This is a genomic window from Caulobacter sp. 17J80-11 (genome assembly GCF_014349105.1).
GTDB lineage: Bacteria > Pseudomonadota > Alphaproteobacteria > Caulobacterales > Caulobacteraceae > 17J80-11.
On record NZ_JACSJI010000011.1, the window covers coordinates 1 to 109,235 of the forward strand.

Sequence of the window (109,235 nt, forward strand, 5' to 3'; positions counted from 1 at the left end):
GCCGCGACCAGCCGCGCGAGGCCCGCGACCCGCTGGCGGTGATCGAGCCGAAAGGCGCGCCCGCGCCGGCCGGCGAACCGGCCCCGGCCCTGGCCGCGCGCGAAGACGACCACCTGCCGGCCTTCCTGCGCCAGCCGACCCCGGCGCCGGCTCCGGCCGCGGAAGAGACCGCGGAGAAGCGCCCGCGCGCCCGGCGCAAGCGCCCGGCCAGCTTCGACCAGGGCGACGGCGAGGCGCCGAAAGCGACCGCCGCCGCCGACGAAGAGGCGTAAGACCAGACAAGGGCCCGGCCGCAAGGTCGGGCCCTTTTTCTTTGGGGGGCTGGCTGTGAACCCGATCGACGGCTCGTGCCACTGCGGCGCGGTGCGCTTTCGCCTGAGCGCGGAGATCGCCGAACTCACCACCTGCGACTGCTCGCTGTGCGTGAAGAAGAACGCCCTGATGGCCAAGGTCCCCGAGGCGGCCCTGGAGATCACGGCCGGCGCCGACAACCTCGGCCTCTACGAGTGGAACACCCGCCGCGCCAAGCACCACTTCTGCCGCACCTGCGGGATCTACGTCTTCCACCGCAAGCGCGCCGCCCCCGACTGGTTCGGCGTCAACGTGTTCTGCCTGGACGGCTTCGATCCGGGCACGGTCCCGGTGCGCGCCACCGAGGGCGCGAACATGACGGTGGTCGACCCGAACCCGCGGCCCGAGTGGCCGGGCCCGCGCGAGGGATGAGGGGCGGGCGGCGGGCGGCTCTTCCCTGAGCCACGCCTCTGACGGTGGACCGCCCTCATGCGGCCATCGTCCGGCGCGAACCTGCCGCAAGGCAGACGAGTTGATCGGCCATGCGCAGGGCCGTGTCCTCAGGCGAGCGCGGGGGCGCGCTCGGTCAGTCCTCCACCGGCCCCGACGGGCGTCGCCGCGCCTGCCTGGTGGACACCACCATGCTCTACGCCCCGGAGAGCGGCGGCGTGCGGCGCTACCTGACCGCCAAGCGGGCCTGGATGGCCCGCAACCGCCCGCAGGTGCGCCACAGCCTGGTGCTGCCCGGCCGGCGCGACGCCGACGACGGGCAGGGCCTGCGCTCGATCTACACCGCGCCGCTGCCGTTCGGGCGGGGCTATCGCTGGCCGATGAGCAAGACGGCCTGGACGGCGCGCCTGGTCCGCCAGGACCCGACCCTGATCGAGGCGGAGGACCCCTACACCCCGGGCCTGGCCGCGCTGGAGGCGGGCGAAGCCTTGCGCGTGCCGGTGATCGGCTTCTGCCACACCGACCTGCCGGCCCTGGCGGCGACGCGGCTCGGCAAGTGGAGCCAGGAGATGGTGCGCAAGCGCTGGGCCGGCGCCTACGGCCGCTTCGACGCGGTGGTGGCGCCCAGCCGCTACCTGGCCGCGCGGCTGCAGGAGGCCGGGGTGCGCCGGGTCGAGGCGGTGCCGCTGGGCGTGGACCTGGAGACCTTCTCGCCGGCGCGGGCCGACCGGGCGCGGGTGCGCGCGGCGCTGGGCCTTCAGCCGCACGAACGCTTGCTTGTGTTCGCCGGCCGGCCGGCGGCCGAGAAGCGGGTGCCGGTCATGGTCGAGGCCGTGGCCCGGCTGGGCTCGGGCTGGCGGCTGCTGCTGATCGGGGCCGGGGCCGGCCTGCCCGCGGCCGAAGGCGTGATCCGCCTGCCGTTCCAGCGCGACTCCGCCGCCCTGGCCCGGCTGCTGGCCAGCTGCGACGCCCTGGTGCACGCCAATCCGGCCGAGGCGCTGGGCTTGGTCGTGCTGGAGGCCATGGCCTGCGGCCTGCCGGTGGTGGGCGTCGCCGGGGGCGGCGTGGCCGAGACCATCGTCCCCGAGGTGGGCCAGCTGGCCGCCGGTTCGGGGGCGGCCGACCTGGCCGAGGCGATCGCGGCCCTGTTCGAGCGCGACGTGGCGGCGGTCGGCCAACAGGCGCGGGCGCACGTGGCCGAGCGCTACAGCTGGGACCGCGCCTTCGACCAGCTGAGCGCCGTTTATGCGGGCCTGACCGGCGACAGCGCCTTCGCCGCGAAGGACGTCCACGGGGCGCCGGCGCCGTGAGCGTCGTCTACGTCCTGGCCCATTTCGACGACGAGTACTGCGCCCTGCCGCTGCTGCTGGCGCGCCACCGGCAGGGGCGGCGCCAGCGGCTGCTGTTCGTGGCCGATTATCCCAGCGAGCGGGTCGGCCGCGCGCGGTTCGAGGAGACCCGCGCCCTGCTGCGCTGGCTGGGCCTGGCGGACGACGCGGCCGTCCACGTCGGCGCGGGCTCCGGCGTGCGGGACGGGACGGTGCACCGCGGCCTGCCCGACGCCTGGCGGGCGCTGCGCGACGCGCTGGACGGCGAGGCGCCGGAGGAAATCGTGACCCCGGCCTGGGAGGGCGGGCACGCGGATCACGACATGTGCGCCCTGCTGGCGGTGGCGCTGCAGCAGTCCCTGCCTGGGCGCCCGCTCGTGCGTCAGTTCGGCCTGTACAACGGCGCGGGCCTGCCCGGGCCGGTGTTCCGCGCCTGCACCCCGCTACGGCAGAACGGGCCGGCGGCCGTCGTGCCGATGACCTCCGCCGACTGGGCGCAATACGCCGCGGCCGTGCGCTTCTATCCCTCGCAGGCCCACGTCTGGTCGACCCTGTGGCCGGCCATGTTCGCGCGGTTCGCCGGGCACGGCTTCCGCTGGCAGGCGCTGGAGCCCCGGCGGGTGCGGGAGCGGCCGCATCCGGGGCCGCTGCTCTACGAACGAACCGGCCGGGCGTCCTACGGCGAGGTGCGGGCCTGCGCCGACGCCTTCCTGCGTGACCTGCGGTGAAGGGGCTGCGTCGCCTGCGCCGCCCGGCGCTCTTGCTGGCCTGCGCCGGCCTGCTGATCGGCGCGGGCGTGGTGGGCTGGATCGGCGCGGGCCAGGTGTGGGCGTCGCTGTCGGAGATCGGCCTGCCGGGTTTCCTGCTTCTGTGCGTCGCCACCTGGGCCTACCAGCTGGTCCTGGCCGGTGCGTGGGCCGGACTGACGCCCGGCGGCGAGCGGCGCTTCTTCTTGTTCTACTGGGCGCGGCTCGTGCGCGACGCGGTCAACCAGAGCCTGCCGCTGACCCCGCTGGGCGGGGTCGCCGCGGGCGCGCGGGTGCTGGCCGTGCACGGCGTGCCGGCCACGCGGGCGACGGCGGCGGCGGCGGTCGACGCCTCGGTCGAGCTGTTCGCCCAGATCGCCTTTTCCGGCATAGGCGCGGTGCTGGCGCTGGAGATGCTGGCCGGCGCGGCCGAGGCCGACGGGGTGGGGACCATGTTCGCCCTGGCGCTCGGCATCCTGGCCGCGGCGGCGGTGGCGGTGGCGGCCGGGCCGAGGCTGGGCCTGCGCGCCATCGAGCGGTTCGGCGCCCGCCTGCATCCGGCCGCGGCGGTCGGGGCGGCGGCGCTGAAGGCGGAGATCGACGCGCTGTACCGCCGCCGGCCGGCGGTGATGCTGTGCTTCACCCTGCACCTGGCCTCGTGGTTCCTGGGCGCGGCCTGGTCGATGCTGGCCCTGCACATGCTGGGCGCGGCGGTGGATTTCCGAGTGGTGGTGGCGCTGGAGGCGCTGATCTGCGCCTCCAAGGTGGCCGCCTTCGTCATCCCGTACGGCTTCGGCGTGCAGGAGGGGGCCTACGCCGTGCTGGCCCCGCTGTTCGGCGTGGCGGCCCGGACCGGGGTGGCGCTGTCCCTGCTCAGGCGCGCGCGCGATCTGGCTCTGGGCCTGCCGATCGTGGCCCTGTGGCAGGCCGGCGAAGCGCGCCGGCTGCAGCGGCAGACCTAGTGGGCCGCTTTGCGCTTGGGCAGCAGGTGCAGGGCGCCGACGATCACGCCGCCGACCACCAGGCCGACCACGGCCGAGGCGATCGCGAAGGCCAGCCAGCCGGCGGCCGGTCCGACCACCGGCGCGGAATGGGCCCAGGCTTCCAGACCCTCCACCGCCTGCGGGACGACCGGCGCGTGGTAGCGCTCAAGGCCGTGGACGATGATGCCGCCGCCGACCCACAGCATGGCCGCCGTGCCGACCACGGTCAGGGCGCTCAGCAAGCCCGGCACCACGTGCACCAGGCCCCGGCCGAACCCGCGGCCGAGCTTCGAGCGGCCCTTGGCCATGTGCAGGCCGATGTCGTCCAGCTTCACGATCAGGCCCACGACGCCGTAGACGCCGGCGGTGATGGCCAGGGCCACGACGGCGAGCGCGCCGGCCTGAACCGGCAGGGGCTGCCCGGTGACGCTGGCCAGAGCGATGGCCATGATCTCGGCCGAGAGGATGAAGTCGGTGCGGATGGCGCCCGAGACCTTCTGGCGTTCCAGCTGCTCGGAGCTGAGCGCCAGCTCGTCGATCTCCACCGCCTCGTCATGATGGAGCAGGCTCTCCAGGATCTTCTCGGTGGCCTCGAAGCACAGGTAGGAGCCGCCCAGCATGAGGAGCGGCGTGACCGCCCAAGGCGCGAACGCGCTGAGCAGCAGGGCGCCCGGCAGCAAGAAGAAGAACTTGTTGCGCAGGGAGCCCAGCGCGATTTTCCAGACGATCGGCAGCTCGCGGTCCGGGGTGAAGCCCACGGCGTAGGACGGCGTGACCGCCGCGTCGTCGACCACCACGCCGGCGGCCTTGGCGCTGGCCTTGCCGGCGGCGGCCCCGACGTCGTCCACGGAGGCGGCGGCGAGCTTGGCGATGCCGGCGATGTCGTCGAGCAGGGCGGCCAGGCCGGAAGGCATGGAATCCTCGGGATGCGTGGGCGGCGCCGCCGCCGTGAACGGGGGCGCATGCATGCACCGGGAAGCCGAACGGGACAAGCCGTCACGCTTGGCGCAGCTGCGCGGTCGACGTCAGGAATTCTGAACCAGTCTCAGCAGGGTCCCGTTCGGGTCTATGAGCGCGCCGACCGTTCCGCCCCACGCTTCGCGCGTCGGCCGGTGCGCGCGCGGCCAGCCGACGGTCGCCTCCGGCACGCCGGCCGCGAGGATCTGCTCGAACAGGGCCTGCACGTCGTCGACCCTCAGGCAGCAGCTGAACGAGCTCGTCGCCGGATCCAGGTCTGGGTGCGGAAAGAACTCCAGCGTCAGCTCGCCCCGCTTCAGAATCAGCCAGCCCGCGTCGCGCCAGGTCTCGACGAAACCGAGCTTCTGGAAAAAGGCCGAGGTTTCCTGCTGATCGCGCCAGGGCAGGTTGGGTGTCGCCGTGTCCGCCATCGCCCTTCGCCCCTCAGGTCCCGCCAGCGGCTTTTGTGAAGGGCGAAGCCGCGGCGCACAATGTCCGCGACGTCGGTCAGGCCCCCGGCGCGAGGAAACCGGGCAGGGCGGTCGCCTGGCGGATCCAGTCGGCCAGCTGCGCCTCGTCGAGCGGGTCGTGCTCGCGGATGTCGAGATAGCGCGTGTCCGGGGTCTTGCTGGTCCCGGGCGGAAGCGGCTGAAGCGAGGCTCCGCGGAAGAAGGCCAGCTTGAGATAGTCCTTGAAGGCGTGGACGCTGAGAAACCAGCCCATCCCCTCGACCCCGTAGAAAGGCGAGTTCCACTTCACCGCCTTCTTCACGTCCGGCACGGTGCTCACGATCAGGGCGTCGAGGCGTTCGCCCAGCCCGCGCTTCCAGCCGGGCAGGGCGGCGATCCAGGCCTGCACCGGGGCGTCCCCGTCGCCCTTGGCGATCTGCGGATTGCCGCCGGAGAGCAGGCGGACCTTTGCAGCTTCCGGCGTCGCCCCGGCGTCTCGCTTCATCCCGCCCTCAGCGCTTCGCCTTGGCCGCGTTCAGCTCGGCGGCGGCGCGGACCAGGGCCTTGAAGGCGGCCTCGTCGATCGGCTCGCCCTGGCGGAAGTCGATGGCGCGGCGGGTGTTGCCCTCCAGGCTGGAATTGAACAGGCCCGCGGGGTCGGGCAGGGACGCGCCCTTGGCGAAGGTGGTCTTCACCACCTCCTTGTAGGTCTCGCCGGTGCAGAGGATGCCGCCGTGCGACCAGACCGGCGTGCCGCGCCACTTCCACTCTTCGGCGACGTCGGGAACGGCGTCCTGGATCAGGGCGCGCAGGCGAGCGAGCGTCTCGCCGCGCCAGTCGCTGAGCGAGGCGATCCGCTCGTCGATCAGCCGGGTCGCGTTCTCGCCCTCGGGCGTTCCGGTCGTCTTCACGCCGCGGTCTCCTCATCGGCCAGCACCTGCTCGAGGTTGGCGAAGAACTTCCGCCAGCCGTAGCCCGCGCCCTGGTAGGCCTGCTCCTGGTCGGCCCGGAAGCCGGACTGTTCCATGCGCAGATGGGTTCCCGCGCCGGCCGGGGACAAGGTCCAGGTGACCACGCTCTCCAGCCCGTACGCCGCCCAGGTGTAGGACAGGGTGCGGTTCGGCTCGATCTCCAGCACCTCGCAGTCGACCGAGCCCCAGTCGGCACGGAAGTCGAAGCGGCGGCCCACCACCGGCTCGAAGTCGGTCTTCATCAGCCAGGCCTCGATCAGGTGCGGCTGGGTCAGGGCGCGCCAGACCTTCTCGGGCGGATGGGCGAGGTCGCGTTCGAGGACGACGGAGCGGGTTTCGGTCGCGGCGGCGGTCATTGGTCCATCCTGTTCAGCAGGTCTTCGAGGTCGTCGAGCCGGCCGCGCCAGAAGCCGGCCATCTGGCGGGTCCAGTCGGCGAGCGGGGCCAGGGCGTCGGGGCGGGCGCTGTAGTGGGTCTGGCGGCCCTCGTGGCGGTCGCTGACCAGGCCGGCCTGCTTCAGCACGCCGAGGTGCTTGGAGACAGCCGGCTGGGAGACTCCGGCCTGAGCCGTCAAGGCGCCTACGGTCTGTTCGCCCTCGCGGCACAGCCGTTCGAACAGCGCCCGCCGGGTCGGGTCGGCGAGGGTTCGGAAGAGGGCGTCCTGGGCGTCCGGCATTTGAAACATATAACTCGGTGGTTATGTGTGAATCCATAACTGAGGGGATATGGATCGGTCAAGCGAAACTGAAGCGGCCCGCCGCGACCGGGAGAACCGAAACCGGCCGACGCGTGTTCGATCAAAGGCGCCTGACCGTCGCCCTGGAGCTTCTCCTTGAAAACCATCGGCTACGCGGCGTCGGCCGCCGGCGCGCCGCTCGCGCCCTTCCACTTCGAGCGCCGGACCCTGCGCCCGAACGACGTGGCCATCGACATCCTCTACTGCGGGATCTGCCACTCGGACCTGCACATGGCCCGCAACGACTGGGGCATGTCGGCCTATCCGCTGGTGCCCGGCCACGAGATCGTCGGGCGGGTGAGCGCGGTCGGCCCGCAGGTCGCCCGCTTCAAGGAAGGCGACCGGGTGGCGGTCGGCTGCATGGTCGACAGCTGCCAGCGCTGCGACCAGTGCCGCAAGGGCGAGGAGCAGCTGTGCCGCGAAGGCATGACCCTGACCTACGCCAGCCCCGACCGGATCACCGGCGAGCTGACCCAGGGCGGCTATTCCAAGCACGTCGTGGTGCGCGAGGAGTTCGTCCTGAAGGTGCCCGACAGCCTGGACATCTCGCGCGCCGCGCCGCTGCTGTGCGCCGGCATCACCACCTATTCGCCGCTGCGCATGTGGAATGTCGGGCCGGGCAGCCGGGTGGGCGTGATCGGCCTGGGCGGGCTGGGCCATATGGCCGTCAAGCTGGCCGCGGGCATGGGCGCGCATGTGACCGTGCTCAGCCGCAGCCACGCCAAGGAGGCCGACGCCCTGGCGCTGGGGGCCGACGCCCTGCTGGTCTCCACCGACGAGGAGGCGATGGCCGAGGCCGCGTCGAGCCTGGACCTGATCATCGACACCGTGCCGGTGAAACACGCGCTGGATCCGTACCTGCCGCTGCTCGACGTCGACGGCACCCTGGTGATCGTCGGCCAGATCGGCCCGATCGAGGCCCCCTCGACCGTGCCGCTGATGTTCGGCCGCCGCCGGATCGCCGGCTCCCCGATCGGCGGGATCCGGGAGACCCAGGAGCTGCTCGACTTCTGCGGCCGCCGCGACATCCTGCCGGACGTCGAGACCATCCGCATGGACCAGGTCAACGAGGCGTTCGAGCGGCTGGAAAAGGCCGACGTGCGCTACCGCTTCGTGATCGACATGGGGTCGCTGCCCGGCTGAGGCGGCTGACTGAGGTTTGGCCGCCGGGTTTATAATTTCCTGATACTTGCTCGGGCGTACGCAAGGCCGGCTCCTACACGGGACACGGAGCTCTGCAATGCGAACGATGAACCTGGCGGCCGTCGCCTCGATGGTCCTTCTGGCGGCCTGCGCCACCAAGCCGAAGCCTCACCCGGGCACCGTGACCGGCGGCGAAACGCCCGCCGAGCAGGGCTACAATCCCGGCGCCGGCGGCGAATCGGTCCAGCCGGGCGCCCTGGGTTCGCTGGCCGAGCGCTTCGCTTCCGAAGCGGGCGACCGGGTCTATTTCGAGCTCGACAGCCACACCCTCGGCGAGGACGCCATGTCGGTCCTGCGCAGCCAGGCGAACTGGCTGGCGGCCCATCCGAACGTGCGGGTGATGGTCGCCGGCAACGCCGACGAGCGCGGCACGCGTGAGTACAACTTCGCCCTGGGCGCCCGTCGCGCGACCGCGGTGAAGACGCAGCTGGTCGCCTGGGGCATAGCCCCGAACCGCATCGACACCATCTCCTACGGCAAGGAACGCCCGATCGCGTCGGGCTCCGGCGAGGACTCCTGGGCGCAGAACCGCAACGCCCAGTCCGTGGTGCTGGAATTCGGCGACCGCCGCTAACCCGCTGAGGCTGCGGCATGTCGCCGGAAGACTGCGAACGCGAGCGCTGCCGCCGGGGCTGGACGGTCGAGGATCTGGCCGAGCGGTCGGGCCTCGTCGCCCTGACCATCCAGAAGTTCGAGGCGGGGCTGACCCAGCCTCGCCCCGGCACCTTCATCGCGCTCCGGCGCGCCTTCGCGCGCGCAGAGTTTGGAGCCCTGAGTCCGAGTTGAGGGAGTGTCGCGGCGCGAACGACGCAGCCGACGGCCGAGGGGGCGCCCGATGACCCTGGACCCAGCGACCGACGCCCGACTTCCCTCTCTGGCCGTGCTCGGAACGGTCGACCGCGCCGGACGCACCACCGCCGCGGCGAGGGCCTGGAATTCGACGACGATTGAGGCGCGGGTCCCGTCCGACGTCCGGGAGGAACGACAGCAGCCTGCCGGGCCTGGGGCGCCGCCGCTGTCCGACGGGACCCGCAGACCGCACCTATTCCTGGCCGCTGCCTATCGGAAGTATCTAGAATTTATAAAGAATTTTCCGAGGCTCACGCGCGGGCTATAAAAATCCCATCATTGCCGACGCTGCTGCAGCCTGGGCAAAGACCTAGCCGGGGGCATCCGTGCGCGTCAGGCGCGCGGCACGACTTGGAGCGTACATGGCGAGCACCGCCGCCCGGCACACCCCTCTCGACATGGTCCAGGCCCAGCCTTCGCCGGCGCTCAGCCCGACGGTGTGGCTGCTGACCCGCGTCTCGCCGGCCATGAGCATGGCGGTGCGCATCGGGATCGCCGCCCTGATCGTCGCAGTGAGCGCGGTCATCGCGGAGTTCTTGTACGAAACCTTCGCCATGACCCGGCTGTCGGTACTGTTTCTCGGCGGGGTCATCGTCACGGCGGTGACCGTCGGCACGTGGCCGGCGATCGTCGCGGCCGTGCTGGCCTTCGCGGTCTATAATTTCCACCTGGTCGAGCCGCGCTTCACCTTCACCTTCGCGGGCGACGACGCCCTGACCCTGCTGGTCTTCCTGGCCGTGGCCCTGCTGACCGGCAGCCTGGCCGGGCGGGTGCGGGAGGAGGCCCTGCGCAGCCGCTCGCGCGCCGATCTGATGACCACCCTGTTCAACGCCAGTCGGGTGCTTTCCGCGACTGACAAGGAGGAGGCGCTCCGGGCGCGGCTGGCCCCGATCCTGGCTGACGCCGTCGGCGGCGAGGCGCAGGTGGTCGGGCCGGACGAAGCGCTGGGCGCGCTCGAAGGCGACGGGGCGGAAGAGCGGTTGCTGCGCGCCGCCGCCCTGCTCGCCAGAAGACGCTCGCAACTGGGCGTCGAGACCCTGATGGACGGGGCCTGGCGTGCGCGGCGCATGCGGGTGGATGAAGAGGAACTGGGGGTCGCGGTCTGGCGCATCGGCGAGACGGCGGCTCATGAGCTGGAACAGGTCGACCGCCTGGCCGACATCCTCGCCGACCTCGGCGCCGCCGCGATCGCGCGCGCCCGGCTGAGCGCGCAAAAGGCCGCCGCCGACGCCCTGGTCAGCACCGAGAAGCTGCGGACGGCCCTGCTGTCGTCGATCTCCCATGACCTGCGCACGCCCCTGGCCGCCATTCTGGCCTCGGCCAGCAGTCTGAAGGACTATGACGCGCAGTTCTCCCCGGAGACGCGGCGGGATCTCGCGGCCAACATCCAGGAGGAGGCCGAACGGCTGAACCGCTACGTGACCAACCTGCTCAGCATGACCCGCCTGGAATCCGGCGCCCTGGACATGGAGCTGCACGCGATCTCCGCCTTCGAGGTGGCCGCCGCCGCCGCCCAGCGGGTCGAGCGCCGCAAGGGCGCGCGCCGGCTGTTGCTGAGCGGGCCGGAGCGGCCGCTGTTCGTGCGCGCCGACCCGGTGCTGCTGGAGCAGGCGCTGGCCAACGTGGTCGAGAACGCCGTGGCCTATTCGCCGGACGGCACGGACGTGGAGCTGCGGGTCGCCGAGCGCGACGGCGGGGTCGAGATCGAGATCGTCGACGCCGGGCCCGGCGTGGCGGAGGCCGAGATCGGCAAGATCTTCGACAAGTTCTACCGCTCGGCCGGCACTCGCCAGATCGCCGAGGGCGCGGGCATGGGCCTGCCGATCGCGCGGGGCCTCGTCGAGGCGGTCGGCGGCGCCATGACGGCGCGCGCCCGGCCGGACGGCGCTAACGGCCTGAGCGTGCTGGTCACCCTTCCGGAGGCCGAGGCATGAGCGCCAGCGTCCTGCTCGTCGACGACGAGCCGCAGATCCTGCGGGCCCTGACCCCGGCGCTGGAGGCGGCCGGCTACGCGGTCAGCGTCGCCGACTGCGGCCAGGCGGCCCTGTCGCGGCTGGCCAGCGACGGCTTCGACGCCATCCTGCTGGACCTCGGCCTGCCGGACATGGACGGCAAGGACGTGATCGCCCGGGTGCGCGAATGGTCGGAGGCGCCGATCCTGGTGCTGAGCGCGCGCGACATCGAAAACGAGAAGATCGAGGCGCTGGACCTGGGGGCCGACGACTATGTCAGCAAGCCCTTCGCCATGGGCGAGCTGCTGGCGCGCCTGCGAGCGTCGCTGCGCGGGCGCGAGCGGCGCTTCTCAACCCGTTCGCACTTCTCGGCCGGGCCGCTGTTCATCGACTTCTCGCAGCGGCTGGTGCGGCTGGAAGGCGAGGAGGTGAAGCTCACCCCTAAGGAATACGACCTGCTCCGCACCCTGGCGCGCCACGCCGGGCGGGTGGTCACCCACCGCCAGCTGATCGCGGCGGTGTGGGGCGGCGACGCCGACGCCCAGTCGGTCCGCGTGCTGGCCGCCCAGGTGCGCCAGAAGCTGGAGGTCGACGCCTCGCGCCCGAAGCTGATCGTCACCGAACAGGGGGTCGGCTACCGGCTGGTGGGCGAGGACTAGGCCGTCCAGCTTCACGGGGACGTGATCCCTAAGGTTGAACCCCTAGGTGAAACCGGCGTTTCCATCCCCGCGACGACAAAGACACGTGAGGCGGCGGTCCCCTACAGCCCCCCAGACGACGGCCGTCTCGTCGCCGCTTTCAGCCCCCCGGCGTCCCCGTCGCCGGGGGGCTTCGTCGTTTCCGGCCTCCCCGGACCTACGGACGGAGAAGTCTCAAGGCGCGGACCGCCGCGCTCGAACCCGACGGGCCGACGTGCGTTTCGATCCCCGACGACAGATGAGGGGCGCCCGGCTCCCCCCCAATCCCCCGACCGCCGGTCGTTCCGATGTCGCCCAGCCCTCCGGCGTCCCCCCGCGCCGGAGGGCTTCTTCGTTTCCGGGAAGGCTTGACCGGGACGGGCCCGCCCGGCGACCACTCGGGCCATGGGGCTTTCCATCGGGATTTCCGGCGCGGGGCCGGCCGGGCTTGCGGCGGCGCTGCTGCTCAGGCGGGCCGGGCACGCGCCCGTGGTATTCGAGCGGTTCGAAGAAGCGCGCCCGGTCGGCTCGGGCCTGATGATGCAGCCGACGGGGCTGGCCGTCCTGCGCGCGCTGGGGCTGGAGGCCGAGCTGCGCGCCCACGGCCAGCCGATAGCCCACATGTTCGGGCGCGCGGTCGGGTCGGGGCGCGTCGTTCTGGACGTCCGCTACGACGCTCTGGCGCCGGGAACGCGGGCCCTGGCCGTGCATCGCTCCGCCCTGTTCGGTGTGCTGCACGCGGCGGCCGAGCGCGAGGGTGTCGAGATCGAGACCGGGTTCGAGGTCGCGGGGCTGGAACGCGGCGCCGACGGCCGGGCGCGGCTGGTCGACGCGCGCGGGCGGGCGCGAGGGCCGTTCGACCTCGTGGTGGACGCCTCGGGCGCCCGCTCGGCCCTGGCCGACCTGTGCCGGTCGAAGCCGCCGCAGGCGCTGGCCTACGGCGCCGTCTGGGCGACCCTGCCCTGGCCGCAGGACGCAGGCTTCGAACTGGAGGCGCTGGAGCAGCGCTACCGCCGGGCCGACACCATGGTCGGCGTGCTGCCGGTCGGCCGGCGCTGGGGCGAGGCGGAGCCGGTGACCACCTTCTTCTGGAGCCTGAAGCCGGGGGACTACGCGGCCTGGCGCGCGCGCGGGCTCGACGCCTGGAAGGCCGACGTCCTGCGGGTCTGGCCGCAGGTCGAGCCGCTGCTGGACAAGATCAGTTCGCCCGACGACCTGGTGTTGGCCCGCTACGCCCACCACACCCTGGCGCGGCCGTATGCGGAGCGGCTGGCGGTGATCGGCGACGCGGCCCACGCGACCAGCCCGCAATTGGGGCAGGGCTGCAACATGGCCCTGCTGGACGCCGCCGCCCTGGCCGCCGGGCTGGCGCGCCACGCCGACGTGGGCGAGGCGCTCGCGGCCTACGCCCGTCTGCGGCGCGGGCACGTGCGGCTGTACCAGACGCTCAGCCGGCTGTTCACGCCGTTCTATCAGTCCGACAGCCGTCTGCTGCCGGCGGTGCGCGACCTATTGCTGTCGCCGGCCAGCGGCCTGCCGTTCGCCCCGCGGGTGCTGGCGACCCTGGTCTCGGGCTTGATCGGCGACCCGCTGTCGCGGCTTGGTCTGGATGCGCCGCCTTCGGTCGCGACGGCGGATCCAGAGCCGCTGGCGGCGGCCGGCTGAGGCGAACCCGGGTCGCCCGGGGCGCGTTTTGCGACGACCCCTCGGAGGACCCCGACATGGCTGACCAACCCGGCGGCGGACGCGCGCGCGTGCAGACGGTGAACCCGGCGACCGGCGAGCCCGGCCGGGCCTACGACGCCCACACCATCGACGACGCACGCGCCGCCGCGGCCGAGGCCCACGAGGCCTTCCTGTCCTGGCGGCGGACGTCCTTCGCCCAACGGGCCGCGGTGATCCGCAAGGCCGGCGCGATCCTGCGCGAGCGCAAGGACGAGTTCGCCCGGCTGATGACCGAGGAGATGGGCAAGACCCTCAGCGACGGTCAGGCCGAGGTCGAGAAGTGCGCCTTCCACTGCGACTGGTTCGCCGAGCACGCCGAAGGCTATCTGGCGCGAGAGCCGGCCGACCTCGGCCACGGCGAGGCCTTCGTGACCTTCAACCCGCTGGGCGTGGTCCTGGCGGTGATGCCGTGGAACTTCCCGTTCTGGCAGGTGATGCGCTTCGCGGTCCCGGCGCTGATGGCCGGCAACGGCGGCCTGTTGAAGCACGCCAGCAATGTGCCGGGCTGCGCCCTCGCCATCGAGGAGGTGTTCCTTCAGGCCGGCCTGCCCAAGGGGCTCTTCCGCGCCCTGCTGCTGCCCAGCCGCGACGTGAAGGCGCTGATCGAGGACGCCCACGTCGTCGCCGTGACCCTGACCGGCAGCGTGCCGGCGGGCCGCAGCGTGGCGACGGCGGCCGGCGGCGTGCTGAAGAAGTGCGTGCTGGAGCTGGGCGGGGCCGACCCCTACGTGGTGCTGGAGGACGTCGACGTGGCGGCGGCGGCGCGGATCTGCGTGACCGCGCGCATGGTCAACGGCGGCCAGAGCTGCATCGCCGGCAAGCGCTTCGTCGTCGTGCGCCCGGTGCTGGAGGCCTTCGAGCGCGCCGTGGTCGAGGCCATGCGCGGCTTTGAGATGGGCGACCCGACCCGGCCGGAGACGCGGCTGGGGCCGATGCAGAGCGTCCAGGCCCGCGACGACATCCACCGCCAGGTGACCGAGAGCGTCCAGAAGGGCGCGCGCCTGCTGCTGGGCGGCGAGGTCCCCGACGGCCCCGGCGCCTGGTACCCCGCGACGGTGCTGGCCGACGTGCGCCCGGGCCAGCCGGCCCACGACCAGGAGGTGTTCGGCCCGGTCGCCGCCATCATCGCCGCCGAGGACGAGGCCGACGCGATCCGCATCGCCAACGCCAGCGAGTTCGGCCTGGGCTCGGGCGTGCTGACCGCCGACCTCGACCGCGGCCGCCGCATCGCCGCGGAGGAGCTGGAGGCCGGCATGAGCTTCGTCAACGAGAACGTCCGCTCCGACCCGCGCATGCCGTTCGGCGGGGTGAAGCACTCCGGCTTCGGCCGCGAGTGCGGCCGGTACGGCATCCGCGAGTTCGTGAACATCAAGACCGTCCACGTGCAGACGCTGGCGAAGGCCAAGGGCAGTTCGGTCGAATAGGCGGTCCGCTTGTGGCCCGGCGGAGCGGCGCCTACATCGCCTGCAGGCCGGACTGCGTCGCTTCTTGCAAGGGCGCGGACCGGCGATCCGCCTGAAAGGGGATGACCGCTTTGAATCTCGACATCTATTCCGACCGCGCCAAGCAGGCCGTGCAGTCGGCCCAGTCGCTTGCCCTGGCGCGGCGGCACCAGCATCTCTCGCCCGAACACTTCCTGAAGGTGCTGCTGGAGGAGCGCGACGGCCTCTCGCGCCAGCTGATCCAGCAGGCCGGCGGCAAGCCCGACACGGCCGTGCGCGAAGCCGACGCCGCGCTGGCCAAGCTGCCGGCGGTGCAGGGCGGCTCCGGCCAGCTCTATCTGAAGCCCGAGACCGCGCGGACCTTCGCCGCGGCCGAGGAGGACGCCAAGAAGGCCGGCGACGCCTTCGTCACCACCGAGCGCCTGCTGGTGGCGCTGGCCAAGGAAGGCGGCGAGGCGGCCGAGGTGCTGAAGAAGGCCGGGGTCAACGCCGCCGGCCTGGAAGAGGCCGCCAAGTCGCTGCGCAAGGGCAAGACCGCCGACAGCGCCGGGGCCGAGGACGCCTACGACGCGCTGAAGCGCTACGCCCGCGACCTGACCGCCGCGGCGCGCGACGGCAAGATCGACCCTGTGATCGGCCGCGACGAGGAGATCCGCCGCACCATCCAGGTGCTGGCGCGGCGCACCAAGAACAACCCCGTGCTGATCGGCGAACCCGGCGTCGGCAAGACCGCCATCGTCGAGGGCCTGGCCCTGCGCATCGTCAACGGCGACGTGCCCGAGAGCCTGAAGGACAAGAAGCTGCTGGCGCTCGACATGGGCTCGCTGATCGCCGGCGCGAAGTACCGCGGCGAGTTCGAGGAGCGGCTGAAGGCGGTGCTGAACGAGGTGACCGCCGCCGAAGGCCAGATCGTGCTGTTCATCGACGAGATGCACACCCTGGTCGGGGCCGGGAAAAGCGACGGGGCGATGGACGCCTCGAACCTGCTGAAGCCCGCCCTGGCGCGCGGCGAGCTGCACTGCGTGGGCGCGACCACGCTCGATGAATATCGCAAGCACGTGGAGAAGGACGCGGCCCTGGCCCGTCGCTTCCAGCCGGTGTTCGTGGCCGAGCCGACGGTGGAGGACACGGTCTCCATCCTGCGCGGGCTGAAGGAGAAGTACGAGCTGCACCACGGGGTTCGGATCTCCGACAGCGCCATCGTGGCCGCCGCGACCCTGTCCAACCGCTACATCACCGACCGCTTCCTGCCCGACAAGGCGATCGATCTGGTCGACGAGGCGGCCAGCCGCGTGCGCATGGCGGTCGACAGCAAGCCCGAGGAGCTGGACGAGATCGACCGACGCCTGGTGCAGCTGAAGATCGAGCGTGAGGCGCTGAAGCTGGAGACCGACGCGGCCTCGAAGGCCCGGCTGGAGAAGCTGGACGACGAGATCGACGATCTGGACGGCCGCTCGGCCGAGATGACCGCCCGCTGGAAGGCGGAGAAGGAGAAGGTCGGTCAGGCCGCCAAGGTCCGCGAGACCCTCGACCGGCTGCGCGCCGAGCTGACCGACGCCCAGCGCCGCGGCGACTTCGCCCGCGCCGGCGAGATCCAGTACGGCCAGATCCCGAACCTGGAAAAGCAACTGGCCGAGGCTGAGGCGAACGAGCAGGACGCGCTGACGCCCGAGGTGGTCGACGCCGAGCAGATCGCCGCGGTGGTCTCGCGCTGGACCGGCGTGCCGGTCGAGAAGATGTTGGAAGGCGAGCGCGAGAAGCTGCTGCACATGGAGCAGTCGCTGCGCGGGCGCGTGGTCGGCCAGGAAGAAGCGCTGACCGCGGTGTCCGACGCCGTGCGCCGCGCGCGCGCGGGCCTGAAGGACCCCAACCGGCCGATCGGCTCGTTCCTGTTCCTGGGGCCCACGGGCGTGGGCAAGACCGAGCTGACCAAGGCGCTGGCCGAGTTCCTGTTCGACGACGAGCACGCCGTCACCCGCCTCGACATGAGCGAGTACATGGAGAAGCACTCGGTGGCCCGCATGATCGGCGCGCCTCCGGGTTATGTCGGCTATGAGGAAGGCGGCGCGCTGACCGAGGCCGTGCGGCGGCGGCCCTACCAGGTCGTGCTGTTCGACGAGGTCGAGAAGGCCCACCCGGACGTCTTCAACGTGCTGCTGCAGGTGCTGGACGACGGTCGGCTGACCGACGGCCAGGGCCGCACGGTCGACTTCCGCAACGTCCTGATCGTCATGACCTCGAACCTGGGCTCGGAGTACCTGGCCAACATGACCGAGGACCAGGACGTCGACGTCGTGCGGCCGATGGTGATGGAGGTCGTCCGCGGCCACTTCCGTCCGGAGTTCCTGAACCGCATCGACGAGGTGATCCTGTTCCACCGGCTGGCGCGCGCCCACATGGGCGACATCGTTAGGATCCAGCTGGAGCGGGTGGAGAAGCTGCTGGCCGACCGGCGCATGTCGATCGCGCTCGATCCGGCGGCGATGAACTGGCTGGCCGAGCGCGGCTACGATCCCGTTTACGGGGCGCGGCCGCTGAAGCGGGTGATCCAGAAGGAGCTGGTCGACAAGGTCGCCAAGAAGCTGCTGGCCGGCGAATTCGCCGACGGCGAGGTGATCGCGGTGGGGGCCGGCGCCGACGGCCTGGAGATCGGCAAGGCGCGGGTGCACTGACCTAGGGCCGTCATCGCGGCTGCGGCGGAATTCGCGCTCCGCTGCAGCCGGGGTGGCGCGCCGGTTCAAATCTCGCGCTAGCCGGGTCCCGCGGAGTCGCCGGTCGGTGGCGGGAGCGACTGGACGATGGCGACCAGGTTCACCGGCTGCACGCGGATGACGCCGGCGCGCGGGCTGTCGATGTCGGCGATCAGCAGGAACGGCACCGAGACGATCACCGGCAGGATGGCGAGGATCCGCGCGCCCTTGCGGTGCTCGACGCCGCCGAGCAGCACGTTGCCCGCGAACGCGATCAGCAGCATCAGCCCCCACGCGCCGATCGGTATGTGGTTGCGCCAGGCCGCCCCGGTGTAGCCCTGCGAATTGAGCACGTCGTTCATCCCGGACACCACGAGCGCTGCGACCGGCGTCGGCGTCGCCTCGGCCGGGCCGGCCACGGCGGACCACATCTGGGCCTGCAGCCGCGCCGTCTCGGCGTTGATCCGGTCGAGCCGGGCCGGATCGCTCTCCCGGTAGAACAGGATGCGCTGTTCGGTGTAGCGGGCCAGCAGGTCACGCACGGCCGCCGCCGCCCCGGGCGGCAGCAGGTCGGCGCGGACGTATTCGGTGCCGATTGCGTTCGCCTCGCTCGCTTCCAGGTCCTTGCGCTCGTCATAGCGCGTGACCGCCATCAGGAAGCTGAAGCCGATGATCAGGGCCTGCAGCGTCAGGGTGGCGCTCAGGATGGCGCTGAAGTCGGCGCGTTCGGCGTCGGTCGCCGGCCGTCCCCGCTGGCGCAGAGCGTGGCCTAGATGGGCGCCCAGCCACTGCACCAGGAGGGCGACGGCGAAGATCGCGAACGGGTGGTGATAGAAGCCGGCCATGCGGTGCACCTGCGCCGTCCCGCCGACGAGTCGAGGCCGCTCCCAGGGACCGGCCCATCGGGGAAACCCTGACTCGATGAACGGCCGAGGCCGGCTTTCGGTTCAGCGCCTTGCAGCTTCGCCACGTGGCGCTCAGACTGTCGGCATGAGACCGATTACGCTCGCCGACAAGCTGCAGATGATCCGCGACCGGTACTACCTGCTGGTCGGGCCGCTGGTCCTGTTGCTGGCGTTCGGGCTGGGTAATTCGCCCGTGCTGGCCTGGACCGCGGGATCGATCCTCGTGGCGGCGACCGTGCTGAAGGTCACCCAGCGCCGCTGAGCCTGCTCCGGCAACGTCAGACGATGCTTTGCGTTTGACGTTCGTAGCTTAGGAGCAGCGTGATGAAACTTCGCCTCCCCCTCGCCGTCGCCGGCCTCGGCGCGCTGGCCCTCGCCGCGTGCCAGGAGCAGAAGACGGATGACCCCAGCGCCGCCGACGTGGCGGCGGCGAGCGCGGCGCAAAGCGCGGAGAACGCGGCCGACGCGGCTGGCGCGGCGGCCACCGCGGCGGCGGCCAACGCCGGCCAGAACACGACCACGGTGATCCGCGAGGTGCCGGTCCCGACGCCGCCGCCCCCGACCACCAAGGAAGAGAGCACCTCGGTCACCATCGACGGGAACGGCGCCACCGTACGCAACGAGACCAAGGGCCCGGACTGACCGGCCCGGTCGCGGTGCGCGCGTCGGCCCGCAACACCTTTTCGGCCGCACCCGTTCAGGGCGAGGACGAAAGGCGGTCTCCATGGCGGACAAGCGCAAGGACAGGACCCTCCGGCGGCCGAAGGCGGCCGGCAAGCCCGGAATGTCCGGGCTGGCCACCCACCTGCAGCCCGGCGGCATGACCCCGGGCGGCGGCCCCGGCGCCGGGGTCGGCAGCATCGGCACGGGCGGCGGCTCGACCGACAACCGGCCGAGCGGCGACCTCAAGGATCGCGGCGAGTAGGCGCCTGACCGAGCCCGCGCCCGACAGCGAGCCGCGCCCTTGGCCGGACAGGATCGCGGCCGCGACCCGGGTCCTGGTCACCCCCGGCCCGCGCATGGTCGACGAGCTGGAGTGCGTCGCCTCGGTCCTGCTCGCCATCGTGTTCGGCCGGCTGGCCGGCGGCCAGCACATCGCTTGGGCGGCGTTCGCCGGTTACATGGTCATGCGCGGCCATGTGGCCGACAGCCTGCGCCGCGGCCTGCTGCGGATCGTCGGCACGGTCGGGGGCGCGATGCTTGCGTGGGCGCACCTCGAGCTGCTGGGCGCCGAACCCGTGCGCTCGGCCGTGGCGCTGGCCGCGGTCGGCGGCGCGACGCTGTACGCCGCGCTCACCACCAAGCGCAGCTACGCCTGGCTGTTCGTCGGCTTGACCTTCGCCGCGGTGGTGCTGGACCGGGTCGAGCACCCCGACGCGCCGGTGGTCGCCCAGGCCCTGGTGCGGGTGACGGAGGTGGTCGCCGGCACCCTGGCCTGCGTGCTGGTCAGCGCGCTCTCGACCATGACGCTGCGCCGGCGCTGGCCGGGGTCGCGAAAGCCGGACCCGAAGGCCGAGGGCTGGCGGCCGGAGGCGGCGCGGCACGCCGCCCAGGCGGCGATCGCGCTGGCGACGCTTCCGCTGATCCGTCTGGTCTGGCCGTTGCCGGAGCTGGCCCAGGCGGCTGTGGCGATCATGGCGGTGATGATGGTCCCGGTCAGCGGGATCGGGGCCAGCGGCCTGGCGCCGGTGAGCCGGCGCATCGGCCTGCGGGTCGCGGGGTGCGCGGCCGGGGCCGCCGTCGCGGCCGCCTTCCTGCTGGTCTCGCGAGGGTCGCCGGCGGTGCTGATCGCCGGGACCATGGTCGGCGTGATCCTGGGCCGCCACATCGAGAACGGCGCCTCGTCGGTGGCGTACGCCGGCACGCAGTTCGTGCTGGCCGTCCTGGTCGCCCTGGTGCCGGACGACTACGCCAACCCGGACCTGAGCGGCGCCTGGGGACGGCTGGCGGCCACGCTGATCGGGCTGTGCCTTATCGAGCCCGTGCTGGTGGCCTGGCACGTCCTGGCTCCGCGCCGGCCGCCGACCTCCGTGGACGTGCGGAGCGAGCCGGGAGAGGTCTGAAGCCTAGTCCTTCCGGCTCACGACGTTGGCGGCCCAGCTCACCGCGCCGGTGACCACGGCCGCGCCGATCGCCGCCCAGAAGCCGTGCACCTCAAAGCCGTTCAGAAGCGCGGCGGTCAGGCCGATCGAGGCGGCGTTCACCACCAGCAGGAACAGGCCGAGCGTCAGCAGGGTGACCGGCAGGGTCAGCAGCACGATCAGCGGCCGCACCAGCGCGTTGACCACGCCCAGCAGCAGGGCGGCGGCGAGGACGTCGACCGCACCGTGCAGCTCCACGCCCGGCACGACCTTCGACGCCAGCCACAGGCCGCCGGCGCCGACGAGAAGACGAAGCAGAAACGCACCCAAAGCCACGCGACTCCTATCCGAGGCGGACAGGGTGCGTGGGGTGTGCGGCGAAGTTGGGGCGTTCCTTTCCCGCCTGTCGAGCCCGGCGTCGCCCCTCGCCGGCATGGTCGTGCCGCTCATCCCGCCCAGCGGAAGAACGGGGTTACTTACCGGCCGATGGCGGAGCTACCAGTCCCTGCGGCTCAGCTCGGCGATGCGGCGTTCGTAGGCGGGGCCGACCATGGACGGATCGCGCAGGGCCGCGCCTTCGCGCACGGCCATCCAGCGGTCCTGGTCGGCCTTCAGGGCGCGCGGGTCGCGGGCGGAGCTGAGGGCGCGGCGGTAGATGGAGTCCATTCGCGCGTCGAGCGCCGCCAGGCTCGGGTTACGGCAGACCTGGCGCTCGCCCGGCGAGGTGGCGCGGCTGCAGTCGAAGCTGGGCCGGGCCGGCGCGGGGGCCGCCAGGGGCCGCGTCGACGGCGTCTCGGCGGAGACGCGCACGGTGTCGGGACGGGGTTGGACCGGCGGCGCCTTGCGGGCGGGCGGCCTGGGGCGCGCCGGCGGCTCGGGGGCCGTCGCCGGACTTGTCCTGCGGGCCGGCGGCGTCTCCACCGACGCGACCTGCACGGGAGCGGACGCCGGCTGGGGCGACGTCGCGGCGGACGCCTGAGCTTCGGCGCGGCGGCCATAGTCGAGGGCGTCGCGCGACAGGCCTACGCTCGGGGCATGAGGCAGTGGCGCCGGGCCGGCTCCCGCCGCGGGCGTCGTGGCCAAAGGTGCGGTCAGGGGCGTGGTCGAGGAGGGCGAGGCGACCGCGGCGGTCTCGACGGTCGCGACCGTGGTTTGGGCCGGCGCGTCGGAGCCCACGGTCATGGCGGTGTGCTTGCGCGGCGCCGTGGCGGCCGGGGCCCGCTTCGGCGTGGAACTGACGGGCGGCGAGGACGGCGGGCCCCGATGCAGCATGCCCCATTGCACCCCCATGCCGGCGGCGAAGCCCAGCACGCACAGGGTCGCGATGGTGGCGACGCGGTTGCGCCGGAATTTCGGCGGCGCGCCGCGCTTGGGGGGCAGTTCGGTGACGTCGAAAGCGGGGCCGTCCATGCGCGCGACAACCGCTGAACCGGGTTGGTGGTTGCAAGCGCTGCCGTTCCGTCGCGAGGCGGTTGACGAAGGCCGCCGACGGGGGCCTGATCGCGGTTGGGGGAAACGGGAGGTAGGGGTGAGACAGGGGGCTGTCTCCGCCGCGCCGGGCACGCGTGCCCGCACCTTGGCGGACCTGGACCAGGCCGCGATCGATCTGTTGCCGGTCGGGGTCAGCGTTTGCGCCGCCGACGGCGCGCCGATCCGCTGGAACCGTGCGGCCGAACGGCTGTGGGGCCGCGCGCCGCGCCGCAACGAAGGGGCCGAACGGTTCGGCGGGGCCTGGCGGTTGTACGGCGTCGACGGCGCCCGGCTGACGGCCGAACGCACCCCGATCTTCGAAGTCCTGTCGACCGGCGGACGCCGCTCGGCCGAGCTGCTGGTCGAGCGGCCGGACGGCGAGCGCAAGGCCGTCGCCCTGACCGCGGAGGCCCTGGTAGATGAGGCCGGCCGGGCGATGGGCGCGGTGGTCTGCTTCCAGGAGCTCGCCGAGCGGACGGCGCCGACCCCGTCGGCGGCGGAACGACGGGCGCGCGACCTGTTGGAAGCCCTGCCCGCGGCCGTCTACACCACCGACGCCGACGGGCGGATCACCTTCTACAACGCCGCCGCGGCGGAACTGCTGGGCGGCGCGCCGGTCCCGGACGACACCCGCTGGTGCGGGGCCTGGAAGCTCTACACGCCCGACGGCGCGCCGCTGGCCGTCGAGGACTGCGCCATGGCCGTGACCCTGCGCGAGAACCGGCCGGTGCGCGGAGCCGAGGTGCTGGCCGAGCGCCCGGACGGCAGCCGCCGGCCGATCCTGCCCTACCCGACGCCGCTGCGCGACCGGCGCGGCCGGCTGGTGGGGGCGGTCAACATGCTGGTCGACGTCAGCGAGCAGAAAGAGGCGGAGGCCCGCCAGCGGCTGCTGGTCGACGAGCTGAACCACCGGGTCAAGAACACCCTGGCGACGGTGCAGTCGCTCGCCTTCCAGACCCTGCGCCACACCGCCTCGCCCGAGGCCTTCCGCGAGAGTTTTGAGAACCGGCTGGTGGCCCTGGCCCGCGCCCACGACCTGCTGACCCGGCGCTGCTGGCAGGGCGCGGACGTGCGCGACATCGTCTCGCGCGAGCTGGATCCATGGACCGACGGGGCGCCGGAGCGGACCCGGGTCGAGGGCCCTTCTGTGGAGTTGACGCCGCGCCAGGCCGTGGCCCTGGCCCTCGTGGTCCACGAGCTGACCACCAATGCGGTCAAGCACGGAGCGTTGGGCGCGCCGGACGGGGCGGTGTCGGTGACCTGGCGGCGCGAGGCCGAGGACGACGACGCGCGGGTGTTCATGAGCTGGGCGGAGCGCGGCGGGCCGGCCGTGCGCCCGCCCGAACGGGGCGGCTTCGGCTCGACCCTGATCCGGCGCAGCGTGGCCGGCGACCTCGGCGGCAAGGCCGAGCTGACCTGGGCCCCGGAGGGCCTGGCCTGCACGCTGGAGTTTCCGCTGCGCGGCTGAGCAGGGGAATCTTTCAGGCTCCGCTGGAACAGCGTCCGGCGTGACGTTTTTCCGGAGTAGCGAGGCGCCCGGCCCCGAAGCGCCCGCGAGCGCTCAGGAGTACCCCATGTCCGAGCCGGTCCTGCCCCAGGCCGACGCCGCCCAGCCGGCGACGGCCGTTCCCGTCACGCCTGACGTCCAGGCGGAGGTGCGGGTTGCGGGCGAGCCACGGTCCTTCCGCGACGACGCCGCCCCCTACACCTTCATCATGGAATTGCGGGACCAGACGCCCCGCGACAAGGATCGGGTCAGCCGCCGCTGACCCTTACTTCGCCTTCTTCTCGGCGATCCACTCGTCGATGTGCTGTTCGAGCAGGGAGAGCGGCATGGCCCCCTCCAGCAGCACGGCGTCGTGGAATTCGCGCACGTTGAAGTCGGGCCCCAGCTCAGCCTCGGCCTTCTTGCGCAGTTCCTTGAGCTTCAGCTCGCCGATCTTGTAGCCCAGCGCCTGGCCGGGCCAGCTGATGTAGCGCTGCAGCTCGGTCTCGATGTTGTGCGGGGCCAGCGCCGAGTTGTCCCGGAAGCAGGCGCGGGCCTGCTCGATGGTCCAGCCCTTGGCGTGGATGCCGGTGTCGGCGACCAGGCGGCAGGCGCGCCACATCTCGTAGCTGAGCTTGCCGAACCGCTCGTACGGGTCGCGGTACATGCCCATCTCGTAGCCGAGGAATTCCGAGTAGAGGCCCCAGCCTTCGGTGTAGGCGGTGACGTTGGCGTTGCGGCGGAACCAGGGCTGGTCGCCGGCCTCCTGGGCAAGCGCGATCTGCAGGTGGTGGCCCGGCACGGCCTCATGCAGGGTCAGGGCCGGCAGCTCATACAGCGGGCGCTGGTCCAGCTTGGAGGTGTTGACCAGATAGCCGCCGGCGATGCCCAGCTGCGGAGAGCCGGGCGAGTAGCGGCCGGTGGTGTAGTTCTCTTCGATCTCGCGCGGCACCGGGCGCACGCCGTAGGTCAGGCGCGGCAGGGTCTTGAACAGGCGCGGCAGCTGGTCGTCGGAGCGCTTGGCGATCTCCGAGGCCTTCTCCATCAGGTCTTCGCGCGACTGGGCGTAGAACCGCGGGTCGGTGCGCAGCCAATGCAGGAACTCGGGGAAGGTGCCCTTGAAGCCCGACGCCGCGATCTCCTTGTCCATTTCGGCGCGGATGCGGGCGACCTCGGACTTGCCGATCTCGTGGATCTGGTCGGGGGTCAGGTCGGTGGTGGTGTAGCCGCGCGCCAGCCAGGCGTAATAGGCCTTGCCGTCAGGCAGGGTGGAGACGCCCAGGCCCGGACGGGCCTTGGGCATGTACTCGTCCTTCAGGAAGCGCACCCACTCGCGGCGCGCCGGCTGGATCTTGTCGACGATGATCTTCCTGGCGCGGTCGCGGAGCGCGGCCTGGTCGGCGGCCGAGATGCTGTCGGGCAGCTTGGCCAGCGGGATCAGCATCGGATCCTGATCGAGCGAGAAGGCCGCCTCCGCCTGGGCGATGGTCAGGGCGCTTTCGACCGTGGATTTCGGCTGGGTGAAGCCGGTCTTGATGCCGCGGCGGGCGTTGGCCTGGGAGTCCGCGTAGTACTTGGCCGCGCCGTCCATCCGCGCCAGCCAGGCCTCGGCCTCGGCCTTCGACGAGATCGGCGTGGAGCGGGCCAGGTAGCCGAACATGGTGCCGGGGCCGCCTTCGGAATCGAAGGCCAGGCGGGAGCCGTCGAACCGGTCGCCCTCGAGGCGCTCGTTGACGATGCGGGACAGGAAGGCGTGGTTGAAGGCGTCCTCGGCCGACAGCTGGGCGACCGGCACGGCCTTGAGGCGGGCCTGGAAAGCCTTGATGACGGCGGTGCGGCGGGCGTCGCCGGCGGGGGTGATGTCCGGCAGCTTCGACAGGGCGGCGGCGTCGCCCTCCGAGCCGGAGCTGATCGGGTCTTCGGCCCGCTCGGCCGCTTCCCAGTCGGCGACGATCTGGCGCCACTGGGCCGTGGCGGCCGACTGCTGTTGCTGGGCGGCGGCCGGCGTCGCGACGACGGCCACGGCGGCGACGGGCGCGAGCACGAGCGCGAGCGCGGTGGCGGCGGACTTGATCATGAGAGCTCCCCGACGATGCGGCGGAGCGTTGTCCGCCCCGTCCGGTCAGGCCGCCCGCACTGAAGCGGCGGCCCGCGTTTGAAAATCGCCGAGATAGTCGCGCGTGAGCGGCACGGCGTCCACCCGTTTGCTGAGCTGCAGCTGGAAGACCATGTGGCCGCGCCGCCGGAAGGCGATCTCGCTGACCACGAGGTAGAACTCCCACATCCGGCAGAAGCGCTCGTCGTAGAGGCCGGCGATCTCCTCGCGCCTCGCCATGAACCGCTGGCGCCAGTGCCTGAGCGTCTCGGCGTAGTGCAGGCGCAGGATCTCCACGTCGGTGACCCACATGCCCGTGGGCTCGATGGCCGGCAGCACCTCCGACAGGGCCGGGATGTAGCCGCCGGGAAAGATGTATTTGGCGATCCAGGGCTGGGTCGCGCCGGGTCCGTCCTTGCGGCCGATGGAGTGGATCACCGCCACGCCGTCGTCGCTCAGCAGACGCGACACCGCGTCGAAGTAGGCCGGGAAGTTCGGCACGCCGACGTGCTCGAACATGCCGACCGAGATGATCCGGTCGAACGGGCCCTGCACGTCGCGGTAGTCGCAGAGCTCGAAGCGCACCCGGTTCGACAGGCCGCGCTCCTCGGCCCGCGCGCGGGCGATGGTCAGCTGCTCCTGCGAGAGCGTGACGCCCACCACCTCGGCGCCGAGCTCGGCCAGGGTCAGGGCCAGCCCGCCCCAGCCGCAGCCGATGTCGAGCACGCGCATGCCCGGCTGCAGCAGCAGCTTGGCGGCCAGCCGGCGCTTCTTAGCGGCCTGAGCCTCCTCCAGGGTCATGTCCGGCCGCTCGAACACGGCGCAGGAGTACTGCATGTCCTGGTCGAGGAAGCGCCGGTACAGGTCGTAGGACAGGTCGTAGTGGTGGGCCACGTTCTGGCGCGAGGCGCGCCGGTCGTTGGCCTGGTCCATGCGCGCGCGGAGGCGGCCCAGCAGGCCCAGGGACTGCATTGGCCGTCGGGCGACCAGGTCGACGAGGTCGTAGATGGAGCCGCGCTCCATGATCAGGCCGCCGTCCATGAAGGCTTCGCCGACGGCCAGGGCCGGCTTGGCGGCGATCCGGCGCAGGGTCGCCCAGTCGGCCAGTCTGACCGCCACCGGCGGATCCGGATCGTCGCCCACCATCAGCCGCCGTCCGTCCGGCAGGCTGAACGCCGCGGACCCTTCACGCACATACTCGCGGAGCAACCGCTCGAGCATGGCCTTATCGCCCCATTCGTCCCGATCAAGCTTAACGGTTGGAGGTGCGCGAGGTTCCCGGCGAATTCTCTAATGTTCGAAGTCGAGCACCACCCGGCCTTCGATCCTGCCTTCCTTCATGCAGGCGAACACCTCGTTGATGTTCTCGAGCCGGTCGGTCGTGACCGTCGCCTTCACCTTGCCGTCGCGGGCGAAGGCCAGCGCCTCCTGAAGGTCCAGCCGCGTGCCCACGATCGAGCCGCGCACCGTGATGCCGTTCAGCACCATATCGAAAATGGAGACCGGGAAATCGCCGGGCGGCAGGCCGGTGAGCGACACCGTCCCGCCCCGGTCGACCATGCCGAGCGCCTGCTCGAACGCCTTGGGCGACACGGCGGTGACGAGCGCGCCCTGGGCTCCGCCGACGGCGCGCTGCACGAAGGCGACCGGGTCTTCGGTCTTCGCGTTCACGCCCAGGGCCGCGCCGAGGCGCTCGGCCAGGGCCAGCTTGGCGTCGTCGACATCGACCGCGATGACATTGAGCCCCATCGCCCGGGCGTACTGGACGGCGACGTGGCCCAGACCGCCGACGCCGGAGATCAGCACCCAGTCCCCCGGCCGGGTGTCGGTCATCTTCAGGCCCTTGTAGACCGTGACGCCGGCGCACAGGATCGGCGCGATCTCGGCGAAGCCGACGTTGTCGGGCAGGTGTCCCACATAGTCGGGGTCGGCCAGCACGTATTCGGCGAACGCGCCGTTGACCGAATAGCCCGTGTTCTGCTGGGACCGGCACAGCGTCTCCCAGGCGCCCAGGCAATGTCGGCAGCGGCCGCAGGCGGTGTGCAGCCAGGGGACGCCGATCCGGTCGCCTTCCTTCACCCCGCGCACGTCGGCGCCGACGGCGACGACGTGGCCGACACCCTCGTGGCCGGGAATGAATGGCGGTGAAGGTTTGACCGGCCAGTCCCCGTCGGCCGCGTGCAGGTCGGTGTGGCATACGCCGCATGCGGCGACCTTGACCAGCACCTGCCGCGGTCCGGGCTCCGGCGTCGGGACCTCCTCAAGGACGAGCGGCTGGCCGAACGCGCGCACCACGGCGGCCTTCATCGTCTTCATCGCACCGGCTCCCGAGCCCCCGGCGACAACGGCACAACCCCACGCCCAGTTTGTGGTTCCGACCGGTTCAGCAGCCGAAGGCGCCGGGGTCGGGGCCCTTGGCTTCCTCCTCGCTCTCGCCCTCGGTGTGGGTGACCGCGCGTTCGAGGTCGGAGCGCAGCAGGTCGTCCATGCGCGGCGAGCTCTCGCGACTGGCGATGGCGAACCGTTCTTCGTCGCCCCACAGCGGGCGCAGCTGCTCGAACATGCGCTCGTCGTGCAGGCGGAACAGGCGCGCCGCCCGCTCGGCCCGGTACGCCCGCCAGCCGAGGCCGCGCAGGGTCTCGGCGGCCATGGCCAGGCCCCCTTCGAAGGTCTCGCGCTCGACGATGTGGGCGCCCTTGTCGAGCAGTTCGTAGGCGTGGCGGCGGTCGAAGGCGCGAGCCAGCACCTTCAGGTGCGGGAAGGTCTCGCGTGCGATCTCGACGATCTCGGTCGCCTTGTCCTTGTCGCCGACGGCCACGACGATGACCTTGGCGCGCTCGGCCCCGGCGGCGCGCAGCAGATCCAGGCGCGCGCCGTCGCCGTAATAGACCCGCCGGCCGAAGCGGCGCAGCAGCTCGATCTGCTCGACCGAGTTCTCCAGCACCGAAGTGGTGAAGCCGTTGGCGGTCAGCACGCGGCCGACGATCTGGCCGAACCGGCCGAAGCCGATCACCAAGGCGTCGGGGGTCTCCTCCTCGAAGGCGTTGACCGGCTCGGCGCCCGCGCGGGCCGGCGTGCGCGCCAACTGTTCCCAGGCGGTCAGCGCCACCGGCGTCGCGGCCATGGACAGGGCCACCGCTGCGGTCAGCAGGGCCGCGAGGTCGGCCCCCAGCACGTGCGCCGTCACCGCGAAGCTCAGCAGGACGAACGCGAACTCGCCGCCCTGGGCGAGGGCGACCGCGGCCGTGCCGGCGTCGCGCCAGGGCCCGCGGAACAGCAGGCCGAGGCCGAACATGACCAGCCCCTTCAGGGCCATCACGCCCAGCACGACGAGGGCGAGGTCGACGGGGCGCGACAGCACCAGTGGCACGTTCAGGCCGGCGCCGACGGTGATGAAGAACAGGCCGAGCAGCAGGCCGCGGAACGGCTCGATGTCGGTCTCCAGCTCGCGGCGGAATTCGCTCTCGGCCAGCACCACGCCGGCCAGGAAGGCGCCCAGCGCGGGCGACATGCCGACCAGCTGCATCAGCAGCGCCGCGCCCACCACGAGCAGCAGGGCGAAGGCGGTGAAGGCTTCGCGCAAGCCGGCGCGGGCGATGTAGCGGAACACCGGCTGGGTCAGGTAGCGGCCGCCGACGACCAGGGCCAGGACCGCGCCGAGCACCGCCAGGCCTTGGGCCCAGGCCGGCCAGTCGCCGATCAGATTGATGCCGTGGGCGGCGGCCTCGGCGTCGTGCACGGCGGCGGCGCCGCCCACCGCGAGCAGCGGCAGGAAGGCTAACAGCGGGATGACCGCAAGGTCCTGGAACAGCAGGACGCCGAACACCGCCAGGCCGACCGGCCCGCGCCGCAGGCCCTTCTCGTCCAGCAACTGCAGCACGATGGCGGTGGAGGACAGGGCCAGGATCAGCCCCGTGGCGATCGCCTCGCGGCCCGTCAGGCCCAGCACGACCGCGCCGGCGGCCAGGGCCGCGCCCACCGCCAGCATCTGCGCCAGGCCGAGGCCGAAGATCGCCCGGCGGAGGTTCCAGAGCAGGGCGGGGCGCAGCTCGAGCCCGATCAGGAACAGCAGGATGACCACGCCGAACTCGCTGGCCCGGCGCACGTCTTCGATTGCGCCGACCAGTTTCAGGACGTGCGGTCCGATCACCACGCCGGCGACGAGGTAGCCCAGCACCGAGCCGAGGCCCAAACGCTTGGCGGCCGGGCCCGACACGACGGCGGCGGCGAGATAGACGAAAATCTGGGTCAGGACGGTCATGGTTCAGCCGTCCGTGGGTAGGGTGCGGGCGATCTGGGCGGCGAGTTCGGACAGCCGGTCGCGATAGGCCTCGGCGTTCCGGCGCAGGCCGTCGTCGCCGGCCGCGTCCTCGCCGAACACCACGAACGGCTCGGCCCATTTCAGGCCGCAGTAGCGGGCGGTCTGCTCGAAGGGGCGCAGGAATTCGGTCAGGCTGAAGCGGTAGTCGCCCTCGGGCGTGAAGTCCGCCGCCGACGCCGAGGTCGAGATCACGCACAACAGGGTCTTGCCCCGCAGGGCGACGCCGCGCGGGCCGTAGGCGAAGCCCTTCAGCCAGACCGCGTCGATCCACTCCTTCAGCAGCGAGGGCGCGGAATACCAGAACAGCGGGAACTGCAGGACGATGAGGTCGTGCTCCAGCAGCAGCTTCTGCTCGGTGCGCACGTCCACGGTGAAGTCGGGATAGAGCTCGTAGAGGTCGCGCAGGGTGACGCCGGGCAGGGCCTGCGCCGCATCGGCCAGGGCCGGGTTCATGCGCGCGCGTTCCAGCGCCGGGTGGGCGAGCACGAGCAGCGTGCGGGCGGTGTCGTCCTGGCCGGGCATGAGGGCCCCATGTAGGGCAGGGGCCGGGCCCGGAGCAAGCCGCCGACCGAACGGGGTTCCCGCCGGCGGCCCGCCCAGTGCTCAGTGGATGAAGTCGATCCGCGGCTGGCCCACCACCCCGGCCTTGCTCATGGCCGAGCGCAGGTCGTCCGACTGCGCCCAGCTGCGCGCCTGCGCCTCGTCGGCGACCTCGAACAGGATGACGACGTCGTTCGGATCGTCGGCCTTGCGGAACACTTCGCCGCCGCTGATGCCGGCCGCCTTGCGGCTGGGCGCATGGTTGTCATAGCCGGGCCGCCAGGCGTCGTAGTCCTTCACCTTGTGGTGGATCACCATCTGAGTCATCGGGCGCCTCCGTAAGATCGCCGCCCGAACCGCCGTCGAGCGAACGGCGTTCCCGCCGCCGCTCGGTCGCCGTATGCTGGCGACATGCAGCTGCGCCGCGCCCACAGCGAGGACCTCGCCCGCGTCATCGAGATCTGGGACGACGCGGTGCGCGCCACCCACGACTTCCTGACCGACGCGGACGTTCGGTTCTACCTGCCGATCGTGCGCGACCAGTATCTGCCCTACGCCGAGGTCTGGGTCGCCGAGGGGGACGCAGGCCGGCTGATCGGCTTCGTCGGCCTGACGAACGCCAAGGTGGACGCCCTGTTCGTCGACCCGGCCGCGCATCGCCGGGGGGTCGGCCGGGCGCTGCTGGCCCACGCCTTCGAACTGAAGGGACCGCTGGCGGTGGACGTCAACGAAGAGAACCATCCGGCGCGGGCCTTCTACGCCCGGCTGGGATTTCGCGAAGTGGGCCGCTCGGCCACCGACGCGGCCGGCAAGCCCCACCCGCTGATCCACCTGACCTCGGACGGGGAGGGGCTGGTCTGATGTGCAACGCCTACGTCAACAAGGCGCCCTACCGCGCCTTCGTCGAGGCTATGGAACGGCTGGGCCTCCCGTTGCTGAAGCCCGGTCCCGAGGCGGCGCCGAACCTGGCGGAGCAGGACCCCGTCCGGCCCACCGACACCGCCCCGGTGATCCGCGCGATCCCGGGCGGGACGGAGCTGGCCATGCTGCGCTGGGGCTTTGCGCCCGGCCGGCCGAAGGCGGGGCCGGTGATCAACTTCCGCTCGGAGGGCCGGCGGTTCGGCAGCGGTCGCTGCCTGGTGCCAGCCTCGGCCTTCTACGAGTTCACCGGCGCGAAGTACCCGAAGACCCGCTGGCGGTTCACGGCGGCCGACGCCGACTGGTTCTGCTTCGCCGGCCTGTGGCGGCCGGCGGAGGGCGAGGTGGGCGAGAGCTTCACCCTGCTGACCACGGCGCCCGGGCCGGACGTCGCGCCCTATCACGACCGCCAACCGGTCGTGCTGGGCCAGAGCGCCTGGGCGGCGTGGCTGGACCCGTCGGTCGACGGCGGCGAGCTGCTGAAGCCTTCGCCCGCCGGGGCGCTCCGCGTCGAGGAAGCGCCGCAGCAGGCGACGGCGGGCACGCTGCTCTAGGGGCTCAGGCCGGCAGCTTGTGCTTCTTCAACCGGAAGGCGAAGCCCACGAAGCTGATCCCCGCCACGATCGCCGCGGCGCCGATCATCCAGATCACCGCCAGGGCGCCGACGCCCGGGCGCGCGATCATGGCGATGCCGAACAGCACCCACAGCACGCCGGTGAGGATCAGCAGCCACTCGCCCTGGATCTCCTTGCGCAGCCGGATGCCGCCCCAGATCTCCAGCACGCCGACGACGATCGCCCAGACGGCGATGTAGAGCAGCAGGGCCCCGGCCACGGCCACGGGATTGAGCACCGCCAGCACGCCGATGGCGACGCCGGCCAGGCCCACCACCGCCAGCCACCAGCGCGGGGTCACGCGCCCGCCCCGGCCGGTGATCGCCGCCCACAGGGCCAGCGCGCCGTCCACGAAGGCGAAGGCGCCCCAGACCACGGTCAGGGTCAGAAGCGTGAGGCCCGGCAGGACGAAGGCCAGGATCCCGAAGATGATGGCGGCGATGCCGCGCAGCAGCAGGACCCACCAGTTCTGGGCCAGCGGCTGCAGCATGGCGTCGACGAGAGGGGCGGGAGAGCCGGTGTGCACGGTCATGGCGTGCCTCCTTGAAGCGGGGCGCCGCCGTCCGCGGAGAACGGGCGCCCCCACGCAGGTTCGAGTACCGGTCGCTCGCGCATGTTGTTCCCCACCGGAGCCGTGGCCGGGGAACCTGCGAACAGGCTTGGCTGTTCAGCAAGCTGAGCCGTTCGGGGGGGCGAAGCATGGACTACACCTCAGCGCCGCCGGCCCCCGAGGCGGTCGAGACGGTGGTGGTCCTAGCGCCCCGGCCGACGCCCAATCCCGGCGACGCCGCCTTTTCGATCATCCGCCTGGACGTCGCCGACCTGACCATCGGGCCGCGCGTCGACGACGCCCTCAAGCAGGTGCCGGGCGTGTCGCTGTTCCGGCGCACCGACAGCGGCGGGGCCAACGCCACGATTCAGGGGCTGTCCTTGCGCGCGCTCGGGCCGACCGGCGCCGGGCGCGCCCTGGTGACCCTGGACGGCGTCCCCCAGAACGATCCGTTCGGCGGCTGGGTGATCTGGGCGGCCCTGCCCCCGGAGAGCCTGGAGAGCGCGTCGGTGGTCCGCGGGGCGGGGGCTGGACCTTACGGCGCGGGCGCCCTGACCGGGGTGGTGACCCTGGACGAGGTCTCCGGCCAGCCCGGCGCCTATACCTTCGACGTGGCGGGCGGCGAGCTGGGTTCCGCCCGCGCGGCGGGCGTGCTGCAGGCGCCGCTGGGCGCGGCGGTGCTGATGCTGGCCGGGGCCGGCGAGCGCGCCGACGGTTGGATACCGGTGCGGGCCGGCCGCGGCGCGGCCGACACCCTGGTGGATATGGAGGCCTGGAGCGTGGCGGCCCGCCTGGACGCGCCGCTCGGGCCGGCGACGGCCGCCCTTCGCGTCGGCGCCTACGAGGAGGCCAAGGGCGCCGGGCTGGTCGGGGCGAACTCGCGCGCCAGCGGCGCCGTGGCCAGCCTCGCGGCCGGCGCGCCGCCGGACGAGGATCGGCTGGGCTGGCGTGTGCAGGCCTGGGTGCGCGACACCGACCTGGTCAACCGCTCGGTCGCGGTCGGGGCGGCCCGCGCCTTCACCACGCCGGCCAACGATCAGTACGCCACGCCGGCCCTGGGCTGGGGCGTGAACGCAGCGGTGGGCGGCGGCGACGGCGGCGTGACCTGGGAGGCCGGGCTGGACGCGCGGTTCGCGGACGGCGAGTCGCAGGAGCGCTTCCGCTTCGTCGGCGGGACCTTCACCCGCGATCGCCGCGCGGGCGGCCGGCAGAGCGTGGCGGGGGCCTATGTCGACGGCGCCTGGCGCAGCGGGCCGTGGCTGCTGGCCGGCGGCGCGCGGCTGGACGGCTGGGCCAGCACCGACGGCAGCCGGGTGGAGCGCGACCGGGCGACCGGCGCGGTCCTGCTCGACGACCGGCCGCCGGACCGCGACGGAACGGTGCCGACCGCGCGGCTGGGGATCCGGCGCGACCTGTCGGAAACCGTCTACCTGCGCGTGGCGACCTACGCCGGCTTCCGGCCGCCGACCCTGAACGAGCTGCACCGGCCGTTCCGGGTCGGCAACGACATCACAGAGGCGAACGCGGCGCTGGAGCCGGAGCGGTTGTACGGCGCGGAGCTGGGGACCGGCGGCGTCTTCGGGGGCGGCGGCTGGGCCCTGACCGCGTTCTGGAACCGGTTGGACGATCCGGTGACCAACGTCACCATCGGCTTCGGGCCGGGCACGTTCCCGCGCGCCGGCTTCATCCCCGCCGGCGGGGTGCTGCGCGAGCGGCGCAACGCCGGCGCGATCGACGCCATTGGCGTCGAGGGTGAGATCGCCCGCGACATCGCCCCGGGCCTCAGCCTGCGCGCCGCCTTAGGCTTCACCGACGCCGAGGTCGACGGCGGGGCCGCCGCGCCGCAGCTGACCGGCAAGCGTCCGGCCCAGGCGCCGCAGTGGACGGTCACCGCCGGCGCCCTCTGGCAGGCCACGTCGCGGCTGCAAGCGCAGGCCGCCGTGCGTTACGAGAGCCTGCGGTTCGAGGACGACCTCAACACGCGTCGCCTCGCTCCGGCGCTCGGCGTCGACGCGCAGCTGACCTGGAGCCTGACCGACGTGGCCAGCTTGTGGCTCGCCGCCGACAACGTGTTCGACGCCGCCATCGAGACCGGCGAGACCGCCGACGGGATCGAGAGCTTCGGGCCGCCTCGGGCCCTGCGCGTCGGTCTTAGCCTGCGCTCGCCCGGATCCTGAGCGACCTCAGTCCAGGGGCACGTGGTAGTTGGCCAGGATCGCGTCGACGTCGCTCTTGCGGGCGGCCAGCACCGCTTCGATCTCGCGCAGCAGCGCCCGGTCGGTCTTGCGCACGCCCATGGACACGTCGAACACCATGGGCAGGCTCGGACCGTCCAGCCAGGGCGTGACCGGGGTGAGGGTCAGGGGCTCGGGCTGGCGCGCCGCCGACCAGCCGGCCAGCGGCCCCCAGACGACGGCCACGTCGACGTCGCCGTGCTCGACCGCCTCGACGATGCGCTCGGCCGGGGAGGGCTCGGCGTAGTCGCCATAGACCATGTAGCCGCGCACGTTCTCGGTCGCGCCGCGACGGGCCAGGGCGTGCGCGGGCGGGGTGTTGGCGCCGTCGTCGCCGATCATCTGCACGCCGACCGTCAGCGTCTTCAGGCGCGGGTCGTCCAGGCTCTCGATCGCCAGGCCGCGGTCCTGTCGGGTCACGAACATGTAGCTCGAGCGGTAGTAGGGCCGGGTGGTGGCCAGCATCTCCAGCGAGGAGGCCACGCCCGGGACCAGGTCGCAGTCGCCCGCGTTCAGCGTGTTGCGCAGGAAGCCGCGGCGCTGGGCCCACCAGACGTAGCGGACCTCCGCGTGCAGCTCCTGGGCGACCAGCTCGATGATGCGGTTCTCGAAGCCTTCGCCCTTGTCGTTGGAGAAGGGCAGGTTGTTCGGATCGGCGCAGACGCGCAGCACGCGGGGGGCCTGGGCCGGCGTCCCGGCCTGGACGGGGGCGGGGATCGCCAGCAGGGCGGCGGCGATGAGCGCTGAACGGATCACGGCCTCACCACCACGTCCCAGGGCTTGCCGCCGACCTTCACCGTGCCGACCGTCTGGTTGGCCTTGAGATCCACGACCGAGACGTCGCCGGACAGGCCGTTGGCGCTGTAGAGCCGGCTCTCGTCGGACGACAGGGCGATCTTCCAGGCGCGCAGGCCGACGGGGAAGTAGCGCACGATCTTCAGCGTCTTCGGGTCGACCTCCGCCACCTTGGCGTTGCGGCCCAGGGCTACGAAGGCGCGCCCGCCGTCGCGGGTGAACGCGACGCCGACCGGCTGGATGATGTCGGCGTCGGGCTGGTCGGCGCGAAAGTCGATGTGGCCCAGGACCTTGCGGGTCTGCGGGTCGATGACGGTCAGGGTCGAGCGCGCCTCCGAGGTCACCCAGGCCTGGCGGCCGTCCGGCGTGAAGCGCACCACCCGGGGGCGGGTGTCGACCATGACGCTGTCGATCAGGACGCCGGTGCTGGTGTCGACGAAATGAACGGTGCTGCCGGCCTCGGAGGTGACCGCCGCCCAGCGTCCGTCGGGACTGACGGCGGTGCCTTCCGGCTCGCCGCCGACCGGCACCTCGCGGACGATCTTCCTCGCCGTCATGTCGACTTCGGACAGTAGGGCGTCGTCCTCGTTGGCGACGTAGAGGCGCGCGCCGTCCGGGTGCAGGGCGAAGGTCTCCGGGTCGGGGCCGGACGGCAGGGCCCCGGTCACCTTGCCGGTCGACAGGTCCAGCACGTCGATGCGGTTGTCGCCGCTGGCGGCGACGTAGAGCTTAGCCCCGTCCGGGCTCAGGGCGAGGCCGCGCGGACGTTTGCCGACCGGGATGTCCGCCTTCAGGGCCTGGGTGCGTCCGTCGATGACGTGGATCACGTTCTGGGCCTCGTCCGAGACCAGCACGGTCTCGGCCGCGGCCGGGGTGGCGAGCGCGAAGAGCAGGGCGAGGGCGGGCGCTCTCATGGTCACCTCAGGGTGTAGAGGTAGGCGGCGATGTCGCGGGCTTCGGCGTCGCTCAACCCCATGTCGGGCATCACCGTGCCGGGCTCGACGCCTTGCGGATCGCGGATCCAGCGGATCAGGTTCGCCGGCGTGGCGTCCAGCCGGCCGGCCAGGTAAGCGCGGGTCGATACGCCGGTCAGCGGCGGCCCGACCTGGCCCGCAGCCCCGGGTACGCCGGGGATCTGGTGGCATGCGCCGCAGCCGTAGCGGCCGATGGCGGCCTGTCCGGCCTCAGGATCGCCGCCGGTCAGGCGGGCGGCCTGCACCTGGCTGCGGTGCTGGCGCTGGGTCTGCTCCCAGACGCCGGCGCCGGCCGCGACCAGCAGGGCCGCGGCCGCCGTCAGGCTCCACAACAGGCCGCTAGCGGCGCGCGGCATGGGCCGTCTCCCGCGTGCTGAGGCTAAGGCCGATGAGCGCCAGGGCCGCTCCGGCGTGGACCAGGCCGCCGGGAACCCACATCAAGAGGCCGGCCAGCTGCTGGTCCTCGGCCGGGGTCAGGCCGAAGGGCGTCACGCCCAGCGCCGCGTAGGGCGCGTACCAGGGGCTCTCCGAAAAGGCCATCAGCGCCCCCAGCGCGCCGGAGATGATCGAGGTGACGAACAGGCCCAGCACCGCGGGGCCGAAGCCGCGGCGGCGCTCGGCCCCCTGCAGCATGGCGGTCCAGAACAGCAGGCCGGTGGTCAGGAACGACAGGTGCTGGGTCGCGTGCCAGCCTTCGTGGGCCAGGGCGCGGTCGAACAGGACCGGCGCGTGCCAGAGCCACAGGGCCGCCGCCTGGGCCAGGGCGGCCACGACCGGATCGGTGAGGACGCGCCAGGGGCGCTGGACAAGGTTGCTGCGCGAGACCGCGCCCAGGCTCCGCCGGGCCGCTGCGGGAAAGGCCCAGAGCACGACCGCCAGAGGCCGGCTGGCGACCAGCAGGGGGGCGGCGGCCAGCATCATCAGCTCGTGCTCGAGCATGTGGGCGGTGAAGGAGCGCTGACCGGCCGCGTGCAGAGGCGAGACCACCGCGCCGGCCAGGATCAGCCAGCCCAGCGCGAACAGCCAGGCCCGGCGGCGCAGGCCCGCCCCGCCGCGGGCGCTGCGGCGGGCGAGGCGCGTCCAGCCCAGAGCGAAGGCGGCCAGCGCGGCCGCCAGGGGCGCGACGATCCACGGCTCCAGCGACCAGCCGATCGGCGCGTGCGGCTCGCCGGCGTGGGCGAAGGCGGGACCGGCGAGGAGGACGAACACCAGGGCCAGGCGCAGGCTCATCGGGCGCATTCCGGGATGAGCGCTCCGGCCAGGGTCTGGAAGGCGATGGCCAGGCCGAACACCACGGCGGCCCCGGCGCTCACGAGGCCGGCGAAGCGGCGGACGTCGCGCGCCGGCTCGAGCCGCTCGCGGGCTGCGGCGCCCCACGACCAGGCGCCGGCGGCGGCGACGGCCAGCAGCGCCACAAGGCCCGTCAGCAGGGTGGCGAGGGTCGACGCGTCACAGTCGAAAAAGGTCAGGGCGCCCATGCCCTGCTGGTGCAGCCACCAGGCCAGCGGACCGGCGAAGAGGCCGGCCCAGGGCGCCAGGCGCGTTCGCCAGGTCGGGCCGGTCATGTCAGCCTCGGGGCCCAGTAGACCAGGGCGTAGATCGGCAGCCAGGTCCAAACCACGAAGGTCCAGTAGGCGCAGTTGTCGCTGGCGTCGGAGAACTGATCGGGCCCGACGTCGTGGGTGAAGGTCCAGACGGTGAAGACCGCTGTGTCGGCCCAGTCGGTGATCAGGTGGGTCGTGTGCAGGATCATCAGCATCCACACCACTGAGCCGTAGGCGTTCTGGTCCCAGCGCACGTTCAGGTGCGGAAACTCGAAGGCGCGCAGGAGCAGCAGCGCCAGGCCGAGGACGGTCATCAGCACCAGGCCCGCGCGTGTCGCCCGCAGGTCCAGCGCCCTGGCGCGGCGGTTCAGCCAGCGGTTGGGCAGCTCGGTGGCGAACAGGGCGAGGGTGAAGATCGCGCTGTAGATCAGGGACGGCGGGAGCACCGGCTCGGGCGGCCAGGTCGGGGACAGGCCGCGCAGGTAGAGGTAGACGCCGCCGGCGAGGACGAAGACCGTTCCCTCGACCAACATGAAGCCGATCACGCCCCAGAAGAGGATGCTGCGCAGGCCGAAGGCGTGGTCCGGCAGGGTGGAGAGGTCGCCGACGACGCGGGTGCGGATCATTCGGGGGCTCCTCCGGGGCCGGTGCGCTTGGGCCAGAACCAGCCGGTCAGGGCGATCGCCAGCGGGATCGCGCCCCAGACCAGGGCCCACTCCGAGAAGATCGAGCCGATGAACAGGACGGTGGTGGCCAGCGCGGCCAGGAACGGCCAGATGGTCGGGTCGGGCGAGTCCTGCCGGTTGCCGGGTTCGGCTTCGACCGGCGAGGTGACCACGATCTCGCGGTAGTCGGTGGCCAGGCCGCCCATGACCGGCAGGCTGGTGCGGTCCTCCCACAGCGGCGTGCGGCTGGACACGGCCGGCGTGTCGACGAAGTTGTAGGCCGGCGGCGGCGAGGCGACCGCCCATTCCAGCCCGGGCGCGTCCCACGGGTTGGCCGGAGCGTCGGCGGGGCGTCGCAGGGCTAGGACCACGTTGACCACGAAGATCACCGCCCCGGCCGCGATGGTGAAGGCGCCGATGGTGGCGGCCAGGTTGTACGGCTCCCAGCCGAGGCCGGCGGGGTAGGTGTAGACCCGCCTCGGCATGCCGTTCAGGCCCAGCAGGTGCATGGGGAAGAAGGTCAGCTGGAAGCCCAGGAAGATCAGCCAGAACTGCCAGCGGCCGAGCGTCTCCGACAGCACCCGGCCGGTGAACTTCGGGAACCAGTACTGGAAGGCCCCGAACAGCGGGAACACCGCTCCGCCGATCAGCACGTAGTGGAAGTGGGCGACGACGAAGTAGGTGTCGTGCAGCTGCAGGTCGAGCGGCGCTGAGGCGACCATCACCCCGGTCAGCCCGCCGATCACGAAGGTGACGATGAAGCCGATCACCCACAGCATCGGCGTCTTGAAGATCGGCCGCCCGGCCCAGATCGTGGCGATCCAGCAGAAGATCTGCACCCCGCTGGGCAGGGCGATGGCCATGCTGGCCGAAGTGTAGAAGCTGTTGCCCAGCTTCGGCAGGCCGGTGGCGAACATGTGGTGGACCCACAGGCCGAAGGCCAGGAAGCCGATCGCGACCAGGGCCAGCACCATGAAGGTGTGGCCCACCACCGGCCGGCGGGCGAAGGTCTCGGTGATGGCCGAGACGAAGCCGAGCGCCGGGATGAAGATGATGTAGACCTCGGGGTGGCCGAAGAACCAGAACAGGTGCTGGAACAGCACCACGTCGCCGCCCTCGGCGTAGTTGAAGAAGTGCGTCCCCATCAGCCGGTCGGAGATCAGCATGCTGGTGACCAGCATGACCGACGGCAGGGCGAAGATGGTCATGAAGGCGGTGACCAGCATGGCCCACACGAACAGCGGCATGCGCGCCAGCGTCATGCCCGGCGCGCGCATCCTCAGGATGGTGGTGACGATGCTGACCGAGACGGCCAGGGCGGCGACCTCGGTGAAGGTGATCATCTGGGCCCAGATGTCGGCCCGCTTGCCCGGCGAGTACTCGGGCCCCGAGAGGGGCGTGTAGCCGAACCAGCCGATGTCCGGCCCGATGTTGAGGAAGAAGGCGACCCAGAGGGTCAGCGCGCCCCCGAGGTACATGTAATAGCTGTAGGCGTTCAGGCGCGGGAAGGCGATGTTGCGCGCGCCCACCATCAGCGGGACCAGATAGAGCGCCACCGCCTCCATGACCGGGACGGCGAAGATGAACATCATGGTCGAGCCGTGGACCGTGAACAGCTCGTTGTAGCGGTCGGGGCTGAGCAGCCGTCCTTCCGGGCGGGCCAACTGCAGGCGCATCAGCAGCGCCAGAATTCCGGCCAGCCCGAAGAAGACGAAGGTGGTGACGAGATAGCGCCGCGCGATGCGCTTGTGGTCGACGGTGGTCAGCCAGCCCCACACACCCGGACGGTCGCCCCAGGTCTCGGCGAGCTTCGCCGCCGCGCGGGCTTCGGCGTCGGCCGGGGGCATGGGCACGGCGCTCATTTCAGGCCGTCCAGATAGGCGACCAGCGCGGCCTGTTCGTCGGCGCTGAGCCGCACCGCCGGCATGTTGGTCCCCGGCTTCAGCGCCTGGGGGTTGGCGATCCAGCCGGCCAGGGCGCCCTTGCTGTAGGGCAGGGCCCCGGCCGCCAGCGTCCGGCGCGAGGCGACATGGGTCAGGTCCGGGCCGTTGCGTGAGCCGGCCTGGGTCCCGGCGATCGCATGGCACATGGCGCAGGCCTTGGCCTGGAACACCTGCTGGCCGTAGGCCCGCTGCGGGTCGGCCGGCGCCGCCGCGGGGGCGAGTTGGCGGGCGCGCCAGGCCTCGAAGGCGGCCTCGGGCTCGACCGTCACGTCCAGCGCCATGTGGGCGTGCTGGAAGCCGCAGAACTCGGCGCACTGGCCGCGGAAGCGCCCCGCCCGCCGGGGCGTGATCGCCATCCGGTTGGTGCGTCCCGGAATCAGGTCGGTCTTGCCGGCCAGGTTCGGGATCCAGAAGCTGTGGATCACGTCGTCGGAGGCCAGCTCGATCTCGGCCGGACGGCCCAAGGGCAGGCGGATTTCGTTGGCGGTCTCGACCCAGCGTTCGACCGGGCCGTCCTGGTACTCCACCCGCCACCACCACTGCTGGCCCGTGACCTTGATCTTCAAGGGGCGCTCGCCCGGCGTCGCCAGGGCGCGGTCGGTCAGGAAGCTGGCCGTGGTCAGCACGATCAGGCCGACCACGATCAGGACCGCCCAGCCGCCCAAGGCGCGCTCCAGGCCCGGGTCGCTGACCATGACCTCGGGCTCGATCAGGTAGGCCGCGCGGCGCCGGCGCCAGATGGCCCAGGCCAGGAAGGCGATCACCAGCACGTACATGCCGGCGCAGACCCACAGCATCAGGTCCCAGAGCCCGAGCAGCCGGGTCGCCTGGTCGGCGGCGGGGTGAAGCGCCGACTGGCTCATCGGAGCCTCTTGGGCGGGGTCTCTTTGCCCGCGTCCGCCGGCGAGGCCTGGTTGCGCGGCGGTATGCCGGCCATGGCGTCGCTGCGGCTGGAGGCGACCTGCGAGTTCTTGCCGGCGAGGCTGCGCACATAGGCGGCCAGCTGCCAGATCTGCTCCTCGGTGGCCTTGTCGCGGAAGGAGGGCATGCCGTTGGGCCGGCCCTGCTGGATAGTCCCGTAGATCTGCTCGATCTCCGAGCCGTAGATCCACTGGTCGTCGATCAGGGCCGGGCCCATGCCGCCGCCGCCGTTCGAGTGGCAGCCGCTGCAGTTGTACCAGCGGAACAGGCGCGCCCCCTGCGCCACCTCGAAGGCGTTGTTCTCGTAGAACTCCGCGCGGGGATCCTTCGGCAGCGGCTGCGCGCCGCCGGGGACGAAGGGCGTGGTCTGGATCACGGGCGCGGCTTCCGGTCCGGAGGGGCCGATGTGGCGCTTCTCGCGCTCGCAGCCGGCCAGGACGGCTGCGGCCAGCAGCAGGGCGAGCAGGCGCTCAGCGCGCACGCGGCAGGGCGAAGACATAGAGCGTCCCTCCCGGCGTGGTTTTCTGCTTCAGGTCGCCGGTCGCGCCCACGAAACCCAGCGCGGCGGTCGGGTCGCGCGGGTCGAGGTCGGCGGAGACGACCACCCCGGCCCAGCCGCCGACGCCGGACAGCACCGCGACGTACTGGCGGCCGTCCGGGCCGCGGTAGCTGACCGGCTGGGAGATGATCCCGGAGCTTGTCTTGAAGCTCCACAGCAGTTTGCCGGTGCGGGCGTCCAGCGCCTTGAACCAGCCGTCCATGGTTCCGTAGAACACCACGTCGCCGCCGGTGGTCAGCGCTCCGCTCCAGACCGGCAGATCTTCCTGGACCTCCCAGACCTTCTTCCGGCGCGCCGGGTCCCAGGCCATGAAGAGGCCGCGGTGGCCGCCCGGACCGGCGTACATGCGCACCTCGGCCCCGACATAGGGCGTGCCGGCGATGTAGTTCGCCTCGGCGGTCTGCACGTCCATGCACATGTTGGTGGCCGGCAGGTAGAGCAGCCGGGTGCGCGGCGACCAGGCCGAGGGCATCCAGTCCTTGGCCCCGTTGGCGCTGGGACAGATGTCGCGGACGACCTTGCCGAGCTTCGGTTCCTTGGCCTTGGTCGGGATCAGCCGTCCGGTCTTGAGGTCCACGCCCTCGCTGGAATTGACGTGGACGAAGGGATCGGCCGAGAGCACCTCGCCGCTCGCGCGGTCGATCACGTACAGGTAGCCGTTGCGCTCGGGACGAACGATCACCTTGCGCGCCTTCCCGCCGATCGGCAGGTCCAGCAGGACGTTCTCGTTGATGGCGTCGTAGTCGTGCTGGTCGTGCGGCGTGAACTGGTAGAACCAGCGCGCCTTGCCGGTGTCGGGGTCGCGGGCGAAGATTCCGGCCGTCCACTTGTTGTCGCCGGGCCGCTGGTCCGGGTTCCACGGGCCGGGATTGCCGGTGCCGTAGTAGATCAGGTCCAGCTCCGGGTCGTAGGAGATCCAGCCCCAGACCGTGCCGCCGCCGATCTTCCAGGCTTCGCCTGGCCAGGTCCTGGCGCCGAGGTCCTGACCGCGGTCTGAGGCGTAGAACGGCTTGAAGTCCGGGCCGATCAGCACGTCCCTGTCGGGACCGGTGTTGAAGGCCTTCCAGGCGACCGCGCCGGTGTCGGCGTTCAGGGCCGTGATCCAGCCGCGCACCCCCATCTCGCCGCCGGAATTGCCGACCAGCACTTTGCCCTTCACCACCAGGGGGGCCATGGTGATGGTCTCGCCCTTGTTGATGTCGCCGAGCCTGGTGCGCCAGACCTCCTTGCCGGTGTCGGCGTTTACCGCCACCGTCTGGCCGTCCAGCGTGTTGAAGATCACCTTGCCCCGCCAGAACACCGCGCCGCGGTTGACCACGTCGCAGCAGGCCACGCCCTGGCTGGCCGGCACGGGCCGGGGCGCATATCGCCATTTCAGCGGCGCGCCCGGCTTGGTCAGGTCCAGCGCGAACAGGTAGTTCGGATACGGAGTGACCACGTACATGGTCGCGCCGACCACCAGCGGCGCGGCCTCGATCCCCTTGGTGGTGCCGGTGGAGAAGGTGAACTCCGGGCGCAAACTCGCCACGTTGGCCGGAGTGATCTGGTTCAGGGCGGAGTAGCGAGTGCTGGCGTAGTTCTTCGCCGGCATGGTCCACTGGCCGTCTTCGTCCGCCCGGGCCGTCGCGCTGGACGCGATCACAAGGGCGAGCGCGCCCAGCAGGCCCGCGATCGATCTCGCCGTCGTCCGTACGCGTGGCTGCACGCCGTCACCCTTTTGCGGGCGGTGAAACACGCGGCCATGAGGCATGTTCCCGCCAAGTCTGGGCGAAAACCCTGAGGACGGCGGTCCGGCGCCGTGCACGTGGACGCGCCGGGCGGCGAGCGGCCGGCGAGGCCCGTAAAACTGCGGACGCGCGTTAACGGTCCGACGACACGCGGGCCCTAACTGTGAAGCTCCGTAGTCGGATGGTGCTTCGTGAGTACAGCTGATCTTCGCGGCCTCGCGCCCGCCAGGGAGGGCCGCGACCAACTTCAGGCGAGGTTGGAGCGTCTGGAACGCATCGTCGCCGTGCAGTCGCTGCTTTGCAGCCAGCGGGTGGACCTGGACGAGTTCATGGAGGTCATCGTCGACCGGGTGGTCGAGATCACCTCCGCCGAGGGCGTGATCATCGAACTCGTCGAGGGCGGGGACATGGTCTACCGAGCCGTCGACCAGGCGCGGGCGCAACATCTGGGGCTGCGGCTGGCGCGCGCGGGCACGCTTTCGGGGCTGTGCGTCGAGCGCGGCGAAACCCTCTACTGCCGCGACGCCGAGGACGACGAGCGGGTGAACCGGGAGGCCTGCCGCCGCGTCGGGCTGCGCTCGATGGTTTGCGTTCCGCTGGTCGAGGCGGGGCGGCCGGTGGGCGTCCTGAAGGCGCTCTCGCCGAAGGTCGACGCCTTCGGCGAAGACGACGTCGAGCTTTTGACCATGCTGGCCCAGGCCCTTGGGGCGGCGCTGGCGCGCGAGGTCAATCTGGAAGCCCGGCGCGCCGCCGAGGAAAACTACAAGGCCGCGGCGGCCGCGGCCGAGCGGGCCGCCGCGGTGAAGTCCGAGTTCCTGGCCAATATGAGCCACGAAATCCGCACCCCGCTGACCAGCATCATCGGCTTTGCGGGCCTGCTGGCGGACAGCGGGCGACTGGGGCCTGAGGAGGCGGCCTGGGTGTCGCGCATCCATGTCGCCTCCGACGCCCTGCTGAGCGTCATCAACGACGTGCTGGACTATTCCAAGCTCGAGGCCGGCGCGACCGAGCTCGATCCGGCGCCGTTCCGCCTGAACGACCTGGTCCGCGACGCCGCCGGTCTGGTGGACCAGCAGGCGCAGGCGCGCGGCCTGGCGCTGAACGTGGCGGTCGAGCCGGAAGACCTGATGCTGGTCGGCGACGCCGGTCGCCTGCGTCAGGTGTTGCTGAACTTCCTGTCCAACGCCGTGAAGTTCACCAGCCAGGGCGGGGTCGCCGTCCGCGCGTACGCCCGTTCGGCTACTGAGGGCAGGGCGGGGCTGCGCATCGAGGTGGCCGACACCGGCATCGGCGTGCCGCCCGAGAAGCTCGCCCAGCTGTTCGAACGGTTCGTCCAGGCCGACGGCTCGATCTCGCGCCGCTTCGGGGGCACGGGCCTCGGGCTGGCCATCTCGCGCCGGCTGATCGGCATGATGGGCGGCGAGATCGGCGCGAACAGCCGCCCCGGCCAAGGCTCCACCTTCTGGGTCGAGGTCGAGTTGCCGCTGGCGGAGGAATGCGCGGCCGAAGCCCCGGCCGCGGCGGGGCCGCTCGGCGCCGCGCGCGTGCTGCTGGCCGACGACGCCGAGGCCAACCGCGTCCTGGTCGCCACCCTGCTGGGCGCCATGGGCCTGGAGGTCGACGCGGTCGCCAATGGCGCCGAAGCCGTCGCGGCCGTGCAGGCGCGCGACTACGACCTGGTGCTGATGGACGTGCACATGCCGGTGATGGACGGGCTGGAAGCGACCCGCGCCATTCGCGCCCTGGCGCCGCGTCTCGAAACCTTGCCGATCCTGGCCCTGACCGCCGACGTGCAGCCCGAGCACGTCGCCCGCTGCCGCGCCGCCGGCATGGACGACCACGTCGGCAAGCCGATCGTCCCGGCCCAGCTCTACGCCGCGCTCAGCCAGCGGCTGGCGGCCTAGCCGAAGGGCGCGCGGCCTGAGCGGCTGAGGTCGCGAATGGCCGAAATTGCGGCAGGCTTGTCGTTTCCGACACGCCGTCGATCCGGTCTTCTGAGCCGGCCTTCGACGGACGCAGCGGAGAACGAGGATGTCCACGTCAGCAAACCAAAGCGGCGGCCGCCTGGGTCGCCTCACCCATCTGGGCGCGGCCGTTCTGACCGGCGCCCTGATGATCGCCGGCGCGGTCTACGCCGCCGGCCCGGACACCTCGCTGGACCGGTCGACCGACCAGGGCGTGTTCCACGTCCAGCTGAACAGCGCGGTGACGCCGATCCCGATGTCGAAGGTGCACCGCTGGACGGTCCATCTCACGGACGCGGCCGGCCGCCCGGTGAACGGGGCCGAGCTGTCGGTGGACGGGGGCATGCCCGAGCACGGCCACGGCCTGCCCACCGCGCCGCGCGCGACGCCCGCCGCGACGCCCGGCGACTACGTCATCAACGGGGTGAAGTTTTCGATGACCGGCTGGTGGGAGCTGAAGCTGAAGGTCCGAGCGCCCGACGGTCGGTCCGACCGCATCACCTTCAACGTGGTCCTGTGAGCCGCCGCGCGCCCCTGGCCGGCGCGGCGCTCGCCGCCCTGCTGCTGGCCTTCACGACCGCCGGCGCCCCGCCGACCTGGTCGGAAGGCGAGCTGAAGACCCTGAAGAGCCTCTGGATCGCCCAGCTGGGCGCGCCGCCCGCCGATCCGTCCAACCGCGTCGCCGACGATCCCGCCGCGGCGCGGCTCGGCGAGGCCCTGTTCTCAGACGCGAGGCTGAGCGCGAACGGGAAGGTGTCGTGCGCCAGCTGCCACCAGCCGGACCGCGCCTTCACCGACGCCCGCCCGACCGGCCGCGGGATCGGCGCCGGCGCGCGCCGCACCATGCCGGTCGCGCCGGCGGCCTATTCGCCCTGGCAGTTCTGGGACGGCCGCGCCGACAGCCTGTGGGCCCAGGCGCTGGGGCCGGTGGAGAACCCCGTCGAGCACGGCTTCACACGGACCGAAGTCGCGCGCGTCGTGGCCGCCCACTACCGCGGTCCCTACGAAAGCCTGTTCGGGCCGATGCCCGACCTGAGCGACCGACGCCGGTTTCCGCTGCGCGCCTCGCCGGTCGGCGACGCCGCGGCCCGGGCGGCCTGGGCGCGAATGACGCCGGCCGACCAGGCGGCCGTCGACCGGGTCTTCGCCGACTTCGGCAAGGCGGTGGCCGCCTACGAGCGCACCCTGAAGGTCCGCCCTGGCCGGTTCGACGACTACCTGGCCGGCGTGTTCGGCGCGCCGGGCCGGCACGCCAGCCTGTCGCCCGACGAAGCGGCGGGCCTGCGGCTGTTCATCGGCAAGGCCCGGTGCGCGACCTGCCACAACGGCCCGCTGCTCACCAACAACGGCTTCGCCAACACCGGCGTCCCGGCGCGCCCGGGCGCGGCCCCTGACCACGGTCGCGCGGCCGGCGTGCGCCAGGTCGTGGACGATCCGTTCAACTGCAAGGGCCGGTACAGCGACGCGCAAGGCGAAGGCTGTGACGAGCTGGAGTTCGCGGTGGTCGACGATCCCGCCCAGGTCCGCGCTTACAAGGTCCCGTCGCTGCGGGGCGTCCGCCGGCGGGCGCCGTACATGCACGCCGGCCAGTTCGCGACCCTGGATCAGGTGCTCGACCACTACAGCCGCGCGCCCGCCGCGCCGGAGGGGGTGTCGGAGCTTCGGACGCTCGACCTCAGCGCCGACGAACGGCGTCAGATCGTAGCCTTCCTGCGCACCCTCGACGAACAACCGGAGCGCCGGCCATGACCCATGATACCGCCCTGGCGTCCGCCCCGCCCCGGCGCGTCGCCGTGCTGATGTTCGACGACGTCGAGGTGCTCGACTTCGCCGGTCCGTTCGAGGTGTTCGGCGTCGCCCGCGGGCCCGAGGGGACCTTCGCCTTCGAGGTGTTCACCGTCGCCCTGGAGGCCGGCCCCGTGGTCGCGCGCAACGGCCTTTGCGTCGTCCCTCACGCCTGCGCCGCCGACCTCGGCCGCGTCGACGTGCTGGTCGTCCCAGGCGGCCGCGGCACGCGGCGTGAAATGGGCCGGCCCGAAATGCTCGAGTTCGTGCGGGCCGCCAGCGCGCAGGCGGAGATCACCCTGTCGGTCTGCACCGGCGCGCTGATCCTGGGGGCGGCGGGCCTGCTGCGCGGGCTGGCGGCGACCACGCACTACGCGGCGCTGAACGAACTGCGGGCGCTCGACTGCGCCCGGGTGCTGCCGCGGGCGCGGGTGGTGGACAACGGCCGGATCATGACCGCCACGGGGGTCAGCGCGGGCATCGACGGGGCGCTGCACGTCGTCTCCCGCACGCTCGGCGGGGCGCACGCGGTCGAGACCGCCCGCTACATGCAGTACGACTGGCGCCGCCGCCGGATCGCCCGACGGAGCCGGGCGGTCTAGCCCGCCGCCGGTCGTCGGCCGAAGCGGGCGCGATAGTCCCCCGGCGTCGCGCCGACCCGCTTCTGGAAGGCGCGGTGGAGAGCGTCGGAACTGCCGAAGCCTGAACGCTCGGCGACGCGGGCCAGGGGCCAGTCGGAGGTCTCCAGCAGGGCCTTGGCGCGATCGACCCGGGCCATCTCGACGAAGGCGGCGGGCGTCGTGCCGGTCTCCTTCACGAAGATGCGGCTGAAGGTGCGCTCGGTCATGCCGACCTGGTCCGCGAGGCTGGGCAGGCTGCGGTCGCCGCTCGGGTCGGCGCTGACCTCGGCGATCAGGGTGCGGATCTTCGGCGTGGCCGCCGTCTGCACGTTCAGGCCCGCGCTGTACTGGGTCTGGCCGCCGGGCCGACGCATGAACAGGACGAGGTTGCGCGCCACCGCCAGCGCGACCTCCGGCCCGCAGTCGTCCTCGACGAAGGACAGGCACAGGTCGATCCCCGCCGTGACCCCGGCGGAGGTGTAGAAGGGCGGATCGGCCACGAAGATCGCGTCGGGTTCCAGCCGCACCTCCGGCCGGAAGGCCCGCATGACCTCGCAGACCTCCCAGTGGGTGGTGGCGCGGCGGCCGTCGAGCATGCCCGCGGCGGCCAGCACGAAGGCGCCCGAACAGACGCTTCCCACGCGCCGTGTGGTCCGCGCCCGATCGTTGAGCCAGGCCAGGATCGCGGCTTCGCCCATGGAGCGCAGGCCGGGCTCGTCGCCGCCGCCGACCAGGATGGTGTCGAGATCATCAGGCAGGTCGGCGAAGGCGACCGTGTCCGCCAGTTTCACGCCGGAATTGCAGACGATGTCGCCGCCGCTTGGCGAGGCGAGGATCGGCTCATAGGCGCGAACGCCGCTGAACCGGTTGGCCATGGCGAACACCTCGAACGGCCCGGTCAGGTCGAGGGATTGCACGCCGCGATAGCCGACGAGCGCGATCTTGCGGGGCGGGGTCGAAGCGCAGGCCATGGCGGAAAGTGCGGTTCATCCGTCGTTTCGGCAAGACCGCGCGCCGCCTACCAATCGCCTCGACGCCCGGCCAGCCCGGCCCGGGCGCGACAAGCCTCGGTGCGAGACCATGGAATATCTGATCGGCGCCGGACTGGCGCTGGGCGTGGCCCTGCTCGGCGCCCTGACCCGTCACGACCGCCGACGCGCCTATTACCCGCTGATGCTGGTCGTCATCGCCGGCTGCTACGACGTCTTCGCCATCCGGGCCGGCTCCGCCTCCGCCCTCGGGCCCGAAACGCTCGGCCTGGTCGCCTTTGCGATCCTGGCGGCCATCGGCTTTCGGACCAGCCTATGGGTCGTGGTCGTGGGCCTGATCGCCCACGGCCTGTTCGACCTCCTGCGCGGCGACCAAATCGCCAACCCCGGCGTGCCGGTCTGGTGGCCGCCCTTCTGCTTCGCCTACGACCTGGCCACCGCGGCCTGGCTGGCCCAGAGGCTGCTGCGGGCGCGCTCGTCCGCGCCGACGGCGGCCTGACCCTGGCCGCCCGCCTGACGCGCGCCCGCGCGTGGCGCAAATCGCGACTGATCTGACATTTCCGCCAAAGCCGGGGCCGCCTACGGGTCGGGCCTCATCCCCCTGGAGCCGTCCATGCGCAGCCTTCACACGCCCCTCGCCCTCGCGGCCCTGCTCGCCGCCCTTCCCGTCGCCGCGCCGGCGGCGACCCCGCCCGCTCCGGCGGCCGCCGTTTCCGCGCCCTCCGGCCTGGTCCTGCCCGCCCCCAAGGCGGGGCGCGCCCGGCCGCTCGTGGCCGTGGTCGCCGACGCGGCGGGGGCCGAGACCACGGACTTCCTGATCCCTTACGGCGTGCTGAAGGAGTCCGGCGAAGCCGATGTGATCGCCCTTTCCACGACCGCGGACACGGTGCAGCTGCGCGCGACCGTGAAGATCCAGCCCGAGCAGACCCTGGCGCAGTTCGATGCGGCCCAGCCGGCCGGCGCCGACATCGTGGTCGTGCCCGCCCAGCTGAATCCGAAGAGCCCGGCCCTGATCGCCTGGATCCGCGCCCAGGCCGGAAAGGGGGCGGTCGTCGTCTCTGTGTGCGAGGGCGCGCGCGTCCTGGCCGCGGCCGGCCTGCTCGACGGCAAGCAGGCGACCACCCACTACTCGGCCCTCGACGAGCTCGCCAAGGCCTACCCGCGGACGACCTGGGTGCGCGACCGGCGCTGGGTGCAGGACGGCGCCGTGATCTCGACCACCGGCGTTTCCGCCTCAATCCCGGTGTCCCTGGCGCTGGTCGAAGCCATCGCCGGCCGGCCGACCGCGGAGGCGACGGCGGCCCGGCTGGGTGCGGGCGACTGGTCCCCGCGTCACCGGACCTCCGAATTCCGCCTCGGGTTCACCGACTACGCCGTGGCCGCGGGCAATCTCCTGGCGATCTGGGATCACGACACCGTCGAGGCGCCGCTGAGCGAGGGCGTCGACGAGATCGCGCTCGGCCTGCAGACCGACGCCTGGCGGCGCAGCTTCCGGGCGAAGGTTCTCGTGGCCGGCCCGGCCCCCGTCCACTCGCGCCACGGCCTGGTGATCCTGCCCGACGCCCCGCACCAGCCCGGCGCGGAGGTGCTGAAAACTCCCGCCGGCGGGTCGGCGCGCGTGCTGGACCAGTCGCTGGCCGAGATGAACCGCCGCTATGGCCCGAGGACGGCGCGGCTCGCCTGGCTGGGGCTGGAGTACGGGCGGGCGGACGGCGCCAGGCACTAACGCGCCGCCGCCGGCCCTCCGGTCAGGCCGCAAACGCAAAAAGCCCCGGCCGAGGCCGGGGCTTTTTTGTGTGTGGAAATGGTGGACGCGACAGGGATTGAACCTGTGACCCCTACGATGTCAACGTAGTGCTCTCCCGCTGAGCTACGCGTCCGCCCGGGAAGGAGCGGTCATATAGCCGGGTCTCGAAGCGTCAGCAAGCCGAATGTGACGCGTTCGCCGCTTTGTCGCGGATCCTTGGTCCAGGCTGAATTTTCAAGGCTTCAGGGGGCGGCGAGCGCTCTCAGACGACGCCACGTCGAGGCCCGGCGGGAACAACTGCGCCGCTTCGCCGGTTGAGCCGCCACGGTCAATTCCGCCTGCGTAGATTTCCCGTGCGGCGGCCCAGTCCCAGCGGCGTCAGCTTTACCGATTTTCCAGCAACGGCCGCGTCCGGCTCCGGGCTGCGGCCCCGAACGGCGCGCCTGTCCGGCTGCGCCGCGGAGGCGCCATGCCCGCTCGATCCCTCGTGCGGCGTGCGCCCGGCCTTGTCCTGCGTGCGGGCCTGATCGCGGCGGCGGCGCTGACCGTCGGCGCCGGTCGACGGCCTGACGACCAGGACCTGCTGCGCCGGGTCAACGCCGAGGTGAACCGCTCGATCCGCTACGAGGCGGAGCCGCCCGGCCAGGACGTGGTCCGCTTCGGCCCGCGCCGGGGCGACTGCGAGGACTACGCCGAGACCAAGCGCATCCGCCTGATCGCCGCGGGCTGGCCGAGGCGCGCGCTGCGCGTGCAGAGCGTGAGCCTGCGCAGCGGCGAGTGTCACGCCGTGCTGGTCGCCGCGGACGCGCAAGGGCGCCGCTGGGTGCTCGACAACCGGACCTCCGGCGTGGAGACGGTCGAGCAGACCGGGCGGCGCTACAGCTGGGACAATTGCGATGGCCGCGACCGCGGCCGTTGAGGGCGGACTTAGGCCGCGACCATGCGCTCCACCTCGGCGACCAGGTCGCGCAGGTGGACGGGCTTGGACAGCACCTTGGCCTGCGGCGCGGTCTGGGCCGCCGTCAGGGCCACGGCGGCGAAGCCGGTGATGAACATGATGCGCAGGTCGGGCTGGCGGGCGCCGGCCTCGCGCGCGACCTCGATGCCGTCGGCGCCGGGCATGACGATGTCGGTCAGCAGCAGGTCGTAGGGACCCTCGTCGAGAGCCCCCACGGCGGCGTCGCCGTCGGCGCAGGACACCACTTCGTGGCCGGCCCGCTCCAGCGCGCGGGCGAGGAAGCTGCGGAGGGAGTCGTCGTCTTCGGCCAGCAGGATGCGCGCCATGGCGGGGTGGTCTTCCGGATTCCGGGATCAATCTGGCGTCAAGCTTACCGCGAACTCGGTAAACCGGCGATGAAAACCGCAGCGTTTGCGCACAGGTTTCAGGCGCGTTGACCTGGGCGCCGCAGGCTCCGATCATCGGCCCATGACCGTCGTCGAGCCGATCTTCGCCGCCCAGCCCGATTCCGAGCCGGAGGCGACGACGCCGTTCGAACTCAGCCTGCCCGAGCGCACGTCCTCGCCGCTGGTGTTCGCCTCGCCGCATTCGGGCCGGATCTATCCGGACGACCTGGTGGCCGCCTCGGCGCTGGACGCCCTGGCGCTGCGGCGGTCGGAGGACGCCTTCGTCGACCGCTTCGTGATGGGCGCGCGCGAGCACGGCGTCGCCGCCATCGCCTGCGGGGTGGCGCGGGCCTATGTCGACGTCAATCGCGACCCCTGGGAGCTGGACCCGGCCATGTTCGAGGACGCCCTGCCGGCCTTCGCCCGCTCGCAGAGCGCGCGGGTGGCGGCCGGGCTGGGCTCGATCGCGAAGGTGGTCGGCGAGGGGCAGGCGATCTATCGGCGCAAGCTGCGCTTCTCGGAAGCCGCGGGCCGCATCGCGCGGGTCCACGCGCCCTATCATCAGGCGCTGAGGGGGCTGGTCGAGGCGGCGCACGAAGGCTTCGGCCGGGCGGTGCTGATCGACTGGCATTCCATGCCGTCAGCCGCGGTGAAGGCCGAGCAGCGGCGCGGGCGCGGCCGCCCCGACGTGGTGCTGGGCGACCGGCACGGCGAGGCCTGCGCGCGCGGGCTGACCGCCCTGGTCCGGCGCGAGTTCGAAGCCATGGGCTATGCGGTGGCGCTGAACCGCCCCTACGCCGGCGGCTACACCACCCAGAGCTACGGCCGCCCGGCCGAAGGCCGTCACGCCCTGCAGATCGAGCTGAACCGGTCCCTATACCTGGACGAGGCGCGCCTGGAGCCGGCGGCCGGCTTCGAGCGGCTGAAGGCCGATCTGGACCGCCTGGCCGTGACCCTCGCGGCGGCCGACTGGAGCGCGGTGCTGCGGGGCTGAGCGCCGGGCAAAAAAAAGCCGCGCTAAAAAGCGCGGCTGTGAAGTCAATAGGGAGGAAACGCCCAGGAAGGGCAATCGGCGCCGCGAAGCGCCGAACACCCCCTCTATACGTTGCGGCGCAAAACGGATCAAGCGTAACTTTGCGAAGTTTCGATCACGCGTTGTTACGAGGCGCTGCAAAACCCCTTTTGTGACAAGCTTGTGGCGGCGAAGCTGAAATGCTGCACCTGCGAAGAGTGTTTGACGCCGCCGTCAAATCGCCTCGTCGCCGGCCTCCAGCAGACTCCGCGCCTTGCGTACGCCGAGCGCCGCAGGAGCGTGCGACTGACGCCAGGCCAGCAGGGCCACGGCCCCCAGGGTGGCGCCCAGGAAGTAGGCGGGGCCGAACAGCCAGGCCGCGGCGGCCAGGGCGAAGTAGTAGCCGCGCACCCCCTGGCTGAAGGCCGACAGCGCCGGGTTCAGCACGGTGGCGGCCGCCTCGGCGAAGACTTCGGCCTTTTCCGGCGCCATGCCCTCGGGCGCGGCGCCCATCAGGGCGAGGGTGTAGTTCAGCTGGCGGATCGACCAGATGAAGTTCAGGAAGCCGCGCGCCAGGCAGACGATCACCAGGGCCAGCTTGGCTTCGAACAGCACGCTCGAGGCGCCGCGTGGCACGATGCCCAGCTCCACCCCGCTGCGCAGCACCTCGCCGCCGAACAGGGCCCCGGCGACCGCCGCGATCAGGATCAGGTTGGCCGAGCCGAAGAACGAGGCCGAATTGATGGTGTGGCCGAGCAGCTGGCTGTCCATCAGGCGCAGCTCGCGGCGCGCCATGGCCCGCATCCAGGCCAGCCGCACGACGGTCATGTCGGTGACCAGGGCGCCCGAGCGGTGCGAAAGCCGCCGCAGGATGCGCTCGTAACCGAACCAGCAGACGACGAACGCCGCCAGCGCGGCCCAGTCCAACGGAGTCATGGCCGGACCATAGGCCGGAACGGCCGCGCTTGCGAAGAGGCGCCGCGGGCGAGTCGCGGCGCGCTGAAATCCTTGCCGCGACGAGTGTCCGCGCGGAAACCGGCTTCCCCTTTCGGCTAGCGCGCTCTATCACGCCGCCCTCTTCTCCTCCCCGAAGAAAGCTCATCTATGAACCTCGACAAGATCTCTCCCGGCCCGAATCCGCCGTGGGACCTCAACGTCGTCATCGAGATCCCGCAGGGCGGCCTGCCGGTGAAGTACGAGATGGACAAGGAGAGCGGGGCGCTGTTCGTCGACCGCTTCCTGCACACCGCCATGTACTACCCGGGCAATTACGGCTTCGTGCCCCACACCCTGGCCGACGACGGCGACCCGTGCGACGTGCTGGTCATCAACCCGACCCCCGTGGTGCCGGGCTGCGTGATCCGTTCGCGCCCGATCGGCGCCCTGGTCATGGAGGACGAGGCCGGCCGCGACGAGAAGATCCTGGCCGTGCCGGTCGACAAGCTGCACCCGTTCTATGCGGACGTCGCCAGCTACCGGAACCTGCCGGACATCCTGATCGAGCAGATCACCCACTTCTTCAGCCGCTATAAGGACCTGGAGAAGGGCAAGACCACCAAGGTCGTCGGCTGGGTCGACGCGGCCGAGGCCGCCGACCTGATCCGCGTCGGCATGGCCGCGCACCAGGCCAAGCAGGCCGCGGCCTGACGCGCAAGTTGCGGCCGGCCTGAAATCGCCTCGCGCGCGTCAGGCCGGCCTGCTACCTCTTCCCCCGTTATGGGGGAGTTCCGATTCATGTCGCGTACCGTCGCCGCCGCCGCTCTCGCGGCGGTTTTCGTTCTGTCGTCGCCCGCCGTCGTCTTCGCGGCCGCGCCCGAGGCCGCCGCCGAAACGCCCAAGGCGGGGACCGGCGGCAAGGAAGCCGCTGAAGCGGCGCTCGCCAAGCAGCGCGAGCAGGCCGCCGAGGCGTTCCTGAAGAGCCTGACCCCGCGGCACGGGGTGATCAGCCTGGGCGACGCCGAGGCCGAGCTGTCGCTGACCGACAAGTACTATTTCCTGGACGCCGCCGACGCGAAGAAGGTGATCGTCGAGGCCTGGGGCAACCCGCCGGGTTCGGCCGAAGGCGTGCTGGGCATGATCTTCGCCAAGGGCACGACGCCGCTCGACGACGCGTGGGGCGCGGTGGTGACCTACGAGGCCGAGGGCTACGTCTCCGACAAGGACGCGCACAAGATCAATCCGAAGCGCCTGCTAAAGGACATGCAGTCGGGCGAGGACGCGGAGAACAAGGCCCGCAAGGAGGCCGGCTATGAGCCGACCCACGTCGTCGGCTGGGCCGAGACGCCGAGCTACGACGCGACGCGCCACGCGCTGATCTGGGCCAAGGAGATCAGCTTCGGGAGCAATCCCGACCACAGCCTGAACTACGACGTGCGCCTGCTGGGCCGTCGCGGCGTGCTGAGCCTGAACGTCGTGGCCGGCATGAAGGACCTCGCGGCCGTCCGCACCGCCGCCGAGGGCGTGCGCGCCGCCGCCGCCTTCAAGCCGGGCGCGCGCTACGGGGACTACCAGGAGGGCGTCGACAAGAAGGCCGCCTACGGGGTGACCGGCCTGCTGGCCGCGGGCCTGGGCCTGGCGGCTGCCAAGAAGTTCGGCCTGCTGGCCGGCGGCCTGCTGCTGCTGAAGAAGTTCGCGGCGGTGATCATGGCCGGCCTGGCCGGGGTCGGGGCCTGGTTCCGCAACCTGTTCCGCCGCAAAGAGGCGTAAAGCGGCGGCCGGACCACCGGACGAGGGCGCGTCGCCTGCGGGCGGCGCGCCCTTTCTATTTTGCGGGCCCGGCCAACAGGGCCAGCAGGGCCTGGCCGTCGGAGGGCAGGGTGGTCGCGCCGATCCGGGCCGGGCGGGGCCACAGCGCGTCGAACGCGAAGGCGACCTGCGAGGCGACGACGCCGAAGCCGGCGGCGAGCAGGACGGGCTGGGCGGTCGTCGAGGCCGACGCGGCGACCGCCAGGCCCAGCGCCAGGTTGGCGAGCGGGCCGCCCAGCAGCATCGCCGCGGTGCGCCGGCGAGAGCGGTGCGTTCCAGGCTCGACGTGGGTCGTCCCGCCGCCCGCCAGCAGGGCGCGGCCGAACTCCAGGTGGAGGCCGAGCAGGCGCAGGCGCAGCCACGCCGCGCCGCCGCCGACCACCACCTTGGTCACATGCAGGCCGGCCAGCCGCGCCGCCAGGGCGTGGCCCAGTTCATGGACCAGGGTCGAGACCGGCGCGGACAGCAGGGCGCAGGCGAAGAAGACCGGTGCTTGCGCGATCATCGCGGCCGCGCCGCTTTCCGACAGAAATGTCAATTTTGCCTGAGCCCGCGTGACGTCCGCCCTAAGCTAGGGCGAGGCGGGCGGGTTCGCGCTCGGGCAAATCGGCGCGCCTTGACTTCCGGCCTCGTAGCGGGCGCGTTCGCGGTCGCAGCGGGGGGGGGCGAATGGATCGGACGGTCGCGAGGATTCTGAAGGTCAATCACGCCGGGGAGTACGGCGCGATCCGGATCTATCGCGCGCAGATCGGCGTGGCGGCGCTGCGGTGCCCGGACCTGCGGCCGTTCCTGATCGAGACCCTCGGCCATGAGCAGTCCCACCTGGGCCGGTTCGCGGTCCTGATGCCGGCGCGCGGCGCCCGCCCGTGCGGAGCTCTGTGGCTATGGGGCGCCGGCGGGACCGCGCTGGGCCTGGTGACGGGTCTGCTCGGCAGGCGCGCGGTGCTGATCTGCACCGAGGCCGTCGAGCGCACGGTGAACCGGCACCTCGAGGATCAACTGATCTTCCTGGGCGAGCGGGACCCGGAGCTCTCGACGGCGATCGCCGAGATCCAGGCGCAGGAACTCGGCCATCTGGAGCACGCCGTGTCCGGGCGGGGCGCCAAACGCGCCGAAGAACGCGCGCTGGACGCCCTGGTCGCCGCGGTGGTCGAGGTCCTGATCTGGTTGTCGACCCAGGGCGACTCTGCGCGGATGGCGCGCGAGCTCAGGCGTTCGCCGGCGCACGACGCGTCATGCAAGTCTGCGCCGGTCTAGGCGCAGACCGTTCGCTCGACCGTCCGATAGCCGTTTTCTTCAGTCCTGAAGGTTTCCAGCCGGGTGGTGCAGCGGTCCGACGCCGCTTTGAACCCGACCTGAAACACGAGGACGGCCAGCACCGCCATGATGAGAGCCATAGCCGCATAGGCGAGCGGATTCGTCCCGAAATCCCCCCCCGCAGACGCACGCGCGGTCGTCACTTGTCAGCCTCCCCAGTCCTGTCGCCCTCCGAAAAGGGCGTCTCCCCCAAGGCCGAGATTACTGTGCCAAGTTTGTCGCAGGTCAAGCGGAAATGTTAAGTTTGCATTAACCTTTGGCGGTGCGCGCCCGTGAAAAAGGGCGGAGTCCGTCGGCTCCGCCCTTATTTCGCCTCGATTCTCACGGCCGCGGCGTGCGCGGCCGCCGACTCACTTGGCGGCGTCCTTCATGGCCTGACCGGCGGCCTCGAGGTCGCGGCCGACGCCCTGGACGGTGTTGCAGGCGGAGAGCAGCAGACCGGCGCCGACGACGGCGAGCAGCAGAACCTTGCGCATGGAAACGTCCCCTTCGCGTGGCCCGGGCGGGGCCGGGCGATGGCTCTATGCATAGGGCGGTCGCGAGCTTGGCGGCAAGGGCCGGCGGTGTCGCGGCCTGGTCAACGCAAGCGTAACCATGACCCGGGCGTCGGCGTCTGCTACGCCGAGCGCAGTTCCCCGAACCTTGGAAGACAGCATGCTCGATCGACGTCAGCTCCTAGTGTCCGCGTCCGCGGCTTCGGCCGTGTACGCCCTGCCGGCGGCGGCCGCCTCCGCGCAGACCGACGCGCTCACGCAGATGCTCGACGACACCGTCGTGCGCGCCCTGAACGACTCCCCGCAGCTGATGACCCTGACCGGCCTGGACACCGGCGCGAACGCCGCCGCCCGCGGGCGGCTGGATGACCGCTCGCCGGTCGGGCTGGAGCGCAGCCGCGCCCTGTTCGCCGACCTGGCCAAGGGGCTGGCCCGCTATGACCCGAAGACGCTGAGTGGGGCGGACTGGGTGAACCACCAGTCGGCGGCCTACTTGGCCGACACCACCCTGCAGAGCTTCAGCTTCCCGTTCGGCGATCCGAACGTCGGCGTGGCCTCGCCCTACATCGTCTCGCAGCTGTCGGGCTCTTACCGCAGCGTTCCGTCCTTCCTCGCCACCCAGCATCCGATCGGCTCGGCCGCCGACGCCGAGGCGTACCTGTCGCGCCTGTCGGCCTTCGCGGTCCTGCTCGACCAGGAGACCGCGCGGGTGAAGGCGGACTTCGCCAAGGGGGCCGTGCCGCCGGACTTCGTGCTGAAGACGACGCTGACCCAGTTCGCGGCGATGACCGCCGGTCCGGCGGCGCAGTCGGAGCTGGTCACCGCCCTGACCCGGCGCACGAGCGCCAAGCAGATCCCGGGCGACTGGGAGAAGCGTGCGGCGGCCGTCGTCGAGAAGGAGGTCCGTCCCGCGCTCAAGCGCCAGGCCGATCTGCTGTCGTCCGCCCTGCCGCGCTCGACGTCCGACGCCGGCGTCTGGCGGCTGCCGGACGGGGAGGCCTACTATCGCTTTGCGGTGCGCACGGCGACGACCACCGCCCTGTCGGGCGAGGAGATCCACCGGCTGGGGCTGGAGCTGGTCGCCGACCTGACCGCCAAGGCCGACGCCATCCTGCGTGCCCGGGGGCTGACGCAGGGCACGGTGGCGCAGCGGATCGCCGTCCTGCGCCGCGATCCCGCCCAGCTCTATACGAACGACGACGCGGGCCGCGCCGCGCTGATCGCCGACCTGCAGCGCATGACCGGCGCCATGCAGGCGCGTCTGCCGAGCTGGTTCGGCCAGCTGCCGAAGGCGTCGGTGGACGTCGCGCGCATGCCCGCCTCGATCGAGGCCGGCGCGTCGGGGGCGACCTACCAGCCGCCGAGCCTGGACGGCGCCCGCCCGGGGCTGTTCTCGATCAACCTGCGCAATCTGAGCGAATGGCCGCGCTTCGACCTGCCGACGCTGGTCTATCACGAGGCGATCCCGGGCCATCACCTGCAGAACGCCCTGATGATCGAGGCCGCCGGCCTGCCGATGCTGCGGCGCATGCCGCTGTTCTCGGGCTATTCCGAGGGCTGGGCGCTCTACGCCGAACAGCTGGCCGACGAGATGGGCGTCTACGCCGACGATCCGCTGGGCCGGCTGGGCTATCACGCCTCCATGCTGTTCCGCGCCGCGCGCCTGGTCGTGGATTCGGGCATCCACCACAAGCGCTGGAGCCGCGCCCAGGCCATCGCCTACATGTCCGAGACGCTGGGCGACGCGGAGACCACCACGACCCGCGAGGTCGAGCGCTACTGCGTGCAGCCGGGCCAGGCGTCCAGCTACATGCTGGGCTGGCGGGTCTGGACCGACGCGCGGACGCGGGCGCAGGCGCGGCTGGGTTCGCGCTTCGACATCCGCACCTTCCACGACAAGGGGCTCTTGGCCGGCAGCATGCCGCTCGACGTGCTGGCGCGGGTGATCGACGACTGGGCTTAACGCTGTGCGCTAAGCGCAAACAAAAACCCCCGGGCCTCGCGGCCCGGGGGTTCTCTTTTCCAGCGATCGGCCGGAGACGTGGACTTAGAAGTCCATGTCGCCCATGCCGCCGCCCATGCCGCCCGGCATGCCGCCGGCGGACGCGCCGCCCTTCTTCGGGGCGTCGGCCACGGCGGCTTCCGTGGTGATCAGCAGGCCGGCCACCGAGGCGGCGTCCTGCAGGGCGGTGCGAACCACCTTGGCCGGGTCGATCACGCCGGCCTGGACCAGGTCGACGTACTGCTCGGTCTGGGCGTTGAAGCCGAAGGTCGGCGAGTTGTTCTCGAGGATCTTGCCGACCACGATCGAGCCTTCCACGCCGGCGTTCTCCGAGATCTGACGGATCGGAGCCTGCAGGGCGCGGCGCACGATGGCGACGCCGGCCGACTGGTCGTCGTTGTCGCCGGTCAGGCCGTCGAGGGCCTTGGAAGCCTTCAGCAGGGCCACGCCGCCGCCCGGGACGATGCCTTCCTCGACCGCGGCGCGGGTGGCGTTCAGGGCGTCGTCGACGCGGTCCTTACGCTCCTTCACCTCGACTTCGGTGGCGCCGCCGACGCGGATCACCGCCACGCCGCCGGCCAGCTTGGCCAGGCGCTCTTGCAGCTTCTCGCGGTCGTAGTCCGAGGTGGTGTCCTCGATCTGGCGCTTGATCTGGGCGATGCGGCCTTCGATGCCGCTACGCTCGCCGGCGCCGTCCACGACGGTGGTGTCTTCCTTGGTGATGGTGACCTTCTTGGCGCGGCCGAGCATGTCGAGGGTGACGTTCTCGAGCTTGATGCCCAGGTCTTCCGAGATCACCTGACCGCCGGTCAGGATGGCGATGTCTTCCAGCATGGCCTTGCGGCGGTCGCCGAAGCCCGGAGCCTTGACGGCGGCGACGCGCAGGCCGCCGCGCAGCTTGTTGACCACCAGGGTGGCCAGGGCTTCGCCTTCGATGTCTTCGGCGATGATCAGCAGCGGACGGCCCGACTGAACGACGGCTTCCAGCACCGGCAGCATGGCCTGCAGCGAGGAGAGCTTCTTCTCGTAGAGCAGGATCAGCGGCTCTTCGAGGACGGCCTCCATCTTGTCGGCGTTGGTGATGAAGTACGGCGACAGGTAGCCGCGGTCGAACTGCATGCCTTCGACGACTTCCAGCTCGGTCTCCAGCGACTTGGCCTCTTCGACCGTGATGACGCCTTCGTTGCCGACCTTTTCCATGGCGCGGGCGATCATGTCGCCGATCTCGCGCTCGCCGTTGGCCGAGATGGTGCCGACCTGGGCGATCTCGTCGTTAGTGGTGACCTTCTTGGCCTTGGCCTTGATGTCGGCGACCACGGCCTGGACGGCCTTGTCGACGCCGCGCTTCAGGTCCATCGGGTTCATGCCGGCGGCGACCGACTTCATGCCTTCGACCACGATGGCCTGGGCCAGCACGGTGGCGGTGGTGGTGCCGTCACCCGCGGTGTCGTTGGTCTTCGACGCCACTTCGCGGATCATCTGGGCGCCCATGTTCTCGAAGCGGTCTTCGAGTTCGATCTCCTTGGCGACCGAGACGCCGTCCTTGGTCGAGCGCGGGGCGCCGAAGGACTTTTCGAGCACGACGTTGCGGCCCTTCGGGCCGAGCGTGACCTTCACCGCGTTGGCGAGGATGTTGACCCCGCGCAGCATTTTTTCGCGCGCGTCGGTCGAGAATTGGACTTGCTTGGCGGCCATTTGCAGCAGCTCTTTCCAGTCAGATGTTTCGATTGCGAAGGCCGGCGTCCGCCGCGGGGCGCCGGACGAGGCCTTCGTAGATGATCGCGGGCGGCCTCAGCCCTGCGGCGAGGCCGGTCCGGATCAGGCGGCCTTGGCGGCGGCGTCGCGGTCGACGACGCCCAGGATGTCGGACTCCTTCATGATCAGGAGGTCCTTGCCGTCGATACGCACTTCCGTGCCCGACCACTTGCCGAACAGGATGCGGTCGCCGGCCTTCACGTCGAGCTCGACGCGCTTGCCGGTCTCGTCGCGGGCGCCCGGGCCGACGGCCAGGACTTCGCCTTCCTGCGGCTTTTCCTTCGCGGTGTCGGGGATGATGATCCCGCCCTTGGTCTTCTCTTCCTCTTCCACGCGCTTCACGAGCACGCGGTCGCCGAGCGGACGAAACTTCATCTGCCTCATCTCCGTATGGATCAAAGTCCCCCAGAGGCGCCTGCGATTAGCAGTCGCGTCCCCTGAGTGCTAACGCGCCGGGGACGTAAGGAGACGGTCAAAACGAGTCAAGGGCGGCCGAGCCGGAAACAGCCGGGCTTTTTTCCGGGGCCGCGCCCAGCCTATATGGGAGTTAGCTTTTCCGAGGGGAGCCTAAAGTGTCGGGTCTGGAGATCGCGCTCGTGCTGGGCGGGCTGGCGGCGTTCGCCGGCGCGGCCGTGGGCATGCTGGCGCTGGGCGGCTGGGACGCCGCCGACCTCGGCTTCTCGCCGCCGTCCGGCCAGCGGCTGACGATCGGCGCTTATCTGTTGGCCTCGCACGCGGTGACCGCGGCGACGCTGTGGCAGGCCCCCAAGATCGGATCCTGCCTGGCGGCTTCGCTGGGAGCGGGCTGGCTGGGGGCCGCGGCCGCCGGCCTGATCGCGCTGGCGGCGGCGCCCGCGAATCCCGCCAAACGGGCGCGCGCGGCGGCCTTCCGGGCGGCCATGGGCCTGGCCCTGCTGGCCCCGCTGTGGGCCTACGTGCAGCTGATCCGGGCGGCGACGGCCGGGATCATCTGACCCTCAGCCCTGGCGCTTGGGGACGAAGATCAGGCTCACCCGCAGGCCGCCGTCAGGGCCCGATCCCACCTCCAGGTCAGCGGTGAGGTCGGCGGCCATGGCCCGCACCACCTTCATGCCCAGCCCCGAGCCGGCCGGCTTGGCGCCGGGGGCCATGCCCACGCCGTCGTCCTCGACGCAGACCTCCAGGCGCGGCCCGTGCGGTTCGAGCCGGACCCGGATCTCGCCCGGGCGGCCGTCCGGATAAGCGTACTTGGCGGCGTTGGTGACCAGCTCGGCCACCGCCACGCCGACGCCCACCGCCATGTCGGCGTCGACCAGCACTTCGCGCTCGCCGCGGAACTGCAGGCGCGGGCCCGCCCCCTCCAGCGACTCGGCCAGCTCGACCACCAGGTGCTGGAGGTAGGCCTTCAGATCGACGTGCCCGGCCCCGTCGTCGCCGTAGAGGCGCTGGTGCACCCGCCCGACCGCCAGGATGCGGGCGCGGGTGTCCTGCAGGGCGGCGCGCGCGCCGGGGTCCTTCACCGCCTCGGCCTGCAGGGCGACCAGCGAGCTGACCAGCTGCAGGCTGTTGGCCACCCGGTGGTTGACCTCGCGCAACAGGAACTCCGCCTTGCTCTTGGCCCGCAGCGCCTCCGTCTCGGCGGCCTGGGCGCGGGCCAGGCCGTTCGCCTGGGCGCGGGCGGCGGCCGCCGAGGTGGCGGTCAGGGCGAAGCCGGCCAGCAGGATCGGCAGGGCGGTCCGCCACCAGGGCGGGGCGGGGAAGCCCTCGTTGGCGCGCAGCTGCATCACCCAGGTGCGCCCGGCGACGTCGAGGCGGCGCTCGACGCGGAAGCGGCTTGGGCGGCGGCTCTCGACCGTGGGCGAGGAGAACAGCAGGCCCGCTTCGCCGGCGGCGGCGTCGAACACCTCGACGTCGACCTGGTCGAGCAGGCCGGTGCCGGCGAACACCTGGCGGAACAGGTCGTGCGCGCGAAACGGGGAATAGACCCAGCCGATCAGGTCGGCGCGGCGGTCGGCCACCGTCTCCGGCGTGCTGCCGCGCGCGTAGACCGGCGTGTAGATCAGGAAGCCCGGCTGCTTATCGTGGTCGAGTTCCTGCACCAGGACGACCCGGCCCGAGGCGGCCGGCACGCCGAGGTCGCGGGCGCGGTCCATCGCCTCGCGCCGGATCGGCTCCGACATCATGTCGAAGCCCAGGGCCGCGCGATTGCGGCGGTCCTTCGGCAGCAGGTAGACGATCGCGCTTTCGGGCGACGGACCGGGCCAGGGTCGCACGCCGGCCGGCAGGGCGGACAGCATGCGTCCCGGGTGACGCGGCGCGCGCCGATCGATGCGCGCCGCGTAGCCCAGTCCCTGAACGCCGGGATAGCGGCGCTCCAGCTCGAGCTGGGCGGCGTAGCGCGCGAACTCCGCCTCGGTCACCTCGTCGCTGGCCGAGAACAGGCCCGAGGCGCCGTTCAGCAGGGCGACATAGGTGTCCAGCCGGTTCTGGGTGTTCAGCACGGTCTGGTCGGCGAGGCGGGCGAAGCGCTCGTGGGTGCGCTGCTCGACCAGGTTCTGCGACCAGGCCGCGATGACGAGCGTCAGCATCGCGCCGACGATCGCGACCACGTCGGGCCTCGCCACCAATCGCCGCAGGGTCGCCGCCGCTTTCAGCACATCCTCCCGAGCCCGCCGAGGCGAATAAGCGACGCGCATCTAGAGCAGTTGCCGATGATCGGGAAAAACGGCGCTCTGTCGAGGGCGGGTGCGATCCCCCGCCGCGTCCCGGCGAATTTTCTGTCGTGATTTTTGCGGAGCGGCGGCGTCCTCGCCGCTGTCCTGAAAGGACAAGCCCGTGTCGCGCGTTGCGAAGCGGGCCGGGACGGGCCTGCTAGCTTCGGCGCCGATGGCGAAGGCGAGGAGAAGCGTGCCGATGGAGACCACCGTCCTGATCGTTCCGGGGCTGCGCGACCACGTGGCCGAGCACTGGCAGACCCTGCTGGCCGCGGAGCTTCCGCGCGTGCGCACCGTGCCGCCGCTTGAGCAGGACCGGCTGAGCTGCGCGGCCCGGGTCGAGGCGCTGGACCGCGCGCTGTCGACGATCGAGGGCCCGGTGGTCCTGGTCGCGCACAGCGCCGGCGTGATGATGGTGGCGCACTGGGCCCAGCGCTGCCGGCGCGCGATCAAGGGCGCGTTGCTGGCCGCGCCGGCCGACGTCGAGACGCCGTTCCCGGCCCCGTATCCGACCACGGAGGAACTGCGCGCCCACGGCTGGCTGCCGATCCCGCGCGCGCGCCTGCCGTTCCCGAGCATCCTGGCCGCCAGCGAGAACGATCCGCTGGCCAGTTTCGACCGGGCGGCCGGGCTGGCGCGCGACTGGGGCAGCCGGTTGGTGAACATCGGCGCGGCCGGCCATCTGAACCCGGCCTCGGGCTTCGGGCCGTGGCCGCAGGCGAAGGCTTTCATCGACGAGCTCGACCGGGAGCTCGCCGACCAGCCCGGCTGAACCGGCGGGGCGCTTACTTGCGCCCGCCGGCGTGGCCGGTGATCAGCCACAGCAGGAAGGGCTGGGCGCCGCCGAACGGCGGGTGGAACAGCTCGATCGGGAACAGGCGGTGCTGGTCGTAGACCGACCGCGCGTGGGACAGTTCCCGGAAACCTTCCGCGCCGTGGTAGTTGCCCATGCCCGATGTGCCCGTCCCGCCGAACGGCAGGTCGTGCTGGGCCACCTGCCAGCCCCAGTCGTTGAAGGCGACGCCGCCCGAGTGGGTGCGCTTCAGCAGGGTTTCGCGCTCGGCCTGGTCGTGGCCGAAGTAATAGAGCGCGAGCGGACGCGTGCCGGCGTTGACCCGCGCCACCACGGCCTCGAACGCGGTGTAGGTGAACACCGGCAGGATCGGGCCGAAGATCTCTTCCTGGGCCAGGCGCATGTCGTCGGTGACGCCGAGCACGACCTGCAGGCCCATGCGCCGGCCGTCGACCGGCGTCGCGGCGGTCAGGGCGCGGGCGCCCTTGGCGCGGGCGTCCTCGATCAGGCCCTGCTGACGCTCGAAGGCGCCGGGGTGGATCAGGGCGGTGGTGCCGCCGCTGGCGAACTTGTCGAACGCCTTCAGCGCCTGCTCGGCGAAGGCCTCGGCCTGTTCCTCGGGGATCAGGGCGTAGTCGGGGGCCACGCAGACCTGGCCGGCGTTGGCGGTCTTGCCGTGGGCGATGCGGCGGGCCGCGACGGCGATGTCGGCGGTGCGCGAGACGATGGCCGGCGACTTGCCGCCCAGCTCCAGGGTCACGGGCGTCAGGTTGTCGGCGGCGGCGCGCATGACGTGACGGCCGATCTCCGGCGAGCCGGTGAAGATCATGTGGTCGAACGGCAGGGCGGAGAACGCCTTCGCGACCTCGGGGCCGCCCTCGACGACGCAGACCTCGTCTTCAGTGAAGCATTCGGCCAGCAGGGTCTTCAGCGCCGTGGACACCGCCGGCGCGTACTCCGACGTCTTCAGCATGACGCGGTTGCCGGCCGCCAGCGCGGTCGCGATCGGGCCCAGCGCCAGATAGATCGGGAAGTTCCAGGGCGAGATCACGCCGACCACGCCCTTCGGCTGGTAGGTGACGTAGGCGCGGTTGCCGAAGAACAGCCGGTCGACCTTGCGGCGCGACGGCTTCATCCAGCGCTTCAGGCCGCCCAGCAGGTGGTCGATGTGGCTGAACAGCGGCACCACGTCGAGCATCAGCGTCTCGTGCGGCGCGCGGCAGCTGAAGTCGGCGTCGGCGGCCCGGGCCAGCGCCTCGGCGTGCTTGCGGACCGTCTGGCGCAGGCGCTTCAGCGCGTCGCGACGCTCGGCGTAGGTCGGGTAGGGGCGGGCCAGGAAGGCCTCGCGCTGGCGGGCGAGCAGGGCGGCGGGCTGGGACATGGTGCGGCTCGTCGGATCAGGATTTCTTGCGCTTTCGCGTCGGTGTCGGGGGCGGCGCGGGCGCGCCCGCCTCGGCCAGGAAGGCCGCCAGACGGCCGCCGGCGATCAGTTTCCACTCGCGGATCACCGCCTGTCGACGCGGGCCCGCCGGCGTGCGCCACACCAGCAGCTGCATGCCCCCGGCGACGGCCATGGAGGCGCTCGTGTAGGCGTCGATCGCTTCCGGCGCGACGTGGGGCAGGGCCTGTTTCAGGATGTCGGCCAGGGCGGCGGCGATCTGGGCGTCGGAACGCGCGGCGGTCTCCGCGTAGGCGGCGGTGTGGCGCAGCTCCAGGATCAGGTCGATGGCCCCGGGCTCGGCTTCGTAGCGGGCCAGGGCCGCGTCGATCATGTCGGCCACCAGCCGCATGGGGTCGCCGGACAGGTCGAAGCCCTGGGCCACGCCGAGCGCGACGTCGTCGACGCTGAACATGGCCCGCTCCACCAGGGCGGCGGCCACCGCGTCCATGTTGGCGAAGTACTGGTAGATCGAACTGACCGGCAGTTCGGCGGCCTCGGCCACCATCGCGCCCGACACGTTGGCGCGCCCGTGCCGGATGATCAGCGCCGCCGCCGTATCGAGGATCTTCTCGACACGCGCCTTCGACCGCTGCTGGCGCGGGCGGGCGCGCAGTCCAGCGGACTCCTCCTCATCGATCGGCGCGATCTTTAGCGACGGGAGTGGCGGCATGTCCTCAGCGATGCCTCGCAAGCGTCGCTATTGACAAGGTCAAAACAGCGCCTACCGTCCAAAATCTGAAAAAATTCACGTTTGGGCGGCTGATCCGGGTCTCGGGCGACCGCACCAGACCGAACGTTTCGGGGGGAACGTCACATGATTTCAATGACTAAGCGCGCTCGTGCGCTCCGTAAGCACGCGCTCGTCTCGGCGACCGCTCTGGCGACTCTGTGGCCCGCCCTGGCCTTCGCGCAGGCCGCGCCCGCCCAGGACGACTCCGCTCAGCTGGAAGAAATCGTCGTCACCGCCCAGAAGCGAGAGCAGCGCCTCCAGGACGTGCCGATCACGGTCAACGCCTTCAACGCCGAGGCCATCGAAGCCCTGGGCGCCCAGCAGATGGGCGACCTGCAGGCCTTCACGCCGGGTCTGTCGGTCGACGACAACTCGGTCACTCAGCCCAAGTTCGCGATCCGCGGCATCGCCACCGACGACTTCGGCATCGGCACCGAGCCGTCGGCCGCGGTGTTCATCGACGGCGTCTATTCGGCCCGCACCGGCGGCGCCCTGATCTTCTTCGACGACCTGGAGCGGGTCGAAGTGCTGAAGGGCCCGCAGGGCACCCTGTTCGGCCGCAACGCCGCCGCCGGCGCCATCTCGATCACCACCCGCAAGCCGTCTTACGAGTTCGAAGGCGACCTGCAGGCCCGCATCGGCAACTACGGCAAGACCCAGCTGACCGGCATGATCAACGTGCCGCTGAGCGACACCGTCGCCCTGCGCGTCAACGGCCTCTACAACAAGCGCGACGGCTGGCTGAAGGACGCGGCCACCGGCGAGGACCTGGACCGCGAAGGCAACTGGTCGGGCCGCGCCGCCCTGCGCTGGCGGCCGACCGACAGCACCGACATCCAGCTGAGCTGGGACCACGACGACACCGACAAGGACGGCCCGGCCGCGGTCGGCATCGGTCCGTTCGCGATGAGCGGCGGCGATCCGTTCGGCCCGTTCGCCAACGACGTGATCAGCTCGCACGAGACCCGCGTGCTGGACGGCCTGACGCTGAACGCCCGCCACGACTTCGGCGACGTGACCCTGACCAGCATCACCTCATGGAAGAAGTTCGAGACCGCCAACCGCGAGGACGAGGACGGCACGAACATTCCGGAGCTCTACTTCGACACCGAGAACCGCGAAGAGAACAAGAGCTTCTCGCAGGAACTGCGCCTGAGCCACGACGGCGACCGCTTCCACTGGATCGCCGGCGTCAGCTACTTCCAGGAAGACGCCTACCAGTCGAGCGTCACCACGGCCCTGACCGACTCGATCGACACGGTGATCGACAACGTGCTGGTCAGCATGGGCGGCTCGCCGATCTCGCTGTTCCACACCCTCGACTCGTTCGGCCTGCCCGTGCTGGGCACCACCTGGACGGAAGCCTTCGAGGACTGGGGCGACAACCGCTCTTGGGCCGCCTACGGCGACCTGACCTGGGCCGCGACCGACAAGCTGAACCTGACGGTCGGCCTGCGCTACACCGACGACGAGCGGACCTTCTCCTGGCTGAACGGCGCGCACGTCGCGCCGGGTCTCGAGGCTGCGGTCGCGCCGGGCGCCGCCTACAACGCCATCCTGGGCGGGCCGTTCTTCCCCGACGCGGCGATGATCGACGCCAACACCTTCTACAACACGCTGGCGTCCCTGCCGCCGCCGCTGGGCATGGGCCTGGGCGCGACCGGCGACATCGTGTTCGAGCAAGGCGCGCTGGAAGGCGTGAAGTTCAAGCGCAAGGCCAGCTTCAACGACCTCAGCCCGCGCTTCGTGGTCGACTACAAGGTCACGCCGGACATGATGGTGTTCGGCTCGATCGCCCGCGGCTACAAGGCCGGCGGCTTCAACAGCCTGGCGATCAACTCGTACTTCGAGCCGGAGTCGGTCTGGAACTACGAGGGCGGCGTCAAGTCCGAGTGGCTGAACCACCGCCTGCGGGTCAACGCCTCGGCCTACTACTTCCAGTACGACAACCGTCAGCAGATCTCGCTGGTCTCGGGCGGGCTGGTGCCGCAGTACCAGACCCTGACCGGCGACAGCGAAGCCTGGGGCGTCGACCTCGAAGCGGTCTGGAAGGTCACGCCGAACCTGACGATCACGGAATCGGCCGGCTACATCGACTCCACCTGGATCGAGCGCACGGAATTCCCGCTCAGCGGTCCTGTGGACATTTCGGGGCAGCCGACCGGCGAGCCGAACCTGAAGATGGCCACCGGCGTGCACTACGAGCGCGACGTCGCCAACCTGGGCGAGGTGTTCTTCGACGCCAGCTACAGCTACGTCTCGGCGCCCCGGAAGAACGACGCGAGCTACGGCCAGCGCATGGTCCTGGAATCCGTCCTCGGCCTGGTCGACTACTCGAAGCTCGGCTCGCTGGACGACTCCCGCAACCTGGTGAACGCCCGCATCGGCTGGAACTCTCCGGACGGCCGCTACACCGCGTCGGTCTGGGCCGAGAACCTGCTCGACGAGCGCACCGTCGCCTCGCTCAACACCATCTCCGCCACCTCGCTCGGCACCCCGTACGTCCGCCTCGACCAGCCGCGGTTCTGGGGCGTGCAACTCGGCGTCCACTTCTGAGCCCCGGAAAGACAGAAAGCTCATGACCGTTCGTAAGTACGCGCTTTCCGCCTGCGCCGTGTCGGCGCTCATGGCCCTGGCCGCCTGCGATCAGGCGCCCAAGGCCGGGGCTGACGGCCTGATCCGTGATCCGGCCTTCGAGACCAAGCTCCAGGAGCAGCTGCTCGACGCCAAGGCCGGCGACGTGATCACCATCCCGGCCGGCAAGTACCTGCTGACCAAGACCCTCAGCCTCGCCGTCGACGGCGTGACCATCCGCGGCGCGGGCATGGACAAGACCGTGCTGTCCTTCGCCGGCCAGGTCTCCGGCGGCGAAGGCGTCAACGTCACCGGCAACGGCGTCACCGTCGAGGACATCGGCATCGAGGACGCCGGCGGCAACGGCTTCAAGGCCAACGGCGTGAAGGACCTGACCCTGCGTCGCGTCCGCGCCGAGTGGACCGCCGGGCCGAACCCGAAGAACGGCGCCTACGGCCTGTACCCGGTGCAGACTCAGAACCTGCTGATCGAAGACTGCGTGGTGAAGGGCGCCTCGGACGCCGGCATCTACGTCGGCCAGTCGCGCAACATCGTGGTGCGCAACAACCGCGCCGAGTACAACGTGGCCGGCATCGAGATCGAGAACTCGATCGGCGCCGACGTCTACGGCAACACCGCCACCAACAACACCGGCGGCATCCTGGTCTTCAACATGCCGAACATCCCGGTCTCGGGCATCGGCACTCGCGTCTACAAGAACCAGGTCTTCGCCAACAACACCAAGAACTTCGCCGCCGAAGGCGCGGCGGTGCGCTCGGTGCCGGCCGGTTCGGGCGTGCTGATCAATTCCAATGACGGCGTCGAGATCTTCGACAACGACATCCACGACAACAAGACGCTGAACGTCGGCATCTCCAGCTATTACTCGACCGGCTACCAGAACAAGACCGGCATCGCGCCGAACTTCGATCCGTACCCGGAGCAGATCTATGTCACGGGCAACCGATTCAAGGGCGGCGGCGACGCGCCCGACGGCCAGCTCGGGGTGCTGAAGCTGGCCATGTTCGGCCTGAAGGGCCGCCTGCCCGACGTGCTGTGGGACGGTTGGCGCAACCCGAAGGTCAAATCGCCGGAGATCTGCATCGACAACGGCGAGGCCGAGGTCCTGAACATCGACGGGCCGAACAAGTACGCCAACCCGAAGATCGACGCCTCCTTCCGCTGCCAGCCCAAGACCCGCCTGCCGGCGGTCGTGCTGACCGGCGCGCTGGCGGACAAGCCGGCGACGGCGAACTGACGACGGCCAGAGTTCCCATGTTCAAGCGTATCGTCGCCCTCGGCCTCGCGGCCGCCCTGCTCGCGGCCTGCAGCCGTGCGCCCGACCACGTCGTGTTCCACGCCAAGGACAACCCCGCTCGCCTCAGCGAGTGGGGGCTGTTCAAGGTCGGGGGCAAGACGCTGGCGACCACCGACCGGGTGGTGGTCTACGACCTGGCCACCCCGCTGTTCAGCGACTACGCCCAGAAGCTGCGTACGGTCTGGCTGCCCGAGGGGGCGACGGCCACCTACGACGGGACCAATACGTTCGACTTCCCCGTCGGCACGGTGATCTCGAAGACCTTCTACTACCCGACCTCCGGAACCGATCGGCCGGGCGACAGCAAGGTGGTCGACAAGACCACCGCGCAGACCCGCCAGTCGGGCGCCAAGGGGCTCGACCTGAAGAACGTGCGCCTGGTCGAGACGCGCATCCTGGTCCGCCGTGAGAACGGCTGGGAGGCGCTGCCCTACGTGTGGAACGCCGACCAGACCGACGCCGTCCTGGCGCGGGCGGGCGAGTCGATCCCCATGACCTTCGCCGACGGGGCCAAAAAGACGGACTTCGTCTACCAGGTCCCCAACGTGAACCAGTGCGGCGGCTGCCACGTCCAGGACTTCAAGACCCGCAAGTTCGAGCCGATCGGCCTGAAGGCGCGTCACCTGAACCACAGCTTCGACGGTCCGCAGGGGGAGATGAACCAGCTCACCCGCCTGCAGATCGTCAACTACCTGAAGGGCGCGCCCGCGCCGGACCAGGCGCCGCGCAACGCGGTCTGGAACGACACGCGCGAGCCGCTGGAGGCGCGCGCACGGGCCTACCTCGACGCCAACTGCAGCCACTGCCACAGCGCCACCGGCGCGGCCCGCACCACCGGCCTGTGGCTGCGCGCCGGCGAGCTCGACCCGCGCCAGCTGGGCGCCTGCAAGCCGCCGGTGGCGGCGGGCAAGGGCACCGGCGGGCATCGGTTCGACATCGTGCCGGGCGATCCGGACGCCTCGATCATGCCGTTCCGCCTGTCGTCGCGGAACGCCGGCGAGATGATGCCCGAGAGCGGCCGCAGCCTGGTCCACGAGGAGGGCCTGGCCCTGATCCGCGAGTGGATCGCCAACATGGACGGCGTCTGCCAGGTCACGGGCGAGAGCCTGTGACCCTGACCATCCGGCCGGCCCGGGCGGACGACGCGGCCGCGGCCGCGCCGCTGGTCTACATGTCCGGCCCTGCCGCCTTCGACTACGTGTTCGCGCCCGGGCGACGGCGGGCGGAGGACTTCCTCGGCCGCGCCTTCGCCGACGGCGCCGGCGAGTTCGGCTGGCGCACCCACGTCGTGGTCGAGAAGGACGGCGAGGTGATCGGCGCCGGCGCCGGCTACGACGGCTCGGCGCCGCTGGGCTTCATGCTGGCCGCCGCCCGCCAGATCCTCTCGCACTACGGTCCGGTCACGGGCGCCGGCGTCATCCGCCGCGGCCTGCGGGTCGAGCAGGTGATCCCGCCGCCGACCAAGGACATGCTCTACGTCGCCCACCTGGGCGTGCGGCCCGAACTGCGCGGCGGCGGCGTGGGCCGGCGCATGGTCGAGCACCTGCTGGAGGCCGGCGCCGCCCAGGGCTACCGCCGCGCCGTGCTGGACGTGTCGGCGGCCAACCCGCGGGCCCAGGCCCTCTATGAACGGCTGGGCTTCACAGTGACGGAGGAGCGCCGCTCGCGCGTCGCGGCGGTGCCGGACCACCGGCGCATGGAGCGCGCGCTCTAGGTGGCGTTCACCGCCGCCGCCGGAGCCTCGTAGGCATGCTCTCGAACCGCCCCTTCCAGCGCTTCGGCTTGCTCTGCGAGTAGGCGCCAGCCGTCGGCAAGCTTCAGGTAGGCTTCTCGTTCGCGGCTTGTCTGCGCCGAATTCGCCAAGCGAAGACAATCCGCCGCGCGCTCGGAGTAGGCTTGTCTGTCCACGCCCGCAAACCCTCAGCCGAAGCGGCGAGCCGCCAGAAACGCAGCTGTCGCCGTCACGCCCGCCAGGACCGTCCCCCATGTGATGTCCACTAGGGTGAGCTTAAGCGGCCAAACCTTCAGGGTGGCCTGATTGGTCAGGTCGTAGGTGGCGTAGCAGAAGAACCCGAACAGGGCGCCGCGCACCGCCGCCGTCACCCACCGCCCGGAGGCCAGGGCGGGCGAAACGCCGAACAGGACTACGCCTGCAACGAATATGACATAGAAGGCGACCGCCGGCGCCGGCCGGAACCCCTCGGTCAAGAGCGGGGCCAGCGCCGGCCGGTAAAGGCGCGGCCCCATGAGCGTCAGCCACACCGCGTCTAAGGCCGCCATGACCAGAGCGGCGGTTGCGTAGGCGATCGGGTAGGTCATGACCGCTCCGGTTCAACGTTTCTCTTGGGAGGGCGGGGCAGGAAGGCGCTGGTTCGCGCCGCGTAATCGCGCCAGGCCGCACCCCGAGACCGCGCCATGTGCCGTTCGAGCGGCGGAAGGCCGGACACGCGGGTGAGCAGCCAGAACATGTAGAGCGGCGCCAGAAAGGCCAGGGCCCCCCACGGCCACGCGCCGCTCGGATCGACGGCCATAATCGCGAAGGCCAACCAGACCATCCACTCAAAGAAGTAGTTCGGGTGGCGTGACCACGCCCACAGCCCACGAGCACAGACCTTGCCGCGGTTCGCGGGATCGCGCCGAAATGCGGCGAGTTGCGAGTCGGCGAGCGCCTCGCCGCCGGCGGCCGCGACGAAGACCGCGACACCTAGAACGTCCGTGAGCCCCGCGGGCGCGGGGTTGCGGGCCGCCAACCAGGCGGAAAGCGCCAAAAGCGCTCCGGCGAGCCCCTGCAGCTGCAGGAACAGGAAGAGCCGCTGCGGGAAGGCGCGTCCCCATTCCTGCGCAAGTTCGGCATAGCGTGGATCGTCGCCGCCCCGTCGGGTGCGGCTGACGATATGGCTGCCGAGGCGAAGCGCCCAAAGGGCCGCCATCGTCGCGATCAGCCAGTCGCGCGCGTCAGGCTGGCCCGGGGTGATCGGAGCGAGGGCGTACGCGATGCAAAGCGCACCGGTGGACACCGTCCAGATCGCGTCGATCCAGCCGCTTTTGCCGGTGGCGAGCCGCACTCGCCAGGCACAGGCCATGGCGAGGCATAGTCCGAAGGTCCCGGCCGCGATGAGCGCGAGCTCGCTCATGGCGGCTCAGATGCCGGCCAGCTTCTGCACGGCGCGCGCGATCACTCCGCGCACCACCAGCGGCCGGTCGCTGGCGACCAGGCAGACGCACTCCCCTTCCGCCGTGATATGGGGGCTGTGCTCGACCTCGCCGTCCACCTCCGCCAGATCGCCGGCCTCGTATCGGGTGCTCTCGTCCACGAAAGCGCCCTTCAGCACCAGCGTCAGCTCTGTCCCCTGGTGCGTGTGCTGGGGCATGCGCATGCCGCCGCCCACGCGCAGCAGATACGACAACGGCTCGTCCGGGCGGCTCTTAAACACCTGCGCCACCCACACGCCCGGTGCGACCCAGCGGCGGCGGCGAACGGCGGCTGCGACTTCGTCAGGAACGGCGATCCAGTCCTCCGGCGCTGCCACCCCGGTCGGGCGCGCCGCCGTCGGCGAGGCCGGTTCGGGACGGTCCAGCCGCGCCATCGCCAGCGCGAGCGCTTCGGGCGTCATCGGCGCCGCGGCGAGCTCTTCAAGCAAGGCGCCGCCGGCCGCCTCGGCCGCGCGAACGTGCGAACGGCACCGGGGGCAGGCGTGTACGTGCGCGGCCAGCACCAGGGCCTGGGCCGGGCGCATTGCGCCGGAGGCGTAGTCGACCAGCAGGGCGTCCGACGGATGGTGATGAATTGTCATGCCTGGTCCTCCAGGAGCCGACGCAGTCGCCCGAGCGCCAGCCGCATGCGCGACTTCACGGTTCCGAGCGGCACCTCGAGCTGGCCGGCGATCTCGACGTGCGTGCGGTCGTCGAAGAAGGCGAGGCGCACCACCTCTGCCTGGTCGCGCGGCAGTTCGGTGACGGCTTCGCGCAGCCGTTCGTCGCGCTGGGCGCTGGCCAGGAGCACGTCCGGCGCAGGTTCGGCCTCGTTCGCGTCCGATGGGTCTTCCACGATCACCGGCCGCCGCTCCCGGCGCAAGGCGTCGATCCGCAGGTTCCGGGCGATGGTGAAGATCCAGGTCGAGGCGCCGGAGCGCTCAGGATCGTACTGGTCAGCCTTGCGCCAAACTGCGAGCAGCGCCTCCTGCGCGAGCTCCTCCGCCGCCTCCTGCGCCGCCCCGCAACGAAGCATGTAGCTCTTCACGCGCGGCGCGAAATGCTCGAACAGCGCGACGAACGCCGCGCGGTCCTGACTTCGTGCGATGCGCACGATCAGGTCCGCGGCCTCCGACCTGGCCAACTGACTCATCCGGCTCACCGCGCCCCCGCCGTGAGCCCTACGGAAGGACGTTGAAACGAAAGCCGGACGGAGCTGTGCGCTTGCATCCATACCCCTTCTACGAGCGCGCGTCGGCCGCGGATCATGTCCTCACCGTCAAATTGCGCCGTTCGAAATGATCCGGCCACGCGCGCGGCGCGTAAAGAACCACAATTGCTTTACGAGGCCGCCTTGTCTGATCTGTCGCCCTCCGCCGGCCCCCTCGATATCGCCGTCGTCGGCTCCGGGGTGTCGGGCCTGTCCGCGGCCTGGCTCCTCAGCCGGCGACATCGCGTCACTCTCTACGAGCGCGAGGCCAGGCTCGGCGGGCACAGCCACACCGTCGAGGCGACCGCGGCCGGCGAGCCGGTCGCGGTGGACATGGGCTTCATCGTTTACAACGAGGCGAACTATCCGAACCTGGTCCGGCTGTTCGAACACCTCGGGGTCGCCAGCCGTCCCTCCGACATGTCCTTCGGCGTCTCGCTGGAGGGCGGGCGGCTAGAGTACGGATCACAGGGTCTGTTCGCCCAAAGGCGCAATCTGTTCCGCCCGCGCTTCTGGGGCATGCTGAACGACCTGTCGCGCTTCTATCGCGAAGCTCCGGGACATGCTTGCGCCCTGGACCAGGGGCTTACGTCCTTGGGCGACTACCTCCGTCAGCAAGGCTACGGCAGGGCGTTTCAGGACGATCACCTCTTGCCGCAGGCTGCAGCGATCTGGTCGACCTCGGCCAGGAACATCCGGGAGTTCCCCGCAGCGACGTTCATCCGCTTCTGCCAGAACCACGGCCTGCTCGAACTCAACCTCGCGGCACGGCCGCAGTGGCGGACCGTCGAAGGCGGCAGTCGAACCTATGTGCAGAAGCTGGCTGCGGCCGTCTCCGGGGAGGTGCGCTCGGGCCGGGGCGTCCTCCGTGTGCGGCGCGACGCTCACGGTGTCGACGTTCACGAAGCTTCAGGTGAAACGAGGCGCTTCGATCATGTGGTGCTGGCCACGCATGCGGACGAGGCCCTGGCGCTTCTCGATCAGCCCACGAACGAGGAGCGCGCGCTCCTGGGCGCGTTCCGCTACACGCGCAACAGAGCCGTCCTGCACACGGACACGCGCCTGATGCCCCGGCGCCGAGCCTGCTGGTCCAGCTGGAATTACGTGGGCCGCAGACCGGGCCACGGCGACACGGACCTCTGTGTCACCTACTGGATGAACCGCCTACAGGGCTTGCCGGACAGGACCCCGCTGTTCGTCACCCTGAACCCCGGGGCGATCGAGCCGGCGGGGGTCATCCACAGCCAGGAATACGAGCACCCGCTGTTCGACGCCGCGGCGGTGCGCGCGCAAAGAGAGCTGTGGTCGTTGCAGGGGTTGGCCAGGACCTGGTTCTGCGGCGCCTACTTCGGTTCGGGTTTCCACGAGGACGGACTGCAAGCCGGCCTGGCCGTGGCCGAGCAGTTGGGCGGGGTCCGACGCCCCTGGTCGACCGCGGAGTCATGGGAGCGCATTCTCCGCCCGCCGCCGCCGCCGGCGCCGGGGCTCGGAATGGCGATGGTCGCATGACCATGCGCGCATCGGCCCTGTACGCAGGATCGGTCTTCCATCATCGATTGCGGCCGCGCCCGCACCGCCTGCGCCACTCGCTTTTTCAGGTCCTGTTCGACCTGGACGAGTTGGACGCGCTCGATCGCAGCCTCGTCCTGTTCGCGCGGGATCGCTTCAACCTGTTCAGCTTCCATGCGGCCGACCACGGGGACGGAGGAGGCGACCTCGGCCGATGGGCTCGCGCCCAACTCGCCGAAGTCGGAGTCGACGCCTCGGGGCCAGTGCGGCTGCTCTGCATCCCCCGAATTCTCGGCCACGCATTCAACCCGCTCAGCGTGTACTTTTGCCATGACAGGCAAGGCCGCGCGGTCGGCCTGATCTATCAGGTGAACAACACCTTCGGCGAGCGGCACAGTTACGTGATCCCGGTCGCTGAGCCCCACGCCGGGGTCGTGCGCCAGCGCTGCGAGAAGCGGTTCTACGTCTCCCCCTTCATGGACATGTCGATGACGTACAGTTTTGTCGTGAAGCTCCCCGCCGATGCGGTTTCGGTGCGCGTGGACGGAGCGGACGCCCAGGGGCCGATCATCGCCACGGCGTTCTCGGGACATCGTCGCGACTTGACCGACCGGGCTCTGCTCCGCGCCTTTTTCGCTTTTCCCCTGCTGTCATTGAAGGTGGTCGCCGCGATCGGCTGGGGCGCCTTGAGGCTGTGGCTGAAGGGGCTCAGGACTTACGAGCGGCCTGCCCCGCCGCGTCGATCGACGACCGTGCTCGACGCGGGGGAGCGAAAATGAGCGACTTGGCACGGCGACGGCGCTCAGACTTCTACTCAGCCGCGGCATTCGTCGCAGCTTGCGTCGGCGTCAGCCTGGCGATCGGCTGGGTGGCACGTCCGGGGGAGTGGTATGCGGATCTGGTCAAGCCGGCGTTCAACCCGCCGTCCTGGGTGTTCGGGCCGGTCTGGACGTTTCTCTACATCCTGATCGGCATCGCCGGTTGGCGGACCTGGCGGGTCGCGCCGAAGAGCGCCGCGATGGCGTGGTGGGGCGTTCAGATGGGCCTGAACTGGCTGTGGTCGCCGGCCTTCTTCGGGGCGCAGAGGCCGTGGCTCGCCTTCGCGGTGATCCTGGCGCTGCTGGGAGCCATCGTTGCGTACATCGCGGCGGCATGGCGACAGGACAGGACCGCCGCTTGGCTTTTCATCCCTTATGCCGCCTGGGTCGCCTTCGCCGGCACGCTGAACGGCTTTATCGCGACCGCGAACTGACCGCGCGGCCCCCGGGCCTCTGGCGGCGCAACAGCACATCCACCCCGAAAGTCGAGACCAGGGATCATGTTTGGCAAATCAAGCCGCCGCTTCCGAGAGGTCGATGCGCTGCGTGTTCTCGAGCTTGAGGCCCAGGTTGCAGCGATAGACCGATCGCAAGCGGTCATCGAGTTCCAGCTCGACGGAACCATCATACGCGCCAACGAAAACTTCCTCGCGACGATGGGTTACTCATTGTCGGAGGTCGATGGCCGGCATCACAGCATGTTCATGCCGGAGGGAGACGCCGCAAGCTCGGCGTATCGCGAGTTTTGGGAGGATCTGAACCGGGGAGAGTTCATCACGCGCAAGTTCCGTCGGGTGGGAAAGGACGGACAGGAGCGTTGGATTCAGGCCTCGTACAATCCGGTGCTGGACCCGGCAGGGAAGCCATACAAGATCATCAAGTTCGCCACCGACGTCACCGACATCGAGCGCGAGCGCGCGCGGACGGACGCCGAACGGCGGATGGTCGCTGAAGAACAGGGCGGCGTGGTGGCGGCGCTCGCGGAAGCGTTGAGGCGGCTTTCGAACGGAGACCTGACGGCCGACATTCACGCCGACCTCAGCGGCCCTTACCTCCAGATCAAGGAAGACTTCAACCAGGCGGTTCGGGCGCTTCGAGACGCCATGCAGGCGATCGCGACCAAGAGCGGCGGCCTGGCGGGAGGCGCGGACGAGATCGCCCAGACGTCCCACGATCTTTCGAAACGCACAGAGCAGCAGGCGGCGAGCCTGGAGGAAACGGCCGCGGCGCTGGACGAGATAACGGCCACGGTCAAACGCAGCGCTGATCGTGCGCAGGAAGCTGCCGCGATGGCGACCGGGGCGCGATCCGAAGCGGAGCTCTCCGGCGAAGTCGTCCAGCAGGCTGTGTCGGCGATGGGCGCGATCGAGCACAGTTCCGGTCAGATCACGCAGATCATCGGGGTGATCGACGAAATCGCGTTCCAAACGAGCTTGCTCGCTCTCAACGCCGGCGTCGAAGCGGCTCGGGCGGGGGACGCCGGGAAAGGCTTTGCCGTCGTCGCTCAGGAAGTCAGGGCCCTTGCCCAGCGTTCGGCGGAAGCCGCGAAGGAGATCAAGGCCCTGATCTCTTCTTCGACGGCGCAAGTGGAACAAGGAGTTCGGTTCGTGGGCCAGACTGGCGAGGCGCTGACCGCGATCGCCGCCAAGGTGTCCAGAATCGACGGCCTCATGTCTGAGATCGCGGTTGCAACCCAGGAGCAAGCGACGGGGCTGGGGCAAGTAAACACGGCGGTCAATCAGATGGACCGCGTCACCCAGCAGAACGCGGCAATGGTCGAAGAGGCTACGGCGGCCGCCGCCAACCTGAAGTCCGAGGCCGGCGCTCTCGCCCGTCTCGTCGCCCAATTCCGACTGGCGCAGGCGAGAGCGCCGCTGGAGATCGCTGACGTGAGACCGCGCTCGCCCGGGCGACATCCCGCTGCGGCGGCTCAGGCCCGTCTCAGAGCGTTAGCCGGCGGAGGCCGCGGCCCGGCCGTGCAGGGGGAGTAGTTCTGACCGACATGCCCCGCGAACTCGCTCCAGGTGAGCTGGAGTCAGCCGCGCGGGCCCGGGGGGCGTCCCCATCGTTTGGCTCGAAAGCGGACGTTCGGCCCTTCGACGCCGAACTCCGCAACGCGGAATCCAAGCGGCGCCGTCCCGTAGCGGCGCAGGGCGACGGCGGCGTCGAGCAGGCGCGCGCGCGAACGCGCGGATCGCGCCGTTCCAACAAGCTGAACGGCGGTGCCGGACCCCCGGTGGATGGAGCGGGGCCTGTAGGGGCGCTGGAAACGGGGGCCCATACGCTCTAGCCTGTCCCCCATGCGCCCCGTCCTGACCTTAGGCTTGGCTCTGGCCTTCACCCTCTTCGCCGCCGCCGCCCAGGCGCGGCCGGTTTGCGCCGCCGTGTCCGACGCGGCCTCCGGGCGAGTGCTGCGGGCGGAGGGAGATTGCGCGACGCGGATCACGCCCGCTTCCACGTTCAAGATCGCCCTGGCGCTGATGGGGTACGACGCCGGGGAGCTGACCGACGCGCACGCACCGGCCCTGCCGTTCAAGGAGGGCTATGTCGACTGGCGTCCGGAGTGGAGGCAGACGACCGACCCGACGTCGTGGATGGACAGGTCGGTGGTCTGGTATTCCCAGCAGCTGACCGGCCGGCTGGGCCAGGCGCGCTTCGAAGCCTATGTGCGGGCCTTCCGCTACGGCGACGGGGACGTCTCCGGCGGGCTGACGAAGGCCTGGCTCAGTTCGTCGCTGAAGATCTCGCCGCTGGAACAGGTCGACTTCGTGGGACGCATGCTGCGCCGGGAACTGCCGGTCGCGCCGTCGGCGGTCGAGCGCACCCTGGCGTTGCTGCCGACCCGACCTGAGACCCCCGGCGGCTGGACCATACACGGCAAGACCGGCAGCGGCGCGCCGCGCACGCCGACCGGCGCCTACGACGCGGCGCATGAATACGGCTGGTATGTCGGCTGGGCCGAGAAGGACGGGCGCGTCCTGACCTTCGCCTACCTGATCCAGCTGGAGGGGGCGTCGGACCGTTCGGCCGACGAGATCGCGCGCGAGGCGTTCCTGGCCGCCGCTCCGGGCATCCTGGCGCCCTAAGCGTCTGCGCCGCGCCGGCACGCGCCGCGACCTCCGCAACGCGGAATCAGAGCGGCGCTGCTTTTGCGGCGGCGCAGCGTGACCGCGGAGACGGACCGGCGCGCGCGAGCCGTGCGGATCGAGCCGTTCCAACACGCTGAACTGTAAGAGGAAAGTGGTGGCAGGGGGCGCTACAGCCGTAGTCATACAAAGGGCGATCCATGCCTCGGCCGGCCAGCCGACGCGGCGGAGATGATGGCCCTGGCGACGCTCACACAGCCCGGCCCGGCCCGTTCTTCGAGCGGACCCACCAGCTGGGCGACTTCTTCGGCGCGAAGGTGGGCGGGCGGCTGGCTGCGATGGCCGCTTCACCGAGGTGAGCGGAGTCTGCACCCACCCCGACCATCGCGGCCGCGGCTACGCCGGCGCGCTGATGCGGCTGGTCGCGGGCCGGATCCTCGCGCGCGGCGAGACGCCGTTCCTGCACGCCTACGCCAGCAATCGCGGCGCGATCGCGCTTTACGAGAGCCTGGGCTTCAACCTGCGGCGCGAGGTGCTGATGACGCGGCTGACACGCGCGTGAGGGGGCTCATCGTGTGGCTTTGCGGCGGACGGCAGATTGGGGGCGAACTTTCGGTGGGCAGATTCGCTGATCGGCTGCTTCAAGCCGCGGACGGTCGGGTGAGATAGGCCGCCATCGCCTGCGCCGCCTCCGAGGCGAGCGCTTCGTCGTCCAGCGGCAGCATGCGGTCCCACAGCAGCGGTTTGTGCAGCTTGTGCGCCTCGATGATCGTCGTCGCGCTCAGCAGCGCGAAGGTGATCGCCCGGTCAGGATCGGCGGCGGTGATCTCTCGCCGGAAGGGTAGCAGAGCCCGGACGACCAGGCGAAGGTTGGCCTCGGTCAGGTCGACAGCGCGCCGGCGGAACTCCGGGTCCGTCTGCTGGTCGAGGTATCGGTCCAGCGCCCGCAGGAGATTGGTACGCCCGCGATACTGGGCGACCAAAGCGCGGGTGATGGCCTGGAGGGCCGCGCCGAGGGTCAGCCCCGAGAGCCGCTCCGGCGGAAGCGCCGCTTGATTGGCCTCCTGAGCGCTCTCCAGAAGCTGCAGGAACGCCGCCCTGACGAGGGCGTCCTTGTCGGTGAAGCGGCGGTACACGCTGCCGGTCGCAACGCCAGCCCTCGCGGCGACTTCGGGCACGGTCACGCCGGCGAGGCCCTTTTCTTCCAGCAGGGCGATGCTCGCCGCCAGCAGTCGCGCCAGGGTTTCTCGGCTGCGCGCCTGCTGCGGCGCTCTTGGGTCTGAAGGCATCCGTCCGATCGCGTCTCAGTGTGGCGATCCCCGCCAGAGCCCTTGCTCTTATCCGCGATAAATGCGAAAGCAAATTCACATTCACTTCGGAGCGAACCTTCCGTGCATTTGGATCCAGCCGTCGCTCTCCTCGCCGGGGCGATCGCCGTAGCCGGGCTCGTGACGAGCCCTTTTGAGCGTCGGTTCTTCCGGTCCGATCTGACCACCGGGCGCAAGCTCTGCGTCTATGCCGGCTCGATGCTCTTGCTCTGGGCGCTGACGGCGGCGGCCCTCGGCGTCTACGGGTGGACCGCTCTGCGCGAGAGTCCTGCTGGGCCGACAGCCTGGCTCTCCGATCACAGGATCGCCGGGGTAGCGCTCGGTGCAGTCGTCGCCGCCTACTTCGTCATCGGCCTGCTGCCCCTTCTGCAAAGCCTCCGCGGCGCGCGATGGCGACAGGCGTATGCGGCGGCGATTCGCCGCCATGGCGCGGCTTTTCCGGGGCTGCTGCCGAACGACGCGCTCGAATGCGTGGTCTTCGCACTGCTGAGCCTGACCGCGGGATTTTGCGAAGAGGTTCTGTTTCGGGGCTTTCTGATCCGGTTCTTGCACGGGAGCGCACCGGACGTGCCTTTGGCCGGCGCCCTCATCGTCTCGTCCGCGGTGTTCGGACTGAACCATGCCTATCAAGGTGCGCGAGGTGTCTTGAGCACCGCCGTCGCGGGCTTCGCCTTCGGCCTCGTGTTCCTGCTGAGCGGGGATCTGGTCCCCGGCATTGTTCTGCACGTGATGGTGGACCTGCAGGTCGCCTATGTCTTGCGCCCGAGCTTGCAAACGGCTCGCGGCGCCGCGCCGGCGGCATCCCGCTAAAGGTCGCCTGCGGGTGCAAGCGGGCATCGCTCAGCCCGCGCGGACGCCGGCGCCGCCTCCGCAACGTGGAAGCAGAGCGGCGCAGTTTTTTCGGCGACGCCGGGCGGCCCGGGCGGCGCTCCGCAGCGGCGGGACCGCACGCGCGGCGGCGCTCGAACAAGCTGAACTGTAAGGAGAAGGTGGTAGCTGGGGGCGGGATCGAACCGCCGACCTGTGGGTTATGAATCCACCGCTCTAACCATCTGAGCTACCCAGCCACGGGTCCCCCTGAGGGGGGAGCGACGCCCTATATAGGGAACCTTCCTGCCGTTCAAGCCGCCAAAGTTTGACGCGGCGCCGCACGTGTTAGGGTGTGCGCCGCATGCTCGAGCCTCCCCGCGTCATGCACCTGCTGGGCACCACCGCCGAAGGGGGGGCGGAGACCTATTTCCAGAGCCTGGTGTTGGCCTTGGCGCGCGCCGGCGACCCCACTTCGGCGGCGATCCGGGCCAACCTCGGGCGCGAGCACGCGCTGACGAGCGCGGGCGTGCCCTTCCGGGTGTTCGACTACGGCAACCCCCTGGATCTGGGCACCCGGCCGGCGCTGGGGCGCTGGGCGCGCGAGCAGGAGGCGCAGGTGCTGCTGGCCTGGATGAACCGCGCCGCCCGCCACTCGCCGCGCGGGCCGTGGAAGCGGATCGGCCGGCTGGGCGGCTACTACGATCTCAAGTACTACCGCGGCTTCGACATGCTGGTCGGGAACACCGCCGACATCCGCGACTGGATCGTGTCGGAGGGCTGGCCGGCCGAGCGGGTGACCTACATTCCGAACTTCGCCAGCGCCGACAGCTGCCCGCCGGCCTCGCGCGCGGCCGAGGACACGCCGGAAGCCGTGCCGCTGCTGCTCGGCATGGGCCGGCTGCACCCGGCCAAGGCGCACGACGTCAGCCTGCGGGCCCTGCGGCGCATCCCCGACGCCTGGCTGTGGATCGCCGGGGTGGGGCCGCTGGAGGACGAGCTGAAGCGGCTGGCGCGGGACCTGGGCGTGGCCGAACGTGTGCGTTTCCTGGGCTGGCGGCGCGATGCGGGCGCGCTGTACCGGGCGGCGGACGTGTGTGTCTTCCCCTCGCGCTACGAGCCGCTGGGCAACGTGGTGATTCAGGCCTGGGTGCACGGCCTGCCGCTGGTCGCCGCCGCCTCGCGCGGGCCGGCCGGCCTGATCCGTGACGGGGTGGACGGGCGACTGGTGCCGGTGGACGCTCCCGACGCCCTGGCGGAGGCGGTCTGCGCCTTGCTGGCTGATCCGGCCGGACGCGCCGAACTGGCCGCGGCGGGAGCCCGGCGCGTGGCCTCGGAGTTCTCCGAGGACGCGATCGTCGAACAGTGGCGAGCCCTTTTCCAAGCCGTCGGAGGCGCCCGATGTGCGGCATAGCCGGAGTGCTGGGGCGAGGCGCCGAACCGGGCGCCGCGCGGCCGTTGATCGAGAGCATCGCCCATCGCGGCCCGGACGGCGTGCGCGTCGAGGACGGCCCCGGCTGGTCGCTGGGCCACGCGCGGCTGTCGATCATCGACCTGGAGGGCGGCTGGCAGCCGTTGCACCTGGCCGGCTCGACCCTGATCGGCAACGGCGAGATCTACAACTACGTCGAGCTGACGGCGGAGTACGATCTCGACGCGGCCCTGCAGACCGGCTCGGACTTCGAGCCCCTGCTGCACATCTATTCGCGCGAGGGCTCCAGCGCCTTCGAGCGGCTGCGCGGCATGTTCGCCCTGTGCCTGGTCGGCGCCGACGGGGTCAGCTGGCTGGTGCGCGACGGCTTCGGCATCAAGCCGCTCTACTACACCTGGGACGGCCCGACTTTGCGCTTCGCGTCCGAGCCGCGCGCCCTGCTGCCCAGGACCGGGCGCACGCTCGTCCAGGACCGGGTCGAGGAGCTGCTGGCGCTCAACTACACGCTGGGCGAAGACACCATCTTCAAGGGCGTCAGCCGCATGTCGCCGGGCCGCTCGCTGGAGATCCGCCCGGGCCGCGACTGGGCCGAACCGGGCGACGTCGACCAGGTCTGGCTGGCGGCCGAGCCGATCAAGTTCAATAGCCTGGACGACGCGCTGGAGCAGCTGGACGCCGTGCTGGAGGACAGCGTGCGTGTCCACCAGCGCGCCGACGTGCCCTACGGCCTTTTCCTATCGGGCGGTATCGACTCGGCGGTGATCGCCACGGTGATGAGCCGGCTGAACGAACGGCCGGTCACCGCCTTCACCTGCGGCTTCGAGGCGGAGGGCGCGCGCGACGAGCGTGCGCGGGCGGAAGCGGTGGCCCGCGCCCTGAACCTGGACTGGCGCGAGACCAGCTTCGGCGAGGAGGACTTCTGGCGGCTGCTGCCCAAGGTCGCTTGGGCGCTGGACGAGCCGACGACCGACTACGCCAGCCTGCCGACCTACAAGCTGGCGGAGGCGGCCAAAGGCACGCTGACCGTGGTCCTGACCGGCGAGGGCGGCGACGAGCTGTTCGCCGGCTACGGGCGCTACCGCCGCTCGCTGCGGGCGCGATGGCTGGGCGGCCGCCCGGCCGAGCCGCAGGTCGACGCGCCCTTCCTGCGCGACGGCGGGGAAGGGGCGCTGGAACGCTGGCGCGAGATCGCGCTGGACTGGTCCAAGTCGTTCGGCTCGACGCCCCTGCAGGCGGCCCAGATCGCCGACATCAAGACCTGGCTGCACGCCGACCTGCTGCTCAAGCTGGACCGCTGCCTGATGGCCCACGGCCTGGAGGGCCGCACGCCCTTCCTCGACAACAGGGTCGCCGCCTTCGCCTTCCACCTGCCCGACCGGCTGAAGGTGCAGGGGCGCCTCGGCAAATGGCTGCTGCGCAAGTGGCTGGAGCGGCACTGCCCGGCCGCCGACCCGTTCGCGCGCAAGATGGGCTTCACCGTGCCGGTCGGCGCCTGGATCGCCCCGCGCGCGGCCGACCTGGGGCCGAAGATCGCGGCCGTGCAGGGCGTGGCCGAGGCGTGCGACGTCGAGGCGGTGCGCGCCGTGTTCGCCCGGCCGGACCACGTCGAGGCGCGCTGGCCGCTGTTGTTCTATGCGGTCTGGTGGCTGATCCATGTCGGCGGGGCGGAGCCGCAAGCCGCGCTGAAGGAACTTGTCGGCGAGCCGTGATTTCCGGATCGTCAGGGCGGAAACCTGACGGAGGCCGTCGATGAGCATGCGTGGGCGCAGGTCGGCTCGACCGTTTCTAATGACCGTCGCGGTGCTGGCCCTGCTGGCGGCCTGCAAGGACGCGAGCGGCCGCCAGCAAGCCGGGCCGCCGGCCGGCGCCCGTCCGCCCGCCGAGACACGCGAGCCGAACGGGAAGGGCCAGACGCCCGCCTTCCCGAACCAGACGCGCGCGCCGCAGCCGGCCTCGAGCGAGCGCTTCGCGATCCGCACCATCGCGAGCGGGCTGTCGCATCCCTGGGCGCTGGCCTTCCTGCCCGACGGGCGTCTGCTGGTCACCGAGCGGCCGGGACGGCTGCGCGTCGTCTCCCAGGCGGGCGAGGTGTCCGCGCCGGTCCCGGGCCTGCCGAAGGTCGACGCGCGCGACCAGGGCGGCCTGCTGGACGTGGAGCTGAGCCCCGGCTTCGCCACCGACGGCCTGATCTACTGGAGCTATGCCGAGCCGCGCCCCGGCGGCAACGGCACGGCGGTGGCGCGCGGGCGGCTGGTCGCGGACGGCCCGGAGCCGCGGGTCGAGAACGTGCAGGTGATCTTCCGCCAGCAGCCGACCTTCGACAGCACCAAGCACTTCGGTTCGCGCCTGGTGTTCGCCCCGGACGGGACCCTGTTCGTCACTCTGGGCGAGCGGTCGCTGCCGGCCTCGCGGGTGAAGGCGCAGGACCTGTCGACCGACTTCGGCAAGGTGGTGCGGATCAATCCGGACGGCTCCATCCCCAAGGACAACCCGTTCGTGGGCCAGGCCGGCGATCGGCCGGAGATCTGGTCCTATGGCCACCGCAACGTGCAGGCCGCGGCGCTGGACCCCAAGGGGCGGCTGTGGACCGTCGAGCACGGCCCCAAGGGCGGCGACGAGCTGAACCGGCCGGAAGCCGGCAAGAACTACGGCTGGCCGGTGATCACCTACGGCATCGACTATTCCGGCGCGCCGATCGGCGAGGGCGTCACCGCCAAGGCCGGCATGGAGCAGCCGGTCTACTACTGGGATCCGGTGATCGCGCCGTCGGGCATGACCTTCTACACGGGCGACGCCTTCCCGGCCTGGAAGGGCTCGATCCTGATCGGCGGCCTGGTCCAGAAGGGGGTGGTGCGCCTGGTGCTGGGGCCCGACGACCGGGTCGCGGCCGAGGAGCGGCTGCCGATCGGCGAGCGGGTGCGCGACGTGCGCCAGGGGGCGGACGGCGCCGTCTGGCTGGTCACCGACGAAACCGACGGAAAGATCCTGAAACTGTCGCCGGCCGGTGGATGAAACGGCCGCGCTTGTGAATGGCGTTTAGCGAAACTATTGCCAAGAATCGGCGCTTTCGTGTCTAAGGGCGGCAATCCATTTCGTTCCCGCCCGATTCAGGAGCACGCCTTGGCCGAGGCCCTCGACCCCGTAGACGCCCGAATCCTGGACCTGGTCCAGCACGACGCGAGCCTGTCCGTGGCCGAGATCGCCGAGCAGGTGGGCCTGTCGCCCTCGCCGTGCTGGCGGCGGATCAAGCGGCTGGAGGACGCCGGGATCATCAAGAAGCGCGTGACCCTGCTCGACTCCGAAAAGCTGGGCCTGGGCTTCGAGGTCTACGCCATCGTCAAGCTCACCCTGCCGACCAAGGAAAACCTCGACGCCTTCGAGGACGCCGTGGCCCGCTGGCCGGAGGTGGTGCAGTGCGCCACCATCACCGGGCGCGAGGACTATGTCCTGCGGGTGATCACCAAGGACATCCACACCTTCGACGAATTCCTGCGCGAGCGCCTGCTGTCGCTGGGCCTGGTCTCGGACGTGGAGAGCCATATCGTGGTGCGCGGGGTGAAGAACACCACCGCCGTGCCGCTGGGCCTGATCAGCCCGCACGTCGAGCACCCCGAGTAAGCGCGGTTTCGGCGCCGGCGCCACAGGCGCGGGCTTTCCGCTGCGGCCACGCTCGACAAGACAACGCTGTTCGGCAACCCTCGCCTTTCGGGGGAAGTCAGGGGTAGGGCGATGATCGAACTTGTTGTCGATGCGCGGAAGAAGGACCTGGGCGGCTTCGAGGTCGGGCGGGTGCTGCCGTTCGCCGAGCGGCGCATGGTCGGGCCGTTCATCTTTCTGGACCACATGGGTCCCGCCGACTTCGAGCCGGGCCACGGCGTCGACGTGCGGCCGCACCCGCACATCGGCTTGTCGACGGTGACCTACCTGTTCGAGGGCGAGCTGGTGCACCGCGACAGCCTGGGCTCGCGCCTGAGCATCCAGCCCGGCGAGGTCAACTGGATGACCGCCGGCAAGGGCATCAGCCACTCCGAGCGCACAGACCCGTACCGCCGCGAGATCGGCGCCCGCCTGCACGGCATGCAGGCCTGGGTCGCCCTGCCGACCGAGAACGAAGAGGACGATCCGGCCTTCGACCACTACACCGGCGCGGACCTGATGGAGTACCACGGAGACGGTCTCTACGCGCGGCTGATCGCCGGCGAGGCCTACGGCGCCAAGTCGAAGGTGAAGACCCACTCGCCGCTGTTCTACGTGCACTGGGAGATGGCCGCCGGTGTGAAGTCGGCGCCGCCCAAGGGCCATTCGGAACGCGCCGCCTACGTCGTGAAGGGCGCGGTCGAGATCGACGGGCGCCGCTTCGACGCCGGCCAGATGATCGTGTTCGAGAAGAACGCCGACGCGGTGGTCACCGCCCTGACTCCGGCCACGGTCATGCTGCTGGGCGGCGAGCCGGTGGGCGAGCGGCTGATCTGGTGGAACTTCGTCTCCTCCTCCAAGGAGCGGATGGAGCAGGCCAAGGCCGACTGGAAGGAAGGCCGTTTCGCCCTGCCGCCGGAGGACGACAAGGAGTTTATCCCGCTGCCCCAGGACGAAGCGCCGGTGCAGCCGGCGGCGGAAGCGGGCCCTGAGGAGGCCCCCGAGGGGGCTCCGGAGGCGATCTCGGAGCCGGTTCCGGCAGCGGCTCAAGCCGCGGGCTGACGCCCGTCGGCCTCGGCGCTCCTGCGGACAATTCCGTATTGCCTTCCGATATGAGTGCGAGTCATTCTCAATCGCATCAGTTTGGGAGTCTCGCCATGATCCTCCTCACCCTGGGCGTCGAGACGCTGGCGCGTCTGATGGAGCCGGAAGCGCGCGACCGCGAGGCGGCCTGGCTGCTGGCGGGGCCCGCCGAGGACGCCGTCGAAGCCGAAGAGCCGCCCCCGGCGGCGGACGCCTAGGGCCGGTCCCAGACCAGGTAGCGCCGCTCCTGCAGGGGCGCGGCGTTCAGCGCCGGCCACCAGGCCTCGTCGGCGCGCGACAGAAGCGCGGGCAGGGCCGCGCGCAGGGCGTCGAAGCCGCGCTGGCCGGCGGCCACGGTCAGGACCGGGCCGTCAGCGCGATAGAAGATCAGTTCGGCCGGGCCGGCCGCCGTAGCGCGCCGGGCCTCGACCTGATCGACCTCGCCCCAGGCCAGGCGCGTGACCTCGGGCCGGCGCAGCAGTTCCTTGCGCAGCAGCCGCACCTCGTGGTCGTCGAATTCGATCTCGTACGAAGCCATGGTCTGCAAGGTAGTCGGTCAGGCGGCCTTGAACACCCCGTGCCGCGCGCCCCAGGCCAGGAACAGGTCGGGCCAAATGGCCGCGGGCTTGCCCTGGATCAGGCGCAGGCCGAAGCCGTGCTCGCCCTCCTCGAACACGTGCAGCTCGGACGGGATCTTCGCCGCGCGCAGGGCGGCGAACATCATCAGGCTGTTTTCGACCGGCACGGCGCTGTCGTCGGCGGCGTGCACCAGGAAGGTCGGCGGCGTGTCGGCCCCGACGCTGCGCTCGCGCGACCAGGCGCCGATCCGCTCCTCGCTCGGCGTGGCCCCCAGCAGGTACTCGCGCGAGCCCGGATGGGCGTGCGGGGCTGCCATGGTGATCACCGGATACATCAGCCCCGCCAGGTCCGGCCGGGCGCTGACGCCGTCGCGGGCGTCGACCGCCGCGTAGACCGGCTGTGCATGCCGGGCGGCCAGCGAGGCGGCCAGATGGCCGCCGGCGGAGAAGCCCAGAACCGCCACGCGGGCCGGATCGAGGCCGTAGCGCGCCGCGTCGGCGCGGATGATCCTGAGCGCCCGCTGGGCGTCCTGCAGCGGCGCGTCCGGTCCCGCCGCCCAGCCGTCGGCCGGCAGGCGGTAGCGCAGCACGAAGGCGGTGACGCCCGCAGCGTTCAGCCGGCGGGCGGCCTCGAAGCCTTCCTTGTCGATCACCACGCGCTTGTAGCCGCCCCCGGGAATGATCAGCACCGCCGCGCCCGAGGGACGGGCGGGCCGGAACACGGTCATCAGGGGCTCGGCGATCCCGGTGGCGAAGCGGTCGCGATACTGGGCCGGGTCGGGGCTGCGCTCGACGATCTCCAGCGTCGCGGTCGCGTGCTCGCCGCCGGGCGCGGCGCCCGGCCACAGCCGCACGATCTCGGTCGGGTCGTCGGCGTAGAGCGGCCCCTGCGCGCGGGCGCCGGCGGGAGCGGCGGCCAGAACGGGGGCCAGGGCGGCGCCCAGGCCCAGCACGGTGCGGCGATCAAGCATGGCGGTACTCCCTCGACGGGCGCAGCCTAGCCCTGAGCCGAGGACGCTCCCAAAACGGGGCCGCGCAAACGAAAAGGGCGGAGGCTCGCGCCTCCGCCCTTCCGGTCAGTTTCGTCCGCTGCCTCAGACCAGCTCGATCGCCATGGCGGTGGCTTCGCCGCCGCCGATGCACAGCGAGGCCAGGCCCTTCTTGCCGCCGGTCTTCTCCAGCGCCGAGATCAGGGTAGCGATCACGCGGGCGCCGGAGGCGCCGATCGGGTGGCCCAGCGCGCAGGCGCCGCCGTGGATGTTCAGCTTGTCGTGCGGGATGTTCATCTCGCGCATGGCCACCATCGGCACCACGGCGAAGGCTTCGTTGACCTCGAACAGGTCGACGTCGTCGACGGTCCAGCCGGCCTTCTTGAGCGCCTTCTCCATCGCCGGCACCGGGGCGGTGGTGAACTTGCCCGGCTCGTGGGCGTGGGCGGCGTGGGCCACCACCTTGGCCACGATCGGCAGGCCCAGCTTCTCGGCCACCGACTGGCGGGTCATCACCAGGGCGGCGGCGCCGTCGGAGATCGACGAGGCGTTGGCGGCGGTGATGCCGCCGTCCTTGGCGAAGGCCGGCTTCAGGGTCGGGATCTTGGCCGGGTCGGCCTTCAGCGGCTGCTCGTCCTTCGAGACCACCTCGACGCCCTTACGCGTCGTGACTTCGACGGGCACGATCTCACGCTCGAAGGCGCCGCTCTCGACCGCCGCCTTGGCGCGCGTCAGGCTCTCGATGGCGTAGGCGTCCATGTCCTCGCGGGTGAACTGGTACTCGCGGGCGGTGTCCTCGGCGAAGGCGCCCATCAGCTTGCCCGGCGTGTAGGCGTCTTCCAGGCCGTCCAGGTACATGGAGTCCGAGATGACGTCGTGGCCGATACGGGCCCCGCCGCGGTGCTTGTTCATGACGTAGGGGGCGTTGGTCATGGACTCCATGCCGCCCGCCACGATCACGTCGGCGCTGCCGGCGGCCAGCGCGTCGTGCGCCATGATCGCCGCCTGCATGCCCGAGCCGCACATCTTGTTGACGGTGGTCGCCTCGGTGTTCAGCGACAGGCCCGCGCCCAGCGCCGCCTGACGGGCGGGGGCCTGGCCGAGGCCGGCCGGGAGCACGCAGCCCATGAAGATCTGCTCGACCTTGTCGGCGGGCAGGCCCGCGCGCTCGAGCGCGGCCTTCACGGCGACGGCGCCGAGCTGGGTGGACTTCACGCCCGAGAGCGCGCCCTGGAAGCCGCCCATCGGCGTGCGGGCGTAGGAGGCGATGACGACGGGATCGGAGCCGTTGGCGGGCATGGGAATCCTCGATGAGTGTGTTGTTGGGGCGAGTTAAACCGCCGCCGAGGCGCCTCGCGCAAGCACCTTTCTCAGCTGACGGGCCACGCCGAGCAGTTCGCCCGCGCGGTTCCAGGCCGTTCCGTCCTCCACCGCCCAGCCGTTCGCCCAGTCGCGGGTCGTGAACTCGAACAAGGCCCAGCCGTCGGGCGCGACGTCGGGCGTGAGGGGGCGCGCGAAGTCGTATCTAAGGTCGACGGTGGCCGCCGGCCAGGGACGATCGGTCACGGCGTAGAAGGATGGGAACACGGCGTCGAACAGGAAGGCCAGGCGCGCCGCGTCCAGCGGCAGGCCGTCGTTCAGCCGCATCCAGATGCGGATCACCGCCTCCTCGCCGTTGGCGAAGGGAAAGCCGGCGCCGGCCGGGCGGTAGTCGGCCAGCTGGGTGAAGTGCGGCACGATCGCGGGCGGCAGGTCCAGCGGGGCCAGACCCTCCGGCTGGGCGATCCCCGCTGGGCGGCTGGCGGGCCGGTGCGCCGGGCTGGCCGCGTCCTGACCGAAGGTGACGCCGGCGGTGAAGCGCGTCTCGCCGTCCTGATGCGCCGCGACCTGGGCGAAGGTCGTGGTGCGCGCGCCGCGCAGGCGCGAGGCTTCGAGGGTCAGGGGCGCGAAGTCGGGCTTGGCCAGGTACTGGACCGACACGGTGCGCACCGGCGCGCCCGGCGTCAGCGCCTGCTCGGCGGCGCGGATCGCCAGGGCCGCCAGATAGCCGCCGTTAGGGCCGCCGCGCTCGGGCGAGGCCTCCATGCGGGCGTTGGAAAGACGAAGGGGCGGGAGCGCGACCAGGCCCCCGCCCAGTTGGTCGGTGCGCAGGCGGATCGCCGCATCGAACTCGGCCGTGTCGAGCGCTTCATACATCGGCTCACCTCCGTTGCGATTGGCAACTTAGTCACGTGCGTCCTCAAACGCAACTGACAAAAAAGTTTTCCGCGGCCGGGATCAAAAGCCCAATGGCCAAGGTTGATGGCGGCGTACGGCAAAGCTCGCCCCGTCGGGGGGCCGGCTCCTCTCACGCGTGAAAAGGAGATCGTCGATGCGTTCCGTTCTCTGTTTCGTGGCCGCGGCCGCTCTCGGCCTGTCCGCCCCCGCCGCCCAGGCGGCCTCGTTCCCGAACGTGCCGAAAATGGTCTCCGGCGCCTGGACCAAGGTGGCCACCACGGTGAAGCGGCCGTTCGTCAAGAAGAACACCACGCCCGTCGCCACGTCGACGCCGGCGACCGACCCCGCGACCGAAACCACGACGCCGCCGGCGGCCGCGCCGACCGAGGCCACGACGTCGACCCCCTCCGCCACGCCTGCGCCGAGCGCGGCGGCGACGGCGCTGATCATCTACAGCGGCAAGGAGTGGAGCGGGCGCCAGCTGAAGCTGACCGCCGACACGCCCAATCTCGGCGCCCTGGAATTCAACAACCGGACGCGCTCGGTGCGGGTCCCGGCCGGTGAAACCTGGGAGTTCTGCAGCGACCGCGCCTATCGCGGCCATTGCCTGGCGCTGAGCGGCGAAGTCGCCGACATCAAGGTCTACCAGATGGTCGAGCGGATCACTTCGGTGCGCAAACTGCCGAAGGCGCCGGCGGCCTGATCGCAGCGGGCGGTCCGTCGTCAAAAGCAACGCCCCTTGTTTTCGGGCTGACGCAAGGGCATCTTTCGGGCATGGGCCGCACCGCCGATTATTCGCGTCAAAGCTGCAGCATCGCCGCCACCCTCGAGGTGATCGGCGACCCGTGGACCCTGCTGGTGATCCGCGACGCCTTCCGGGGCGTCCGCCGGTTCGAACAGTGGCAGGAGCGGCTGGGCGTCGCGCGCAACGTGCTGGCCTCGCGTCTGAAGAGCCTGGTCCAGCACGGCGTGCTCGAGCCCCGGGTCTATTCCGAGCGGCCGCTGCGCCACGAGTACGTCCTGACCGCCAAGGGCAAGGACCTCTACAAGGTGCTGCTGACCCTGCACGACTGGGGCGCGTCACACCTCTACGGCGACGAGGGCGCGGGCGTCAGCTTCGTGCACAAGACCTGCGGCCACGAGCTGAAGCCGACCCTGGCCTGCGCCTGCTGCGGCGAAGAGGTGAAGCCGCGCGACCTGGAGATGAAGGTCGAGCCCGACCGCCCCACCGTCGGCGACGTGCTGAACAAGGGCGAGGCGGCTTAAGTCCCGCGCCGGTAGGCGACCCGCCAGATCACGAGTCCGACGAGGGCGCCGATCGCCGCGGCTAAAGCGACGACGCCGTAGGTATCGGGATCGGTCGTTCCGTTTATCAGACTGGGCAGACCAATCGGGAGCGCGTTGAGCACGCCCCCGAGCACGACGGCGCTCAATGGGTCCCGCCGCCCGAGCTCGTGAAGGATCAACCAGACCGGTCCGCCAAGAAGGCCCAGTCCCAGAACGTATACGATCAGGGCTGCGGGTCCGACGAGCAGGACGATAGGCGCCGCCACGGCCACGTCATCGCCAGTCGACATGACGAAGGCCAATGCCCAAGAGGCGGCGCCGATCACTGCTCCGCTGGTGAGACCAAGGCCCGCCCGTGTTGGATTGGTGACGTAGGTCGTCATGCGCTGACTCCTTGGCCGTGGTGGTCAGCGCGCCGGTAAGCGACCCGCCAGATCACCCAGCCGACTGGAGCGCCGACCACACTGACTGCCGGCAGGAGTATGGGCCACATCAGGTATCCCGTCGGTGCTATCACAATGGTGAGCACCATGATGGCGGCGCAGCTGACGCCGACGCCGGCGATGATTGCGTCGGATGGGCCGCGCCGGTTCGCGACATGCATGAGAAGCCAAATCGGCGCGCCAAATATCGTCAGTCCCATCAGGTAAATCGCCGAAAACAGGCCCCAAGTGCCTGCGCCCATTCTGACGAGATCGGACGGGCCATTGGAGCTCCAGCTAAAGATCAACAGCATTAGGACGTTGAGAGCTGCCCAAACGGCGCCGCCTGCCGCCGCACCAGCGAGCAGCCCGAGGAACGCCCGGGGTCGGGTCGTGAGATAGGCCGTATGGCTCATTGCGTCGCTCCTTGGCGGACAGCCGCGCGCAGGCTCGCCCGCTCCGGCATGGTCTCCGGGGTGCGCACGTCCCAGGCCAGGCCCACGCGCTCCAAGAGCTGGATGAAGCGAAAGCCCCAGTCGGCTTGGCCGGGATACAGGCCGATGCGGGCCGAGCCGGGGTAGGCGTGGTGGTTGTTGTGCCAGGCCTCGCCCATGGTCGGGATCGCCGCCCAGGGCACGTCATGGGCCTGCACGCCGGCGCCGTCGACGATCCAGGTCTGCGGGCCCCGGCGATGGGCGAACCAGCCGACCAGCCAGTGGCCGTTCACAGAGGCGGCCACGCGGGCGCACACGCCCCACACCACCCACGGCCAGCCGCCCAGCAGATAGAGGACGACCGCGATGGGGGCCTGCTGCAGCATCCAGCTGCGCTCCAGGAAGCGGTAGCAGACGTCGCCGGCCAGCTCGGGGCCGGGGTCGAACACCGGCGGGCGGGCCAGCAGCAGCCGGCAGTGCGTGCTCCACCACCAGTCGCGCAGCATCCCGCTGCGATGGGCCAGGGCCGGGTGACAGTCGGGACGCCGCTGGGCCCAGTCGCGGGTGTCGTGCACCCGCACCATCCACAGCGGCCCGCTCATGCCGACCGCCGTGCCGCACCAGACCAGCAGGTGCTCCAACCACTTCGGGCACTGGAAGCTGCGGTGGATCATCCGGCGGTGGAAGCCGACCGAGTGGCCGAGCAGCAGCAGGCCCCCGGTCAGCACCAGGAAGACCGCGAAGGCGCTCCAGGTAAAGAAGACGGGGCCGAGGAGCAGCGCGCCCAGCAGCATCGCCCCGTTCCAGAGCGAGTGCTCCGGATCCCAGCGCACCTCGCCCTCGACCGGACACGCGTCCGGGCCGAGCCGCAGGGAATTGACGGCGTGGGGATCCTCAACGTGGCGGACCGTGACGTCCATGCGCTTGCCTCCCGCGGCCGCCCCGCCGCCGAGTGATTACGCAATTAGCTTATTGCTTAAATATCGAGAGTGGCAAGCCCTTAGGAAATTCCTTAAATAGTGACGGGCCGAATCCGTTGTCGGCCTTGGGAGATCCCCGTGCAGCGTATCTTCGAAGCCCTGTCCTCGGTCGTCCGGCGCAAGATCCTGGCCTATCTGGCGCACACCGAGCTGACCGCCGGCGAGATCGCGGCGCGGTTCGAGATCTCCAAGCCGGCGGTGTCCCAGCACCTGAGCGTGCTGGAGGCGGCCGGCCTGGTGGAGAGCGATAAGCGCGGCCAGTACGTCTATTACCGGCTGGTCCAGGAGAACCTGGTCAACACGCTCAACGACTTCGTCCAGGAAGTCTGCCCGGTGTCCAAGCCGCTCAAGAAGGAAAGCGCGGCCCTGGCCAAGAACCGCAAGTAACCCGGTCAGGCCGGCGGCCTGACCGCCTGTTTCACCGCCGCCAGCTCGGCCCGCACGGGCGAAACGCGGACCTGGCCGCCGCAGGCCTCGATGCGTTCTTCGACTTCCAGGGCCTGGTCGCCGCCGGGCGGGGTGACTTGCGCGCGGGTGGCGGTCATGCACGGCGCCTCGGTCGAGGGCACGACGTTCCAGGCCAGGTAGAACACCGCCCGGCCGTTCGGCGCGACGGTGACCGGCGCGGCGGGGCCGCCGCTTTCGAAATAGTTCTGCTCGGTCTGCACCACGCGGATGGGCAGGGTGCGCCCGCTGGCGTCGAACAGGGTCAAGGTCGGATAGCCGGCCAGGGTGCAGGGCTTGGGCGCGACGCTGGTGAGCGCGAAGGTGGCGACCCGGTTGCCGGCGCCGGCGTCGGTGGCGATCCGCTTCAGGGTCAGCTCGCCCGAGCGGCAGTTCGCGCCGCCGGGGGCGGCGGGCGCGGCGGTGACCGGCGTGGCGGTCGCGGGCGCCGCCGGCTGGACCGCCGCCGGCGCGGGCGGCGTCGTTCCGGTCGGGGTGGAGGCGGGGGAGGGCGACTCCTCGCGCTTCTCCCCGCGCCCGCAGGCGGCGAGCGACAACAGGGCCAGCAGGGCAATCGTCGGACGGGAGCGGATCATCGTCTGATCTCCTTCATCGTATGAACGCTACTCCGGCGCAGATTGCTCCGCTCTCGGCCGCCGCGCCCGTGAGAGCGCGGCGGCCGCAGCGTCAGCCCTTCACGCAGACCACCTGGCGCAGGGTGTGCACCACCTCCACCAGGTCGGCCTGGGCGGCCATGACGGCGTCGATGTCCTTGTAGGCCATCGGCGTTTCGTCGATCACCTCGGCGTCCTTGCGGCACTCGACGCCCTCGGTGGCGCGGACGTGGTCCTCCACCGTGAAGCGCCGCTTGGCTTCGGCCCGGCTCATGGCCCGGCCGGCCCCGTGGCTGCAGGTGCAGAAGGAGTCCCGGTCGCCCTTGCCGCGCACGATGAAGGAGCGCGCCCCCATCGAGCCCGGGATGATCCCCAGTTCGCCTTCGCCGGCGCGCACCGCCCCCTTGCGGGTGACGAACACGTCCTTGCCGAAGTGCTTCTCGCGCGTGACGTAGTTGTGGTGGCAGTTCACCGCCGTCTCGGTGGTGAACAGGTCCGGCCACTCCTCACGCAGGACGCCCAGCACGCTCTCCATCATCACCTCGCGGTTGGCGAAGGCGTATTTCTGCGCCCACGACACCGCGCGGATGTAGTCGACGAAGCCCTCCGTCCCTTCCGGGAAGTAGGCCAGGTCGGCGTCCGGCAGGTTCACGAACCAGCGCCGCATCTCGTGCTTGGCCCGCTCGATGAAGTAGCTGCCGAACTTGTTGCCGACCCCGCGCGAGCCGGAGTGCAGCATCACCCACACCGCCCCGGCCTCGTCGAGGCACAGCTCGACGAAGTGGTTGCCGGTGCCCAGCGTGCCGAGGTGGCCCGCGCCTCGCGGGTGGGCCGCCTTCGGGTGCTTCTCGATCACGGCCTTGTAGCCGGCCTCGAGCTCCGCCCACTTGGCCTGAGCGGAAGCCGGCGGGTCGTCGAGCCAGGCGCCCTTGTCGTTGCGCCCGCCGTTGTCGGTGCGCCCGTGCGGGACGGCGGCTTCGATCCGCGAGCGGACGCCGGCCAGGTTGTCGGGCAGGTGCTCGGCCCGGATCGAGGTGCGCACCGCCATCATGCCGCAGCCGATGTCGACGCCCACCGCCGCCGGAATGATCGCGCCCACGGTCGGGATCACCGAGCCGACGGTCGCGCCCATGCCCCAGTGCACGTCCGGCATCACCGCGACGTGGGAGTGGATGAACGGCAGGCTGGCGACGTTGCGCAGCTGCTGCAGGGCCGCCCCTTCCAGCGGCACGCCGCGGGTCCACGCCTTGATCGGCGCGCCCGGGCTGTCGAGGACTTCGTATCCGCTCACCGCGGATCTCCTTCTTCTTCAGCCTCCCGCCCGGCCGAAGCGAGGTCCCCGAAACGAAGAACCCCTCCCGACCGGGTCGGGAGGGGTTTCTGCGAACACCGAAGGTCGAACGACCCTAGGCTCCGGCTCCCTCCCGCGCGCACGCGCCCTTCATCTCGACCGGATTCCGGTCGAGGCTGACGGGGGCCTGCAGGGTGTAGGGCGTACGGAACATGGGTCCTCTCGCTTCGGGGCGCGGCGGGTAACACGGGTCGATCGACGCGCGCCAGAGGGCGTGAGCGGGTGGGCCGCGAAGCGTGGCCGTAAGGACACGCTCCCTTCTCCTCCCCCGCTTCGCCGCGGAGGCGTTAGAGCACCGCTTCCGTCGAGACGATGAAGCCGCCGCCGACCACGCGGTCGGGATCGGCCGCGGCGTAGAGCACGCAGGCCTGGCCCGGGGCGACGCCTTCCTCGCCCTCGTCGAACACAACGACCGGCGCGCCGTCCCTCAGTCGCAGGCGGGCCGGGGCGGGCGCGCGGGTGGAGCGCACGCGGGCCAGCACCGCCAGCCCTTCGGCGGCGGCGTCCTCGATCGTGGCCTGGTCGCCCAGCCAGTTGATCTCCTTCATCGCCAGCGAGCGGGTCAGCAGCGCCTCACGCGGGCCGACGATCACCCGGCGGTTCTCGGGATCCAGCTTGACCACGAACAGCGGCTCGCCGACCGCGACGTTCAGGCCGCGGCGCTGGCCGATGGTGTAGCGGGTGATGCCCTCGTGGCGGCCCAGCACGCGCCCGTCCAGGTGGACGATGTCGCCCGGCTCCTTGCCCTGCGGGCGCAGCCGGTCGATCAGGTTGACGTACTTGCCGTCCGGCACGAAGCAGATGTCCTGGCTGTCCGGCTTCGACGCGATCTTCAGGCCCAGGTCGGCGGCGACGCCGCGCACCTGGGGCTTGGGCAGGTCGGCCAGCGGGAAGCGCAGGAAGTCCAGCTGCTCGCGCGTGGTGGCGAACAGGAAGTAGCTCTGGTCACGGGCCGGATCGAAGGCCTTGCGCAGCTGGGCGCCGTCGCCGGTCGCGGCGCGGCGTACGTAGTGGCCGGTGGCCATGGCCTCGGCCCCGAGCTCGCGCGCGACGTCCAGCAGGTCGCGGAATTTGACCGTCTGGTTGCAGCGGATGCACGGGACCGGCGTCTCGCCGCGCAGGTAGCTGTCGGCGAACTCGTCGATGACGCTCTCGCGGAAGCGGCTTTCGTAATCCAGCACGTAGTGCGGGATGCCGATCGTTTCGGCCGCCAGGCGCGCGTCGTGGATGTCCTGGCCGGCGCAGCAGGCGCCCGACTTCTTCACCGCCGCGCCGTGGTCATAGAGCTGCAGGGTCACGCCCACCACGTCGTAGCCGGCCTGCTTGAGCAACGCCGCCACCACGGTGGAGTCCACCCCGCCGGACATCGCCGCGACCACGCGCGCGCCCTGCGGCAGGCCGACCGCCGCGCGCGCGGTTTCGACGGCAGCGCCGAGGTCGGCGGCTTCGATGGTCGGGATCGGGCAGGCGCTGGTGGTCATCGGCGACCATGTAGCGGTCGAGGCGCCCGATTGCGAGGGCGCCCCGCGTCGCGGTCGCCTGAGATCACCTCAGGATGTCGAGCAGCGAGGTGTTCCTCAGCTGACCGATCACCTGCGCCGAAGCCTGCACGGCGATCTGGGCCTGCTGCAGGGCGGTGATGGCCTGGGCCATGTCCGCGTCGGTGCGTTCGCCGATCAGCTCCTCCATGGCCACCGACTGGTCCTTCTGGGACTCCAGGTGGTTGTCGACGCGCTTCTGCAGGGCGCCGTTCTGGGCGGCCTGCTGCAGCACGTCCTCGTGCGCGGCGCCGAAGGTCGAGATGATGCCCTGCAGGAAGGCGCGCTGGGTGTCGTTCATCTGGCCGGTGAGCGGACCGTTGGGCCCCTCGTGATAGGCCTGGATTTGGCGGAAGGCGTCGAACAGCGAGCCGCCGACCTCGTTCGCAAGGAAGCCGGTTTGCAGGCTGGAGGCGTCGTCCAGGCGCGAGACCGTCTTCAGCTGGTCGTTGACGAACACGTTGGCGGCGGCCGGCACGGCGGTGAGGTCGGCAAGCGTGTCGGCGGTCACCGGCGGCGTGTCGATCTGGGCGCCGCCGAATACGTAGCGGCCCTGGTGCTTGAAGTTCAGGCCGTCCTGGGCCGTGGAGAACCGGCTCTGCAGGTCCAGCATCAGGCCGTCCAGCCGGCCGTTGGCGATCGCCTCGGCGATGTCCTGGCGGGCTCCGTCGGCGGCGTCGGCCACGCGGGTCAGAGCCAGGTCCTGGCTCTCCAGCCGCTGGGCGACCTGGCCGCCGGCGTCGATGTAGCCCTGCATGCGAGCCTGGGCCGAGCGGAAGGCGGCGATGGTCTCCGACCCACGGCCGAAGCCTTTCAGATCGTCGGCGATCTTCTGGGTCGAGACCTGGCTCTGGGCCTCGGACTGGCGCTTCTGGGCCCGCATCAGGTCGAGCAGCGCCGATTGATAGGTGTTGGCGGTGGAGACGCGCGTCATCACAGCATCCCGAGAAGAACGTCGTACATGTCTTTGGCCGCCTGGATGAGGCGGCCGGAGGCGGCGTAGGCTTGCTGGAACACGGTGAGCTTCACCAGTTCCTCGTCGAGGTTGACTCCCTCGATCCCCGAGCGGCGGGTCTCGGCCTCGCGGGCGAGGGTTTCGGCGGCGTCCTTGCGCTGCGAGGCCAGCGCCGCCTTGCCGCCGAGGTCGCCGGCGAACTCGGCCATGTAGCGGGTGACCGAAACGGTCGAGCCCGCCGCCCCGCCGGCGCTCTCGAACCACGTGGCGTTCGATCCGGCGTCGGCCAGCTTCTGCGTGTTGCGGCCGTCGCCGCGGGCGGCGCCGGCGGCCCCGACCGCCGCCGAGAAGTCGAGCTGCGCCAGGGCCAGCTTGGTCGGATCGTTGCGGACGTCGGTGCGGATCGAGAAGCCGTCGGCGCGGCTGGCCCGCGCGCCGGCGCCGATGCCGAACAGCTCCGCAAAGCCCACGCCGCTTCCGGCCCGGCTGGTCTTGTCCTCGATCAGCGCCATGGACGCCGCCGGGTTGGTGTTGGGCGTGAAGGACATGCGCCCGAGGGAGTCGAGCGAGAAGGTCCCGTACTGCCCCACCCCGGCCGACGGGGAGTTCAGCTGGTTCAGCAGGTCCTGCATCGTCCCGCCGGGCGGGATGGCGACCTTCAGGTCCTTCAGCCGGGCGCCGTTCTCGTTGGAGAAGCGGAAGGTGATGGTGTCGCCAGGCGTGAAGCCGTGCGACGAGGCCGGCGTCAGGCCGGTCTCGTAGAGCGCGATGCCGTCGCTGCGGACCAGGTCGTTGAGCCCGAAATAGTGCGAGAAGCCGCGCCCGGCCTTGTCGCTCTTGGCGGCCGGATCGTCGGCGATCGCCACGCCGTTGCCGCTGCCGTTCGCCGTGAGGGTCAGGGCCCCGTTGACGAAGCTGGCGCTGCCGTCGGCGCCGAGCGAGGCGTTCAGGTCGGCCAGGAAGCTGCCCGGGGTGAAGGCGCTGGCCGGGCCGCCGTTGGTGCTCATGGTCCCGGCGCTGAAGTCGACGTCAACGCGCCGTACGACCTTGCCGCTCGCATCCATGATGGCGATCTCGGTGCGGCCGGTGAAGCCGGTCACCGCGGTCGGCAGGTCCAGACCGGTGTTCCGGCCGGTCAGGCTGGTGGGCGGCGGGACAGAGGTGCCGGCGTTGTGGGCCCGGTTCAGCTCGTCGGCCAGCCGGGTCATCAGCTCGCCCAGCCGCTCGTCGGCCGCCGGCGCCTCGACGTCGCGCAGCTCGATCAGGCCCTTCAGTTCGCCGCTGGTCAGGTGGTCCGACAGCTGGCGCTTTTCGCCGCGGGGCTCGGTCAGCCAGATCTGGTCGAAGGTGGTCTCGGCGTTGATGTTGCCGGCGCGCTGGTAGGAGAGGGTGGCGGCGCCGTCCCCGACCAGCACCATGCCGTCGCCGGTGCGCAGGTTCACCCCGCCCGCTGTGCGCGCGCTCACGCGCACGTCCATGAACTGGGAGAGCTGGTCGATCAGCTGGGCCTGCGCGCTCTCGGCGCCGGAGGAGTCGTTGCCGACCACCGTGGCGCGCGAGATCTCGACGTTGAGGGACTCGATGTCCTTCAGGAGGCCGTTGATGGTGTCGACCGCGGTGACCAGCCGGCTGTCGGCGTCCTGACGGACGGCCTGGATGCCGGCGTGCACGCGCGCGGCCTCGTCGAACAGCTGCTGGGCCTTGAAGACGGCGTCCTGGCGGCGCGGGCCGGAGGTGGCGTCGTCGGTGATCGCGCTGAAGGCGGCGAACATCTGGTCGACCTGGGCGAAGACGCTCGTGTCGCCGCTGGGGTCGCCGAACAGGTCCTGGATCCTGTCCATCATTTCGGCGCGCACGCCCTGGCGCGCGGCGTCGCCGTTGGCGTTCAGGGCGGCGGCCTGCAGGAACCGGTCGGTGGCCAGACGGATGCGCCCGGCCTCGACGCCCGCGCCCACGCCGGCGGTGACCAGCGGGTTCTGGTCGACGACCTTGCGGATGTAGCCCGGCGTGTTGACGTTCGAGACGTTGTCCGAAATCACGCGCAACTGCGTCTGGGCGGTCATCAGCCCGGACGTGGCCGTGTTCATGATGGTGGTCAGCGACATGCGCGCCCCCCGGTCGGCAAAGCCTTCGCCCCGCCCGGCGGAATTTGCCCGCCGTTTGGTGAACGCTCGAAAGCTTCAGCCTTGAAAAACATGGACTTCCTCTGGTGAGGCGCTCGCCTCGCGGAATTGACGCGCAAGACCGGCGCCAGAGCGGGGTTCGGCGAAGGCGCCGGGTCGATCCTTGCCGCCGGGCGGCAAAATCCGCCGCCGTCGGGCAGACAGGGACGCCGTCCGCGGGCAGGCAAGCTCAATAAATTCAAGGCGATGTCGCTGCGGCCCGGTGGTTGCATGGGAGGGCCCGAACACCCTGGCGCAGCACGCGCTCCTTCCGAAGCCGTCACGGACTTCCGAGCCGCGCATGTCGTCTGTCGATATTCTTTCCGCCCTTGTGGCCCCCGTGACGTCCTCGCCCGCGCCTGCGGCCGGCGAGGGCGACGCCGGCGCCTTCAAGCAGGCGATGGACGCGGTCTCGAACGACGCCGAGACGCCGGCCCGCGCCGACGCGCCGGCGGCGCCGAGGAAGGGGTTCCTGAATTCCGCCAAGCTGGCCGCGGCCAACGCCGCCGTCACCGAGGCCGCGGCTGACGTCGACGTCGCGCCCGCGGCGCCGGTTGCGGCGGTCGCGCCGATCACGGACGCGGACGACGTCGTCGCCGGGAAGGACGAGGCGCCGGTCGCTTCTGACGAGGCGGCTCCGGGCGTGGACGCCGCCAGCCCTGACGCCGTCGAGGTCGCGACGGTCGTCGCGCCGCCCGCGCCCGTCGCTCAGGCGGCGGCCACTTCGGCTACGGCCGAGACGGTCGCAGCCGACGAGCGCGGCCTGTCGACCGTGGGGCGCGCCCTCGGGGCGATCGATCGTATCCTCAACGAGAACGGCGTCCGGATCGACGGCGAGGCGAGCCCTGAGCGTCTGCAGGCCGTGAAGGCGGCGGTCGATCAGGTGATGGCCAAGGCGCCGCCGCAGGTGCGGGCCAAGCTCGAAACCTTGTTCGCCCGAATCCTCCAGCCCGGCGCCGAGGCTTCGGCTTCGCCGGCGACTGATGAAGCCGCCGTGCCGGCTGCGCAGGCCGACGCCGACGCGACCCAGGCCCAGGCCGAGGCGGCGCGGGCGGCCGAGACGCTGAAGGCAATCCAGGCGGCCCTGACCGGCGGCCAGACCCGCCGCCCGGCGCCGGCCAGCGTGATGCGCGACTTCGCGGCGGCCAACGCCGCCGAAGCGCCGGCGCTCACGCCGCGCCTGGCCGACCCGCGTCAGGAGGCGGCCCGCGAGGCGCCCGCCGAGGCGGCCGACGCCGGCAAGTCTTCGGGGGGCGCCGACACCTCGTCGTCCCCGACCGCGGCCGCGGCCGCGTCGACCCCGACCGCCTCCAAGTCCGCGAAGGCCGAACCGACGCCTGAGCCCGCGGGCGTCGCGGCCGCCCAGACGGACCCGGCGATCAACCCGGCGGCGCCTGCCGACACGGCCGCGGGCGCGCCGGCCGCCCACGCCGGCGCGCACGCGGTGATCGCGGAGGCGGTGCGCGGTTCGCCGGAGACCGTGGCCCACCTGTCGGCCGAGATCCTCAAGAAGCTGGGCGAGCGGTCGACCCGCTTCGACGTCGAACTGCATCCGGCCGACATGGGCCGGGTCGACGTGCGCCTGACCATCGAGGCCGACGGCCGGCTCAAGGCCCAGATGGCCTTCGACAACCCGGTGGCCGCCGCCGACCTGCGCGCCCGCTCAGACGAGCTGCGGCGCAGCCTCGAACAGGCCGGTTTCCAGGTCTCCGAGGACTCCTTCAGCTTCGCTGATCGCAACAACGGCGGCGGCTCTTTCGAGGACGCCCGACAGCAGTTCGCCGACGGCGGCCGCGCCCGGGCCCGCGCCTTCCGCGCCGGCGAGCAGGCCGCGAGCCTCGCCGACGCCCCCCCAGTCGCCCGCCGCGCCGTCCGGCTCGGCGTGGACGTGAGGATCTGACGACATGGTCGACACCGTCAACGCATCCCAAGCCGCGGCCCAGGCCGGCGCGAAGATCACCAACAGCCGCACCCAGCTGTTCGACAATTACGAGACCTTCCTGGCGCTGCTGACCTCGCAGCTGAAGAACCAGGACCCGCTCTCGCCGATGGATTCGAACGCCTTCACCGAGCAGCTGACGCAAATGGCCGGGGTCGAGCAGCAGCTGATGACCAACGACCTGCTGAAGGCGATGGTGGAGCAGAACAACGCCGCCCTCTCCAACTCGGTGACCTACATCGGCAAGGAGGTGACCGCTGCCGCCTCCGCCACCAAGCTCGACAAAGGCGCGGCGACCTGGTCCTACGAGCTCGGGGCCGACGCCTCGGAAGCGACCCTTCAGATCTACGACACCACCGGCAAGGTGGTCTGGTCCGGCCCGGCGCCCGACAAGGGCGAGGGCATCCACGACTTCGCCTGGAACGGCAAGACCTCGACCGGCCAACAGCTGCCGGACGGCGGCGTCTACGTCATGAAGATCACGGCCAAGAAGGGCGACGCGGAGGTCGCGTCGCAGGTTCTGGCCCGCGGCAAGGTCACCGCCGTCGAGATGTACGACGGCCAGCCCTACCTCACCATCGGCGGCTCGATCGTGCCGCTGAGCTCCGTGATCAGCGTCGCCGAGAAGCCGGCGACCAGCGCGCCGGAGACCCCGGTGACCAGTTGATCCGACCCGCCGACACCGAAAATGGGCGCGCTCGAACGGCGCGCCGTCGGGGCTCCGGCCCCACCGCAGCAAGCGCCGCCGCCTGATCCAACGCATCGACTGACAGGATACGCATCATGAGCATCAACAGCGCCATGCTCGCCGGCGTCTCGGGCCTGACCGCCAACTCGTCGGCGCTCGCCGCCATCTCGGACAACATCGCGAACGTCAACACCGTGGGCTACAAGCGCGCCCAGGTGGACTTCTCGACCATCGTGACCTCGCAGTCGCTGAAGGCGTCCTACAGCGCCGGCGGCGTGCTGGGCACCGCCCGCCAGTTCGTCTCGCAGCAGGGCCTGCTGCAGCGCACGACCTCGAACACCGACCTCGGCGTCCAGGGCAAGGGCTTCTTCGTCGTCACCGAGAAGCCGGAAAACCTGACCTCGACCGACGCGCGCCTGTTCACCCGCGCCGGCTCCTTCACCAAGGACGACCTGGGCTACCTGCGCAACGCCTCGGGCCTGTACCTGCAGGGCTGGCCGATCGACGACCAGGGCAACGTGATCTCCGATCCGTCCGACCTGACCCGGCTGCAGACCATCAACGTCACCTCGATCGGCGGCGCCGCCGACCCGACCACGCGGGCGACCATCAACGCCAACCTGAAGTCGAGCCAGGCCGTCTCGGCCGACGCGGCCACCTACAACCCGACCGTGGCGGCCACCAGCATGGCGGCCTACGACCCGGCCAACGGCACCGGCGTGAAGCCGGACTTCGAGCTGCAGATCCCGGTGTCGGACTCCAAGGGCGGCAAGCGCACCGTCGCCGTCTCGTTCCTGAAGAGCCCCAACGCCAACGAATGGTACGCCGAGATCCGGGCCATTCCGGCGAGCGACGTGGTCACCGCCACGCCGCTGCAGAGCGGCCAGCTGGCCACCGGCATCGTCCGCTTCACCGCCGACGGTCGCTACGACGCCGCCAACTCGACCCTGTTCCCGGCCCCGCCGGCCGCGCCGGAGCTGCAGTTCGGCGCCTCGGCCGGCGCCGTTCCGGTCCCCGGCTCGGGCACCTTCAACTGGGATCCGTCGCTGGGCGTCGCGGCCCAGACCCTGCGCATCGACCTGGACAGCGCCGCCGGCGGCCTGACCCAGTTCGACAGCCAGTCGGTGGTGCAGGCGGTGCTGACCAACGGCACCACCTTCGGCAACCTGACCAACATCGAAATCGACGACGAAGGCTTCGTCACCGCCATCTTCGACAACGGCGTGACCCGCAAGATCGCCCAGGTCGCCCTGGCCACCTTCCCGAACGACGACGGCCTGATCCGCGTGTCGGGCAACGCCTACCGGGTCTCGCAGGAAAGCGGCACCTACAACCTCAAACCGCCGGGGCAGGGCGGCGCGGGCCTGCTGTCGCCCTCGACGCTGGAGGCTTCGACCGTCGACCTGTCGTCGGAGTTCACCGGCCTGATCACCACCCAGCGGGCCTATTCGGCCTCGTCCAAGATCATCACGACCGCGGACCAGATGCTGGAAGAACTGCTCATGATCAAACGCTGATCGCCGGTATCCGAGTAACTTGAATGAACGCCGCCTTAACAGCGGAAGGTAGCGCAAGCGTCGGTGGTCGGACGATTAGTGTTCGATTCACCATCGCGCTTAAGCCGACGTTATCGGGGCCGCGCTACTGTGACGCTACGATGGTGGTGAGAGAGGCGTAAGGCCCATGCTGCAAGAGCATCGCCTGAACAGCAGAGGCGAAAAATACGTGATCGGTCCGACGGGGGCCCCCCTGACGGTCACCGATCTTCCGCCCCCGAACACCCAGCGATGGGTGATCCGCCGCAAGGCGGAGGTGGTGGCGGCCGTTCGCGGCGGGTTGCTGTCGCTGGAAGACGCCTGTGCGCGCTACCGGCTGACCAACGACGAGTTCCTGGCGTGGCAGGCGGCGATCGACCGCTGGGGCATGCCGGGCCTGCGCACGACCCGGATTCAGCAGTACCGCTGATCCGGTTCGCCCTGGTCGAGTTGTTCGACGGCCGCGCTCCCCTCGGGAGCGCGGCCGTCGGCCCTTCTGGCTGTCGCCTCAGGGGGCCGCGTGCCTGGCGGCGGGCCACATCTGGCCCGTTTCGCGCACGTGGACCGCGTAAATGACCAGCAGGGCGGTGATGAAAACGCCGAACGCTCCGGCGACGGCCTTCTTACGCTTCGACATGACGTCCTTCCCCCGACGAACGTGTTCGGCGGAATTGGGCGGAAACGGGGCGAAAAGTCAATCGACAGTTGTGCTTAACGCGCGCTCTTCCCGGCGGCGCCTGTTCCCCGAGGCTCCACGGGCCGCTCGTAAACAGGTCGTTTACCAACCGCCCGGAAATATCTGCCTAGTGGGGCGACGAGTCGGCGGGGGCCCCCGAGAGTGGGGCGGGCGCGCGTGGAGTCCTTTCTGAACGGCTTGCGGAGATTCGGGATCGGCCGTCTTGCGGCGGTTATCGGCGCCGCCGCGGGCGCGGCGGCGATCCTCGTCGCCATGATGATGAACCTGGGCGGCCAGCCCAAGGCGCTGCTCTACTCGAACCTCGATCTCAAGGAAGCGTCGGAAATCACCTCCGCGCTCGACCAGGCCGGGGTGAAGTACGAGGCCAAGGGCGACGGTTCGACCATCATGGTCGACCGCGACAACGTCGCCTCCACCCGCCTGATGCTGTCGAGCAAGGGCCTGCCGACCTCGGGTTCGGTCGGCTACGAGCTGTTCGACAACGCCTCGATCATGGGGCAGACCGAATTCACCCAGAACCTGAACAAGCAGCGCGCCCTCGAGGGCGAACTGGCCCGCACCATCCGCTCGCTACAGGGTGTGACCTCCGCCCGGGTGCACCTGGTGCTGCCCAAGCGCGAGCTGTTCGAGGAAGAGGCGGCCCAGCCGACCGCCTCGATCGTCGTGGGCCTGGGCGGGCGCGAGCTGAAGGCCGACCAGGTCCGCTCGCTGCGCAACCTGGTGGCCGGCGCCGTGCCGGGCCTGAAGCCCGACCACGTCACCGTCGTCGACGAGTCCGGCGAGATGCTGGCCGCCGGCGCGGAAGGCGACGAGGGCGGCTATCTCGGCGAGCTGGCCGCCGGCCGCAAGGCCGAGACCGAGGAGCGCATCCGCCGGGCCGTGAAGGGCATCGTCGAGGGCGTCGTCGGCCAGGGCAAGGCGCGCGTCGAGGTCACCGCCGACCTCGACCTGAACCGCGTCACCACCCAGGAAGAGCGTTTCGATCCGGACGGCCAGGTCGTCCGCTCGACCCGCACCGCCGAATCCAACCAGAGCGAGACCGACCCCGGGGCCGACGGCCAGGTGACCGCCGCCGCCAACCTGCCGCAGGGCCAGCAGCAGCCGGGCTTCCTGTCGACCAGCTCGTCCAGCGGCCAGACCGAGGAGATCACCAACTACGAGATCTCCAAGACCACCCGCACCGAAGTGGT

Annotated in this window: 114 protein-coding genes, 2 tRNA genes and 2 pseudogenes (1 of these 118 running past the window's edge); 61 read left to right on the plus strand and 57 right to left on the minus strand. The window is 71.1% G+C overall.

The window, feature by feature from the left end; genetic code table 11:
* The 5 genes and pseudogenes from H8B08_RS12260 to H8B08_RS12280 all read left to right on the plus strand — a co-directional run.
* Positions 1-272, plus strand: a pseudogene (locus tag H8B08_RS12260) (DUF4167 domain-containing protein); the annotation flags it as partial.
* A 55-nt stretch (positions 273-327) separates the two neighbouring features.
* Positions 328-723, plus strand: coding sequence for a GFA family protein (locus tag H8B08_RS12265; RefSeq protein WP_187450490.1), 396 nt, complete (start codon positions 328-330; stop codon positions 721-723).
* 110 nt (positions 724-833) lie between these two features.
* Entirely contained in the window at positions 834-2,051 is a 1,218-nt protein-coding gene (locus H8B08_RS12270; RefSeq protein ID WP_187450491.1) for a glycosyltransferase, read from the plus strand.
* Positions 2,048-2,797 (plus strand): PIG-L family deacetylase, encoded by a 750-nt coding sequence (locus tag H8B08_RS12275; protein ID WP_187450492.1) that lies wholly within the window; start codon positions 2,048-2,050, stop codon positions 2,795-2,797. Before H8B08_RS12270 ends, H8B08_RS12275 begins: the two co-directional genes overlap by 4 nt.
* Positions 2,794-3,777: a lysylphosphatidylglycerol synthase domain-containing protein gene (locus tag H8B08_RS12280; protein ID WP_187450493.1), complete on the plus strand. Its 984-nt coding sequence runs from the start codon at positions 2,794-2,796 to the stop codon at positions 3,775-3,777. The genes H8B08_RS12275 and H8B08_RS12280 overlap by 4 nt, the downstream gene beginning before the upstream one ends.
* Here the strand turns inward: H8B08_RS12280 and H8B08_RS12285 are convergent.
* The 6 genes from H8B08_RS12285 to H8B08_RS12310 all read right to left on the minus strand — a co-directional run bounded on the left by H8B08_RS12285 (position 3,774) and on the right by H8B08_RS12310 (position 6,851).
* Positions 3,774-4,712, minus strand: coding sequence for a DUF808 domain-containing protein (locus H8B08_RS12285; RefSeq protein ID WP_187450494.1), 939 nt, complete (start codon positions 4,710-4,712; stop codon positions 3,774-3,776). The two genes, H8B08_RS12280 and H8B08_RS12285, sit on opposite strands and share 4 nt — an antisense overlap.
* Before the next feature lie 111 nt (positions 4,713-4,823).
* Positions 4,824-5,186, minus strand: coding sequence for a bleomycin resistance protein (locus H8B08_RS12290; protein WP_187450495.1), 363 nt, complete (start codon positions 5,184-5,186; stop codon positions 4,824-4,826).
* 76 nt (positions 5,187-5,262) lie between these two features.
* A complete protein-coding gene (locus H8B08_RS12295; RefSeq protein ID WP_187450496.1) occupies positions 5,263-5,709 on the minus strand; it encodes a DUF1801 domain-containing protein in 447 nt (148 codons plus the stop codon).
* A gap of 7 nt (positions 5,710-5,716) precedes the next feature.
* Positions 5,717-6,115 (minus strand): DUF1801 domain-containing protein, encoded by a 399-nt coding sequence (locus H8B08_RS12300; RefSeq protein ID WP_187450497.1) that lies wholly within the window; start codon positions 6,113-6,115, stop codon positions 5,717-5,719.
* Positions 6,112-6,531: an SRPBCC domain-containing protein gene (locus H8B08_RS12305; protein ID WP_187450498.1), complete on the minus strand. Its 420-nt coding sequence runs from the start codon at positions 6,529-6,531 to the stop codon at positions 6,112-6,114. The genes H8B08_RS12300 and H8B08_RS12305 overlap by 4 nt, the downstream gene beginning before the upstream one ends.
* The gene (locus H8B08_RS12310) at positions 6,528-6,851 is read right to left on the minus strand and encodes a helix-turn-helix transcriptional regulator (protein ID WP_187450499.1); all 324 of its coding nucleotides are present in this window, start codon (positions 6,849-6,851) and stop codon (positions 6,528-6,530) included. The genes H8B08_RS12305 and H8B08_RS12310 overlap by 4 nt, the downstream gene beginning before the upstream one ends.
* A gap of 156 nt (positions 6,852-7,007) precedes the next feature.
* On the opposite strand from H8B08_RS12310, the gene H8B08_RS12315 reads away from it, so the two are divergent.
* The 8 genes from H8B08_RS12315 (at position 7,008) to clpB (ending at position 17,431) form a co-directional block, all read left to right on the plus strand.
* The gene (locus tag H8B08_RS12315; RefSeq protein ID WP_187450500.1) at positions 7,008-8,054 is read left to right on the plus strand and encodes an NAD(P)-dependent alcohol dehydrogenase; all 1,047 of its coding nucleotides are present in this window, start codon (positions 7,008-7,010) and stop codon (positions 8,052-8,054) included.
* Positions 8,055-8,151: 97 nt separating this feature from the next.
* Positions 8,152-8,688, plus strand: a complete 537-nt coding sequence (gene pal / locus H8B08_RS12320) for a peptidoglycan-associated lipoprotein Pal (protein ID WP_187450501.1) — start codon at positions 8,152-8,154, stop codon at positions 8,686-8,688.
* Between the two features lie 17 nt (positions 8,689-8,705).
* Positions 8,706-8,900 (plus strand): helix-turn-helix transcriptional regulator, encoded by a 195-nt coding sequence (locus H8B08_RS12325; protein ID WP_187450502.1) that lies wholly within the window; start codon positions 8,706-8,708, stop codon positions 8,898-8,900.
* 425 nt (positions 8,901-9,325) lie between these two features.
* Positions 9,326-10,897: a DUF4118 domain-containing protein gene (locus H8B08_RS12330; RefSeq protein ID WP_187450503.1), complete on the plus strand. Its 1,572-nt coding sequence runs from the start codon at positions 9,326-9,328 to the stop codon at positions 10,895-10,897.
* Complete coding sequence (locus H8B08_RS12335; protein WP_187450504.1) at positions 10,894-11,574, plus strand: response regulator transcription factor; 681 nt, start codon at positions 10,894-10,896, stop codon at positions 11,572-11,574. The genes H8B08_RS12330 and H8B08_RS12335 overlap by 4 nt, the downstream gene beginning before the upstream one ends.
* 423 nt (positions 11,575-11,997) lie before the next feature.
* Positions 11,998-13,257 (plus strand): NAD(P)/FAD-dependent oxidoreductase, encoded by a 1,260-nt coding sequence (locus H8B08_RS12340; RefSeq protein WP_187450505.1) that lies wholly within the window; start codon positions 11,998-12,000, stop codon positions 13,255-13,257.
* A 56-nt stretch (positions 13,258-13,313) separates the two neighbouring features.
* Entirely contained in the window at positions 13,314-14,741 is a 1,428-nt protein-coding gene (locus tag H8B08_RS12345) for an NAD-dependent succinate-semialdehyde dehydrogenase (protein ID WP_187450506.1), read from the plus strand.
* A gap of 110 nt (positions 14,742-14,851) precedes the next feature.
* Positions 14,852-17,431: an ATP-dependent chaperone ClpB gene (gene clpB / locus H8B08_RS12350; RefSeq protein ID WP_187450606.1), complete on the plus strand. Its 2,580-nt coding sequence runs from the start codon at positions 14,852-14,854 to the stop codon at positions 17,429-17,431.
* A 77-nt stretch (positions 17,432-17,508) separates the two neighbouring features.
* On the opposite strand, the gene H8B08_RS12355 is transcribed toward clpB, so the two are convergent.
* A complete protein-coding gene (locus H8B08_RS12355) occupies positions 17,509-18,294 on the minus strand; it encodes a hypothetical protein (protein WP_187450507.1) in 786 nt (261 codons plus the stop codon).
* A 145-nt stretch (positions 18,295-18,439) separates the two neighbouring features.
* On the opposite strand from H8B08_RS12355, the gene H8B08_RS12360 reads away from it, so the two are divergent.
* From H8B08_RS12360 to H8B08_RS12375, 4 genes are all read left to right on the plus strand, one after another.
* A complete protein-coding gene (locus tag H8B08_RS12360) occupies positions 18,440-18,616 on the plus strand; it encodes a hypothetical protein (protein WP_187450508.1) in 177 nt (58 codons plus the stop codon).
* 62 nt (positions 18,617-18,678) lie between these two features.
* Positions 18,679-18,996, plus strand: a complete 318-nt coding sequence (locus tag H8B08_RS12365) for a hypothetical protein (protein WP_187450509.1) — start codon at positions 18,679-18,681, stop codon at positions 18,994-18,996.
* 82 nt (positions 18,997-19,078) lie between these two features.
* Positions 19,079-19,279 (plus strand): hypothetical protein, encoded by a 201-nt coding sequence (locus H8B08_RS12370; protein ID WP_187450612.1) that lies wholly within the window; start codon positions 19,079-19,081, stop codon positions 19,277-19,279.
* A 94-nt stretch (positions 19,280-19,373) separates the two neighbouring features.
* Positions 19,374-20,417: an FUSC family protein gene (locus H8B08_RS12375; RefSeq protein ID WP_187450510.1), complete on the plus strand. Its 1,044-nt coding sequence runs from the start codon at positions 19,374-19,376 to the stop codon at positions 20,415-20,417.
* A gap of 3 nt (positions 20,418-20,420) precedes the next feature.
* On the opposite strand, the gene H8B08_RS12380 is transcribed toward H8B08_RS12375, so the two are convergent.
* Positions 20,421-20,771, minus strand: coding sequence for a phage holin family protein (locus H8B08_RS12380; RefSeq protein ID WP_370545465.1), 351 nt, complete (start codon positions 20,769-20,771; stop codon positions 20,421-20,423).
* 159 nt (positions 20,772-20,930) lie between these two features.
* Positions 20,931-21,845 carry a lysozyme inhibitor LprI family protein gene (locus tag H8B08_RS12385; RefSeq protein ID WP_187450512.1) on the minus strand — a complete coding sequence of 305 codons (915 nt, stop codon included), beginning with the start codon at positions 21,843-21,845 and terminating at the stop codon, positions 20,931-20,933.
* A gap of 118 nt (positions 21,846-21,963) precedes the next feature.
* Between H8B08_RS12385 and H8B08_RS12390 the strand changes: the two genes are divergently transcribed.
* Both H8B08_RS12390 and H8B08_RS12395 read left to right on the plus strand, forming a co-directional pair.
* On the plus strand, positions 21,964-23,373 hold the full coding sequence (locus H8B08_RS12390; RefSeq protein ID WP_187450513.1) for an HWE histidine kinase domain-containing protein: 1,410 nt from the start codon (positions 21,964-21,966) through the stop codon (positions 23,371-23,373).
* A gap of 106 nt (positions 23,374-23,479) precedes the next feature.
* Entirely contained in the window at positions 23,480-23,674 is a 195-nt protein-coding gene (locus H8B08_RS12395) for a hypothetical protein (protein WP_163262430.1), read from the plus strand.
* A 3-nt stretch (positions 23,675-23,677) separates the two neighbouring features.
* On the opposite strand, the gene H8B08_RS12400 is transcribed toward H8B08_RS12395, so the two are convergent.
* From H8B08_RS12400 to H8B08_RS12425, 6 genes are all read right to left on the minus strand, one after another.
* Positions 23,678-25,468, minus strand: a complete 1,791-nt coding sequence (locus H8B08_RS12400; protein WP_187450514.1) for a DUF885 family protein — start codon at positions 25,466-25,468, stop codon at positions 23,678-23,680.
* A 45-nt stretch (positions 25,469-25,513) separates the two neighbouring features.
* Complete coding sequence (locus tag H8B08_RS12405; protein WP_187450515.1) at positions 25,514-26,707, minus strand: cyclopropane-fatty-acyl-phospholipid synthase family protein; 1,194 nt, start codon at positions 26,705-26,707, stop codon at positions 25,514-25,516.
* A 69-nt stretch (positions 26,708-26,776) separates the two neighbouring features.
* Complete coding sequence (adhP, locus tag H8B08_RS12410; protein WP_187450516.1) at positions 26,777-27,802, minus strand: alcohol dehydrogenase AdhP; 1,026 nt, start codon at positions 27,800-27,802, stop codon at positions 26,777-26,779.
* Positions 27,803-27,869: 67 nt separating this feature from the next.
* Positions 27,870-29,747, minus strand: coding sequence for a monovalent cation:proton antiporter-2 (CPA2) family protein (locus tag H8B08_RS12415; protein ID WP_187450517.1), 1,878 nt, complete (start codon positions 29,745-29,747; stop codon positions 27,870-27,872).
* A gap of 3 nt (positions 29,748-29,750) precedes the next feature.
* Positions 29,751-30,329, minus strand: a complete 579-nt coding sequence (locus H8B08_RS12420) for an NAD(P)H-dependent oxidoreductase (RefSeq protein WP_187450518.1) — start codon at positions 30,327-30,329, stop codon at positions 29,751-29,753.
* 81 nt (positions 30,330-30,410) lie between these two features.
* The gene (locus H8B08_RS12425) at positions 30,411-30,674 is read right to left on the minus strand and encodes a cyclase (protein ID WP_187450519.1); all 264 of its coding nucleotides are present in this window, start codon (positions 30,672-30,674) and stop codon (positions 30,411-30,413) included.
* 84 nt (positions 30,675-30,758) lie between these two features.
* On the opposite strand from H8B08_RS12425, the gene H8B08_RS12430 reads away from it, so the two are divergent.
* Positions 30,759-31,208 (plus strand): acetyltransferase, encoded by a 450-nt coding sequence (locus H8B08_RS12430; protein WP_187450520.1) that lies wholly within the window; start codon positions 30,759-30,761, stop codon positions 31,206-31,208.
* Positions 31,208-31,819, plus strand: a complete 612-nt coding sequence (locus tag H8B08_RS12435; protein WP_187450521.1) for an SOS response-associated peptidase — start codon at positions 31,208-31,210, stop codon at positions 31,817-31,819. The genes H8B08_RS12430 and H8B08_RS12435 overlap by 1 nt, the downstream gene beginning before the upstream one ends.
* A 4-nt stretch (positions 31,820-31,823) precedes the next feature.
* On the opposite strand, the gene H8B08_RS12440 is transcribed toward H8B08_RS12435, so the two are convergent.
* Entirely contained in the window at positions 31,824-32,411 is a 588-nt protein-coding gene (locus H8B08_RS12440) for an HdeD family acid-resistance protein (RefSeq protein ID WP_187450522.1), read from the minus strand.
* Positions 32,412-32,578: 167 nt separating this feature from the next.
* Here H8B08_RS12440 and H8B08_RS12445 point away from each other — a divergent pair, with 167 nt between their 5' ends.
* Positions 32,579-34,606: a TonB-dependent receptor gene (locus H8B08_RS12445; protein ID WP_187450523.1), complete on the plus strand. Its 2,028-nt coding sequence runs from the start codon at positions 32,579-32,581 to the stop codon at positions 34,604-34,606.
* A gap of 6 nt (positions 34,607-34,612) precedes the next feature.
* Here H8B08_RS12445 and H8B08_RS12450 read toward each other — a convergent pair whose 3' ends face one another.
* Genes H8B08_RS12450 through H8B08_RS12495 form a run of 10 tightly spaced genes read right to left on the minus strand, consistent with a single transcriptional unit; the run spans position 34,613 to position 43,769 of the window.
* The gene (locus tag H8B08_RS12450; protein ID WP_222934452.1) at positions 34,613-35,419 is read right to left on the minus strand and encodes a substrate-binding domain-containing protein; all 807 of its coding nucleotides are present in this window, start codon (positions 35,417-35,419) and stop codon (positions 34,613-34,615) included.
* Positions 35,416-36,372 carry a PQQ-dependent catabolism-associated beta-propeller protein gene (locus tag H8B08_RS12455; protein ID WP_187450524.1) on the minus strand — a complete coding sequence of 319 codons (957 nt, stop codon included), beginning with the start codon at positions 36,370-36,372 and terminating at the stop codon, positions 35,416-35,418. The genes H8B08_RS12450 and H8B08_RS12455 overlap by 4 nt, the downstream gene beginning before the upstream one ends.
* A gap of 2 nt (positions 36,373-36,374) precedes the next feature.
* Positions 36,375-36,788 carry a cytochrome c family protein gene (locus H8B08_RS12460; protein ID WP_187450525.1) on the minus strand — a complete coding sequence of 138 codons (414 nt, stop codon included), beginning with the start codon at positions 36,786-36,788 and terminating at the stop codon, positions 36,375-36,377.
* Positions 36,772-37,662: a cytochrome c oxidase assembly protein gene (locus H8B08_RS12465; protein WP_187450526.1), complete on the minus strand. Its 891-nt coding sequence runs from the start codon at positions 37,660-37,662 to the stop codon at positions 36,772-36,774. The genes H8B08_RS12460 and H8B08_RS12465 overlap by 17 nt, the downstream gene beginning before the upstream one ends.
* Complete coding sequence (locus tag H8B08_RS12470; RefSeq protein ID WP_187450527.1) at positions 37,659-37,997, minus strand: hypothetical protein; 339 nt, start codon at positions 37,995-37,997, stop codon at positions 37,659-37,661. Before H8B08_RS12470 ends, H8B08_RS12465 begins: the two co-directional genes overlap by 4 nt.
* Entirely contained in the window at positions 37,994-38,602 is a 609-nt protein-coding gene (locus H8B08_RS12475) for a cytochrome C oxidase subunit III (RefSeq protein ID WP_187450528.1), read from the minus strand. Before H8B08_RS12475 ends, H8B08_RS12470 begins: the two co-directional genes overlap by 4 nt.
* Complete coding sequence (gene ctaD, locus H8B08_RS12480; protein WP_187450529.1) at positions 38,599-40,503, minus strand: cytochrome c oxidase subunit I; 1,905 nt, start codon at positions 40,501-40,503, stop codon at positions 38,599-38,601. Before ctaD ends, H8B08_RS12475 begins: the two co-directional genes overlap by 4 nt.
* A complete protein-coding gene (coxB, locus tag H8B08_RS12485) occupies positions 40,500-41,447 on the minus strand; it encodes a cytochrome c oxidase subunit II (RefSeq protein ID WP_187450530.1) in 948 nt (315 codons plus the stop codon). Before coxB ends, ctaD begins: the two co-directional genes overlap by 4 nt.
* A complete protein-coding gene (locus H8B08_RS12490) occupies positions 41,444-42,004 on the minus strand; it encodes a c-type cytochrome (RefSeq protein ID WP_187450531.1) in 561 nt (186 codons plus the stop codon). Before H8B08_RS12490 ends, coxB begins: the two co-directional genes overlap by 4 nt.
* Complete coding sequence (locus H8B08_RS12495) at positions 41,976-43,769, minus strand: methanol/ethanol family PQQ-dependent dehydrogenase (protein WP_370545466.1); 1,794 nt, start codon at positions 43,767-43,769, stop codon at positions 41,976-41,978. Before H8B08_RS12495 ends, H8B08_RS12490 begins: the two co-directional genes overlap by 29 nt.
* Before the next feature lie 279 nt (positions 43,770-44,048).
* Here H8B08_RS12495 and H8B08_RS12500 point away from each other — a divergent pair, with 279 nt between their 5' ends.
* The 4 genes from H8B08_RS12500 (at position 44,049) to H8B08_RS12515 (ending at position 48,142) form a co-directional block, all read left to right on the plus strand.
* Positions 44,049-45,695: an ATP-binding protein gene (locus tag H8B08_RS12500; protein ID WP_187450533.1), complete on the plus strand. Its 1,647-nt coding sequence runs from the start codon at positions 44,049-44,051 to the stop codon at positions 45,693-45,695.
* Positions 45,696-45,822: 127 nt separating this feature from the next.
* The gene (locus tag H8B08_RS12505; RefSeq protein WP_187450534.1) at positions 45,823-46,275 is read left to right on the plus strand and encodes a FixH family protein; all 453 of its coding nucleotides are present in this window, start codon (positions 45,823-45,825) and stop codon (positions 46,273-46,275) included.
* Entirely contained in the window at positions 46,272-47,504 is a 1,233-nt protein-coding gene (locus H8B08_RS12510; protein ID WP_187450535.1) for a cytochrome c peroxidase, read from the plus strand. Before H8B08_RS12505 ends, H8B08_RS12510 begins: the two co-directional genes overlap by 4 nt.
* Entirely contained in the window at positions 47,501-48,142 is a 642-nt protein-coding gene (locus H8B08_RS12515) for a DJ-1/PfpI family protein (RefSeq protein WP_187450536.1), read from the plus strand. The genes H8B08_RS12510 and H8B08_RS12515 overlap by 4 nt, the downstream gene beginning before the upstream one ends.
* Here the strand turns inward: H8B08_RS12515 and H8B08_RS12520 are convergent.
* On the minus strand, positions 48,139-49,131 hold the full coding sequence (locus H8B08_RS12520) for a GlxA family transcriptional regulator (RefSeq protein WP_187450537.1): 993 nt from the start codon (positions 49,129-49,131) through the stop codon (positions 48,139-48,141). The genes H8B08_RS12515 and H8B08_RS12520 overlap by 4 nt on opposite strands.
* Positions 49,132-49,240: 109 nt before the next feature.
* Here H8B08_RS12520 and H8B08_RS12525 point away from each other — a divergent pair, with 109 nt between their 5' ends.
* Positions 49,241-49,648, plus strand: coding sequence for a hypothetical protein (locus tag H8B08_RS12525; protein WP_187450538.1), 408 nt, complete (start codon positions 49,241-49,243; stop codon positions 49,646-49,648).
* A gap of 114 nt (positions 49,649-49,762) precedes the next feature.
* Complete coding sequence (locus tag H8B08_RS12530; RefSeq protein WP_187450539.1) at positions 49,763-50,875, plus strand: DJ-1/PfpI family protein; 1,113 nt, start codon at positions 49,763-49,765, stop codon at positions 50,873-50,875.
* Between the two features lie 79 nt (positions 50,876-50,954).
* Here the strand turns inward: H8B08_RS12530 and H8B08_RS12535 are convergent.
* Positions 50,955-51,029 (minus strand) — tRNA-Val (locus tag H8B08_RS12535).
* 336 nt (positions 51,030-51,365) lie between these two features.
* Between H8B08_RS12535 and H8B08_RS12540 the strand changes: the two genes are divergently transcribed.
* Positions 51,366-51,815 carry a transglutaminase-like cysteine peptidase gene (locus H8B08_RS12540; protein ID WP_187450540.1) on the plus strand — a complete coding sequence of 150 codons (450 nt, stop codon included), beginning with the start codon at positions 51,366-51,368 and terminating at the stop codon, positions 51,813-51,815.
* 8 nt (positions 51,816-51,823) lie between these two features.
* Here the strand turns inward: H8B08_RS12540 and cpdR are convergent, their stop codons facing one another.
* Entirely contained in the window at positions 51,824-52,180 is a 357-nt protein-coding gene (gene cpdR, locus H8B08_RS12545; protein ID WP_187450541.1) for a cell cycle two-component system response regulator CpdR, read from the minus strand.
* 142 nt (positions 52,181-52,322) lie between these two features.
* Between cpdR and H8B08_RS12550 the strand changes: the two genes are divergently transcribed.
* The gene (locus H8B08_RS12550) at positions 52,323-53,234 is read left to right on the plus strand and encodes an N-formylglutamate amidohydrolase (protein WP_187450542.1); all 912 of its coding nucleotides are present in this window, start codon (positions 52,323-52,325) and stop codon (positions 53,232-53,234) included.
* Positions 53,235-53,486: 252 nt separating this feature from the next.
* On the opposite strand, the gene H8B08_RS12555 is transcribed toward H8B08_RS12550, so the two are convergent.
* Positions 53,487-54,188: a DUF599 domain-containing protein gene (locus H8B08_RS12555; protein WP_187450543.1), complete on the minus strand. Its 702-nt coding sequence runs from the start codon at positions 54,186-54,188 to the stop codon at positions 53,487-53,489.
* A 168-nt stretch (positions 54,189-54,356) separates the two neighbouring features.
* Between H8B08_RS12555 and ppa the strand changes: the two genes are divergently transcribed.
* Positions 54,357-54,899 (plus strand): inorganic diphosphatase, encoded by a 543-nt coding sequence (ppa, locus tag H8B08_RS12560; RefSeq protein WP_187450544.1) that lies wholly within the window; start codon positions 54,357-54,359, stop codon positions 54,897-54,899.
* Between the two features lie 87 nt (positions 54,900-54,986).
* Positions 54,987-55,958, plus strand: coding sequence for a DUF2167 domain-containing protein (locus H8B08_RS12565; protein ID WP_187450545.1), 972 nt, complete (start codon positions 54,987-54,989; stop codon positions 55,956-55,958).
* A gap of 55 nt (positions 55,959-56,013) precedes the next feature.
* Here H8B08_RS12565 and H8B08_RS12570 read toward each other — a convergent pair whose 3' ends face one another.
* The gene (locus H8B08_RS12570; protein ID WP_187450546.1) at positions 56,014-56,502 is read right to left on the minus strand and encodes a M50 family metallopeptidase; all 489 of its coding nucleotides are present in this window, start codon (positions 56,500-56,502) and stop codon (positions 56,014-56,016) included.
* Between the two features lie 164 nt (positions 56,503-56,666).
* Between H8B08_RS12570 and H8B08_RS12575 the strand changes: the two genes are divergently transcribed.
* The gene (locus H8B08_RS12575) at positions 56,667-57,254 is read left to right on the plus strand and encodes a demethoxyubiquinone hydroxylase family protein (protein ID WP_187450547.1); all 588 of its coding nucleotides are present in this window, start codon (positions 56,667-56,669) and stop codon (positions 57,252-57,254) included.
* Here H8B08_RS12575 and H8B08_RS12580 read toward each other — a convergent pair.
* Together H8B08_RS12580 and H8B08_RS12585 are read right to left on the minus strand one after the other, a co-directional pair.
* Positions 57,251-57,457 (minus strand): hypothetical protein, encoded by a 207-nt coding sequence (locus H8B08_RS12580; protein ID WP_187450548.1) that lies wholly within the window; start codon positions 57,455-57,457, stop codon positions 57,251-57,253. The two genes, H8B08_RS12575 and H8B08_RS12580, sit on opposite strands and share 4 nt — an antisense overlap.
* A 207-nt stretch (positions 57,458-57,664) precedes the next feature.
* Entirely contained in the window at positions 57,665-57,790 is a 126-nt protein-coding gene (locus H8B08_RS12585; protein WP_163260203.1) for an entericidin A/B family lipoprotein, read from the minus strand.
* A gap of 178 nt (positions 57,791-57,968) precedes the next feature.
* Here H8B08_RS12585 and H8B08_RS12590 point away from each other — a divergent pair, with 178 nt between their 5' ends.
* Positions 57,969-59,771 carry a DUF885 family protein gene (locus H8B08_RS12590; RefSeq protein WP_187450549.1) on the plus strand — a complete coding sequence of 601 codons (1,803 nt, stop codon included), beginning with the start codon at positions 57,969-57,971 and terminating at the stop codon, positions 59,769-59,771.
* A gap of 84 nt (positions 59,772-59,855) precedes the next feature.
* Here the strand turns inward: H8B08_RS12590 and groL are convergent, their stop codons facing one another.
* Entirely contained in the window at positions 59,856-61,505 is a 1,650-nt protein-coding gene (groL, locus tag H8B08_RS12595; RefSeq protein ID WP_187450550.1) for a chaperonin GroEL, read from the minus strand.
* Between the two features lie 123 nt (positions 61,506-61,628).
* Positions 61,629-61,940, minus strand: coding sequence for a co-chaperone GroES (gene groES, locus H8B08_RS12600; protein ID WP_187450551.1), 312 nt, complete (start codon positions 61,938-61,940; stop codon positions 61,629-61,631).
* 197 nt (positions 61,941-62,137) lie between these two features.
* Between groES and H8B08_RS12605 the strand changes: the two genes are divergently transcribed.
* Positions 62,138-62,539 carry a hypothetical protein gene (locus H8B08_RS12605; RefSeq protein WP_187450552.1) on the plus strand — a complete coding sequence of 134 codons (402 nt, stop codon included), beginning with the start codon at positions 62,138-62,140 and terminating at the stop codon, positions 62,537-62,539.
* Positions 62,540-62,542: 3 nt separating this feature from the next.
* Here the strand turns inward: H8B08_RS12605 and H8B08_RS12610 are convergent, their stop codons facing one another.
* Entirely contained in the window at positions 62,543-64,153 is a 1,611-nt protein-coding gene (locus tag H8B08_RS12610; RefSeq protein ID WP_187450553.1) for a CHASE domain-containing protein, read from the minus strand.
* Between the two features lie 304 nt (positions 64,154-64,457).
* Between H8B08_RS12610 and H8B08_RS12615 the strand changes: the two genes are divergently transcribed.
* Positions 64,458-65,030, plus strand: a complete 573-nt coding sequence (locus H8B08_RS12615) for an alpha/beta hydrolase (RefSeq protein ID WP_187450554.1) — start codon at positions 64,458-64,460, stop codon at positions 65,028-65,030.
* Between the two features lie 13 nt (positions 65,031-65,043).
* On the opposite strand, the gene H8B08_RS12620 is transcribed toward H8B08_RS12615, so the two are convergent.
* Together H8B08_RS12620 and H8B08_RS12625 are read right to left on the minus strand one after the other, a co-directional pair.
* Positions 65,044-66,432, minus strand: a complete 1,389-nt coding sequence (locus tag H8B08_RS12620) for a coniferyl aldehyde dehydrogenase (protein ID WP_187450555.1) — start codon at positions 66,430-66,432, stop codon at positions 65,044-65,046.
* A 16-nt stretch (positions 66,433-66,448) separates the two neighbouring features.
* Positions 66,449-67,162 carry a TetR/AcrR family transcriptional regulator gene (locus H8B08_RS12625; protein ID WP_187450556.1) on the minus strand — a complete coding sequence of 238 codons (714 nt, stop codon included), beginning with the start codon at positions 67,160-67,162 and terminating at the stop codon, positions 66,449-66,451.
* 153 nt (positions 67,163-67,315) lie between these two features.
* Here H8B08_RS12625 and H8B08_RS12630 point away from each other — a divergent pair, with 153 nt between their 5' ends.
* From H8B08_RS12630 to H8B08_RS12645, 4 genes are read left to right on the plus strand one after another with little or no spacing between them, the layout of a single operon-like run.
* The gene (locus H8B08_RS12630; RefSeq protein WP_187450557.1) at positions 67,316-69,778 is read left to right on the plus strand and encodes a TonB-dependent receptor; all 2,463 of its coding nucleotides are present in this window, start codon (positions 67,316-67,318) and stop codon (positions 69,776-69,778) included.
* A 22-nt stretch (positions 69,779-69,800) separates the two neighbouring features.
* Positions 69,801-71,054, plus strand: coding sequence for a parallel beta-helix domain-containing protein (locus H8B08_RS12635; RefSeq protein WP_187450558.1), 1,254 nt, complete (start codon positions 69,801-69,803; stop codon positions 71,052-71,054).
* A 17-nt stretch (positions 71,055-71,071) separates the two neighbouring features.
* Positions 71,072-72,226, plus strand: coding sequence for an SO2930 family diheme c-type cytochrome (locus H8B08_RS12640; protein WP_187450559.1), 1,155 nt, complete (start codon positions 71,072-71,074; stop codon positions 72,224-72,226).
* A complete protein-coding gene (locus tag H8B08_RS12645; protein WP_187450560.1) occupies positions 72,223-72,828 on the plus strand; it encodes a GNAT family N-acetyltransferase in 606 nt (201 codons plus the stop codon). The genes H8B08_RS12640 and H8B08_RS12645 overlap by 4 nt, the downstream gene beginning before the upstream one ends.
* A 206-nt stretch (positions 72,829-73,034) precedes the next feature.
* Here H8B08_RS12645 and H8B08_RS12650 read toward each other — a convergent pair whose 3' ends face one another.
* From H8B08_RS12650 to H8B08_RS12665, 4 genes are read right to left on the minus strand one after another with little or no spacing between them, the layout of a single operon-like run.
* Entirely contained in the window at positions 73,035-73,433 is a 399-nt protein-coding gene (locus H8B08_RS12650; RefSeq protein ID WP_187450561.1) for a DUF2177 family protein, read from the minus strand.
* Positions 73,430-74,248, minus strand: a complete 819-nt coding sequence (locus tag H8B08_RS12655) for a DUF1295 domain-containing protein (protein ID WP_187450562.1) — start codon at positions 74,246-74,248, stop codon at positions 73,430-73,432. Before H8B08_RS12655 ends, H8B08_RS12650 begins: the two co-directional genes overlap by 4 nt.
* Positions 74,249-74,254: 6 nt before the next feature.
* Entirely contained in the window at positions 74,255-74,908 is a 654-nt protein-coding gene (locus H8B08_RS12660) for a ChrR family anti-sigma-E factor (protein ID WP_187450563.1), read from the minus strand.
* A complete protein-coding gene (locus tag H8B08_RS12665) occupies positions 74,905-75,459 on the minus strand; it encodes a sigma-70 family RNA polymerase sigma factor (protein WP_187450564.1) in 555 nt (184 codons plus the stop codon). Before H8B08_RS12665 ends, H8B08_RS12660 begins: the two co-directional genes overlap by 4 nt.
* Before the next feature lie 183 nt (positions 75,460-75,642).
* Between H8B08_RS12665 and H8B08_RS12670 the strand changes: the two genes are divergently transcribed.
* The 6 genes and pseudogenes from H8B08_RS12670 to H8B08_RS12695 all read left to right on the plus strand — a co-directional run.
* A complete protein-coding gene (locus H8B08_RS12670; RefSeq protein ID WP_255500811.1) occupies positions 75,643-77,025 on the plus strand; it encodes an NAD(P)/FAD-dependent oxidoreductase in 1,383 nt (460 codons plus the stop codon).
* Positions 77,022-77,804, plus strand: a complete 783-nt coding sequence (locus H8B08_RS12675; protein WP_255500812.1) for a DUF1365 domain-containing protein — start codon at positions 77,022-77,024, stop codon at positions 77,802-77,804. Before H8B08_RS12670 ends, H8B08_RS12675 begins: the two co-directional genes overlap by 4 nt.
* Entirely contained in the window at positions 77,801-78,277 is a 477-nt protein-coding gene (locus H8B08_RS12680) for a TspO/MBR family protein (RefSeq protein WP_187450566.1), read from the plus strand. The genes H8B08_RS12675 and H8B08_RS12680 overlap by 4 nt, the downstream gene beginning before the upstream one ends.
* A gap of 66 nt (positions 78,278-78,343) precedes the next feature.
* Positions 78,344-79,834 (plus strand): PAS domain-containing methyl-accepting chemotaxis protein, encoded by a 1,491-nt coding sequence (locus H8B08_RS12685; RefSeq protein ID WP_187450567.1) that lies wholly within the window; start codon positions 78,344-78,346, stop codon positions 79,832-79,834.
* Positions 79,835-80,143: 309 nt separating this feature from the next.
* Positions 80,144-80,929: a class D beta-lactamase gene (gene blaOXA / locus H8B08_RS12690; RefSeq protein ID WP_187450568.1), complete on the plus strand. Its 786-nt coding sequence runs from the start codon at positions 80,144-80,146 to the stop codon at positions 80,927-80,929.
* A gap of 216 nt (positions 80,930-81,145) precedes the next feature.
* A pseudogene (locus tag H8B08_RS12695) lies at positions 81,146-81,491 on the plus strand (GNAT family N-acetyltransferase); the annotation flags it as partial.
* Positions 81,492-81,570: 79 nt separating this feature from the next.
* Here H8B08_RS12695 and H8B08_RS12700 read toward each other — a convergent pair.
* A complete protein-coding gene (locus H8B08_RS12700; RefSeq protein ID WP_187450569.1) occupies positions 81,571-82,218 on the minus strand; it encodes a TetR/AcrR family transcriptional regulator in 648 nt (215 codons plus the stop codon).
* Between the two features lie 102 nt (positions 82,219-82,320).
* Here H8B08_RS12700 and H8B08_RS12705 point away from each other — a divergent pair, with 102 nt between their 5' ends.
* The gene (locus H8B08_RS12705; protein WP_187450570.1) at positions 82,321-83,067 is read left to right on the plus strand and encodes a CPBP family intramembrane glutamic endopeptidase; all 747 of its coding nucleotides are present in this window, start codon (positions 82,321-82,323) and stop codon (positions 83,065-83,067) included.
* Between the two features lie 180 nt (positions 83,068-83,247).
* Here H8B08_RS12705 and H8B08_RS12710 read toward each other — a convergent pair.
* Positions 83,248-83,324, minus strand: a tRNA-Met gene (locus H8B08_RS12710).
* 104 nt (positions 83,325-83,428) lie between these two features.
* On the opposite strand from H8B08_RS12710, the gene H8B08_RS12715 reads away from it, so the two are divergent.
* The 6 genes from H8B08_RS12715 to H8B08_RS12740 all read left to right on the plus strand — a co-directional run bounded on the left by H8B08_RS12715 (position 83,429) and on the right by H8B08_RS12740 (position 89,433).
* Complete coding sequence (locus H8B08_RS12715) at positions 83,429-84,478, plus strand: glycosyltransferase (protein WP_187450571.1); 1,050 nt, start codon at positions 83,429-83,431, stop codon at positions 84,476-84,478.
* Positions 84,466-86,205: an asparagine synthase (glutamine-hydrolyzing) gene (gene asnB, locus H8B08_RS12720; protein WP_187450572.1), complete on the plus strand. Its 1,740-nt coding sequence runs from the start codon at positions 84,466-84,468 to the stop codon at positions 86,203-86,205. The genes H8B08_RS12715 and asnB overlap by 13 nt, the downstream gene beginning before the upstream one ends.
* Positions 86,206-86,284: 79 nt before the next feature.
* Positions 86,285-87,508 (plus strand): PQQ-dependent sugar dehydrogenase, encoded by a 1,224-nt coding sequence (locus H8B08_RS12725; protein ID WP_255500813.1) that lies wholly within the window; start codon positions 86,285-86,287, stop codon positions 87,506-87,508.
* Positions 87,509-87,616: 108 nt separating this feature from the next.
* Positions 87,617-88,114, plus strand: coding sequence for an Lrp/AsnC family transcriptional regulator (locus H8B08_RS12730; RefSeq protein WP_187450574.1), 498 nt, complete (start codon positions 87,617-87,619; stop codon positions 88,112-88,114).
* 111 nt (positions 88,115-88,225) lie between these two features.
* Positions 88,226-89,194 carry a pirin family protein gene (locus tag H8B08_RS12735; RefSeq protein WP_187450575.1) on the plus strand — a complete coding sequence of 323 codons (969 nt, stop codon included), beginning with the start codon at positions 88,226-88,228 and terminating at the stop codon, positions 89,192-89,194.
* A 95-nt stretch (positions 89,195-89,289) separates the two neighbouring features.
* The gene (locus tag H8B08_RS12740; RefSeq protein ID WP_187450576.1) at positions 89,290-89,433 is read left to right on the plus strand and encodes a hypothetical protein; all 144 of its coding nucleotides are present in this window, start codon (positions 89,290-89,292) and stop codon (positions 89,431-89,433) included.
* On the opposite strand, the gene H8B08_RS12745 is transcribed toward H8B08_RS12740, so the two are convergent.
* From H8B08_RS12745 to H8B08_RS12760, 4 genes are all read right to left on the minus strand, one after another.
* Positions 89,430-89,762 (minus strand): hypothetical protein, encoded by a 333-nt coding sequence (locus H8B08_RS12745; RefSeq protein ID WP_187450577.1) that lies wholly within the window; start codon positions 89,760-89,762, stop codon positions 89,430-89,432. The two genes, H8B08_RS12740 and H8B08_RS12745, sit on opposite strands and share 4 nt — an antisense overlap.
* Before the next feature lie 9 nt (positions 89,763-89,771).
* On the minus strand, positions 89,772-90,764 hold the full coding sequence (locus H8B08_RS12750) for an alpha/beta hydrolase (RefSeq protein ID WP_187450578.1): 993 nt from the start codon (positions 90,762-90,764) through the stop codon (positions 89,772-89,774).
* A 123-nt stretch (positions 90,765-90,887) separates the two neighbouring features.
* A complete protein-coding gene (locus H8B08_RS12755; RefSeq protein ID WP_187450579.1) occupies positions 90,888-92,081 on the minus strand; it encodes an acetyl-CoA C-acyltransferase in 1,194 nt (397 codons plus the stop codon).
* Positions 92,082-92,114: 33 nt separating this feature from the next.
* Entirely contained in the window at positions 92,115-92,978 is an 864-nt protein-coding gene (locus tag H8B08_RS12760; RefSeq protein WP_187450580.1) for an acyl-CoA thioesterase II, read from the minus strand.
* 175 nt (positions 92,979-93,153) lie between these two features.
* Here H8B08_RS12760 and H8B08_RS12765 point away from each other — a divergent pair, with 175 nt between their 5' ends.
* Together H8B08_RS12765 and H8B08_RS12770 are read left to right on the plus strand one after the other, a co-directional pair.
* Positions 93,154-93,702, plus strand: coding sequence for a beta/gamma crystallin-related protein (locus H8B08_RS12765; protein ID WP_187450581.1), 549 nt, complete (start codon positions 93,154-93,156; stop codon positions 93,700-93,702).
* Between the two features lie 71 nt (positions 93,703-93,773).
* Positions 93,774-94,265 (plus strand): helix-turn-helix domain-containing protein, encoded by a 492-nt coding sequence (locus H8B08_RS12770; RefSeq protein WP_187450582.1) that lies wholly within the window; start codon positions 93,774-93,776, stop codon positions 94,263-94,265.
* Here the strand turns inward: H8B08_RS12770 and H8B08_RS12775 are convergent.
* From H8B08_RS12775 to H8B08_RS12785, 3 genes are read right to left on the minus strand one after another with little or no spacing between them, the layout of a single operon-like run.
* Entirely contained in the window at positions 94,262-94,669 is a 408-nt protein-coding gene (locus H8B08_RS12775; RefSeq protein WP_187450583.1) for a hypothetical protein, read from the minus strand. The two genes, H8B08_RS12770 and H8B08_RS12775, sit on opposite strands and share 4 nt — an antisense overlap.
* Positions 94,666-95,124: a hypothetical protein gene (locus H8B08_RS12780; RefSeq protein ID WP_187450584.1), complete on the minus strand. Its 459-nt coding sequence runs from the start codon at positions 95,122-95,124 to the stop codon at positions 94,666-94,668. Before H8B08_RS12780 ends, H8B08_RS12775 begins: the two co-directional genes overlap by 4 nt.
* Positions 95,121-96,062: an acyl-CoA desaturase gene (locus tag H8B08_RS12785; protein WP_187450585.1), complete on the minus strand. Its 942-nt coding sequence runs from the start codon at positions 96,060-96,062 to the stop codon at positions 95,121-95,123. Before H8B08_RS12785 ends, H8B08_RS12780 begins: the two co-directional genes overlap by 4 nt.
* A gap of 138 nt (positions 96,063-96,200) precedes the next feature.
* Between H8B08_RS12785 and H8B08_RS12790 the strand changes: the two genes are divergently transcribed.
* A complete protein-coding gene (locus H8B08_RS12790; protein ID WP_187450586.1) occupies positions 96,201-96,509 on the plus strand; it encodes a metalloregulator ArsR/SmtB family transcription factor in 309 nt (102 codons plus the stop codon).
* Between the two features lie 5 nt (positions 96,510-96,514).
* Here H8B08_RS12790 and H8B08_RS12795 read toward each other — a convergent pair whose 3' ends face one another.
* The 5 genes from H8B08_RS12795 to flgK form a co-directional block, all read right to left on the minus strand.
* Positions 96,515-97,162 carry a DUF4232 domain-containing protein gene (locus H8B08_RS12795; protein ID WP_187450587.1) on the minus strand — a complete coding sequence of 216 codons (648 nt, stop codon included), beginning with the start codon at positions 97,160-97,162 and terminating at the stop codon, positions 96,515-96,517.
* 91 nt (positions 97,163-97,253) lie between these two features.
* On the minus strand, positions 97,254-98,471 hold the full coding sequence (locus H8B08_RS12800; RefSeq protein WP_187450588.1) for an RtcB family protein: 1,218 nt from the start codon (positions 98,469-98,471) through the stop codon (positions 97,254-97,256).
* A gap of 347 nt (positions 98,472-98,818) precedes the next feature.
* Complete coding sequence (gene mnmA, locus H8B08_RS12805; protein ID WP_187450589.1) at positions 98,819-100,012, minus strand: tRNA 2-thiouridine(34) synthase MnmA; 1,194 nt, start codon at positions 100,010-100,012, stop codon at positions 98,819-98,821.
* Positions 100,013-100,076: 64 nt separating this feature from the next.
* Positions 100,077-101,003, minus strand: a complete 927-nt coding sequence (locus H8B08_RS12810) for a flagellin (protein WP_187450590.1) — start codon at positions 101,001-101,003, stop codon at positions 100,077-100,079.
* Positions 101,003-103,129, minus strand: a complete 2,127-nt coding sequence (gene flgK / locus H8B08_RS12815; RefSeq protein ID WP_187450591.1) for a flagellar hook-associated protein FlgK — start codon at positions 103,127-103,129, stop codon at positions 101,003-101,005. The genes H8B08_RS12810 and flgK overlap by 1 nt, the downstream gene beginning before the upstream one ends.
* A 358-nt stretch (positions 103,130-103,487) precedes the next feature.
* Between flgK and H8B08_RS19265 the strand changes: the two genes are divergently transcribed.
* From H8B08_RS19265 to H8B08_RS12835, 4 genes are all read left to right on the plus strand, one after another.
* On the plus strand, positions 103,488-105,086 hold the full coding sequence (locus H8B08_RS19265; protein ID WP_187450592.1) for a flagellar hook-length control protein FliK: 1,599 nt from the start codon (positions 103,488-103,490) through the stop codon (positions 105,084-105,086).
* 4 nt (positions 105,087-105,090) lie between these two features.
* The gene (locus H8B08_RS12825) at positions 105,091-105,792 is read left to right on the plus strand and encodes a flagellar hook assembly protein FlgD (protein WP_187450593.1); all 702 of its coding nucleotides are present in this window, start codon (positions 105,091-105,093) and stop codon (positions 105,790-105,792) included.
* A 116-nt stretch (positions 105,793-105,908) separates the two neighbouring features.
* Positions 105,909-107,330, plus strand: coding sequence for a flagellar hook protein FlgE (locus H8B08_RS12830; RefSeq protein WP_187450594.1), 1,422 nt, complete (start codon positions 105,909-105,911; stop codon positions 107,328-107,330).
* Between the two features lie 166 nt (positions 107,331-107,496).
* Positions 107,497-107,778, plus strand: coding sequence for a DUF1153 domain-containing protein (locus tag H8B08_RS12835; RefSeq protein WP_163263044.1), 282 nt, complete (start codon positions 107,497-107,499; stop codon positions 107,776-107,778).
* Between the two features lie 78 nt (positions 107,779-107,856).
* On the opposite strand, the gene H8B08_RS19270 is transcribed toward H8B08_RS12835, so the two are convergent.
* Complete coding sequence (locus H8B08_RS19270) at positions 107,857-107,985, minus strand: hypothetical protein (protein WP_255500814.1); 129 nt, start codon at positions 107,983-107,985, stop codon at positions 107,857-107,859.
* Between the two features lie 216 nt (positions 107,986-108,201).
* On the opposite strand from H8B08_RS19270, the gene fliF reads away from it, so the two are divergent.
* Positions 108,202-109,235: the 5' portion of a flagellar basal-body MS-ring/collar protein FliF gene (fliF, locus tag H8B08_RS12840; protein ID WP_187450595.1), read on the plus strand. Its footprint extends 604 nt past the window's final position; the window shows 1,034 of its 1,638 coding nt (coding positions 1-1,034); its start codon is at positions 108,202-108,204; its stop codon lies beyond the right edge, outside the window.

Coding starts and splice junctions, on each gene's coding strand:
- H8B08_RS12270 (WP_187450491.1), top strand. CDS start 834: ATGCGCAGGGCCGTGTCCTCAGGCGAGCGCGGGGGCGCGCTCGGTCAG.
- H8B08_RS12285 (WP_187450494.1), bottom strand. CDS start 4,712: ATGCCTTCCGGCCTGGCCGCCCTGCTCGACGACATCGCCGGCATCGCC.
- H8B08_RS12290 (WP_187450495.1), bottom strand. CDS start 5,186: ATGGCGGACACGGCGACACCCAACCTGCCCTGGCGCGATCAGCAGGAA.
- H8B08_RS12295 (WP_187450496.1), bottom strand. CDS start 5,709: ATGAAGCGAGACGCCGGGGCGACGCCGGAAGCTGCAAAGGTCCGCCTG.
- H8B08_RS12305 (WP_187450498.1), bottom strand. CDS start 6,531: ATGACCGCCGCCGCGACCGAAACCCGCTCCGTCGTCCTCGAACGCGAC.
- H8B08_RS12310 (WP_187450499.1), bottom strand. CDS start 6,851: ATGCCGGACGCCCAGGACGCCCTCTTCCGAACCCTCGCCGACCCGACC.
- pal (WP_187450501.1), top strand. CDS start 8,152: ATGCGAACGATGAACCTGGCGGCCGTCGCCTCGATGGTCCTTCTGGCG.
- H8B08_RS12325 (WP_187450502.1), top strand. CDS start 8,706: ATGTCGCCGGAAGACTGCGAACGCGAGCGCTGCCGCCGGGGCTGGACG.
- H8B08_RS12330 (WP_187450503.1), top strand. CDS start 9,326: ATGGCGAGCACCGCCGCCCGGCACACCCCTCTCGACATGGTCCAGGCC.
- H8B08_RS12335 (WP_187450504.1), top strand. CDS start 10,894: ATGAGCGCCAGCGTCCTGCTCGTCGACGACGAGCCGCAGATCCTGCGG.
- H8B08_RS12340 (WP_187450505.1), top strand. CDS start 11,998: ATGGGGCTTTCCATCGGGATTTCCGGCGCGGGGCCGGCCGGGCTTGCG.
- H8B08_RS12345 (WP_187450506.1), top strand. CDS start 13,314: ATGGCTGACCAACCCGGCGGCGGACGCGCGCGCGTGCAGACGGTGAAC.
- H8B08_RS12355 (WP_187450507.1), bottom strand. CDS start 18,294: ATGGCCGGCTTCTATCACCACCCGTTCGCGATCTTCGCCGTCGCCCTC.
- H8B08_RS12360 (WP_187450508.1), top strand. CDS start 18,440: ATGAGACCGATTACGCTCGCCGACAAGCTGCAGATGATCCGCGACCGG.
- H8B08_RS12365 (WP_187450509.1), top strand. CDS start 18,679: ATGAAACTTCGCCTCCCCCTCGCCGTCGCCGGCCTCGGCGCGCTGGCC.
- H8B08_RS12370 (WP_187450612.1), top strand. CDS start 19,079: ATGGCGGACAAGCGCAAGGACAGGACCCTCCGGCGGCCGAAGGCGGCC.
- H8B08_RS12375 (WP_187450510.1), top strand. CDS start 19,374: ATGGTCGACGAGCTGGAGTGCGTCGCCTCGGTCCTGCTCGCCATCGTG.
- H8B08_RS12385 (WP_187450512.1), bottom strand. CDS start 21,845: ATGGACGGCCCCGCTTTCGACGTCACCGAACTGCCCCCCAAGCGCGGC.
- H8B08_RS12395 (WP_163262430.1), top strand. CDS start 23,480: ATGTCCGAGCCGGTCCTGCCCCAGGCCGACGCCGCCCAGCCGGCGACG.
- H8B08_RS12400 (WP_187450514.1), bottom strand. CDS start 25,468: ATGATCAAGTCCGCCGCCACCGCGCTCGCGCTCGTGCTCGCGCCCGTC.
- H8B08_RS12405 (WP_187450515.1), bottom strand. CDS start 26,707: ATGCTCGAGCGGTTGCTCCGCGAGTATGTGCGTGAAGGGTCCGCGGCG.
- adhP (WP_187450516.1), bottom strand. CDS start 27,802: ATGAAGACGATGAAGGCCGCCGTGGTGCGCGCGTTCGGCCAGCCGCTC.
- H8B08_RS12415 (WP_187450517.1), bottom strand. CDS start 29,747: ATGACCGTCCTGACCCAGATTTTCGTCTATCTCGCCGCCGCCGTCGTG.
- H8B08_RS12420 (WP_187450518.1), bottom strand. CDS start 30,329: ATGCCCGGCCAGGACGACACCGCCCGCACGCTGCTCGTGCTCGCCCAC.
- H8B08_RS12425 (WP_187450519.1), bottom strand. CDS start 30,674: ATGACTCAGATGGTGATCCACCACAAGGTGAAGGACTACGACGCCTGG.
- H8B08_RS12430 (WP_187450520.1), top strand. CDS start 30,759: ATGCAGCTGCGCCGCGCCCACAGCGAGGACCTCGCCCGCGTCATCGAG.
- H8B08_RS12435 (WP_187450521.1), top strand. CDS start 31,208: ATGTGCAACGCCTACGTCAACAAGGCGCCCTACCGCGCCTTCGTCGAG.
- H8B08_RS12440 (WP_187450522.1), bottom strand. CDS start 32,411: ATGACCGTGCACACCGGCTCTCCCGCCCCTCTCGTCGACGCCATGCTG.
- H8B08_RS12445 (WP_187450523.1), top strand. CDS start 32,579: ATGGACTACACCTCAGCGCCGCCGGCCCCCGAGGCGGTCGAGACGGTG.
- H8B08_RS12455 (WP_187450524.1), bottom strand. CDS start 36,372: ATGAGAGCGCCCGCCCTCGCCCTGCTCTTCGCGCTCGCCACCCCGGCC.
- H8B08_RS12460 (WP_187450525.1), bottom strand. CDS start 36,788: ATGCCGCGCGCCGCTAGCGGCCTGTTGTGGAGCCTGACGGCGGCCGCG.
- H8B08_RS12465 (WP_187450526.1), bottom strand. CDS start 37,662: ATGAGCCTGCGCCTGGCCCTGGTGTTCGTCCTCCTCGCCGGTCCCGCC.
- H8B08_RS12470 (WP_187450527.1), bottom strand. CDS start 37,997: ATGACCGGCCCGACCTGGCGAACGCGCCTGGCGCCCTGGGCCGGCCTC.
- H8B08_RS12475 (WP_187450528.1), bottom strand. CDS start 38,602: ATGATCCGCACCCGCGTCGTCGGCGACCTCTCCACCCTGCCGGACCAC.
- ctaD (WP_187450529.1), bottom strand. CDS start 40,503: ATGAGCGCCGTGCCCATGCCCCCGGCCGACGCCGAAGCCCGCGCGGCG.
- coxB (WP_187450530.1), bottom strand. CDS start 41,447: ATGAGCCAGTCGGCGCTTCACCCCGCCGCCGACCAGGCGACCCGGCTG.
- H8B08_RS12490 (WP_187450531.1), bottom strand. CDS start 42,004: ATGTCTTCGCCCTGCCGCGTGCGCGCTGAGCGCCTGCTCGCCCTGCTG.
- H8B08_RS12505 (WP_187450534.1), top strand. CDS start 45,823: ATGTCCACGTCAGCAAACCAAAGCGGCGGCCGCCTGGGTCGCCTCACC.
- H8B08_RS12515 (WP_187450536.1), top strand. CDS start 47,501: ATGACCCATGATACCGCCCTGGCGTCCGCCCCGCCCCGGCGCGTCGCC.
- H8B08_RS12520 (WP_187450537.1), bottom strand. CDS start 49,131: ATGGCCTGCGCTTCGACCCCGCCCCGCAAGATCGCGCTCGTCGGCTAT.
- H8B08_RS12525 (WP_187450538.1), top strand. CDS start 49,241: ATGGAATATCTGATCGGCGCCGGACTGGCGCTGGGCGTGGCCCTGCTC.
- H8B08_RS12530 (WP_187450539.1), top strand. CDS start 49,763: ATGCGCAGCCTTCACACGCCCCTCGCCCTCGCGGCCCTGCTCGCCGCC.
- H8B08_RS12540 (WP_187450540.1), top strand. CDS start 51,366: ATGCCCGCTCGATCCCTCGTGCGGCGTGCGCCCGGCCTTGTCCTGCGT.
- cpdR (WP_187450541.1), bottom strand. CDS start 52,180: ATGGCGCGCATCCTGCTGGCCGAAGACGACGACTCCCTCCGCAGCTTC.
- H8B08_RS12550 (WP_187450542.1), top strand. CDS start 52,323: ATGACCGTCGTCGAGCCGATCTTCGCCGCCCAGCCCGATTCCGAGCCG.
- H8B08_RS12555 (WP_187450543.1), bottom strand. CDS start 54,188: ATGACTCCGTTGGACTGGGCCGCGCTGGCGGCGTTCGTCGTCTGCTGG.
- ppa (WP_187450544.1), top strand. CDS start 54,357: ATGAACCTCGACAAGATCTCTCCCGGCCCGAATCCGCCGTGGGACCTC.
- H8B08_RS12565 (WP_187450545.1), top strand. CDS start 54,987: ATGTCGCGTACCGTCGCCGCCGCCGCTCTCGCGGCGGTTTTCGTTCTG.
- H8B08_RS12570 (WP_187450546.1), bottom strand. CDS start 56,502: ATGATCGCGCAAGCACCGGTCTTCTTCGCCTGCGCCCTGCTGTCCGCG.
- H8B08_RS12575 (WP_187450547.1), top strand. CDS start 56,667: ATGGATCGGACGGTCGCGAGGATTCTGAAGGTCAATCACGCCGGGGAG.
- H8B08_RS12585 (WP_163260203.1), bottom strand. CDS start 57,790: ATGCGCAAGGTTCTGCTGCTCGCCGTCGTCGGCGCCGGTCTGCTGCTC.
- H8B08_RS12590 (WP_187450549.1), top strand. CDS start 57,969: ATGCTCGATCGACGTCAGCTCCTAGTGTCCGCGTCCGCGGCTTCGGCC.
- groL (WP_187450550.1), bottom strand. CDS start 61,505: ATGGCCGCCAAGCAAGTCCAATTCTCGACCGACGCGCGCGAAAAAATG.
- groES (WP_187450551.1), bottom strand. CDS start 61,940: ATGAAGTTTCGTCCGCTCGGCGACCGCGTGCTCGTGAAGCGCGTGGAA.
- H8B08_RS12615 (WP_187450554.1), top strand. CDS start 64,458: ATGGAGACCACCGTCCTGATCGTTCCGGGGCTGCGCGACCACGTGGCC.
- H8B08_RS12620 (WP_187450555.1), bottom strand. CDS start 66,432: ATGTCCCAGCCCGCCGCCCTGCTCGCCCGCCAGCGCGAGGCCTTCCTG.
- H8B08_RS12625 (WP_187450556.1), bottom strand. CDS start 67,162: ATGCCGCCACTCCCGTCGCTAAAGATCGCGCCGATCGATGAGGAGGAG.
- H8B08_RS12630 (WP_187450557.1), top strand. CDS start 67,316: ATGACTAAGCGCGCTCGTGCGCTCCGTAAGCACGCGCTCGTCTCGGCG.
- H8B08_RS12635 (WP_187450558.1), top strand. CDS start 69,801: ATGACCGTTCGTAAGTACGCGCTTTCCGCCTGCGCCGTGTCGGCGCTC.
- H8B08_RS12640 (WP_187450559.1), top strand. CDS start 71,072: ATGTTCAAGCGTATCGTCGCCCTCGGCCTCGCGGCCGCCCTGCTCGCG.
- H8B08_RS12650 (WP_187450561.1), bottom strand. CDS start 73,433: ATGACCTACCCGATCGCCTACGCAACCGCCGCTCTGGTCATGGCGGCC.
- H8B08_RS12655 (WP_187450562.1), bottom strand. CDS start 74,248: ATGAGCGAGCTCGCGCTCATCGCGGCCGGGACCTTCGGACTATGCCTC.
- H8B08_RS12660 (WP_187450563.1), bottom strand. CDS start 74,908: ATGACAATTCATCACCATCCGTCGGACGCCCTGCTGGTCGACTACGCC.
- H8B08_RS12665 (WP_187450564.1), bottom strand. CDS start 75,459: ATGAGTCAGTTGGCCAGGTCGGAGGCCGCGGACCTGATCGTGCGCATC.
- H8B08_RS12675 (WP_255500812.1), top strand. CDS start 77,022: ATGACCATGCGCGCATCGGCCCTGTACGCAGGATCGGTCTTCCATCAT.
- H8B08_RS12680 (WP_187450566.1), top strand. CDS start 77,801: ATGAGCGACTTGGCACGGCGACGGCGCTCAGACTTCTACTCAGCCGCG.
- H8B08_RS12685 (WP_187450567.1), top strand. CDS start 78,344: ATGTTTGGCAAATCAAGCCGCCGCTTCCGAGAGGTCGATGCGCTGCGT.
- blaOXA (WP_187450568.1), top strand. CDS start 80,144: ATGCGCCCCGTCCTGACCTTAGGCTTGGCTCTGGCCTTCACCCTCTTC.
- H8B08_RS12700 (WP_187450569.1), bottom strand. CDS start 82,218: ATGCCTTCAGACCCAAGAGCGCCGCAGCAGGCGCGCAGCCGAGAAACC.
- H8B08_RS12715 (WP_187450571.1), top strand. CDS start 83,429: ATGCTCGAGCCTCCCCGCGTCATGCACCTGCTGGGCACCACCGCCGAA.
- asnB (WP_187450572.1), top strand. CDS start 84,466: ATGTGCGGCATAGCCGGAGTGCTGGGGCGAGGCGCCGAACCGGGCGCC.
- H8B08_RS12725 (WP_255500813.1), top strand. CDS start 86,285: ATGACCGTCGCGGTGCTGGCCCTGCTGGCGGCCTGCAAGGACGCGAGC.
- H8B08_RS12735 (WP_187450575.1), top strand. CDS start 88,226: ATGATCGAACTTGTTGTCGATGCGCGGAAGAAGGACCTGGGCGGCTTC.
- H8B08_RS12740 (WP_187450576.1), top strand. CDS start 89,290: ATGATCCTCCTCACCCTGGGCGTCGAGACGCTGGCGCGTCTGATGGAG.
- H8B08_RS12750 (WP_187450578.1), bottom strand. CDS start 90,764: ATGCTTGATCGCCGCACCGTGCTGGGCCTGGGCGCCGCCCTGGCCCCC.
- H8B08_RS12755 (WP_187450579.1), bottom strand. CDS start 92,081: ATGCCCGCCAACGGCTCCGATCCCGTCGTCATCGCCTCCTACGCCCGC.
- H8B08_RS12760 (WP_187450580.1), bottom strand. CDS start 92,978: ATGTATGAAGCGCTCGACACGGCCGAGTTCGATGCGGCGATCCGCCTG.
- H8B08_RS12765 (WP_187450581.1), top strand. CDS start 93,154: ATGCGTTCCGTTCTCTGTTTCGTGGCCGCGGCCGCTCTCGGCCTGTCC.
- H8B08_RS12770 (WP_187450582.1), top strand. CDS start 93,774: ATGGGCCGCACCGCCGATTATTCGCGTCAAAGCTGCAGCATCGCCGCC.
- H8B08_RS12775 (WP_187450583.1), bottom strand. CDS start 94,669: ATGACGACCTACGTCACCAATCCAACACGGGCGGGCCTTGGTCTCACC.
- H8B08_RS12780 (WP_187450584.1), bottom strand. CDS start 95,124: ATGAGCCATACGGCCTATCTCACGACCCGACCCCGGGCGTTCCTCGGG.
- H8B08_RS12785 (WP_187450585.1), bottom strand. CDS start 96,062: ATGGACGTCACGGTCCGCCACGTTGAGGATCCCCACGCCGTCAATTCC.
- H8B08_RS12795 (WP_187450587.1), bottom strand. CDS start 97,162: ATGATCCGCTCCCGTCCGACGATTGCCCTGCTGGCCCTGTTGTCGCTC.
- mnmA (WP_187450589.1), bottom strand. CDS start 100,012: ATGACCACCAGCGCCTGCCCGATCCCGACCATCGAAGCCGCCGACCTC.
- H8B08_RS12810 (WP_187450590.1), bottom strand. CDS start 101,003: ATGACGCGCGTCTCCACCGCCAACACCTATCAATCGGCGCTGCTCGAC.
- flgK (WP_187450591.1), bottom strand. CDS start 103,129: ATGTCGCTGACCACCATCATGAACACGGCCACGTCCGGGCTGATGACC.
- H8B08_RS19265 (WP_187450592.1), top strand. CDS start 103,488: ATGTCGTCTGTCGATATTCTTTCCGCCCTTGTGGCCCCCGTGACGTCC.
- H8B08_RS12825 (WP_187450593.1), top strand. CDS start 105,091: ATGGTCGACACCGTCAACGCATCCCAAGCCGCGGCCCAGGCCGGCGCG.
- H8B08_RS12830 (WP_187450594.1), top strand. CDS start 105,909: ATGAGCATCAACAGCGCCATGCTCGCCGGCGTCTCGGGCCTGACCGCC.
- H8B08_RS12835 (WP_163263044.1), top strand. CDS start 107,497: ATGCTGCAAGAGCATCGCCTGAACAGCAGAGGCGAAAAATACGTGATC.
- H8B08_RS19270 (WP_255500814.1), bottom strand. CDS start 107,985: ATGTCGAAGCGTAAGAAGGCCGTCGCCGGAGCGTTCGGCGTTTTCATC.